This is a genomic window from Gordonia sp. QH-12 (assembly GCF_001578675.1).
GTDB classification, from domain to species: Bacteria; Actinomycetota; Actinomycetes; order Mycobacteriales; family Mycobacteriaceae; genus Gordonia; species Gordonia sihwensis.
Genome location: NZ_KQ969294.1, coordinates 1 through 115,343, shown reverse-complemented (window position 1 = coordinate 115,343; position 115,343 = coordinate 1). Strand labels below are relative to the sequence as shown.

Annotated in this window: 98 protein-coding genes, 4 tRNA genes and 4 pseudogenes (1 of these 106 running past the window's edge); 51 read left to right on the top strand and 55 right to left on the bottom strand. The window is 68.7% G+C overall.

The features are described 5' to 3' along the window. From Y710_RS12800 to Y710_RS12790, 3 genes are all read right to left on the bottom strand, one after another. On the bottom strand, nt 1-1,039 hold the 5' portion of the coding sequence (locus tag Y710_RS12800; protein ID WP_006896644.1) for a bifunctional tetrahydrofolate synthase/dihydrofolate synthase. Its footprint begins 368 nt before the window's first position; only the first 1,039 of its 1,407 coding nucleotides appear in the window; it begins with the start codon at nt 1,037-1,039; its stop codon lies beyond the left edge, outside the window. Then, a complete protein-coding gene (locus Y710_RS12795; RefSeq protein ID WP_045537006.1) occupies nt 1,036-3,711 on the bottom strand; it encodes a valine--tRNA ligase in 2,676 nt (891 codons plus the stop codon). The genes Y710_RS12800 and Y710_RS12795 overlap by 4 nt, the downstream gene beginning before the upstream one ends. A gap of 89 nt (nt 3,712-3,800) precedes the next feature. Continuing rightward, nucleotides 3,801-4,277, bottom strand: coding sequence for a MarR family winged helix-turn-helix transcriptional regulator (locus Y710_RS12790; RefSeq protein ID WP_006896642.1), 477 nt, complete (start codon nt 4,275-4,277; stop codon nt 3,801-3,803). 103 nt (nt 4,278-4,380) lie between these two features. Here Y710_RS12790 and Y710_RS12785 point away from each other — a divergent pair, with 103 nt between their 5' ends. Both Y710_RS12785 and Y710_RS12780 read left to right on the top strand, forming a co-directional pair. Continuing rightward, on the top strand, nt 4,381-4,770 hold the full coding sequence (locus Y710_RS12785) for a YidH family protein (RefSeq protein ID WP_039867498.1): 390 nt from the start codon (nt 4,381-4,383) through the stop codon (nt 4,768-4,770). Then, nucleotides 4,767-5,036, top strand: coding sequence for a DUF202 domain-containing protein (locus tag Y710_RS12780; RefSeq protein WP_231875738.1), 270 nt, complete (start codon nt 4,767-4,769; stop codon nt 5,034-5,036). The genes Y710_RS12785 and Y710_RS12780 overlap by 4 nt, the downstream gene beginning before the upstream one ends. A 48-nt stretch (nt 5,037-5,084) precedes the next feature. On the opposite strand, the gene Y710_RS12775 is transcribed toward Y710_RS12780, so the two are convergent. The 6 genes from Y710_RS12775 to Y710_RS12750 all read right to left on the bottom strand — a co-directional run bounded on the left by Y710_RS12775 (nt 5,085) and on the right by Y710_RS12750 (nt 10,372). Further along, entirely contained in the window at nt 5,085-5,696 is a 612-nt protein-coding gene (locus tag Y710_RS12775; protein ID WP_006896639.1) for a molybdenum cofactor guanylyltransferase, read from the bottom strand. A gap of 149 nt (nt 5,697-5,845) precedes the next feature. Then, nucleotides 5,846-7,135 carry an ATP-dependent Clp protease ATP-binding subunit ClpX gene (gene clpX / locus Y710_RS12770; RefSeq protein WP_006896638.1) on the bottom strand — a complete coding sequence of 430 codons (1,290 nt, stop codon included), beginning with the start codon at nt 7,133-7,135 and terminating at the stop codon, nt 5,846-5,848. Nucleotides 7,136-7,237: 102 nt separating this feature from the next. Continuing rightward, complete coding sequence (locus Y710_RS12765; RefSeq protein WP_006896637.1) at nt 7,238-7,918, bottom strand: ATP-dependent Clp protease proteolytic subunit; 681 nt, start codon at nt 7,916-7,918, stop codon at nt 7,238-7,240. A gap of 48 nt (nt 7,919-7,966) precedes the next feature. Then, nucleotides 7,967-8,572 (bottom strand): ATP-dependent Clp protease proteolytic subunit, encoded by a 606-nt coding sequence (locus tag Y710_RS12760; protein ID WP_269430961.1) that lies wholly within the window; start codon nt 8,570-8,572, stop codon nt 7,967-7,969. 259 nt (nt 8,573-8,831) lie between these two features. Continuing rightward, entirely contained in the window at nt 8,832-10,211 is a 1,380-nt protein-coding gene (tig, locus tag Y710_RS12755) for a trigger factor (protein WP_062367611.1), read from the bottom strand. An 87-nt stretch (nt 10,212-10,298) separates the two neighbouring features. Next, nucleotides 10,299-10,372 (bottom strand) — tRNA-Pro (locus Y710_RS12750). A gap of 156 nt (nt 10,373-10,528) precedes the next feature. Here Y710_RS12750 and Y710_RS12745 point away from each other — a divergent pair. Next, a tRNA-Gly gene (locus Y710_RS12745) sits at nt 10,529-10,602 on the top strand. A gap of 77 nt (nt 10,603-10,679) precedes the next feature. Here the strand turns inward: Y710_RS12745 and Y710_RS12740 are convergent. Together Y710_RS12740 and Y710_RS12735 are read right to left on the bottom strand one after the other, a co-directional pair. Further along, nucleotides 10,680-11,384, bottom strand: coding sequence for an adenosylcobinamide amidohydrolase (locus Y710_RS12740; RefSeq protein ID WP_045537002.1), 705 nt, complete (start codon nt 11,382-11,384; stop codon nt 10,680-10,682). 35 nt (nt 11,385-11,419) lie between these two features. Next, on the bottom strand, nt 11,420-12,622 hold the full coding sequence (locus Y710_RS12735) for a benzoate/H(+) symporter BenE family transporter (protein WP_062367610.1): 1,203 nt from the start codon (nt 12,620-12,622) through the stop codon (nt 11,420-11,422). A 77-nt stretch (nt 12,623-12,699) separates the two neighbouring features. On the opposite strand from Y710_RS12735, the gene Y710_RS12730 reads away from it, so the two are divergent. Together Y710_RS12730 and Y710_RS12725 are read left to right on the top strand one after the other, a co-directional pair. Continuing rightward, the gene (locus tag Y710_RS12730; RefSeq protein ID WP_045536998.1) at nt 12,700-13,230 is read left to right on the top strand and encodes a helix-turn-helix domain-containing protein; all 531 of its coding nucleotides are present in this window, start codon (nt 12,700-12,702) and stop codon (nt 13,228-13,230) included. Nucleotides 13,231-13,462: 232 nt separating this feature from the next. Then, nucleotides 13,463-14,074: a L,D-transpeptidase gene (locus tag Y710_RS12725; protein ID WP_231650010.1), complete on the top strand. Its 612-nt coding sequence runs from the start codon at nt 13,463-13,465 to the stop codon at nt 14,072-14,074. A gap of 87 nt (nt 14,075-14,161) precedes the next feature. On the opposite strand, the gene Y710_RS12720 is transcribed toward Y710_RS12725, so the two are convergent. From Y710_RS12720 to Y710_RS12710, 3 genes are read right to left on the bottom strand one after another with little or no spacing between them, the layout of a single operon-like run. Next, the gene (locus Y710_RS12720) at nt 14,162-15,076 is read right to left on the bottom strand and encodes a PE-PPE domain-containing protein (protein WP_231650009.1); all 915 of its coding nucleotides are present in this window, start codon (nt 15,074-15,076) and stop codon (nt 14,162-14,164) included. A 56-nt stretch (nt 15,077-15,132) separates the two neighbouring features. Further along, a complete protein-coding gene (locus Y710_RS12715; protein ID WP_062367609.1) occupies nt 15,133-15,951 on the bottom strand; it encodes an Fpg/Nei family DNA glycosylase in 819 nt (272 codons plus the stop codon). A gap of 6 nt (nt 15,952-15,957) precedes the next feature. Next, nucleotides 15,958-16,431 carry a ribose-5-phosphate isomerase gene (locus tag Y710_RS12710; protein WP_006896628.1) on the bottom strand — a complete coding sequence of 158 codons (474 nt, stop codon included), beginning with the start codon at nt 16,429-16,431 and terminating at the stop codon, nt 15,958-15,960. Between the two features lie 53 nt (nt 16,432-16,484). On the opposite strand from Y710_RS12710, the gene Y710_RS12705 reads away from it, so the two are divergent. Continuing rightward, on the top strand, nt 16,485-17,507 hold the full coding sequence (locus Y710_RS12705; RefSeq protein ID WP_062367608.1) for a M48 family metallopeptidase: 1,023 nt from the start codon (nt 16,485-16,487) through the stop codon (nt 17,505-17,507). 14 nt (nt 17,508-17,521) lie between these two features. Here the strand turns inward: Y710_RS12705 and Y710_RS12700 are convergent, their stop codons facing one another. After that, complete coding sequence (locus Y710_RS12700) at nt 17,522-18,142, bottom strand: mycothiol-dependent nitroreductase Rv2466c family protein (RefSeq protein ID WP_006896626.1); 621 nt, start codon at nt 18,140-18,142, stop codon at nt 17,522-17,524. A 70-nt stretch (nt 18,143-18,212) separates the two neighbouring features. On the opposite strand from Y710_RS12700, the gene pepN reads away from it, so the two are divergent. Further along, entirely contained in the window at nt 18,213-20,795 is a 2,583-nt protein-coding gene (pepN, locus tag Y710_RS12695) for an aminopeptidase N (protein ID WP_062367607.1), read from the top strand. 75 nt (nt 20,796-20,870) lie between these two features. Here the strand turns inward: pepN and Y710_RS12690 are convergent, their stop codons facing one another. Both Y710_RS12690 and Y710_RS12685 read right to left on the bottom strand, forming a co-directional pair. After that, nucleotides 20,871-21,338 (bottom strand): DUF5130 domain-containing protein, encoded by a 468-nt coding sequence (locus Y710_RS12690; RefSeq protein WP_006896624.1) that lies wholly within the window; start codon nt 21,336-21,338, stop codon nt 20,871-20,873. A gap of 1 nt (nt 21,339) precedes the next feature. Then, nucleotides 21,340-21,588, bottom strand: a complete 249-nt coding sequence (locus tag Y710_RS12685; protein WP_006896623.1) for an aa3-type cytochrome oxidase subunit CtaJ — start codon at nt 21,586-21,588, stop codon at nt 21,340-21,342. 145 nt (nt 21,589-21,733) lie between these two features. Here Y710_RS12685 and Y710_RS12680 point away from each other — a divergent pair, with 145 nt between their 5' ends. Both Y710_RS12680 and Y710_RS12675 read left to right on the top strand, forming a co-directional pair. Continuing rightward, the gene (locus tag Y710_RS12680) at nt 21,734-22,126 is read left to right on the top strand and encodes a globin (protein WP_006896622.1); all 393 of its coding nucleotides are present in this window, start codon (nt 21,734-21,736) and stop codon (nt 22,124-22,126) included. A 69-nt stretch (nt 22,127-22,195) separates the two neighbouring features. Beyond that, the gene (locus Y710_RS12675; RefSeq protein ID WP_039867539.1) at nt 22,196-23,815 is read left to right on the top strand and encodes a glycoside hydrolase family 13 protein; all 1,620 of its coding nucleotides are present in this window, start codon (nt 22,196-22,198) and stop codon (nt 23,813-23,815) included. Nucleotides 23,816-23,836: 21 nt separating this feature from the next. Here Y710_RS12675 and Y710_RS18525 read toward each other — a convergent pair whose 3' ends face one another. The 4 genes and pseudogenes from Y710_RS18525 to Y710_RS12655 form a co-directional block, all read right to left on the bottom strand. Continuing rightward, the gene (locus tag Y710_RS18525) at nt 23,837-25,183 is read right to left on the bottom strand and encodes an AMP-binding enzyme (RefSeq protein WP_082781312.1); all 1,347 of its coding nucleotides are present in this window, start codon (nt 25,181-25,183) and stop codon (nt 23,837-23,839) included. A gap of 32 nt (nt 25,184-25,215) precedes the next feature. Continuing rightward, a complete protein-coding gene (locus tag Y710_RS12665; protein ID WP_062367606.1) occupies nt 25,216-25,530 on the bottom strand; it encodes a nuclear transport factor 2 family protein in 315 nt (104 codons plus the stop codon). A gap of 30 nt (nt 25,531-25,560) precedes the next feature. Then, nucleotides 25,561-27,306, bottom strand: a pseudogene (locus Y710_RS19295) (FAD-dependent monooxygenase). Nucleotides 27,307-27,323: 17 nt separating this feature from the next. Then, on the bottom strand, nt 27,324-28,166 hold the full coding sequence (locus Y710_RS12655; protein ID WP_062367623.1) for a fumarylacetoacetate hydrolase family protein: 843 nt from the start codon (nt 28,164-28,166) through the stop codon (nt 27,324-27,326). Nucleotides 28,167-28,295: 129 nt separating this feature from the next. Between Y710_RS12655 and Y710_RS12650 the strand changes: the two genes are divergently transcribed. Further along, nucleotides 28,296-29,012, top strand: coding sequence for a GntR family transcriptional regulator (locus Y710_RS12650; RefSeq protein WP_062367605.1), 717 nt, complete (start codon nt 28,296-28,298; stop codon nt 29,010-29,012). On the opposite strand, the gene Y710_RS12645 is transcribed toward Y710_RS12650, so the two are convergent. The 4 genes from Y710_RS12645 to ettA form a co-directional block, all read right to left on the bottom strand. Continuing rightward, nucleotides 29,009-29,710 (bottom strand): DUF8185 domain-containing protein, encoded by a 702-nt coding sequence (locus tag Y710_RS12645; protein WP_062367604.1) that lies wholly within the window; start codon nt 29,708-29,710, stop codon nt 29,009-29,011. The two genes, Y710_RS12650 and Y710_RS12645, sit on opposite strands and share 4 nt — an antisense overlap. Beyond that, nucleotides 29,707-30,213 (bottom strand): acyl-CoA thioesterase, encoded by a 507-nt coding sequence (locus Y710_RS12640; RefSeq protein ID WP_006896613.1) that lies wholly within the window; start codon nt 30,211-30,213, stop codon nt 29,707-29,709. The genes Y710_RS12645 and Y710_RS12640 overlap by 4 nt, the downstream gene beginning before the upstream one ends. Before the next feature lie 14 nt (nt 30,214-30,227). Then, nucleotides 30,228-34,826 (bottom strand): NAD-glutamate dehydrogenase, encoded by a 4,599-nt coding sequence (locus tag Y710_RS12635; protein ID WP_062367603.1) that lies wholly within the window; start codon nt 34,824-34,826, stop codon nt 30,228-30,230. Between the two features lie 206 nt (nt 34,827-35,032). Beyond that, nucleotides 35,033-36,709: an energy-dependent translational throttle protein EttA gene (gene ettA, locus Y710_RS12630; protein WP_006896611.1), complete on the bottom strand. Its 1,677-nt coding sequence runs from the start codon at nt 36,707-36,709 to the stop codon at nt 35,033-35,035. A gap of 321 nt (nt 36,710-37,030) precedes the next feature. On the opposite strand from ettA, the gene Y710_RS12625 reads away from it, so the two are divergent. Further along, nucleotides 37,031-37,432, top strand: a complete 402-nt coding sequence (locus Y710_RS12625; protein ID WP_006896610.1) for a TIGR02611 family protein — start codon at nt 37,031-37,033, stop codon at nt 37,430-37,432. 30 nt (nt 37,433-37,462) lie between these two features. Here Y710_RS12625 and Y710_RS12620 read toward each other — a convergent pair whose 3' ends face one another. Continuing rightward, nucleotides 37,463-39,556, bottom strand: a complete 2,094-nt coding sequence (locus Y710_RS12620) for a bifunctional copper resistance protein CopD/cytochrome c oxidase assembly protein (RefSeq protein WP_006896609.1) — start codon at nt 39,554-39,556, stop codon at nt 37,463-37,465. A gap of 60 nt (nt 39,557-39,616) precedes the next feature. Between Y710_RS12620 and Y710_RS12615 the strand changes: the two genes are divergently transcribed. Further along, a tRNA-Arg gene (locus Y710_RS12615) sits at nt 39,617-39,690 on the top strand. Nucleotides 39,691-39,799: 109 nt separating this feature from the next. Here the strand turns inward: Y710_RS12615 and Y710_RS12610 are convergent. Continuing rightward, nucleotides 39,800-41,299: an HNH endonuclease signature motif containing protein gene (locus Y710_RS12610; RefSeq protein ID WP_052692365.1), complete on the bottom strand. Its 1,500-nt coding sequence runs from the start codon at nt 41,297-41,299 to the stop codon at nt 39,800-39,802. Between the two features lie 290 nt (nt 41,300-41,589). Here Y710_RS12610 and Y710_RS12605 point away from each other — a divergent pair, with 290 nt between their 5' ends. Then, nucleotides 41,590-42,105 carry a hypothetical protein gene (locus Y710_RS12605; protein ID WP_006896606.1) on the top strand — a complete coding sequence of 172 codons (516 nt, stop codon included), beginning with the start codon at nt 41,590-41,592 and terminating at the stop codon, nt 42,103-42,105. Between the two features lie 24 nt (nt 42,106-42,129). Here Y710_RS12605 and Y710_RS12600 read toward each other — a convergent pair whose 3' ends face one another. The 3 genes from Y710_RS12600 to Y710_RS12590 are packed head-to-tail and all read right to left on the bottom strand — an operon-like array spanning nt 42,130 to nt 45,229. Then, nucleotides 42,130-43,290: an FAD-dependent oxidoreductase gene (locus tag Y710_RS12600; RefSeq protein ID WP_062367602.1), complete on the bottom strand. Its 1,161-nt coding sequence runs from the start codon at nt 43,288-43,290 to the stop codon at nt 42,130-42,132. 5 nt (nt 43,291-43,295) lie between these two features. After that, a complete protein-coding gene (locus Y710_RS12595; protein WP_045536980.1) occupies nt 43,296-44,099 on the bottom strand; it encodes a crotonase/enoyl-CoA hydratase family protein in 804 nt (267 codons plus the stop codon). Beyond that, nucleotides 44,096-45,229 (bottom strand): thiolase family protein, encoded by a 1,134-nt coding sequence (locus Y710_RS12590; RefSeq protein ID WP_045537008.1) that lies wholly within the window; start codon nt 45,227-45,229, stop codon nt 44,096-44,098. Before Y710_RS12590 ends, Y710_RS12595 begins: the two co-directional genes overlap by 4 nt. 114 nt (nt 45,230-45,343) lie before the next feature. On the opposite strand from Y710_RS12590, the gene Y710_RS12585 reads away from it, so the two are divergent. The 4 genes from Y710_RS12585 (at nt 45,344) to Y710_RS12570 (ending at nt 53,290) form a co-directional block, all read left to right on the top strand. Next, nucleotides 45,344-49,411, top strand: coding sequence for a bifunctional nitrate reductase/sulfite reductase flavoprotein subunit alpha (locus Y710_RS12585; RefSeq protein ID WP_062367601.1), 4,068 nt, complete (start codon nt 45,344-45,346; stop codon nt 49,409-49,411). Between the two features lie 165 nt (nt 49,412-49,576). Next, entirely contained in the window at nt 49,577-52,096 is a 2,520-nt protein-coding gene (gene nirB / locus Y710_RS12580) for a nitrite reductase large subunit NirB (RefSeq protein ID WP_062367600.1), read from the top strand. 46 nt (nt 52,097-52,142) lie between these two features. Beyond that, nucleotides 52,143-52,574 (top strand): nitrite reductase small subunit NirD, encoded by a 432-nt coding sequence (gene nirD, locus Y710_RS12575; protein ID WP_006896600.1) that lies wholly within the window; start codon nt 52,143-52,145, stop codon nt 52,572-52,574. Then, nucleotides 52,571-53,290 (top strand): sirohydrochlorin chelatase, encoded by a 720-nt coding sequence (locus tag Y710_RS12570; RefSeq protein WP_006896599.1) that lies wholly within the window; start codon nt 52,571-52,573, stop codon nt 53,288-53,290. The genes nirD and Y710_RS12570 overlap by 4 nt, the downstream gene beginning before the upstream one ends. On the opposite strand, the gene Y710_RS12565 is transcribed toward Y710_RS12570, so the two are convergent. Together Y710_RS12565 and Y710_RS12560 are read right to left on the bottom strand one after the other, a co-directional pair. Next, nucleotides 53,253-54,395 carry a uroporphyrinogen-III synthase gene (locus tag Y710_RS12565; RefSeq protein ID WP_045540120.1) on the bottom strand — a complete coding sequence of 381 codons (1,143 nt, stop codon included), beginning with the start codon at nt 54,393-54,395 and terminating at the stop codon, nt 53,253-53,255. The two genes, Y710_RS12570 and Y710_RS12565, sit on opposite strands and share 38 nt — an antisense overlap. Further along, nucleotides 54,392-55,792, bottom strand: coding sequence for an MFS transporter (locus Y710_RS12560; protein ID WP_062367599.1), 1,401 nt, complete (start codon nt 55,790-55,792; stop codon nt 54,392-54,394). The genes Y710_RS12565 and Y710_RS12560 overlap by 4 nt, the downstream gene beginning before the upstream one ends. A 310-nt stretch (nt 55,793-56,102) precedes the next feature. On the opposite strand from Y710_RS12560, the gene Y710_RS18775 reads away from it, so the two are divergent. Both Y710_RS18775 and Y710_RS12555 read left to right on the top strand, forming a co-directional pair. Continuing rightward, nucleotides 56,103-56,240, top strand: a complete 138-nt coding sequence (locus Y710_RS18775; protein WP_156150514.1) for a hypothetical protein — start codon at nt 56,103-56,105, stop codon at nt 56,238-56,240. 131 nt (nt 56,241-56,371) lie between these two features. Continuing rightward, nucleotides 56,372-58,306: an ABC transporter ATP-binding protein gene (locus tag Y710_RS12555; protein ID WP_062367598.1), complete on the top strand. Its 1,935-nt coding sequence runs from the start codon at nt 56,372-56,374 to the stop codon at nt 58,304-58,306. A gap of 9 nt (nt 58,307-58,315) precedes the next feature. Here Y710_RS12555 and Y710_RS19140 read toward each other — a convergent pair. Continuing rightward, nucleotides 58,316-58,960 (bottom strand): annotated as a pseudogene (locus tag Y710_RS19140) (SMP-30/gluconolactonase/LRE family protein); the annotation flags it as partial. A gap of 115 nt (nt 58,961-59,075) precedes the next feature. Between Y710_RS19140 and Y710_RS12550 the strand changes: the two are divergent. From Y710_RS12550 to Y710_RS12525, 6 genes are all read left to right on the top strand, one after another. Continuing rightward, nucleotides 59,076-59,648, top strand: coding sequence for a PadR family transcriptional regulator (locus Y710_RS12550; protein WP_006896595.1), 573 nt, complete (start codon nt 59,076-59,078; stop codon nt 59,646-59,648). A gap of 54 nt (nt 59,649-59,702) precedes the next feature. Next, nucleotides 59,703-61,763, top strand: a complete 2,061-nt coding sequence (locus Y710_RS12545) for an NADPH-dependent 2,4-dienoyl-CoA reductase (RefSeq protein ID WP_006896594.1) — start codon at nt 59,703-59,705, stop codon at nt 61,761-61,763. 73 nt (nt 61,764-61,836) lie between these two features. Continuing rightward, on the top strand, nt 61,837-62,190 hold the full coding sequence (locus Y710_RS12540; RefSeq protein WP_062367597.1) for a putative quinol monooxygenase: 354 nt from the start codon (nt 61,837-61,839) through the stop codon (nt 62,188-62,190). A gap of 47 nt (nt 62,191-62,237) precedes the next feature. Beyond that, the gene (cmrA, locus tag Y710_RS12535) at nt 62,238-63,044 is read left to right on the top strand and encodes a mycolate reductase (RefSeq protein ID WP_006896592.1); all 807 of its coding nucleotides are present in this window, start codon (nt 62,238-62,240) and stop codon (nt 63,042-63,044) included. A gap of 56 nt (nt 63,045-63,100) precedes the next feature. After that, nucleotides 63,101-63,700 (top strand): oligoribonuclease, encoded by a 600-nt coding sequence (orn, locus tag Y710_RS12530; protein ID WP_006896591.1) that lies wholly within the window; start codon nt 63,101-63,103, stop codon nt 63,698-63,700. 102 nt (nt 63,701-63,802) lie between these two features. Then, a tRNA-His gene (locus tag Y710_RS12525) sits at nt 63,803-63,875 on the top strand. 152 nt (nt 63,876-64,027) lie between these two features. On the opposite strand, the gene Y710_RS12520 is transcribed toward Y710_RS12525, so the two are convergent. Next, on the bottom strand, nt 64,028-64,231 hold the full coding sequence (locus tag Y710_RS12520) for a cold-shock protein (protein ID WP_006896590.1): 204 nt from the start codon (nt 64,229-64,231) through the stop codon (nt 64,028-64,030). Nucleotides 64,232-64,362: 131 nt separating this feature from the next. After that, entirely contained in the window at nt 64,363-64,506 is a 144-nt protein-coding gene (locus Y710_RS18770; RefSeq protein WP_156150521.1) for a hypothetical protein, read from the bottom strand. A 158-nt stretch (nt 64,507-64,664) separates the two neighbouring features. Between Y710_RS18770 and Y710_RS18950 the strand changes: the two genes are divergently transcribed. Next, the gene (locus Y710_RS18950; protein ID WP_197462936.1) at nt 64,665-64,985 is read left to right on the top strand and encodes a hypothetical protein; all 321 of its coding nucleotides are present in this window, start codon (nt 64,665-64,667) and stop codon (nt 64,983-64,985) included. A 207-nt stretch (nt 64,986-65,192) separates the two neighbouring features. Here the strand turns inward: Y710_RS18950 and Y710_RS12510 are convergent, their stop codons facing one another. From Y710_RS12510 to Y710_RS12485, 6 genes are all read right to left on the bottom strand, one after another. After that, nucleotides 65,193-67,427, bottom strand: a complete 2,235-nt coding sequence (locus Y710_RS12510) for an NADP-dependent isocitrate dehydrogenase (RefSeq protein ID WP_062367596.1) — start codon at nt 67,425-67,427, stop codon at nt 65,193-65,195. A gap of 192 nt (nt 67,428-67,619) precedes the next feature. Further along, nucleotides 67,620-68,240, bottom strand: a complete 621-nt coding sequence (locus Y710_RS12505; protein ID WP_062367595.1) for a DNA-3-methyladenine glycosylase I — start codon at nt 68,238-68,240, stop codon at nt 67,620-67,622. A gap of 50 nt (nt 68,241-68,290) precedes the next feature. Next, on the bottom strand, nt 68,291-68,929 hold the full coding sequence (locus Y710_RS12500) for an alpha-ketoglutarate-dependent dioxygenase AlkB family protein (RefSeq protein ID WP_062367622.1): 639 nt from the start codon (nt 68,927-68,929) through the stop codon (nt 68,291-68,293). A 35-nt stretch (nt 68,930-68,964) separates the two neighbouring features. Further along, the gene (locus Y710_RS12495; protein ID WP_062367594.1) at nt 68,965-69,549 is read right to left on the bottom strand and encodes a methylated-DNA--[protein]-cysteine S-methyltransferase; all 585 of its coding nucleotides are present in this window, start codon (nt 69,547-69,549) and stop codon (nt 68,965-68,967) included. After that, complete coding sequence (locus tag Y710_RS12490) at nt 69,546-70,049, bottom strand: RNA polymerase sigma factor (protein ID WP_045539932.1); 504 nt, start codon at nt 70,047-70,049, stop codon at nt 69,546-69,548. The genes Y710_RS12495 and Y710_RS12490 overlap by 4 nt, the downstream gene beginning before the upstream one ends. A 9-nt stretch (nt 70,050-70,058) precedes the next feature. Then, nucleotides 70,059-70,568, bottom strand: coding sequence for a methylated-DNA--[protein]-cysteine S-methyltransferase (locus tag Y710_RS12485; protein ID WP_039867493.1), 510 nt, complete (start codon nt 70,566-70,568; stop codon nt 70,059-70,061). A gap of 107 nt (nt 70,569-70,675) precedes the next feature. Here Y710_RS12485 and Y710_RS12480 point away from each other — a divergent pair, with 107 nt between their 5' ends. The 15 genes and pseudogenes from Y710_RS12480 to nuoN all read left to right on the top strand — a co-directional run bounded on the left by Y710_RS12480 (nt 70,676) and on the right by nuoN (nt 87,564). Then, complete coding sequence (locus tag Y710_RS12480) at nt 70,676-71,530, top strand: bifunctional hydroxymethylpyrimidine kinase/phosphomethylpyrimidine kinase (RefSeq protein ID WP_062367593.1); 855 nt, start codon at nt 70,676-70,678, stop codon at nt 71,528-71,530. A 60-nt stretch (nt 71,531-71,590) separates the two neighbouring features. Continuing rightward, nucleotides 71,591-72,001 carry a DNA-binding transcriptional response regulator gene (locus Y710_RS12475; RefSeq protein WP_006896581.1) on the top strand — a complete coding sequence of 137 codons (411 nt, stop codon included), beginning with the start codon at nt 71,591-71,593 and terminating at the stop codon, nt 71,999-72,001. 137 nt (nt 72,002-72,138) lie between these two features. Beyond that, entirely contained in the window at nt 72,139-72,501 is a 363-nt protein-coding gene (locus tag Y710_RS12470) for an NADH-quinone oxidoreductase subunit A (RefSeq protein ID WP_006896580.1), read from the top strand. A 37-nt stretch (nt 72,502-72,538) separates the two neighbouring features. Beyond that, nucleotides 72,539-73,093 (top strand): NuoB/complex I 20 kDa subunit family protein, encoded by a 555-nt coding sequence (locus tag Y710_RS12465; protein ID WP_006896579.1) that lies wholly within the window; start codon nt 72,539-72,541, stop codon nt 73,091-73,093. Then, entirely contained in the window at nt 73,090-73,782 is a 693-nt protein-coding gene (locus Y710_RS12460; protein ID WP_045539934.1) for an NADH-quinone oxidoreductase subunit C, read from the top strand. Before Y710_RS12465 ends, Y710_RS12460 begins: the two co-directional genes overlap by 4 nt. Further along, entirely contained in the window at nt 73,782-75,089 is a 1,308-nt protein-coding gene (gene nuoD / locus Y710_RS12455; RefSeq protein ID WP_045539936.1) for an NADH dehydrogenase (quinone) subunit D, read from the top strand. Before Y710_RS12460 ends, nuoD begins: the two co-directional genes overlap by 1 nt. Further along, nucleotides 75,086-77,130 (top strand): annotated as a pseudogene (gene nuoF, locus Y710_RS12445) (NADH-quinone oxidoreductase subunit NuoF). The gene nuoD and the pseudogene nuoF overlap by 4 nt, the downstream one beginning before the upstream one ends. Then, the gene (locus Y710_RS12440) at nt 77,127-79,526 is read left to right on the top strand and encodes an NADH-quinone oxidoreductase subunit G (RefSeq protein ID WP_082781309.1); all 2,400 of its coding nucleotides are present in this window, start codon (nt 77,127-77,129) and stop codon (nt 79,524-79,526) included. Before nuoF ends, Y710_RS12440 begins: the two are co-directional and overlap by 4 nt. Next, a complete protein-coding gene (nuoH, locus tag Y710_RS12435) occupies nt 79,519-80,796 on the top strand; it encodes an NADH-quinone oxidoreductase subunit NuoH (protein ID WP_062367592.1) in 1,278 nt (425 codons plus the stop codon). Before Y710_RS12440 ends, nuoH begins: the two co-directional genes overlap by 8 nt. Beyond that, a complete protein-coding gene (gene nuoI, locus Y710_RS12430) occupies nt 80,789-81,307 on the top strand; it encodes an NADH-quinone oxidoreductase subunit NuoI (RefSeq protein ID WP_006896572.1) in 519 nt (172 codons plus the stop codon). Before nuoH ends, nuoI begins: the two co-directional genes overlap by 8 nt. Further along, nucleotides 81,304-82,095: an NADH-quinone oxidoreductase subunit J gene (locus Y710_RS12425; protein WP_062367591.1), complete on the top strand. Its 792-nt coding sequence runs from the start codon at nt 81,304-81,306 to the stop codon at nt 82,093-82,095. The genes nuoI and Y710_RS12425 overlap by 4 nt, the downstream gene beginning before the upstream one ends. A gap of 16 nt (nt 82,096-82,111) precedes the next feature. Then, on the top strand, nt 82,112-82,411 hold the full coding sequence (gene nuoK, locus Y710_RS12420) for an NADH-quinone oxidoreductase subunit NuoK (protein WP_006896570.1): 300 nt from the start codon (nt 82,112-82,114) through the stop codon (nt 82,409-82,411). Between the two features lie 4 nt (nt 82,412-82,415). Beyond that, nucleotides 82,416-84,317: an NADH-quinone oxidoreductase subunit L gene (gene nuoL / locus Y710_RS12415; RefSeq protein WP_062367590.1), complete on the top strand. Its 1,902-nt coding sequence runs from the start codon at nt 82,416-82,418 to the stop codon at nt 84,315-84,317. Then, entirely contained in the window at nt 84,314-85,903 is a 1,590-nt protein-coding gene (locus Y710_RS12410) for an NADH-quinone oxidoreductase subunit M (RefSeq protein ID WP_082781308.1), read from the top strand. The genes nuoL and Y710_RS12410 overlap by 4 nt, the downstream gene beginning before the upstream one ends. Further along, the gene (gene nuoN, locus Y710_RS12405) at nt 85,900-87,564 is read left to right on the top strand and encodes an NADH-quinone oxidoreductase subunit NuoN (RefSeq protein WP_062367589.1); all 1,665 of its coding nucleotides are present in this window, start codon (nt 85,900-85,902) and stop codon (nt 87,562-87,564) included. The genes Y710_RS12410 and nuoN overlap by 4 nt, the downstream gene beginning before the upstream one ends. Here the strand turns inward: nuoN and Y710_RS12400 are convergent. The 5 genes and pseudogenes from Y710_RS12400 to Y710_RS12380 all read right to left on the bottom strand — a co-directional run bounded on the left by Y710_RS12400 (nt 87,520) and on the right by Y710_RS12380 (nt 90,706). Continuing rightward, nucleotides 87,520-88,050, bottom strand: a complete 531-nt coding sequence (locus tag Y710_RS12400) for an NUDIX hydrolase (RefSeq protein ID WP_062367588.1) — start codon at nt 88,048-88,050, stop codon at nt 87,520-87,522. The genes nuoN and Y710_RS12400 overlap by 45 nt on opposite strands. Nucleotides 88,051-88,060: 10 nt before the next feature. Further along, nucleotides 88,061-88,369: a 4a-hydroxytetrahydrobiopterin dehydratase gene (locus Y710_RS12395; protein WP_045540680.1), complete on the bottom strand. Its 309-nt coding sequence runs from the start codon at nt 88,367-88,369 to the stop codon at nt 88,061-88,063. Between the two features lie 3 nt (nt 88,370-88,372). Further along, the gene (locus tag Y710_RS12390) at nt 88,373-89,317 is read right to left on the bottom strand and encodes an esterase/lipase family protein (protein ID WP_045540682.1); all 945 of its coding nucleotides are present in this window, start codon (nt 89,315-89,317) and stop codon (nt 88,373-88,375) included. Nucleotides 89,318-89,321: 4 nt separating this feature from the next. After that, complete coding sequence (locus Y710_RS12385) at nt 89,322-89,870, bottom strand: GNAT family N-acetyltransferase (RefSeq protein ID WP_062367587.1); 549 nt, start codon at nt 89,868-89,870, stop codon at nt 89,322-89,324. 66 nt (nt 89,871-89,936) lie between these two features. Beyond that, nucleotides 89,937-90,706, bottom strand: a pseudogene (locus Y710_RS12380) (crotonase/enoyl-CoA hydratase family protein). 82 nt (nt 90,707-90,788) lie between these two features. Between Y710_RS12380 and Y710_RS12375 the strand changes: the two are divergent. From Y710_RS12375 to Y710_RS12365, 3 genes are all read left to right on the top strand, one after another. Next, a complete protein-coding gene (locus tag Y710_RS12375) occupies nt 90,789-91,997 on the top strand; it encodes an acetyl-CoA C-acetyltransferase (RefSeq protein WP_062367586.1) in 1,209 nt (402 codons plus the stop codon). A 122-nt stretch (nt 91,998-92,119) separates the two neighbouring features. After that, the gene (locus Y710_RS12370) at nt 92,120-93,088 is read left to right on the top strand and encodes an acyl-CoA thioesterase (protein ID WP_006896560.1); all 969 of its coding nucleotides are present in this window, start codon (nt 92,120-92,122) and stop codon (nt 93,086-93,088) included. 54 nt (nt 93,089-93,142) lie between these two features. Then, nucleotides 93,143-93,910, top strand: coding sequence for a YggS family pyridoxal phosphate-dependent enzyme (locus Y710_RS12365; protein ID WP_062367585.1), 768 nt, complete (start codon nt 93,143-93,145; stop codon nt 93,908-93,910). Nucleotides 93,911-93,929: 19 nt separating this feature from the next. On the opposite strand, the gene Y710_RS12360 is transcribed toward Y710_RS12365, so the two are convergent. After that, nucleotides 93,930-94,706 carry an IclR family transcriptional regulator gene (locus Y710_RS12360; protein ID WP_082781307.1) on the bottom strand — a complete coding sequence of 259 codons (777 nt, stop codon included), beginning with the start codon at nt 94,704-94,706 and terminating at the stop codon, nt 93,930-93,932. Between the two features lie 159 nt (nt 94,707-94,865). Between Y710_RS12360 and Y710_RS12355 the strand changes: the two genes are divergently transcribed. Together Y710_RS12355 and Y710_RS12350 are read left to right on the top strand one after the other, a co-directional pair. Further along, complete coding sequence (locus Y710_RS12355) at nt 94,866-96,146, top strand: DUF6986 family protein (RefSeq protein ID WP_062367584.1); 1,281 nt, start codon at nt 94,866-94,868, stop codon at nt 96,144-96,146. Between the two features lie 30 nt (nt 96,147-96,176). Beyond that, nucleotides 96,177-97,001, top strand: coding sequence for a bifunctional allantoicase/(S)-ureidoglycine aminohydrolase (locus tag Y710_RS12350; RefSeq protein WP_062367583.1), 825 nt, complete (start codon nt 96,177-96,179; stop codon nt 96,999-97,001). Nucleotides 97,002-97,090: 89 nt separating this feature from the next. Here Y710_RS12350 and Y710_RS12345 read toward each other — a convergent pair whose 3' ends face one another. Together Y710_RS12345 and Y710_RS12340 are read right to left on the bottom strand one after the other, a co-directional pair. Then, nucleotides 97,091-97,813, bottom strand: coding sequence for an aspartate/glutamate racemase family protein (locus Y710_RS12345; RefSeq protein WP_062367582.1), 723 nt, complete (start codon nt 97,811-97,813; stop codon nt 97,091-97,093). A 47-nt stretch (nt 97,814-97,860) separates the two neighbouring features. Next, nucleotides 97,861-99,414 carry an NCS1 family nucleobase:cation symporter-1 gene (locus tag Y710_RS12340; protein WP_062367581.1) on the bottom strand — a complete coding sequence of 518 codons (1,554 nt, stop codon included), beginning with the start codon at nt 99,412-99,414 and terminating at the stop codon, nt 97,861-97,863. 245 nt (nt 99,415-99,659) lie between these two features. Between Y710_RS12340 and allB the strand changes: the two genes are divergently transcribed. Beyond that, a complete protein-coding gene (gene allB, locus Y710_RS12335) occupies nt 99,660-101,051 on the top strand; it encodes an allantoinase AllB (RefSeq protein WP_062367618.1) in 1,392 nt (463 codons plus the stop codon). Between the two features lie 213 nt (nt 101,052-101,264). Further along, nucleotides 101,265-101,975 (top strand): DUF4352 domain-containing protein, encoded by a 711-nt coding sequence (locus Y710_RS12330; protein ID WP_045538977.1) that lies wholly within the window; start codon nt 101,265-101,267, stop codon nt 101,973-101,975. A gap of 4 nt (nt 101,976-101,979) precedes the next feature. Here the strand turns inward: Y710_RS12330 and Y710_RS12325 are convergent, their stop codons facing one another. From Y710_RS12325 to Y710_RS12315, 3 genes are all read right to left on the bottom strand, one after another. Then, nucleotides 101,980-103,359 carry a wax ester/triacylglycerol synthase domain-containing protein gene (locus tag Y710_RS12325; protein WP_045538987.1) on the bottom strand — a complete coding sequence of 460 codons (1,380 nt, stop codon included), beginning with the start codon at nt 103,357-103,359 and terminating at the stop codon, nt 101,980-101,982. A gap of 61 nt (nt 103,360-103,420) precedes the next feature. Further along, nucleotides 103,421-104,929, bottom strand: coding sequence for an HAD-IB family hydrolase (locus Y710_RS12320; protein ID WP_062367580.1), 1,509 nt, complete (start codon nt 104,927-104,929; stop codon nt 103,421-103,423). Beyond that, nucleotides 104,926-107,199: a glycerol-3-phosphate 1-O-acyltransferase gene (locus Y710_RS12315; RefSeq protein ID WP_062367579.1), complete on the bottom strand. Its 2,274-nt coding sequence runs from the start codon at nt 107,197-107,199 to the stop codon at nt 104,926-104,928. The genes Y710_RS12320 and Y710_RS12315 overlap by 4 nt, the downstream gene beginning before the upstream one ends. A gap of 170 nt (nt 107,200-107,369) precedes the next feature. Here Y710_RS12315 and Y710_RS12310 point away from each other — a divergent pair, with 170 nt between their 5' ends. Both Y710_RS12310 and Y710_RS12305 read left to right on the top strand, forming a co-directional pair. Further along, nucleotides 107,370-108,710, top strand: a complete 1,341-nt coding sequence (locus tag Y710_RS12310; protein WP_062367578.1) for an MFS transporter — start codon at nt 107,370-107,372, stop codon at nt 108,708-108,710. Continuing rightward, the gene (locus Y710_RS12305) at nt 108,707-110,221 is read left to right on the top strand and encodes a pyridoxal phosphate-dependent decarboxylase family protein (RefSeq protein WP_062367577.1); all 1,515 of its coding nucleotides are present in this window, start codon (nt 108,707-108,709) and stop codon (nt 110,219-110,221) included. Before Y710_RS12310 ends, Y710_RS12305 begins: the two co-directional genes overlap by 4 nt. Here Y710_RS12305 and Y710_RS12300 read toward each other — a convergent pair. The 3 genes from Y710_RS12300 to Y710_RS12290 form a co-directional block, all read right to left on the bottom strand. Continuing rightward, nucleotides 110,202-111,344, bottom strand: a complete 1,143-nt coding sequence (locus Y710_RS12300) for an acyl-CoA dehydrogenase family protein (protein ID WP_062367576.1) — start codon at nt 111,342-111,344, stop codon at nt 110,202-110,204. The genes Y710_RS12305 and Y710_RS12300 overlap by 20 nt on opposite strands. Before the next feature lie 228 nt (nt 111,345-111,572). Then, nucleotides 111,573-112,781, bottom strand: a complete 1,209-nt coding sequence (locus tag Y710_RS12295) for a L,D-transpeptidase (protein WP_045540497.1) — start codon at nt 112,779-112,781, stop codon at nt 111,573-111,575. Nucleotides 112,782-112,952: 171 nt separating this feature from the next. Then, on the bottom strand, nt 112,953-114,248 hold the full coding sequence (locus Y710_RS12290) for an NAD(P)/FAD-dependent oxidoreductase (protein WP_062367575.1): 1,296 nt from the start codon (nt 114,246-114,248) through the stop codon (nt 112,953-112,955). 133 nt (nt 114,249-114,381) lie between these two features. Here Y710_RS12290 and Y710_RS12285 point away from each other — a divergent pair, with 133 nt between their 5' ends. After that, on the top strand, nt 114,382-115,248 hold the full coding sequence (locus Y710_RS12285) for a LysR family transcriptional regulator (protein ID WP_006896543.1): 867 nt from the start codon (nt 114,382-114,384) through the stop codon (nt 115,246-115,248). Nucleotides 115,249-115,343: the final 95 nt, after the last annotated feature.

Genomic DNA, 115,343 nt, shown 5'->3' with positions numbered 1-115,343 from the left:
GGGCGCCGTGCGGATTGTGCGCGGCGTCGACGAAGACGCTCGGGGCGCTGCGCACCCGCTCGAGACGGCCGGGACTGGCGACATCGGCGAAACCGGCTCGCACCGAGTCGACGTCGAGCCTGCGGTCGGCGCCCGCACCGAAGAAGGCCTCGACCGCGGCGAGTGCGAGTGCCGCGTTCTGCGCCTGATGCGCACCGTGCAGGGGCAGGAAGATCTCGTCGTAGACGCCGCCGAGACCGCGGATCGTGAGCAGTTGTCCGCCGACGGCGGTGGTGGCCTCGAGGACGGTGAACTCCGAGTCCTGCCGGGCGACGATGGTGCCTGCCTCCACCGAGGCCCGCAGCAGCACATCGGTCACCTCGGGCTGCTGAGGTGCGATCACCGTGACCGGATCCATCGGGATCACCGCGTCCGACGGCCCCGGCTTGATGATCCCGGCCTTCTCGCCCGCGATGGCGGCCAGGGTATCGCCCAGATAGTCGGCGTGGTCCATTGCGATCGGGGTGATCACCGCGACCTGCGAGTCGATCACATTGGTGGCGTCCCAGCGCCCGCCCATACCGGTCTCGACGACGGCCACCTCGATCGGGGCCTCCGCGAAGGCCGCGTACGCGATGGCGGTCAGCACCTCGAACTTGCTCATCCGAGGTCCGCCGCCGGCCGTCGACGAGTCGTCGACCATCGTCACGTACGGCTCGATGTCGCGATAGGTGTCGATGTAGGTGCGCGCCGGTATCGGCGCGCCGTCGATGGCGATCCGTTCGGTCACCGACTGCAGATGCGGGCTGGTGATCCGGCCCGTACGCCGATGGAAGGCGCGGAGCAGCGAATCGATCATCCGGGTCACCGAGGTCTTGCCGTTGGTTCCCGCCACGTGGATCGAGGGGTACGCGTGCTGCGGGTTGCCCAGCAGTTCCATCAGCGCGTTGATCCGGGTCAGAGACGGCTCGATCCGGGTCTCGGGCCAACGCGTGTCGAGTTCGGCTTCGAGCGCGTGGAGTTCGGCGAGATCGTCGGCGGAATCGCGTGAGCGCGTCACCGGCCGGCCAGCCCCTCGAGTTTGGCCTTCAGCCGCGCCACCTCGGCCTCGGCGAGATCCCGGCGCGTCTTGATCTTCTCGACGACCGCGTCGGGCGCCTTCGACAGGAACTGCTCGTTGCCGAGTTTGGCGGACGTGCCCGCGAGCTCCTTCTCCGCGGCGGCCAGATCCTTGGCGGCGCGCTTGCGCTCGGCTTCGACGTCGACCGTCCCGGAGGTGTCGATCGCGACGGTCGCGGTGCCGGTGGAGAGGCGGACCTCCACGGTCGCGGTGGCCGCGAAGCCGTCGCCCGCGCCCTCGAGCCGGGCCAGCGAATCGAGTTGCGGGCGCAGTTCGGCCAGCCCCGCGGCGTCGAGTCCGTCGACGGTCGCGGCGACCCGCTGCCCCGGCTTGAGACCCTGGTCGCTGCGGAACCGACGGACCTCCGTGATCAGCTTCTGCAGGTCCTCCACGCGGCGGGCGGCGTCGACGTCGGCGGGCGCGCCCGACGGCGTCGGCCACTGCGCCACGACCACCGACTCCGACCCGGTGAGCGTCTTCCACAGCACCTCGGTCACGAACGGCATCACCGGATGCAGCGCCCGCAGCAACTTGTCGAGAACGGTGCCCAGGACCAGCGCGGTCCGCTCGGCCCGCTCACCGCCCTCGGCCACCTGGACCTTCGACAGCTCGAGGTACCAGTCGCAGACCTCGTCCCACGCGAAGTGGTAGAGCGCCTCGCACGCCTTCGAGAACTCGTAGCTCTCGAAGCCCTCGTCGACCTCCGCGAGCACCTCGTCGAGCCGGGACAGGATCCAGCGGTCGGCGACCGTCAGCTGTTCGCCGGCGGGGAGTTCGCCCACGCGCGCACCGTTCATCAGGGCGAACTTGGTGGCGTTGAACAGTTTGGTGGCGAAGTTGCGCGAGCTCTGCGCGTGGGACTCGCCCACCGAGATGTCGCTGCCCGGATTGGCGCCGCGTGCGAGCGTGAAGCGCAGTGCGTCGGCGCCGAATCGGTCGACCCAGTCGAGCGGGTCGATGCCGTTGCCCTTCGACTTGCTCATCTTGCGCCCGTGCTCGTCACGGACCAGACCGTGCAGGAAGACGTCGTGGAACGGCACCCGTGCGTCTCGGCCGGAGAACCCGCTCGCGTCGAGCTTGCCGACGTAGGTGCCGAACATCATCATCCGGGCCACCCAGAAGAACAGGATGTCGTAACCGGTCACCAGCACCGAGGTGGGATAGAACTTGTCCAGCTCGGCGGTCTTGTCCGGCCATCCCATGGTGGAGAAGGGCCACAGTCCCGACGAGAACCAGGTGTCGAGGACGTCCGGGTCCTGCTCCCAGCCCTCGGGCACGGTGTCGTCCGGACCGAAGCACTCCACCTCGCCGTTCGGGCCGTACCAGATCGGGATCCGATGCCCCCACCACAGCTGCCGGGAGATGGTCCAGTCGTGCATGTCGTCGACCCATGCGAACCAGCGCGGTTCCTGGCTCGCCGGATGGATCACCGTCTCCGAATCGCGGACGGCGTCGCCCGCGGCCTTGGCGAGGGCTTCGACGCTGACCCACCACTGCATCGACAGCCGCGGCTCGATCGGCTCGCCCGCGCGCTCGGAGTGCCCGACGCTGTGCAGGTACGGCCGCACCTCCTTGACGATGCGCCCCTGTTCGGCCAGGGCCTCGCGAACCGCGACCCTGGCCTCGAAGCGGTCGAGTCCGTCGAACCGCGTCCCGGTCCCCTCGATCCTGGCGGTCTCGTCCATGATCGTGATCATCGGGAGATGGTGCCGCTGCCCGATGGCGAAGTCGTTCGGGTCGTGGGCCGGCGTGATCTTGACCGCGCCGGATCCGAACTCCGGGTCGACGTAGTCGTCGGCGATGACCGGGATCTTCCGATCCAGGAACGGGTGATCGAGCTCGACGCCGATCAGATCGCGGTAGCGCTCGTCGTCGGGATGGACCGCGATGGCGGTGTCGCCGAGCATCGTCTCCATGCGGGTGGTCGCGACGACGATGTGCGGCTCGGCGTCGTCGAGCGATCCGTACCGGAACGAGACGAGCTCTCCCTCGACGTCCTCGTACTTGACCTCGATGTCGGAGATGGCGGTCTGCTGGGCGGGCGACCAGTTCACGAGGCGCTCGGCCCGGTAGATCAGCCCGTCGTCGTACATCCGCTTGAAGATCGTCTGGACCGCGCGGGAGAGCCCCTCGTCCATGGTGAAGCGGTCGCGGCTCCAGTCGACGCCGTCGCCGAGCCTGCGCATCTGGCCGGCGATGGTGCCGCCGGACTCGGCCTTCCACTGCCACACGCGCTCGATGAAGGCTTCACGGCCGAGTTCCTCGCGGCTGGTGCCCTCCGCCGCGAGCTGCTTCTCGACGATCGTCTGCGTCGCGATTCCCGCGTGATCCATGCCCGGCAGCCACAGCACCTCGTAGCCCTGCATGCGCTTGCGGCGCGTCAGCGTGTCCATCAGGGTGTGATCGAGAGCGTGGCCCATGTGGAGCGAGCCGGTCACGTTCGGCGGCGGCAGGACGATCGAGTAGCCCGGCTTGGCACTCGAGGCGTCGGCCGTGAAGTACCCGGCGTCCACCCAGCCCTGGTAGAGGTCTGCCTCTACCGCACTCGGGTCCCAGCTCTTCGGCAGGGCTTCGGCGGTGGTCTCTGGGTCACGGGATTGCGCACTGGTCACCTGGGTGATTCTAGAGAACACCGCGCACCGCCGTCGCCGCCATGTCGCCGTAAGCGGCCTGGCTCACTCCCCGAGCCCCGGTCCCGGTGTCAGCCGAGGTCGTCGAGTCGCGCCGCGAGCGCTGCGAGCGCGGGCACCGCGACCCTGATCGCCGCGCGCTGGTCGCCGTCCAGCCCGGCCAGCGCCTCCGAGATCCGCCGCTCGTTCGCCCGCGTCCACTCGTCCAGCCGGGTGCGCCCGACCTCGGTGAGCCGTACCTGGACAGCGCGGCGGTCGTCAGGGACCGGTTCTCGGACGATCAGCCCGTTCTTCACCATCTGATTCACCAGAGTGCTGACCGTGTTGGTCGCCATCCGGTGTTTGCGGGCCAGCTCGCCGATCCGCAGTCCCGGCTCCCGCGCGAGGCGCTGCAGGAACTCGACCTGCGCCATCGGCAGCGACTCCCACGCGAAGTCCTCGCGCACGCTCGACCGCAGCGACCGGCGCAGCTGCGTGATCACAGCGGTCAACTCCCATGCGCCGTCGTCTTCTGTGACCCGGTCCACACCGGGCTCGGTTTCAGTCATGTTAATCTACTTCTGTCTGCTACAGAACTATTTACGTCGACGCTGTTCATGTCGACACGCCTCCGCGCCGGTACCCCGGCACCGGCCACGACGATTGAGATCAATGAGCAATACCCTCCCGCAACGCCGACCCGCCGCCGTCTACTCCGTCGGTGAGGAGCCGGACGTCCGCTTCTCCCTCGCGAACGAACGCACGGCACTGGCCTGGGTCCGCACCGCTCTCGCCCTGATCGCCGGCGGTATCACGCTGACGACCGTCGCCGGCCTGACCTCGTCTCCGATGGTCGTCCACCTGCTGTCTCTGGTGGCATGCGTCGCCGGCGGCGCGCTCGCTATCGTCGCACTGCTCTCGTGGCGGCGCAACGAGCGGGCCCTGCGACTCGGCCTGCCCTTGCCGCCTCCGCTGCCGCTGCCCTGGCTCGTCATGGGCATCGCGGTCGTCGCCGCTGGGCTCGTCGGCTTCGGCGTCGTGTCGATTCTGCGTCTCTCGTGAGCATCGACCCGGGCCTCCAACCGCAGCGCACCGCATTGGCCTGGCAGCGGACCGGCCTCTCCGTCCTGCTCGCCTGCGCGGCCGCCGGCTTCGCCGCCCTGCGTCACGGATTCCCGGCGGCGGCCCTCTGCACGTTCGTCGCCGGTGTCGTCCTGTGCCACGTCGCCGTCCGGCACTTTCCGAAGGGCCTGACCGTGTCGCCGGGACCGGTTCGGTCTGGCCGACGATGGTCGCGACCGTTGGCGTGGTGGTCGTCATCGCGCTAGCGGGTACCGCACTCGCCATAGCCGATATGGTCTTCGGCTGACCGGCCCTCACGATGCGCGCGAACTGCGCAATCGATGCAGGTCCTCGGGTGCGTCGACGTTGGTGAGCCAGTCCGGGTCCGAGACCCCGATGCGGCGTGTGACGAGCGCATCGAGGGCCGCACCCATCCGGAGCTCGCCCTTCTCCACGAGGTCGGCGAGTTGCTGCGCGGAGCGAGTGCGGTAGACGCCGGCCATCGGGTGATCGCGCCCGCCCTCGTGCGCGACGACGACGTCGGTCGATTCGGTCAGCCCGTCCAGGAGCTCGTCGATCAGCCCGGTGTCCACGAGCGGCATGTCGGTGGCGCAGACGAAGGCCGCCTCGGCACCGGCGTCCGCCGCCGCCTGCAACGCCGCCACCAGTCCACCGAGGGGGCCGCTGCCCGCCTTCTCCGTGGTGACCCAGTCGAGGTCCGTCTCGTCGCTCAGCTCGAGGTACGCCTGCGATGTCCGCGGCGCCGCGACCAGCACCGGTTCGCACCGGGCGCTGATCGCCCATGCGATCCGGCTGAGCATCGGCGCGCCGTCCCACTCCATCGCCGCCTTGTCCTGCCCCATGCGGCGGGAACGCCCGCCCGCGAGGATGATTCCGGCCAGTCTGTCTTCGCCCGTGCGCGTCATCTGCCCAGTGTCCCAAAGACTCCGCGGAACCGGGTCCGTCTTGGTTCAAACGGTCGGCCGCGGGCTGCATCGCACGGGAGCCGGGCCGCGCACGACGACGGCCGGCGTCCCCGTCTCGACGGGAACACCGGCCGTGTCGTGATTCTCGGTCAGGCCGACTTCTCGCGCGGCCCCTCGTCTTCGCTGCGCGGCACGATGGTCGGCAGCACGTTGTCGCGCACCGTCTCCCCCGTGACGACCACCTTGGCCACATCGTCGCGGCTCGGAATGTCGTACATCACCGGCAGCAGTACCTCTTCCATGATGGCCCGCAGACCACGCGCTCCGGTTCCCCGGTGGATCGCCTGGTCGGCCACTGCTTCGAGCGCGTCCTGACTGAACTCGAGTTCGACGTTGTCCATCTCGAACAGGCGCACGTACTGCTTGACGAGCGCGTTCTTGGGCTCCGACAGAATCGAGACCAGCGCCTCCTTGTCGAGGTTCGCGACCGATGCGACCACCGGCAGGCGCCCGATGAACTCGGGGATCAGACCGAACTTGATCAGATCCTCGGGCATCACCTCGGCGAAGTGGTCGGTCGTGTCGACCTTGTCCTTACTCGGGACGTCGTTGCCGAAGCCGATGCTGCGCTTGCCGATCCGCTCGTCGACCACCTTCTCGAGGCCGGCGAACGCACCCGCGACGATGAAGAGCACATTGGTCGTGTCGATCTGGATGAACTCCTGATGGGGATGCTTGCGGCCGCCCTGCGGCGGCACGCTGGCCTGCGTTCCCTCCAGGATCTTCAGCAGCGCCTGCTGCACGCCCTCGCCCGACACGTCGCGGGTGATCGACGGGTTCTCGCTCTTGCGGGCGATCTTGTCGACCTCGTCGATGTAGATGATGCCGGTCTCGGCCCGCTTGACGTCGTAGTCGGCGGCCTGGATCAGCTTCAGGAGGATGTTCTCGACGTCCTCGCCCACGTAGCCGGCCTCGGTCAGTGCGGTGGCGTCCGCGATCGCGAACGGGACGTTGAGCATCTTCGCGAGGGTCTGCGCCAGGTACGTCTTGCCGCAGCCCGTGGGGCCGAGCATGAGGATGTTCGACTTCGCCAGTTCCACGGGCTCCACCGCGGACGAGCGCTTGTCGCCGGACTTCTTCTCACCCGCCTGGATGCGCTTGTAGTGGTTGTAGACGGCCACCGCGAGGGTGCGCTTGGCCGAATCCTGGCCCACCACATAGTTGTCCAGGAAGTCCCGGATCTCCGCGGGCTTGGGCAACTCGTCGAGCTTCACATCGCTGGTCTCGGCGAGTTCCTCCTCGATGATCTCGTTGCAGAGGTCGATGCACTCGTCACAGATGTACACCCCCGGACCTGCGATGAGCTTCTTGACCTGTTTCTGGCTCTTGCCGCAGAAAGAGCACTTCAGGAGGTCACCACCGTCTCCCATTCGCGCCACTACGCCCCACCTACTTCCCTATCTGCGGACAACCTCGACGGTACCCGCGCACGATGCCTTCGACGAGCCGAAATGCGGCAGTCGCTGAGATTCGACGTTCGCTCAGCTCCGCGCCGACTTCTTGCGGTAGTCGAACACCTCGTCGACGATTCCGTACTCCTTGGCCTGGTCGGCCGTGAGGATGTTGTCGCGGTCGGTGTCCTTGCGGATCTTCTCCGGGTCCTGGCCGGTGTGCGAGGCGAGGATCTCGTCCAGCCGCCTGCGGATGCGCTCGATCTCCGCCGCCTGGATCTCCAGATCCGACACCTGGCCCTGGTAGGCACCGCCGGTGCGCGGCTGATGGATCAGCACCGTCGCGTTCGGCAGCGCCGCACGCTTGCCCGGCGTGCCGCCGGCCAGCAGGATCGCCGCGGCCGAGGCCGCCTCGCCGAGGCAGACGGTCATCACGTCGCAGTGCACGTACTGCATGGTGTCGTAGATGGCGAGCATGTCGGGCACGCTGCCGCCGGGCGAGTTGATGTACATGGTGATGTCGCGGTCGGGGTCCTGGCTCTCCAGGACCAGCAGCTGGGCCATCACGTCGTTGGCGACCGTCTGATCGATGGGCGTTCCCACGAAGACGATCCGCTCTTCGAACAGCTTGGCGTACGGGTCGTACTGGCGCTGGCCGTTGGGGGTGTTCTCGATGAACGACGGCAGGATGTACCGAGCCTCGATGCTCTTGAGCGCCAGGGCCGCATCCGGGATGCCCGCGCGGACGTCGGCGGGAAGCAGGTTAGTCATGTTCTCTCCGTAACCGGTGAAGTGAGGTGAACGTGGGTGGCGACGGGATCAGGCGACCGCGCCCGCGCTGGTCACGACGTGGTCGACGAAGCCGTAGGCCTTGGCCTCCTCGGCGGTGAACCAGTTGTCGCGGTCGGCGTCCGCCTCGATCTTCTCCAGCGGCTGGCCGGTGAACTCGGCGTTGAGCCGGTTCATCTCACGCTTGGTGGCGGCGAACTGCTCGGCCTGGATGGCGATGTCCGCGGCCGTGCCACCGATGCCCGCCGACGGCTGGTGCATCATGATCCGCGCGTGCGGCAGCGCGTGACGCTTGCCCTTGGCGCCGGCGGCCAGGAGGAACTGTCCCATCGAGGCGGCCATGCCCATCGCGTACGTGGCGACATCGCACGACGCGAGCTGCATCGTGTCGAAGATGGCCATCCCCGCGGTCACGCTGCCGCCCGGCGAGTTGATGTAGAGGTTGATGTCCTTGGTCGGATCCTCGGCCGCGAGCAGCAGGATCTGCGCGCAGAGGCGGTTCGCGATGTCGTCGTCGACCTGGGTGCCCAGGAAGATGATGCGCTCGCGAAGCAGACGCTCGAAGACCGAGTCGGTCAGGTTCAGGCCGACTGCGCCCGAGCTCATCGAGGGCGTGTACAGATTGCTCACTGAGATGTCCCATCTGTCTAACGGTGCGGATCTCCCCGGAAGGTCTCGTCGACCGAGTCCATCGGACGCATCGCGCCCGTCCTTCGGAGAAGCTGTCACCGAGATTAATCAATTCCACCCCCGGGGTTGTTCCTCCGACACCCCTTATTCGCTTACAGCGGAACGGTTCGGCGGATGTTCGATCCCCGGTCGAAGGCCCTCTGACAGCGCGACAGCCGGGACGATCACTCGTCCCGGCTGTCGCCGTGGTGTCGGAGGCCGGCGGTCAGGCGTCCTCGGCCTCGTCGGTCTCGTCGGTCTCGGCCTCATCGCTCTCAGTGTCGTCCGCCGATCCGAAGAAGGCCTTGGTGTCGATGGTCTCGCCGTTGGTGTCGGTGACCTTGACCTCGCCGATGACCTCGGCGAGCGCCTTGTTGCGGCGCACGTCGGCGTACAGCGCGCCGATCTGGTTGGCGTTCTGCAGCTGCTGGATGAACTCCTGCGGCGCGATGCCGTAGCGCTGCGACTGCATCAGGATCTGCTGGGTCAGCTCGTCCTGAGCGACCTCCACCTCCGTCGCGTCGGCGATGGCGTCGAGCAGCAGCTGAGTGCGCACCGACTTCTCCGCGTCGGCCTTGCTCTCGGCGTCCCACTCCTCGCGGGTCTTGCCCTGCGCTTCGAGGAAGCGGTCGACCTGTGCGTCGTCGTGTCCGAGGGCGTGGACCAGCTGGTGCTGAACGGCCTCGACCTCGTCGGCGACGACGGACTCGGGCAGCGGGAAGTCGACGGTGTCGAGCAGCTGCTCCAGGACGGCGTCACGGATGGCGCCCGCCTGCTCGTACTTCTTCGAGTCGGCGACCCGATCGCGAACGCTGTCGCGCAGTTCGTCGACGGTGTCGAACTCCGAGGCCATCTGAGCGAACTCATCGTCCAGCTCCGGCAGTTCACGGACCTTCACCGAGTTCACCTTGGCCGTGATCTCGGCGTCCTCGCCGGCATGGTCACCGGCGACCAGCTTGGAGGTGAAGGTGGCCGAGTCGCCGGCCTTGACGCCCTCGAGCGCCTCGTCCAGGCCCTCGATCAGGGTGTCGCTGCCGACCTCGTGCGAGAGCCCCTCGGTGGAGGCGTCTTCGACGGTCTCACCGCCGACGGTCGCCGACAGGTCCAGTGACACGAAGTCGCCGCCGGTGACGCCGCGGTCGACTCCGACGAGGGTGCCGAACCGGCCCCGCAGGTTGTCGAGCTCCTCTTCCACGTCGGCGTCGGCGATCTCGATCGGGTCGACCTCGACGGCGATGGACGAGAACTCCGGCAGTTCGATCTCCGGGCGGACGTCGACCTCGGCGGTGAACTTCACCGGCTCGCCGTAGACGAGCTCGGCCAGATCGATCTCGGGCTGACTGATGGCCTTGATCTCGGCCTCGGTGACGGCCTGCGAGTACTTCGCCGGAACGGCGTCGTTCACGACCTGCTCCAGGATCGCCTGCCGGCCGACACGCGCCTCGATCAGCTTGGCCGGAGCCTTGCCCGGGCGGAAGCCGGGGATGCGGATCTGCTGGGCGAGCGACTTGTACGCGCGGTCGAAGTCACCGGAGAGTTCCTCGAACGGAACCTCGACATTCAGCTTGACTCGGGTCGGGCTCAGCTGCTCGACGGTGCTCTTCACGGTGTTGGTACTCCTTGTCGGTTCGTGCTGGCAGTTCGTACTGTCGGACCGTTCTCCGGCGGTGCCGTCGGGCCTGCGACATCTTCGTCGGGATGACAGGATTTGAACCTGCGACCCTCCGCTCCCAAAGCGGATGCGCTACCAAGCTGCGCCACATCCCGTCGGGCCACGCCGAACACCGGCGGGACCAAAGGAACATAGTACGGGCCGAAGCGCCGCCACGACGAACCCGCCTCCCGTTTTGTGAATCGGCGCGAGGCTCGGTAGAGTTCTGCAAGCGCGCAGCGCGGCCGGGACTCCCGGCACGTCAGCCGCACGCGGGTGTAGCTCAATGGTAGAGCCCTAGTCTTCCAAACTAGCTACGCGGGTTCGATTCCCGTCACCCGCTCCAGACGACGCTTCAGGGCCGGTCTCCGACACAGGAGGCCGGCACTGAAGCGTCGTGAGCGTCTCGTCCCGTCCGAACGGTCAGAGCCCGCCGTCGCGGAGACGCCGGGAGTAGTCCTGAGCGCCGTGGCGCACCGCGGCGTGGACGGCCCGCGCGAGCGCCCCGCCCCAGTGCGACCGCGGCCCCGCGAAGGGCTCGGGTTCTCCGCCGTGATCGCAGACCACCACGACGGCGTCCGATGCGGTTCCGGTCGCCGGGTACCCGGCCTCGAGCAACGCCTGGGTCTTGGCTTCCGTCACGGTGATGACGGCGTTCACCAATGCCGCGTCGGTGAGGGCCACCGGAACGTCGACGGTGATGTTGACGGTCCCCGGCACAACGGTCCCGGGCACCGGCCGGTCGGACCGAAGCAACGGCGCCAGTTCCGGATCCGCGGCATCGACGGGCGCCGCCGCCCAGGTCGGCACCCTCAGCCCGACGGTCGCCGACGCGGTGACAGCGCCGTCGGCGCATGTCACGGTCCGATCCACCGCCGCCGCGGTCAGCATGCCCACTCCGCGTCCGCGCAGTCCGCTGCCCGCGGCGACCTCCCGGAGATGCGCCACCGGGTCCATCCGCCGATAGTCGCCGGGGACCTGCACGTTGAGCACCCACTCCACCGCTCCGATACCGCCGCCGAGCATGGCCGACGAGACACCGCGACGTCCCGGCCCGACGCGCCAGAGACTGGTGACGAGCGGAGCCTCGTCGCCGAACGCCCGAAGGAACTGCAGGTCGATGCTCATATCGCCGTTCACGCTAGCCGAGAACGACGGGCCGCTCACGGCCTGCCGACACCCAGCCCGCGGAGCACGATCCCGGCGAGCAACGCCCAGAAGGCCGAACCGACCCCGACCACCGCGATCCCCGATGCAGCGACCACGAACGTGACCGCGGCCGGCAGCCGATCGTCGACCTGCGACATCGCTGCCGCGCAGGCACTCGCGAAGGCTCCGAGGAGTGCGACGCCGGCGACCGCCTGAACGACCCCGTCGGGCGCCGCGAGCACCACCGCCACGAGCCCGGTCGACGTGAGTCCGAGGACGAGGTACGTGACGCCGGCGCTCAGTCCGGCGACCCACCGTCGTTCCCGATCGGGATCGGCGTCGGGCGCCGCGGCGAGGGCCGCGCTGATCGCGGCGAGGTTGATCGCGTGTCCACCGAACGGCGCGGCCAGCATCGATCCCACGCCGGTGACCGTCATCGCCGGACGCCAGGGCACGTCGTAGCCGAAGCCGGCCATCACCGCGACGCCCGGTATGTTCTGCGCGGCCATTGTCACCAGATACAGCGGCACCGCCGCCCCGATCGACGCGCCGACGGTCCACGACGGCGAGGTCACACTCAACTGCGGAACGAAGTCCGCCAGTCCCGGACCGCCGCCGTCACGCGCGAGTGCTATTCCGATCACCACGAGCGCGGCCCCGAACGCCCCGGGCACCGCCCACCGCGGTCGCACCTTCAGCAGCACCAGCCACACCGCCAGCACGGGTCCGACCGCCGCCGGGTTCGTCGCCAGCCCGCGGAGGGGTTCCACGCACAGCGGCAGCAGCACGCCCGCCAGCATCGCCTGCGCGATCGACACCGGAATCCGCCGCACCAGCTTCGCGAGTCCGGGCCACCAGCCGGTGACGACGAGAAGCACACCGCACGACAGAAATGCCCCGACGGCTGCCGACCACCCGCCGGCGACCGCCCCGGTGGTCGCCAGCAGCGCCGCCCCCGGCGTCGACCACGCCGAGGTGACCGGTATCCGGAACCGCCACGACAGCAGGACCGTCGCGGCACCCATCGCCACCGACACCGCGAACAGACCGGACGCGGCCTGCGCGGCATCGGCCCCGACGGCCCGCAACCCGGCCAGGACCACCGCGAAAGACGAGGTAAAGCCGACGAGCGCGCAGACCACCCCTGCTCCGACGGGTACCGCGATCGATACCCGCTCGCGCCCGCGCACCTCGGCGTTCCGAGTGGTCTCAGTCATGGGACTACCGTTCCATAAACCGAACGTTCTGTAAACCGAACGGTCCTGAGGGTGTTCCCGCCGTACCATCGGCAGACGTGAACGACCTCGGAATCGCCGACCGGCTGCGCGAGCTTCGGCTCGCGCGCGGGTTCAGCCTGTCGGAGCTGGCGCGCCGTGCGGACATCGGCAAGGCCACGCTGTCGGAGATCGAGAGCGGCCGCCGCAATCCCAACATCGAAACCCTCTACGCCCTGTGCGAGCCGCTCGACGTCCCCCTCACCGGCATGCTGGGCGAGACTCCCGGCGCACACGGCACCGCGGCCGGCGGCATGGTGACGGTGCTGTTGTCGACGCGACATCTCGACGGCGCGACCATCGAGGTGTTCCGCCTCGAGTTCCCCGCAGGGGCGCGCCATGTGTCGCCGTCGCACGGCGAAGGGGTGCGCGAACAGCTGTCGGTGGTCTCGGGGACGCTGATCGTCGGCGTCGCCGACCGTCCCGCGACGGTGCACGCAGGAGAATGCCACGCGTGGACCAGCGACCGGGAACACGTATTCGCCGCGCCGGACGGTTCGGCCGAGGCGGTCGTCGTGATCACCACCCACTCCACCACCTGTGACCGATGACACCCCACTGAGCTGCCGATTCGCCCGATTCACAGGTGAAGTTCACCCGGAATGTGTTGGCGCGGGTACAACGGTTGTGTAACGATACTCTTCGAGCGCCCACGGGGGTGGCGCTAGTTCACGACCACGAAATGAAGGTAGAGACCACGTGTTTTCCACCAAGTCTTCGAGCCGCCGGGTGAGCCGGACCGCTCGAGTCGTTGCTGTGGCAGCCGGTGCGGCTGCGCTGGCGATGGGGGCGCCCGCAGTGGCCGAGGCAGCGCCGGTCACCGTCGTTCCCGGCCTTCCGCCGGTCCAGGTCCCCGATCTGCCGACCGTGCCCGGGCTGCCGCAGGCGCCCGCGCCGAAGCCGAAGCCCAAGCCTCAGCCGCAGACCACGACGCCGGAGAAGCCGGCCGTGCCTGCCGAGCCGAACGTCAAGAGCCCGACCGGCTGGGTCGCGCTCGCAGTCGACGGCGACCACCAGATCTACTGGTGGAAGAACCACGAGTTCGTCAAGCAGATGCCGATCTCGATGGGCACCGACAAGCACCCGACTCCCAATGGCGTGTACCACACCAAGGAGAAGTACCGGGACATGTACATGGACAGCTCCACGTATGGCGTGCCGGTCGACTCGCCCGAGGGCTACCGCACCTACGTCGAGTACGCCACGCGCATGTCGTGGGACGGTATCTTCATCCACGCCGCTCCCTGGTCGGTCGCTCAGCAGGGCGTCTCGAACGCCAGCCACGGCTGCATCAACGTGAGCACCGAGAACGGCAAGTGGGTGTACGACAACATCGGTCAGGGCACCCCGATCGTCGTCCGCGGCACCGTCGGCGGTCAGTACACCGGCGACTAGTCGGCGTGCACTGACGAATACTGTCAGAGACACATCAGAAGCCGGGCCTCCCCGATCAGAGCGGGGAGGCCCGGCTTCGTGTGCGCGTCACCCGGCGCGGCTGAGCTCTCCCATGGTCGCCTGCAACTGCAGCCAGTGGGCCAGCGTCTCGCATCCGGTGGTGTCGGGCGCCGTCATCGGGGCGCGACGGTACGGTTCGCTCGCGTACGAGACGTGACGTCCCCCCAGCGGATTGCGCACCCGCCAGCGGCCGAGTTCGACGGTCGGCGGCAGGTATCCGCGGATCTCGCGGGCCGCGGTGCGCAGCCGCACCACATCTCGGCGCCACTGAGCCGGCGAGAAGCGGGTGGCATCCGCGTTCTGCATGCGCCGGCTCATCACCCGAGCCGTCGCGTCGACCACCCATTGTCGCAGCGCGGTCAGCGACAACGAGTCGGTGAGGTCGGCGATGTCCCGGATCAACGAATCGTCACTGGCATTGCAGATCATGTCCGACGGCGCTCCCACCCAGTACGCGGGGAGATCGTCGGGCAGATCCGCGCCGGGGCCGGCGACACCCCAGCCGTTGCAGCCGTCGATCACGCCGGGCGGCTGATTCGGATCCGCGACGAAACCGACCGCCGCGATCGCGCCCGCGAAGCGCAGACTCGCCGGGTGGGCGAGCAACGTCCTGATCACCGCGGCTCCCTGCGAGTAGCCGATCAGCATCACGGGCCGCTCCGCCGCAGCGATGGCCCGCGCCAGGTTGGTCACGCCGGCCGACACGCTCTCGACGTAGCTGACGCCGTCGTGCGCGGGTGCCGGACCATAGCTGGCCGGGTAGCCCACCCAGCGGGATTCGAAGCGGGCGTCGAGGCGGTCGGTGACCGCCCGCAGGAGTCCGGTGACCTCGGTCCGCGTGTCGCCGTCGAACGACTCCCCCGTGCCACCCACGACCAGAACCGTGAATTTCAGTGTCGCACCCATGTCTTCGAGCATGCGCCATGAGTCTTTGAGTCGCATCCGGTGGAGGATGAGGAAACGCTGAGGACTTCGACCGGCTCACCCGAGGTGGGTACTCACCGCTGACAGTTCGGGCACCAGAAGAGGTTCCGGCCCTCCATCTGCTCGGATGCGACGGTGGTACCGCACAACCGGCACGGCTCCCCCGCCCTGCGGTACACGTAGGTCCGCGGGCGGTCGGGCGCATACGCGGGGGCGCCGTGATCGTCGGACGGCCGTACCACGTGGATGTGGCCGCGCCGCACCCCGATCGGCATCAGATGGAGGAGATCGGCCCACATCTCGTCGAACTCGTCGCGGCTCACCGCGACACCTGGGCGATGCGGGTCGACACCGGCGCGGAACAGGACCTCGGCGCGGTAGATGTTGCCGATGCCCGCGATCACCCGCTGGTCCATGAGCAGCGAACCGATGGCCCGACGCGACCGGGATACGGCGCGCCACGCGATCTCCGGATCGGCGTCCGGGCGCAGCGGGTCCGGTCCCAGCCGGGCGACGAGGGCGTCGAGATCGTCAGGCGTGTACAGCTCACACGCATTGGGCCCGCGCAGGTCGATTCCGAGGACGTCGCCGATCAGCCGCATCCGGACCTGTCCCGTCGGCTCCGGCATCGGCAGCGCTTCTTCGCGGAAGGTGCCGTAGATGCCGAGGTGGATATGGACGATCCGGCGGGTGGCTGCGGTGCCGCGGCGACCGTCGTCGTAGCGGTGGATCAGATGTTTGCCCCACGCCTCGGCGCGGCGGAAGACCATGCCGTCCAGAAGGGCCGCTTCGTGAGCGAAGCGGCCCTGGGGACTGGAGACGGATAGTCGCTGCCCGCCGAGGAGTCGTTGCTGCCGCCGGGCCAGCCGGTGCAGCGCATGCCCTTCGGGCACCGCCTGCTACTCGCCGGGAAGCGCGGGTGCCTCGCCGGTGCGCTCGTACTCGGCGAGGATGTCGATACGACGCTGGTGACGCGGTTCCTCCGACCACGCGGTGGAGATGAACGCATCGACGATCGCCAGCGCCTCCTCCTTGGAGTGCATGCGTCCGCCGATGCCGATGAGCTGCGCGTTGTTGTGCTGGCGCGCCAACTGCGCGGTCTCGACGCTCCACGCGAGCGCACAGCGCGCGCCGGGAACCTTGTTCGCGGCGATCTGCTCACCGTTCCCGCTGCCGCCCAAGACGATTCCGAGGCTGCCGGGATCGGCGACCGTGCGCTGCGCGGCCGCGATGCAGAACGCCGGGTAGTCGTCGAGGGCGTCGTACTCGTGCGCACCGCAGTCGACGACATCGTGGCCGCCCGCGGTGAGATGTTCGGAGATCTGGTTCTTGAGTTCGAAGCCCGCGTGGTCGGCACCGAGATAAATCCGCATGGCGTCAGTCTAGGGCCTGCGCGACGGCGGACCGGCACGGGGAGGCCAGTAGATTGGTGGTCGTGGATACCCACGGGCCCATTCCCTCAGTCCCCGGCGTCGACGATCCGCTGATCGTCGAACCGCCCGTCGATCTGCCCGGCCCCGGTGCCGTGTGGCGACCGCCCGCCGCCTACGCGGGCGCGCCGCGGCGTCACCCGTGGGAGATCCCGGTGCTGGTGGTGGGCGTGCTCATGGCGGTAGCGGCGTACGCGGTGGTTGTCGTGCTGGTCGCCGTGGGTGCGGTCTCCGAATGGCTGCTGCTCGCGCTCGCGCTTCCGCTGCTCGTGTTCCTCGGACGCGGTCTGAATTACGCGAACGTGCGGGTCAACGCGGTGCAGCTGAGCCCGACGCAGTTCCCCGACGGCTATCGCATGCTGGTGGAGGCAGCCGCCCGCTACGGAATGGAGTACGTGCCCGACGGATACGTCGTCAACGGCAACGGCGCCATCAACGCCTTCGCCTCGGGGCACGGGTTCCGCCGCTACGTGGTGGTGTACTCGGACCTGTTCGAAGTCGGCGGCCGGGCACGCAGTCCCGAGGCCCTCGAGTTCGTGATCGGCCACGAAGTGGGACACATCGCCGCCGGTCACGTCTCCTACTGGCGACAGCTCTTCAGCAGTCTCATCATGGGGCTCCCCCTACTGGGATCGCTTCTCTCACGTTCGCAGGAGTACACGGCGGACAACTACGGCTACTACACCCGGCCCGACGGCGCGCACGCGGCGATCGGCCTCCTGGCGGGCGGCAAGTACCTGCTCAGTGCCGTCGACTTCGATCAGTTCGCCGACCGCGCGGTCCACGAGAAGGGCTTCTTCGTCACGCTCGCGAACGCGGTGGCGTCGCATCCGGTCCTCACCTGGCGTGCGGCGGCACTGCGCGACCGGACACGCGCCGGTGCGATTCTGCTGCGGCCCAGGCAGTTCGTGCGCGGTTCGGGCAGCGGCAACGTGGTGCCCGTGCCGCCGCCGGCGCCACCGGCCTCGACCGCTCCCGGCAGCCTGCCCAACCAGCTCGAACAGACCCGCACCTACTGAGGCGCGCGAACCGATCAGCCGAACTCGGGATCCTCGGTGCGGGTGCGCTTGAGCTCGAAGAAGTGCGGGTACGAGGCCAACGCCACCGTGCCGTCCCAGACGCGGCCGGCGTCCTCGCCGCGCGGAATCCGCGACAGCACCGGGCCGAAGAAGGCGACGCCGTTGACATGAATGGTGGGAGTCCCGACGTCGTCGCCGACCTTGTCCATGCCCGCGTGGTGACTGACCCGGATCGCGCCGTCGAACTCGGTGGAATCGGCGGCACCGGCGAGGTCGGCCTCCAGACCCGCGGCCTGCAGCGCAGCCGGGATCACGATGTCGTAATCCTTGACGCCCTCATTGTGGAACCGGGTGCCCATCTCGGTGTACAGGCGCGGCAGCACCTGCTCCCCGTGGCGCGCGGCGGCCGCGGCGAGCACTCGAACCGGCGTCCACGCCGTATCGAGCATTGCGCGGTAGCTCTCGGGCACGTCCCGGTTCTCGTTGAGAACCGCCAGGCTCATGATGTGGAAGTTCACGTCGATCGGGCGGACCTTCTCGGCTTCGAGGATCCAGCGGGAGGTGATCCAGCACCACGGGCAGAGCGGATCGAACCAGAAGTCGACGCGGTCGGTGGAGGAAGCGTTCTCAGCCATGCACCCATTCAACCACCGCCGAGGCGGCGGCCGGCGGCGTCGGAGGCCACCCGCCACTACTGTTGACACCGTGAGCGCACCAAATCTGACACGTGACCAGGCGCGGCAGCGCGCCGCCATCCTCTCGGTCCAGAACTACCGGATCGAACTCGACCTCACCGACGGCGCCGGCGCCCCCGGCACCGAGCGATTCGGCTCCACCACGACCGTGACCTTCAGCGCGACTGCAGGCGCCACCACCTTCATCGACCTCGTGGCGCCCAAGCTGGTGTCTGCGACGCTCAACGGCGAAGAACTGGACGTGAGTGCCTTCGACGAGTCCACCGGCCTCGAGCTCCCCGGGCTGGCCGCGGAGAACACTCTCGAGGTGGTCGCCGAATGCGCGTACTCGAACACCGGCGAGGGGCTGCACCGTTTCGTCGACCCGGCCGACGGCAACGTCTACCTCTACTCGCAGTTCGAGACCGCCGACGCCAAGCGGATGTTCGCATGCTTCGACCAGCCCGACCTCAAGGCCTCCTACTCGGTGACGGTCACCGCACCGGGGAACTGGCAGGTGATCTCCAACGGCGCCCCCACCGGTGAGCCCGGCACCGCGGCCGACGGCGCGCTGGTGCACCGGTTCGCGACCACGGAACGGTTCAGCACCTACCTCGTCGCCCTCATCGCCGGACCGTACGCGGTCTGGAACGACGAGTACTCCGACGAGCACGGGACGATCCCCCTGGGCCTCTACTGCCGAGCATCACTCGCCGAGCACATGGACGCCGAGCGCCTCTTCGCCGAGACCAAGCAGGGATTCGGCTTCTACCACCGGGTCTTCGGGGTTCCGTACGCCTTCGGCAAGTACGACCAACTGTTCGTCCCCGAGTTCAACGCCGGCGCCATGGAGAACGCCGGCGCCGTCACCTTCCTCGAGGACTACGTGTTCCGGTCGCGGGTGACCCGTTACCTGTACGAGCGGCGCGCCGAGACGGTGCTCCACGAGATGGCCCACATGTGGTTCGGCGACCTGGTCACGATGCAGTGGTGGGACGACCTCTGGCTCAACGAGTCGTTCGCGACCTTCGCCTCGGTCCTCTCCCAGGTCGAGGCCACCGAGTACACCAACGCGTGGACCACCTTCGCCAACGTCGAGAAATCGTGGGCATACCGGCAGGACCAACTGCCGTCCACCCATCCGATCGCCGCCGACATCCCCGACATCGCCGCGGTGGAGGTCAACTTCGACGGCATCACCTACGCCAAGGGCGCGTCGGTGCTCAAGCAGCTCGTCGCCTACGTGGGGCTGGAACCCTTCCTCACCGGCCTGCGGGAGTACTTCGCCGAGCACCGCTTCGCGAACGCCACTTTCGCCGACCTGCTCGGCTCGCTCGAACGGGCGTCGGGCCGTGACCTGTCGGGCTGGGGTGCGCAGTGGCTCAAGACCACGGGCATCAACGTCATGCGCCCCGAATTCGAGACCGACGCGAACGGTCGCTTCACCTCCTTCGCGGTGCTGCAGGAGGGCGCGGCGCCGGGTGCCGGAGAGACGCGCGTGCACCGCATGCGGATCGGCGTGTACGCCGACGAGGGAGGCAAGCTCGTCCGCAGCCACGTCGTCGAGCTCGACGTGGAGGGTCCGCGCACCGACGTTCCCGACCTGATCGGCGTCGAGCGGGGCCGACTGGTACTGCTCAACGACGACGACCTCACCTATGCGTCGGTACGGCTCGACGCCGACTCGCTGGCCACCGCGACGGCTCGGATCGCCGACATCGCCGACCCGATGCCCCGGACGCTCATCTGGTCGGCCGCGTGGGAGATGACCAGGCAGGCCGAGATGAGCGCACGCGACTTCCTGACGCTCGTCGGCGAAGGCATCGGAGCCGAATCCGAAGTCGGCGTGGTCCAGCGGGTCCTACTGCAGGCGGTCACCGCACTGGAGTCGTACGCCGACCCCGCCTGGGCCGCGCAGACCGGATGGCCCACGTTCGCCGGGCGCCTGCTGACTCTGGCACAGAACGCCGAGAGCGGCTCCGACCATCAGCTCGCCTTCGTCAACGCGCTGCTGGGCGGCGTCACCCGCGACGACCAGCAGCCGCTGCTGCGCGCGCTCCTCGACGGCGACGAGCCGGCCGATCACGGACTGCCGGGCCTCGTCGTCGACGACGAACTCCGCTGGAAGCTGGTGAAAGCCCTCGCGACCCACGGCATCGTGGGCGACGACGTGATCGACGCGGAGGCCCGCAGGGACAACACCGCGGCCGGTGCACGGCACGCCGAGGCGGCGCGCGCGGCGCGACCCGACGCCGAGGCCAAGGCGACCGCGTGGACGCGTGCCTTCGACGACGACGGCATCGCCAACGTCACCGTGCGGTCGATCGTCGAGGGTCTGGTGCGTCCCGGCCAGTCGGCATTGCTGTCCGACTACACGCAGCGCTACTTCGACGATGTCGCGGCGCTGTGGGACCGGCGCACGAGCGAGGTGGCGCAGACGGTCGTGATCGGTCTCTACCCGTCCTGGGACATCACCGACGCGGCGCTGCAGAAGGCCGACGCCTTCCTGGCCGGTGACCATCCGCCCGCCCTGGCGCGTCTGATCGCCGAAGGCCGGGACTCCACCGCCCGCGCACTGCGCGCCCGGGACCGCGACCGCCGCTCGTCCGAGTAGCGCGCCCGCGGGCATCAGCCCAGCGAAACGAGACAGGCCCCGCCGTTCGGCGGGGCCTGTGTCGGTGAGTCGGATTCAGGGACGGTCGACAGCCGTGGCCATCACGCGCAGCGCGGAGACCAGTCCGTCGATCAGGTCGCCCCGCTTGAACGACGACAGCGCGGCCGAGACGCCGAGCTCCGCGACGCGGTCGTTGACCCGGCCCGCGACCAGCGCACCGGACACGACGGCGACGTCCTTCGAGTTCGGCGACACCGCAATGAGCGCGCCGTGGGCGGGCTCGGGCGCCTGAGCGAGGATCTCGCGGGCGCCGGCGACCGGGTCGGATCCCAACTCGCCGATGTAGACCGAGAAGCGCACGAGGGCGACCTCGCTGGCCTGGCTGAGAGCGTCGTCGAGCATGATCAACTCGTCGCGGGTGAAGGGCGGGGTGCCGAAGCCGTCGCCCGGGAACAGCGCGGCCGAGATGCGGCCGCTGCTGGTGACGACGGTGCCGAGCGGAAGACCGTTCGACGGCGCGACCGCCGTGCTCTGCTGAGTCACATCACCACTTGCCACTTGCCGAACCTCCCTCGACATCACCCGGCTCGAAGTGCCGGCTCAGGGCCATCGGCTCGATGTCGGTCGCGCTGAACAGAGTGGGACCGTTCTCCCACGGCTGATCGAGCGTGTACTCGGTGACCTTCGGCCGCTTCATTCCAAAAGAGAACACCATCGAGACCACACACAGCGCCACTGCGATCACACACAGCACCACGACGGTCATTCCGACGGGGACAAGAAGTTGATCCACACCCCACCCTTTCGACTAGCGCTCGGAGCTAAGCGCGGAGACCTGCCGTGTGCAGATCGTCTGGTTCAATTTATCGCACCGCGTGCGGCGCTGTCGCCGGAGGGCCTACACAGTGTCGTAGATGCCACGGGGGCGATAGTGGACAATGGTGAGCGTGAGCACGTTCTACGAGGAAGCCGGCGGTCACGAGACGTTCCGCCGGATCACCGCACGCTTCTATGAGGAGGTCGCGGCCGATGAGATCCTCCGGCCGATGTACCCGGAGGAGGACCTCGGCCCGGCCGAGCGACGTCTGCGAATGTTCTTGGAGCAGTACTGGGGCGGGCCGCACACCTACAGCGAGGAGCGCGGCCACCCGCGATTGCGAATGCGTCACGTCCCCTACAAGATCGGCCCCATCGAACGGGACGCGTGGTTACGGTGCATGAACATCGCCATCGAGTCGATCGAATCGGACGTTCTGGACGATGAGCATCGCCGGGCTCTGACCGACTACGTCACCATGGCGGCCGACACGCTCGTCAACAGCCCGTTCTGACCCACCGCGCGGGTATGAACGATTCAGTGAAGGCAGGAGAGGGAACAGAAGACGGTGAGTGAGCAGAGCATGGCGAACGTCCCCGCGACCGACGACGCCCAGTGGTGGCGGTCGGCCGTCGTCTACCAGGTGTATCCCCGATCGTTCTCGGATCTCAGCGGCGACGGCGTCGGCGACCTCGCCGGGCTGATCGACAAGCTGGGATATCTCGAACTGCTCGGCGTGGACGCGATCTGGCTCTCGCCGATCATGCGCTCACCGATGGCCGACCACGGATACGACGTCTCCGACCCCCGCGCGATCGATCCCCTCTTCGGCGACCTGGACACCTTCGACGAGCTCATTCGCCAGGCCCACGACCGCGACATCCGGGTGACGATGGATCTCGTCCCCAACCACACCAGCGACCAGCATCCGTGGTTCTCCGGCGCGCTGGGAGCGGCCCCGGGCAGCCCCGAGCGCGAGCGCTACATCTTCGCCGACGGACGCGGCGATGACGGCGAGCTGCCGCCGAACAACTGGACCAGCGTCTTCGGAGGTCCGGCGTGGACGCGGATCGTGGAGCCCGACGGCCGCCCCGGCCAGTGGTATCTGCACCTGTTCGCTCCCGAGCAGCCCGATCTGAACTGGAACAACCCGGAGGTCCTCGCCGACCTGCAGACGACCATGCGCTTCTGGCTCGACCGCGGCATCGACGGCTTCCGCATCGACGTCGCGCACGGCATGGCCAAGCCCGACGGCCTGCCCGACCTGGAGCACCCGGCCGAGGTGCTGCTGCACTCCGACGACGATCCGCGGTTCAACAACGAGGCCGTCCACGACATCCACCGCGCGATCCGGTCGGTGATGGACGAATACCCCGGAACCTTCAACGTCGGCGAGGTGTGGGTCCGCTCCAACGAAGCCTTCTCACGGTACGTCCGGCCGGACGAACTGCATCTGGGCTTCAACTTCCGGCTGGCCACCGCCGGATTCGACGCCGATGAGATCAAGGAGGCGATCACCGAGTCGCTGGCCGCCACCGCCTCGGTCGGCGCGGTGCCGACGTGGACCCTCTCGAACCACGATGTGCCGCGCGAGGTGACGCGCTACCAGCCCACCGGTGAGGCGGCCGACGGGCGCACGCCCGACGACCTCCTCGCCATCGGCACCATCCGAGCGCGGGCGATGATCATGGTGGAGCTGGCGCTGCCGGGCACCGTCTTCATCTACAACGGTGCCGAACTCGGTCTGCCCAACGTCGATCTGCCCGACGACGCACTCGTCGACCCGGTCTGGGAGAACTCCGGTCACACCGACCGCGGTCGCGACGGCTGTCGGGTTCCGCTGCCGTGGGAGGGCACCGAGCCGCCCTTCGGATTCAGCAGCCGGTCGGACACCTGGCTGCCGATCCCCGCCGACTGGGCGGCACTGACCGTGGAGTCTCAGCTCGAGGACATCTACTCGATGCTGTCTCTGTACCGGCAGGCGATCGAACTGCGCTACGCACGTCCGGAGTTCTCCGGTGACACCGTGCAGTGGTACGGCGCCCCCGAGGGCTGCCTTGCCTTCCGCCGGCCCGGCGGCCTCATCTGTGCGCTCAACGCCTCCGATCGCCCGGTACCGCTTCCGCCCGGACAGATCCTCCTGGTCAGTACCCCGCTGGAGGGCGGTCTGCTGCTCCCCGGCGCCGCCGCCTGGCTGGTGTAAGGTCCGGGCCGGGGATCACGGTCAGCCGTTCGCTCCGGTTCGGAGGTTCCGCAGGGCCCGTTTGACGACCTTTCCGTTGGCATTCTTGGGAAGCTCGTCGAGAAATGTGACGGACTTGGGCTTCTTGAAGGACGCCAAGTGCGCACGGGTGTGAGCGATGAGCTGCGGTTCGGTGACGTCGGCGCCCGGGCCGGTCACGACGAACGCGCATACGTTCTCGCCCCATTCGGGGTCGGGGACGCCGACCACTGCGGCCTCGTAGACAGCCGGATGAGCGAGCAGGACCTCTTCCACTTCGCGGGGATAGATGTTGGAGCCACCGCTGATGATGACGTCTTTGGACCGGTCGGTGAGGTAGAGGAACCCGTTCTCATCGAAGTGCCCGACATCTCCGGTGCGCAGCCACCCGTCGCTGATGGCGGCCGCGGTCGCGTTCGGATCTGACCAGTACCCCGCCATGACGACATCGCCGCGGACTTGGATCTCTCCGGTTGTACCTGCAGGCGAGTCGGCACCGTCGTCGTTCACCACCCGCACCTCGACGCCGGTGAACGGCTGGCCGCAGGATCTGCGCCGAGGATCGGCGCTGTCGTGGGGAACCTCGTCCGGTTTCATCACGGCTATCGTCATGGGGCACTCGCCCTGTCCGTACATCTGGGTGATGATGGGACCGAACGTATCGAGCGCGTCCTGCAGATCTTCTTGATACAGCGCGGCTCCGCCGATGACCAGGCTGCGCAGGTGCGGAACCGCCGGTGCCGAACCCCCTCGGACCTCGTCGGTGAGACGACGCAGCATGGTGGGCGCGAGGAACGCTCCGTGGGTGACCCGGTCGGACTGGGCGAGGGCGAGATAGTCGGCTGGATCGAAGCTGCCGGCCGACGAGTACTCCACCGACGACCCCGGCGGGACTGCGTCGTTGACCAGCGGACCGGCGGCGTCACGCCACATCTCGTATGCGATCTCCTTGGTGATCTCACCGTCTCGGAGTTCGAAACAGTGCACCAGCCGCAGGCTGATCCGAGTGCCGATGGGGAACGGCAGATTGGGCATCTCGTCACCGATCACGGTCACGTCGGCAATCGCGTCATCGAACACGAACTGCTCCGTGCCGAAGCGTCGCAACGTGGTGAGCGAATGGAATTGCAGCGTGCGAAAGATCTTCATGTAGGCGCTGCGCACCTCGGCGGCATCGGTGTAAACGAGGCCGCGGTTCGGGGCTTCCCAGGAGATATCGGACGCGTAGAGGGCGATCGCCTTGTCGACGTCGTCGGGGTTCTCATTGTGGAAGTGCTCTTGGACCACCGCGAGGTTACGGGCGATGATCTCGTCGCGGGGCAGTTCTGCGTCCGGGCGCATGGTCGTCATGAGTGAGGGTCATTACAGTAGATCGGGAGCGGTTATCTGGTGAGCCACGGGTAGCGGGCGGAGTCGGCGTCGGCGTGGCTGGTGCCTTCGACGACGACCCTGTCGCCGTCGACGATGTAGTTGAAGTAGGCGGAGTGGTGTTCGATCGACGAGATGAATCCGCCGAGTTCGCCGAGGAACTCCTCGATCTTCTCGACGCCTCGAACCATGCCGTACTTGGGGAAGCAGAACAGAGCGTCGTCGGCGAAGAGTTCGATGACGTCGCCACCGGTATCGACGCGTTTGAGGAACTCCAGAGCGACTGACTTACGCTGTTCGTCGGTCATGGTGCCGGTCGTGATGGTCATTGGAAGCCTCCTTCATCAGATGGAGCGGAGTCAGACTCGGGACAGGACGGCGTCGATCGCTTCACGCAGCGCGCTGAGCGGGTCGTCTGCCATGCCGTGGCTCCGCCAGGCGATGTGACGGTCGGGCCGGACCAGCAGGCAGCCGCCGTCGGAGATCTCGCGGGCTCGCGCCCAGTCGCCGTATACGTCGTCGAAGGCGAGACGGTAACCGATGGGGGCACTCGCGATCTCGACGCCCACCTCCGCACCGATCTTCTCGGCAGCCGCGACCCACGCCTCGCCGCCGATTCCGGTGATCACTGTGAATCTGCCGTGACCGACGGCATCGAGTGTCGAGATCTGTTCGCCGTTCCGCTCGATCCAGACATGCGGCAGATATGCGCCTGGATGAGTGGTCGGTTGATAGTAGAGCTCGGGATCGCGAGTGTGAGCCGGGAACGGGGTCCCGTCGCCGACCACCGCCGTCGAGGTGTACCGATGGCCGAGTTCGACACCGTGCGCGTGGAAATGGTAGGCGTTTTCGTCGATGCAGTCTTCAAGCGCCTTGCGCCGCTTGCGTCCGTCATCGGTGTCGGCGACGAATTCGTCGATCGCCGCCCACCCTTCCTCGTCGGTCTGGCCCGGCCGGATGCCGAGGATCGACGGGACCCGCCCGACGATGTCTGCACTCTTCAAGGCGCGGTCCACCACCTGCCTGCCTACCGAATGACGCTCCTGGTGGTAGCTCTCGAGCAGAGATGGTCCGGCCTGCCCCTTGACGACCGCGGCGAGCTTCCAAGCGAGGTTGTACGCGTCTTGAATGGAGGTGTTGGACCCCAACCCGTTCGCCGGTGGGTGGCGGTGTGCGGCGTCGCCGGCCAGAAACACCCGCCCCCGCTGGTACTCGGAGGCGAGTACGTGATTGACCTGCCAGGTCGAGACGTTCTTGATCGTGACCGGAATGCTGTCGTCACCGATGGCCTTGTAGATGCGAGGCAGCATGGCTTCCTCGCTGGTGTCGATCTCTTCGGTGTCCGGGTCGTACATGAACACCAGCACCCACTCGTTCCACGGCCGCACGGTGATGAAGACTCCGGAGCCGAGCCAGAAGTCCTTGCCGGGCTGTGCGGTCCAGAACAGCACGCCCGGCCGGTGAGCGCGGTACTTGGACAGATCGGCTTCGAGCCAGATGTTGACCGCGTAGCCGAGCCCTGTTTCTCCCTCGAGTGAGAATCCCAACTGCTCGGCGACCGTCGAGCGACCGCCGTCGGCGCCGATCGCGTACTTCGCCCGCACCTGATAGGTCTCACCGGTGTGGCTGTATCGAACGGTCGCGGTGACCCCGTCGGCGTCCTGCGAGATCTCGGTCAGTTCCGTGGAGAACCGGATGTCGGCCCCGCGGTCGAGCGCACCCTGCAAGATCAAGGGCTCGAACAGGTGCTGGGGCATGTTGCATATGGCCGACGGGCTTCCCGCCTCGTAATCCGCTTTACGGTCGACCTTCGTCCCCCAGGTCTTCACCCGGGCGATCTCCTTGCCCGCCATGCTGGTGGCCCACACGTTGTCGGCCATCAACTCGTTGGGGACGGAGACGCTGCGCACCTGATCCTCGATCCCGAGGTCGCGCATGACCTCCATGGTGCGCTAGTTCGTGATGTGTGCCCTCGGCGTGTTGGCGGTACGCGGGTACTTGGTGACCGTGACGGCATCGACGCCGTGCATCGCCAGGAACGCCGCAGCTGTCAGTCCGGAGGGCCCGGCACCCACGACGAGCACATCGGTCTCGACGACGCTCATGGCTTATCTCCTTCTCGTCAGTCGCGGGGTGCGACGAGGCGATTGCTCATCTGACCCAGCCCCTCGATGCTGGTAGTCAGCACCTCGCCGGCGGCGAGGTAGCGTTGCGGATCCGCGGCGAGGCCGGCTCCGGCCGGGGTCCCGGTGAAGATCAGGTCGCCCGGGTAGAGCGTGACGACCTCGGAGAGCTGTGCGATCAGTTCGGGTACGGAGAAGATCAGGTCGGAGGTCGAGCTCTTCTGGACCTCTTCTCCGTCGATCGCGCAAGCGATCTCCAGATCGTCCGGATTCTCCAGTTCGTCCGGAGTGACCACCCAGGGCCCGATCGGGCCGAAGCCGGGATGCGATTTGGCGAGACTGAACTGCGGTGCGGGTCCGGCGAGCTGACGGGATCGCTCCGAGATGTCCTGGCCGTTGGTCAGTCCCACGACGTGGTCCCACGCGTTCTCCACATGCACTCCGCGTGCTTCCCGACCGATCACCACCACCAGCTCCGCTTCCCAGTCGACGTTCCCGTCGACGAGGGCGATGTCCCCGAAGGGTCCGGTCAGAGATGAGGCGAATTTGGTGAACACCGACGCCCTGGCCGGGATTTCGAATCCTGACTCGGCGGCGTGTTCCCGATAGTTGAGCGCAATGGCGAAGATCTGCCGCGGCCTCGACACCGGCGGTCCGAGCAACGTCTCGTCGAAACTCTGCGGCGTCAATGCAGCTGCCCGCGCCCACTCGCGGAACTCATCCCAGCGTGCGAGCACAGACTCCGGATCCGGCCCGAAACGCCCTTCGCTGTCGCGGGCGATGTCGGCCGCCCCGTCTTCGGTCACCAGTACCGCTCGTCCTGCAAGATTCGCCAGCTTCATCGTCATCCTCCTCTTCCAGAGTGACGGGCGCCACTCTGCGGTGTGCGTTTCAGCATGCGCCACAACTTTCCATCCGTCAAGAGAAAGTAGAAAGTTATACGGAAGTTCCTTTCCTGCTAGGGTCGAAGCATGGCGCGATCCACGTATGGGACCCGCGCGGACGACACGTTCGCGACGATGAGAGCCGACATTCTGGCCGGCAGGTTGACACCCGGCGAGAAACTGAAGTTCCCGGAACTGAGCACCAGATACGGCGTCGGCGTAGGGGTGCTTCGCGAAGCTCTGACCCGCTTGGTCGAACAGGACCTCGTCCGGTCTCAACCGCACCAGGGGTTTCAGGTGACCCCGCTGTCCGCAGAGGACCTGATCGAACTCACAACGGCGCGCGTGGCGATCGAGTGCCTGGTGTTCCGCATGTCACTGGCTGAAGGCGACACTCCGTGGGAGTCGGATCTGGTCGCGAAGCACCACACACTCGAGAGGACTCCGCAGTACGACCGGGACGATCCAGAACGCGTGGGCGACGCGTGGTCGCGGGCGCACGCCGATTTCCATCATGCGCTGTTGGCCGGCTGCCGAAACTCCAGACTGCTGGGGATCGCGACATCGTTGCGTGATTCCGCAGAGCTCTACCGCTCGTGGTCCCAGCAGCACTTCAGGCACCCGGACCGTGACGTGATCGCAGAACACCGTGAACTCATGGAACTCGCACTCGCGCGAGATGCCGATGCCGCGGTCGAGGCGTTGGCGCGGCATATCAGCCACACCACCGACATTCTTCTCGGCACCGACCACCGGCAGGAATCGATGTCGGCCGGAAACGTGGGCAGCGGCGTGTCCGCCTAGCTGCGCACGGCCAGATTCAGCACCGAGCGCCGTTGGTAGACCGAGCCGAAGCGCGCGTCCACCCGCACCCAGCTGGACGAGAGACGGACCCGCACCGGCTCGTCCGGCGCGATCGCGTCGATCGGTGAGTCGGCAGTGATCTCGCGGCCGGCGGCGTCGCGGACGAAGCCCATCGCGGTGAGGGCGAAGACCGCACGCATCGACACCTTCGCCCGAGCGCCCGACCCGCTCGGCCCGCTCACCTCGATCACCGTCTGATCCAGCAACGACGACGCCGGGCCGAGCGCGCCGGATTCCGTGCGGGCCACGTCGGCGCCCCTGCGGGCGAGTGACACCAGCTCGCGCGCCGGGACGTCGTCGAGGTGGTCGAAGCCGTCCGACGGGGGCAGCGCGCCCTGCCAGGCTCCGGGCAGTGCGAAGCCGAGCGGGAGCGGACCGTCGCCGCCCACCGCCGCCGACATCGCGCCGACGTCGGCGACCACGTCGGCCGGAGTCACCGAACCGAACACCGAGCGGGTCGCGAGGATGTCGAAGCCGGTGCGCACCCACAACCCGACGCGCCCGTCCGGCCGCTGCTGAACCCGCAGCACGCCGGAGTCGTCCACCCGGCGAGCCCGTTCCAGGAATGCCGCCAGATCGGTTCGGTCGGCCGGCCCGTGCGGGACCAGCACCCGCTCCCCCGCCGCCGCGTCGGTCACCTGTTCACCGGCTCGCGGAGGAAGCTCTGCAGATACGCCTTCTCGTCGGCGGTCATGCGCCGGGGCCGCTGCGTGTCGATGTCGAAGGAGACCAGCTGAGTGGTGGCGACCACCGACGGACGGGACTCGGGATCGGCTCCGTACGGCCGGACCTCGTAGCCCACCGTGAAGTCGACCGCACGCAGTCGCTCCACGAACATGGTGACGCGGATCGGCGACTCGTCGTGGCGGATCTGTCCCTGGTACTTGACGTGCAGGTCGGCGACGAGACAGCCCTTGCGCATCAGCGCGGTGGGCTTGTCATCGTAGAAGAGCCAGGGGATCCGCGCCTCCTCGAGCAGGGTCACCATGCGCGCGTGGTTGATGTGCGCGAATACGTCCATATCCGACCACCGCACCGGGACCGACACCTCGTACCCCCGGTCGGTCCGACAACCGTTATCCGCGAAAAGCCTTCGCTTGTCGACGTTCTCGTCTACGGCGAGGGATTCTTGATCTGCCATGCGCTGTGTGCCTCCTAGCCGACCACACTACGCAACGAGCGCACCGCCACCGACAGGGTGGCGAGGTCCCACCGGCCGGTGGCGGCCAGATCGGCGAGTGTCGACTCGGTCCGCGCGATCATCGCCGACCTCGCCTGCGACCAGTCCGAGATCTTCTGGGCGGCCGGCTCCTCGGGCTCGGACATCGTCAGGATCGCACGCGTCAGCGAGCGCAGCACCGCGAACACCTCGTCGCGCAACGACAACCGTGCCAGCTGGGTCCACCGGTCGGCGTGCCCGAGTTCGGCGATCTGGGAGACCAGCTCGTCGATCCCGAACCGCTCGACCACCGCGAACAGCAGCTCGCCCACCTCGTCGGGCGAGCGGTCGGAGATCTCGGCGATGTCGAGCACGTCGAGCAGTTGCAGCCGGTAGGGACTGATCGCCACCGCCTGCGCCAGTGCGGGCCGGACGCCGCTGTCGGCGAGGGCCGCGGCCCGTTCCCGCACCGAGCGCTCGGCCGTACCGGTGAGCCATTCGTCCAGGCGTCCTCCCAGATCCGCGACCTGCGCGTACCGGGTGGTCTCGGCGGCGATCGCGAGCGGTTGCGGACGGTGCGCGAGAAACCAGCGCGACCCCGCCGCGAGCAGGTTGCGGATCCGGCGGGTCGCGTCGTCGACCGTCGTGGCGGAGACCTGCTCGGTCCTCAGTTCCTCCAGCAGCGCGGCGGCACCGAACACCCGCATCGCCACCACCGTCGCACGCGTCGCATCCTCGACTTCGGTTCCGGAGGTCTCCCCCAGCGCGTACAGGTGTGTCATGCCTCCGTCGGCGACGATCCTGTTGACCAGCACCGTGGTGACGATCTCCCGCCGGAGACGGTGAGTCCGGATTCCCGCGGCGAACCTGGCGCGCAGGGGTTCGGGGAAGTAGCCCGACGCCAGCGCGTCGAACATGTCGTTGTCCGGCAGACCCGACTCCAGCAGCCTGCTCTTGGCGTCGAGCTTCACATGGGCCATCATCGTCGCCAGCTCGGGGCTGGTGAGTCCGCGCTGGAGATCGCCCGCGCGGCGTCTGCGCAGTTGCTCCGGAGTCGGGAGGGCCTCGAGTTCCAGATCGACGCCGGTCGACGCGAGGTGGGCGAGCATCCGCGCGTGCAGTTCCACGTCCTCTCCCGCGGTGTCGCGCGCGAGACCGAGTTCGGCGTTCTGGTCGATGTTGTCCGCGAGGACCAGTTCGGCGACGTCGTCGGTCATCGACAACAGCAGGTCGTTGCGGTCGTCGGCGTCCAGCACGCCCGCCGAGATCTGCGAGCCCAACAGCACCTTGATGTTGACCTCGCGGTCGGAGCAGTCGACACCCGCCGAGTTGTCCAGGGCGTCGCTGTTGATGCGCACTCCCGCCAGATCGGCCTCGATCCGGCCGCGCTGGGTGACGCCGAGATTGCCTCCCTCGCCGACCACCCGGACCCGGAGCTGCCCGCCGGTGACCCGGATCGGGTCGTTGGCCTTGTCTCCCACTTCCGCGTCGGCCTCGTCCGACGCCTTCACGTACGTCCCGATGCCGCCGTTGAACAGCAGGTCGACCGGCGCGAGGAGCACTGCGCGGATCAGGTCGGGCGGCGACATCCTCTCCACGGCGTCGTCGAGCCCGAGGGCGTCCCGCATCTGCGGTGTGACGTCGATCGACTTCTGTTCGCGTGACCACACGCCGCCGCCTGCGGAGATCAGGCTGCGGTCGTAGTCGTCCCAGGTCGACCGCGGCAGTGCGAAGAGTCTGGCCCGCTCGGCGTAGGAGGTCGCGGCCACGGGATCCGGGTCGATGAAGATGTGCCGGTGGTCGAAGGCAGCCACCAGCCGGATGTGCCGCGAGAGCAGCATGCCGTTGCCGAAGACGTCACCGCTCATGTCGCCGATGCCGACCACGGTGAAGTCCTGGGTCTGCGTGTCGACTCCCATTTCGCGGAAGTGTCTCTTGACCGACTCCCACGCTCCACGGGCCGTGATGCCCATGGCCTTGTGGTCGTAGCCGACCGAGCCGCCCGATGCGAACGCGTCGGCGAGCCAGAAACCGTAGTGGTCGGCGACCTCGTTCGCGATGTCGGAGAAGCTGGCCGTGCCCTTGTCTGCGGCGACCACCAGGTACGGATCGTCGCCGTCGCGCCGGAGGACGCGCGCCGGCGGCCGCACCCGGCCGGTGGCCGGATCGAGGTTGTCGGTGATCTGCAGCAGGGCCGCGATGAACGCCCGGTAGCACGCGATTCCCTCCTCCCGCAGTGCCGATTGATCGACGGCCGCGTCGCCGGTCGCCACCGGGGGGTGACGGAGGACGAAACCGCCCTTGGCGCCGACCGGCACGATCACCGCGTTCTTGACCGCCTGCGCCTTCACCAGCCCCAGGATCTCGGTGCGGAAGTCCTCACGACGGTCCGACCAGCGGAGTCCCCCGCGCGCCACATCGCCGAACCGCAGATGCACCCCCTCCACCCTGGGTGAGTACACGTAGATCTCGAACTTCGGCCTCGGCTGCGGGGCCTGCGGGATCGCGCCGGTGTCGAGCTTCATCGCGATCGTCGGTCCGATGCTGGCCGCCGGGTCGCCGGAGTCTGCGTAGAAGTTGGTCCGCAGGGTGGCCTCGACCGCCGATGCGAGCGCGCTCACCACTCGGTCCGCGTCCAAGCTGAGGATCTCCGCGATGCGCGCGCGCAGATCCTCGAGCGCACGGTCGCGCCGTCCGGGTTCCGCGCCGTCCGGATCGAAACTGGCCTCGAACAACTCCACGAGCCCGTTGGTGACACCGCGATGGTTGCCGAGGACCGCGGCCACGTGGGTCATCGCGAATCCGACGCCGCACTGATTGAGGTAGCGGGCATACGCGCGGATCATCGCCACCGTCCGGGACGTCAGCCCCGCGCGCAGCACCAACTCGCCGAGCGCATCCACCTCCGTGACGCCGAGCCACATGTCGGAGAACGCCTCGGCGATCCGCGCGTCCACGTCGCCGGCCTCGGCGACGTCGACGTGCGGCGCGGGCCGGACCGTGAAGTCGTAGACGGCCACCTGCACCCCGTCCGGGCGGTCCACCACGTGCGGATGCTCGTCGAGGACGGTCAGGCCCAGGCTCTGGAGCATCGGGAGGATCTGCGTCAACGCGGCACGCTGGTCGGCGAGGTAGAGGACGAACCGCCAGGCCTCCGGATCGGTCCGGTCGAGTCTGACGTGCAGTCCGCCGGGGGCCAGGCCCGCCGCGATCGGCAGGTCGACGGCCGCATCCTGCGGATCCCGCTCGTCCCGGTAGCGTTCGCTGACGGTGCCGAGCAGCCGGGCGACCTCCGGGTCGGCCTCCCGCACCGCGCGCACCCGGTCCGGCCACGAGCGGACCGCCTCGTTCAACCGGTCGAGCAGGCGGTCGTCGACCCGGTGCCGCGCCTCGGGATCGGTGCGCATCAGCACCTGCAGCTGGGCCAGCGGCGAGTGCGAGAGGCGGGTCAGGAACTCAGTACGGCTGCCGCCGAGGTCCTCCTCGAGCAACGTGACAACCCTCGACCGCACCGCGGTCGAGTAGGTCTCGCGGGGAATGAAGATGAGCACACTCGCGAAACCGCGAGCGGGACCGGTCCTGGCGTAGAACCGCGGATTACGCGAGGTCTGGGCCTCGAGGAGTTCGCCGATCCGGCGGGTGAGCTCGGCACTGTCGCCGGCCATCAGGTCCGCGAGCGGATACGTCTGCAGCAGTTCCAGCGCCGCCAGTCCGCTGTAGGAGTCCTCGCTCAGACCCAGTCCACGCAGGACATCGGCCACCCGGCCGCGGACTCCGGGCACCGACCGCACCGACTGGTACAGGCCGATCGAGGTGATGGTGCCGACCACCTGGTGCTCGACGCCGTCCAGTCGGACGCGCACCATGATCGGAAAGCGGCTGCGGAGCAGACCGGTCGGCAGATACACCTGGTCGACGCCGACCGGCTCCTCGCCCGCCACCGGCTCCGGCCGGTCGGTGTCCGGATCGCGCCACACCCCGAGGCCGTTCTCCGCGTGCCCGCCGGCGGTGCGGGCGCCCACGGGCAGGAAGTTGTCGCGGGTGGCGAACCAGCTCAGCAGGTCCGCGTCCTCGTCGTCCGCGCTCAACGCGTCCGCGAAGCTCAGCAGCCGTCGATGGATCTGGGCGGCGTCGGCGTGCACCGCCTGTGCCCGGGTGAGTGCCGCGCCGACGTCGGCGCACAGTTCGTCACCGTCGACGCCGGACGCGGGGGCTGTGGTGACGCTGATCCACGACTCGGCTCCCGCCTCGTCGCCGCCGACCACGACCACATCGTCGAGGCCGACGATCCGCCCCTGGTCATCGCGGCGGACGGCGAGCACCGGATGGTCGTTCGCGACGATCGTCAGACCACGGCTGTCCAGCACCGCCAGCGTCGATTCGACGAGCAGCGGGGCGTCGTCGGCGACGATCTGAATCTGGATCGATCCGTCCGGCAGATCGGTGGTCGCGACCGCGGTCTCCCCCGGCTCACGGACCTCGCCGAGGCGCAGATGACGCTCGAGGCGGTCCCAGGCCGACGACGCGACGGCGGCGCCGTCGGAGAAATCGGGAAAATAGTAGGCCGCGAACTCCGTAGCGAATGGGACGGTCACTCTGATCTGCCTCCCTAGTGGACCAAGGCAGAGCGCAACACGAGCCGACCGGCGGCCGGGGATCCACCTTGCTAGCGTCGTACGGCTCGTACGTTACCGCGCCGTGGCGCCGCGTGTTCGGATCCCGCGCGAGAGCGACAGAGCCGATCCGGACGTTCCGGATCGGCTCTGTTCGGGTTCGGTGCCGCGGTTCGGCGGCGGACCGTTCAGTCGCGAGTGAGGCGACGGTGCGTCACGCGATGCGGGCGGGCCGCGTCGGCACCGAGACGCTCCACCTTGTTGGCCTCGTAGGCTTCGAAGTTGCCCTCGAACCAGAACCACTGGCCCTCGGAGACGTTGCCCTCCCACGCCAGGATGTGGGTACAGGTCCGGTCCAGGAACCAGCGGTCGTGGGAGATCACGACGGCGCAGCCGGGGAACTCCTGCAGCGCGTTCTCCAGCGAGCTGAGAGTCTCGACGTCGAGGTCGTTGGTCGGCTCGTCCAGCAGGATCAGGTTGCCGCCCTCTTTCAGGGTCAGCGCCAGGTTCAGCCGGTTGCGCTCACCGCCCGAGAGGACCTCGGACGGCTTCTGCTGATCGGCGCCCTTGAAGCCGAAGGCGCTGACGTAGGCGCGCGAAGGCATCTCGTTCTGGCCCACCTCGATGTAGTCGAGACCGTCGGAGACCACCTCCCACACCGTCTTCTTCGGATCGATGTTCGAGCGACCCTGATCGACGTAGCTGAGCTTGACGGTCTCGCCGACCTTCACCTCGCCCGAGTCCGGCTGCTCCAGCCCGACGATCGTCTTGAACAGGGTCGTCTTGCCGACGCCGTTGGGGCCGATCACGCCGACGATGCCGTTGCGGGGCAGAGTGAACGAGAGGTCCTTGATCAGCACGCGACCGTCGAAGCCCTTGTCCAGGTGACTCACCTCGACCACCACGTTGCCCAGCCGCGGCGGGGTCGGGATCTGGATCTCCTCGAAGTCGAGCTTGCGGTGCTTCTCGGCTTCGGCCGCCATCTCCTCGTAGCGGGCCAGGCGGGCCTTGTTCTTGGTCTGGCGGGCCTTGGCGCCCGAGCGGACCCACGCGAGCTCCTCTTTGAGGCGCTTCTGCAGCTTCTGGTCCTTCTTGCCCTGGACCTCGAGGCGCTCGGCCTTCTTCTCCAGGTAGGCCGAGTAGTTGCCCTCGTAGCCGTGCAGCTTGCCGCGGTCCACCTCGCAGATCCACTGAGCGACGTGGTCGAGGAAGTAGCGGTCGTGCGTCACGGCGAGCACGGCGCCCGGGTAGTTCGCCAGGAACTGCTCCAGCCACAGCACGCTCTCTGCGTCGAGGTGGTTGGTCGGCTCGTCGAGGAGCAGCAGGTCGGGCTTCTGGAGCAGGAGCTTGCAGAGCGCCACCCGTCGGCGTTCACCGCCCGAGAGGTTCGTGACCGGAGAGTCCGGCGGCGGGCACCGCAGGGCGTCCATCGCCTGCTCCAGCTGCGAGTCGAGGTCCCAGGCGTCGGCGTTGTCGAGCTCCTCCTGGAGCTTGCCCATCTCCTCCATCAGCTCGTCGGAGTAATCGGTGGCCAGGAGCTCGGCGATCTCGTTGAAGCGGTCGAGCTTCACCTTGATCTCGCCCATGCCCTCCTCGACGTTCTCCTTGACCGTCTTCTCCTCGTTGAGAGGCGGCTCCTGCAGGAGGATGCCGACGGTGGCCTCCGGATCGAGGAAGGCCTCGCCGTTGCTGGGCTGGTCGAGCCCGGCCATGATCTTCAGGATCGACGACTTGCCCGCGCCGTTGGGACCGACGACACCGATCTTGGCTCCGGGGTAGAAGCTCATGGTGACGTCGTCGAGGATCACCTTGTCGCCGTGCGCCTTGCGCACCTTCTTCATCGTGTAAATGAACTCACCGGCCACCGGTTACAGCTCCTGCCTGCAGCCTTCGCTGCGACGAAATGATTGCTCTGAAAATGACTGCTCTTCGGACATGCTGGCCGAACGCCTCTGCGCCGGCGCATGGTTCTGTGGTCCATCCTATCGGTCCCGGCGCGGGCCGATTCCGGACGGCCGCGGTACCCGGCCGCCGCGGCGATGCGTGCCCCGGGCCGTGGGTCGAATACGTGACACACGGCTGCGCACCTGACGATCCACAGTGTGGTGTGTCACACTGGGAACCGCCCTGCGGGGCCACCCGTTACCTGTGGGTAACCGCTACGACGACGAGGGGATCTGTCCACGATGCGACTCCGGTTGAAGATCTGGCACCGGCGACGACGCTATGCGATCCGTCAGCAACCGGTCCTCAACCGCTTCTACCGCATCGGCGTCGGCTTCGTCGGCACACTTCTGGTGCTCGCCGGCCTGGTGATGATCCCCTTGCCGATCCCGGGCCCCGGCTGGGTGACCTTCTTCCTCGGCCTCGGCGTCCTGTCCACCGAGTTCGAATGGGCGCACCGCGTGACCTCGTTCATGCGCAGACTGCTCCACAAGGCGGGCGAGATGACCGCCGACGTGGCACACGCCGCGCGCACGTGGACCGCCGGACACCTCGACTACCACTCGGGCCTGGTGTATTTCCGCAGCTGGATCGAGCATCAGCGTGCGCTTCAGCTCGGCCAACTCCAACTCGCGATCGCATAGCCGCCCGCCGGGCGGGCCCGGCCGCGGCGGTTATCTCTCGCCGTCGCCCTGCGCTGCGAGATCCTCGGCTCCCGTCTCGGCCTCGGCGGACACGGGTGCCGGGGCGTTCATCCGCCGCAGCATCTGGTTGTAGCTCTCCAACTCGGCGTCGTCGTCCCGCTCCTCCTTGCGGTCGAACCTGCGGGCCGCGCGATCGTCCTGCCGGTGCCACTGGATCAGCAGTGCCAGCATCACCACCACCAGCGGGAACTCACCGGTCGCCCATGCGATGCCACCGCCCATCCGCTGATCGGCCGCCATGTCGAAATTCCACGGGTGCTGCAGCGAGCGGTAGTAGGTTTCAGCGATGATCGAGCCGGTCATCATCAGCGCGACGCCGAAGAAGGCGTGGAACGGCAGCGATCCCCACACGACGCCGAGCTTGGCCACCGGACTGATCTGCCGCGGTGCGGGATCGATCCCGATCACGAGCCAGTAGAACAGATACCCGCTGACCAGGAAGTGCAGATTCATCAGCAGGTGCGCGGAGTGGTTCTCGACCACCGCATCGAACAGCCCGCCCAGATACAGCACGTAGAAGCTGCCGACGAAGAGCGTGACCACGATGAACGGATTGGTGATGAAGCGCGAGTACGGGCTGTGGATCGCGGTGAGGATCCATTCGCGCGGCCCGGGCGGGTTGCCGCGTCCGGCGGGCGGGATCGCGCGCAGCGCCAACGTCACCGGGCCGCCGAGGACCAGGAGCACCGGAACCAGCATCGACAGCATCATGTGGCTCATCATGTGGATGCTGAACATCGCCGGCGCGTACCGGCCGAAACCCGATGAGGTCGCGATCAACAGCGCCGCGCAGCCGAGCAGCCACGACACCGTCCGGCCCACCGGCCACTTGTCTCCGCGTTTGTGCAGCCGGTACACGCCCCGCAGGTAGACGATGGCCGCGACGATCGCGAAGGTGCCGAAGATGAGGTCGAAGCGCCAGTCGACGAACAGTTTCGTGAAGGTCGGCGGACCGTCGAGGTCGTATCCGATCTTCAACTCCATCGGCGAGACGTTCGCCGTCCCCAACACCGGCGGCGGCGTGCGCGACAGCCCGGCGCCGAGGCCGAAGGCGACCGCGAACACCACCAGTTCGACGACGGCGAACCGCACGAACAGCGACTTGCGCGGCTCGTCGGTGGCTGCGAGTTCGTCGATCGTGACCTTGCGGTGCAGGCCGCCGAGTAGTCCGGCGAGGACCACCGCGACGAACTTTCCGACGGCCACCAGACCGTAGGTGGTCGTGAGCAGATCCCCCAGGGACATGCGGACCAGCGCGTTGATGATGCCGCTGAGCGCCACCACCAGCAGACACCAGAACGCCACCCGCGAGTAACGGGCCACGGCGAGCGTCCGCCACCGGCCGTCACCGAACGCATACGCCAGGACGGCCATCAGCCCACCCATCCATAGGGCGGCCGCCACGATGTGCAGGATCAAGCTGTTGGTCGCGAGATCGTGCGCACCGCCGGCCGACGAATGCCCCAGCAGCGCCGACGGCATGAGCGACAGCAGCGCCAGCGCCATCGCGAGGAACGTCCATCCCCAGCGCATCGCCACCCGCGCCACCACCGCCGCAAGCACGGCGAAGATCGCGGTCCACAGCCAGTAGCGGCCGTCGGCGACCACCCCGTAGGCGGTCATCAGGTTCTTCGGGACGAGGGTCTCGGAGAGCGGTGAGCCACTGACGTCGGAGATCGACAGCGGGATCATCGCCAAGGCGCACACCGCCCAGACAGTCATCGACGTGGCCGCCCAGCGCATGGCGCGGAAGCCGCCGACGTCGAGCGCCCCGTTGTCCTGCGAGGGCACGAAGAAGGCGGCGAACACCACGCAGCCGAGACCGATGGCGGCGCTGAGCTGGCCGATCACCGTCATCACCGGCATCCCGTAGGTGGTGAGCCACCCCGGATCGGGCACACCGGTCAGTTGCAACGCCGTCGCCGCCGACGCCGCGGTCACGATGACCGCGGCGATCGATCCGACGACTGCCAGCAGCGCGATGAGGACCGACCGCACCCCCGACGGGTCGGTCAGCCGATCGCGCACTGGTTGCTCCGCCGGCCCGGCGGACGTCACTGTCATGGTGTCCACTGTAGGACGGGATATAGTAGTCCTTCGCCGGCACCTGTCGAGGGCCGGCAAGCCTCCATAGCTCAGATGGATAGAGCAAGAGCCTTCTAATCTCTAGGTCGCAGGTTCGAGTCCTGCTGGGGGCGCTTTGACCTGCAGAGACGCTGGTTCGCCGCACGACGAGGTGGAGCCTCGTCCCGACGAGAGGGACGTGGCCGGAATCTCACCGGTGGCGACGGTGAGTCCGGGACCGACTCAGAAGGGCGGTTCGCCCGGACTGTCGAGGACCGGACTCTCACCGCAGCGGCGCTGCGACCGGAGCCGCATTCGGTACGCGTGTTTGGCCTGAGTACGGGTCCGTGACCGTCCCGGCTGCGTCGTCGTGTCGACGAATCCGGGCGCGACGGGTGCGCCGTGCAGGCACGGCACCGAACCGAGGTCGGGCAGGAGCCAGTGGTTCCTGGCGCGGGCCCGGACGGTGTAGCCCGACGGCGTGGTGGTCTCGGTCCAGATCACGCCATTCGCATCGACGACTTGATCATCCAGCCAGCCGTCGGCGTAGGTCTTGATCAGATGATGGAAACGACACTTCGGATTCAAGTTGCACGGGCAGGTCTGCCCGCCAGCTGCCGGCTGGGCATGGTTGTACTCGCAGACATGATCGAGATCGCACGCCCACGCTGACCGGTTGCAGCCGGGCACCGAGCAAGTGCCGTGCACGGCGCGGACGGCGGCGTCGCAGGCAGCGGTCGGGCGGTACGGGTTGCCTGCCTGCGCGGTCTGCTCGGCCAAGCCTGCGATGTCGAGCGGCCGCACCGTCGCATCCGCGCGAGCGGCGATCTCCCTCGCGTGATGTGCGTCGATCACGCCGAAACCGTCGAGATAGGCGGCCTTGTCCCCGCCGCCGGACAATGTGGACGCGTCGACGACGACGTGCACGACGATCTTGGCGAACTGCGCCCGGACCTCTTCCTCGGCCGCACGTGCCGGGCAGTCATCGCGGCCGCAGTCGCAGCCGAACCGGGTGCCGAGTACGGCGGCGACGACCACATCGGCGCGCCGCTGGCCGACGGTGCGGGAGTCCGCCTCGCACACCCGGGCGGCGCGCGCCCTGGTGGCCTTGTCCATCAGAGTCACGTCCTCCGCGCGGGTGGCGACGGTGAGGGCGGACTGGTCGACGTCGTGGGCGATGGTGACGCCGGGCGTGTTGGCGCGGCGTTTGTCGCGCACCCCGTCGGCGTCGTACTCGGCGACGAACCGGCGCGCGGTCTGCTCGGCCACACTCATCGACACAGCGCCGTGCCCGCGGAGGTCCTGAGCGATCTCGGCGTCGATGGCTGCCATCAGCGCGGCGTCGGTGACCGCGCCGCACTGCAGGACGATGGCGCCGAATGCACGTGCGCTGATGACTCCGTCGCGGAGCAGGCGTGCGGTCTGCGGCAGACGTTCGGAGGCTTCGACGGCGAGGGTGACCTGTCGGATACCGGTGTCCTTCGAGACCGCCTGCACGATAGCGGCCTCAGCGCCCACGATGGCGGTGGCATCGGCCAGCAGTCGTGCGGACTCGACGTCACCGGCCGAGCCCGCGGCACGACGCCGCTGCATCGCATACAGGTGCCCGAGCCGCAACCACGCAAGGTGGGACTCCTGACGGGCGATCTCCGCGACCGCGGTGATGTCGGCGAGATCCTGTGCGGCAGCGTCAGACGTGTCGACGCCACCCACCCCCGCAGCGTCGATGCTCGGGTTCGTCATGTCCGCCTCCCCTGCAACACATATCGAACTTATGTACCCATATTATGTGATTGAATCTCATATGGCAATAGTGTAATTCGATATTCTTAGACTCTCGTCGACGCTCGCCCCTCCGCTCGAGAACAGTCACTCACACCCGAGATTCACGCGCATTTCCGACGAATCCGGTGCCACCGCGAAATTCGGTGACTTCCTTTCGTTTGCGACAGCATTCAGCTGTTCTCACAACGACGACTTCGGCGTAGCGTCGTATTCGTCGTCAGATGCATGCAGTCAAAGGAGATACCGACATGAACAATCGAATCGTTCGGACGGCGACGGTGGCCGGAATCGGCGCCCTCTCCCTGCTCGGCGCCGCCGCGGCGCCCGGCATGGCCGCTGCCGCACCGCACATGACCGATCCGGCGAAACTCGCGATCGACGGCGACTTGATGATCGCCCCCGGCGTCCACCTGCTGAACATCGAGGCGCAAGGTGCACGCGACATGGACGGCAAGACCCACGGGACCTACGTCGCGACGATCATGGACGGTATGCACAAGACTCCGTTCCAGGTGAAGGGCCCGGTGACGTGCATCTGGACACACGGCGACACCGCCTCGCTCGTCTACCCGATCACCGAGACCTCCCCCAACATCGTCCCCGCCCAGCTCAGCGGCGCGTACGCGGTGAAGATCTCCGTCCGCAAGGGCAGCGGGATGATGAACGAAGTCGGGGTGATGGGTCCGATGGCGACCTCGTCGTTCCACGGTTGCGCGCCGGGCGCGACTCCGAACATGTTCCACGGCGACGTCATGATCGGGTGAGGCGGAGTTCAGGCGGCCGTCGAGTCATCGAGCAGAACGCACTGGCGCCAATTGCCTCGTGAATGCGTCACGGCCCGCGATATCGCACAAATGGCGCAGGAGGATGCGATCCGGAAGAATTCGACTTCCCCGAATGACACGGCCCCAGAACAGGGTTTGCGGCGCATTCACAATGCGGCCGATCATCTGTGATTCACGGACCACCCGTCGCACTCGGCGACGCCTCACGTCATGGAAGCGCTGCAGTGCATCCTCCGGACCCGCACTCGTGCGGAGAGCGGCCGCCAGTACGACGGAGTCTTCGATCGCCTGACATCCGCCCTGCCCCAGATGCGGACGCATCGGGTGAGCGGCGTCGCCGATGATCACCGCACGACCGTCGTACCACCGGCGTGCGACGGGCCGGTCGTACAGGTCGTGTCGCATCAGCGCCGAAGACGGCGTCGCTGCGATCACCGCGTCGACCGGCTCCGGCCAGCCTCTGCCGACGCGAGCGACCTCGGCGCGCTCGTCGTCGAAGACCGCGGCCTCCGGGGCCTGTGCCGTGGCGAACCAGTACGTCCGCCCGGCCGGAAGCGGCACCGCGCCGAACTGCGACCGCGGGCCGATCATCTCGCCTGCGAGATCGGGGTCGATCGAGATGTCGGCCACGCCACGCCACGCGGTGTACCCGGCGTACCTGCTCGACAGACGGTCGTTGAAACCGCGGGCGATACGGGAATGCGTTCCGTCCGCGCCGACGACGAGATCGGCTCGCATCTGAGCACCGCCGGCCAGGGTCACGACTGCCTCGCGGCCCACGGTGCGCACGGTCTGCACGGCGACACCGGTGCGCACCGAGTCGGTGGGCAGCGCACTGGCGAGCACCTCGTGCAGCGTTCCCCGCAGAATGACGGCGAGTTCCTCGCCGGCCGCCGCGGCGAGCGCGCCCGGCGGAGGCTTCCGGATCCACGTTCCGTCTCGCCACCTCAGTGCTCCGCCGCCCACGCGTGCCGACTGCGACCGGACCGCGTCGCCGAGGCCGATCCAGTCCAGTGCTGCCAGCGCGTTCGGCCAGAGACTGATGCCCGCGCCGCCGGTCGACTGCCGTCGAGATTCGAGAACGACCACGTCATGGCCGTCGCGGACCAGGGCCGCGGCAGCGGTCAACCCGGCGATGCCCGCACCCACGACGACCACCCGCACGGCGACTACGCCCCGGTGAACCGTCCGGGCCGCTTCTCGAGGAACGCGGCGACGGCCTCCCGATGGTCCTCGGTGTGGTGCGCCACCGCCTGCATGGTCGCCGAGAGCTCGAGCAGCTGGTCGAGGGTCTGCTGCGAGGACTCCCGCAGGAGCTTCTTGGTCATGCGCACCGCCACCGGTGGGTTCGCGGCGATCCGCGACGCGATCTCACGAGCGGTCGGCAACAGATCGGCCGGTTCGACGACGCGCGAGACGATGCCCCACTTGAGCGCCGTCGCGGCGTCGACGCGATCGCCGGTCAGTGCCATTTCTGCGGCCCGCGCCGGCCCGATCGCCCGGGGCAGCAGCCACGCGCCGCCGTCGCCGGGGATCAGCCCGAGCTTCACGAAGCTCTCGGCGAAGAAGGCCGTGTTCGAGGCGATCCGGATGTCGCACATCAGCGCCAGATCGCACCCGGCGCCCACCGCGGGGCCGTTGACGGCCGCGATCACCGGCACCTCGAGCGCGTACATCGCGCGCGGTATCCGCTGGATGCCCTCGCGATAACCGACGCGCTGCTGGTGCGGAGCCCCGCCGAACAGACCCGCCGCGGCCGCCATGTCTTTGACGTTGCCGCCGGCCGAGAAGGCCGAACCGGCGCCGGTGAGGATCACCGCCCGGACCGACTGGTCCCGGTTCACCGCCGTCGCGGCGTCGACGAGTGCGTCGATGGCATCGTCCTCGGAGATGGCATTGCGAGTCTCGGGTCGATTGACGGTCCAGGTCACGACGTCGCCGTCGCGCTCGACCAGCAGCACGTCGCCGCTCACAGAAGTTCCAGAATCGTTGCGTTCGCCATACCTCCAGCTTCGCACATGGTCTGCAGACCGTACTGGATCCCGTTGTCGCGCATGTGGTGGACGAGCCGGGTCATCAGGATCGCGCCCGACCCGCCGAGCGGGTGGCCCACCGAGATGGCACCGCCGACCGGATTGAGGACGTCGTCGGAGGCACCGATCTCGGCCTGCCAGGCCATCGGGACCGGCGCGAAGGCCTCGTTCACCTCATAGGCGCCGATGTCGGACACCGCCAGTCCCGAGCGGTCCAGCGCCTTGGCGGTGGCGGCGATCGGTCCGGTGAGCATGATGACCGGGTCGTCGCCGGCGAGGGTCGCGGTGTGCACCCGCGCCATCGGTCGCCAGCCGTTGGCCGCGGCGATCTCGCTGGTCGTCACCAGCAGGGCGCCGGCACCGTCGGAGATCTGCGAGGCGTTGCCCGCGGTGATGACGCCTTCGGGGTCGAACGGGGTCTTGAGCCCGCCGAGCTTCTCCGCCGTGGTGCCGCGGCGCAACCCCTCGTCGACGGCGAGGCCGCCCGGGATCGGAGCGATCTGTGCATCGAAGGCGCCTGCGTCCTGCGCGGCGGCGGTGCGCTCGTGCGAGCGGGCCGAGTACTCGTCGAGCTGCTGCCTGCTGAAGTTCCAGCGCTTGGCCATCATCTCGGCGCCGAGGCCCTGGTTGAAGCCGTCCACGCCGTATCGGTCGAGCACGGACGCCGGATAGGGAGCACCGTCACCGCGTGCGGCACCCATCGGTACGCGCGACATGGACTCCACGCCACCGGCGACGGCGATGTCGTACTGTCCGGCGATCACGCCGGCGGCGGCGAAATGCACCGACTGCTGACTCGAGCCGCACCGACGGTCGACGACGGTCGCCGGAACGGACTCGGGCCAGCCCGCGGCCAGCACGCCGACCCGACCGATGCTGCCCGCCTGGTCGCCGACCTGGCTGACGCACCCCCAGATCACGTCGTCCACGCCGGCGGGATCGAAACCCACGCGGTCGGCCAGCGCCGACAGCACGTGCGCGCTCAGGTCGCCGGGATGGATCTCGGACAGGCCGCCGTTCCGCTTACCGATCGGAGTACGGACGGCATCGACAATCACTGCATCTCGCATGCCGTCCTTCATACCCTAACAAGCGCTCGGTTGGGAAGGAGGTGTCCCGATAGTTGACCTGGCTGTAACGCCGCTCTGCACGCGCCGAAACAGTTCCACGGAACCGTGACTGGCATGTCCCTGGAACCGCTGGCTCCCACTGCCGTCGACACCGTGTGCGGTTACTGCGGCGTGGGATGCGGACTGACCCTCGACGTCGCGGACGGGGCCGTCACGGGGGCGCGGGGCACCAAGAGCCATCCGGCCAATCGGGGCAGGCTGTGCACCAAGGGCGCCACCACCGTCGACATGCTGCGCGCCCCCGGACGACTCACCACCGCTCTGATCCGGGAGCGGCGCGACGGTGACGCCCGACCCGCCGACGTGGACGACGCGATCGCCGAGACCGCCCGCCGACTGACACGGATCCGTGACCGCCACGGCCCCGAATCCATCGCGGTGTACGTCTCCGGCCAGATGTCACTCGAAGCACAGTATCTGGCGAACAAGCTGGTCAAAGGCTTCCTCGGCACCAACCAGATCGAATCGAACTCCCGGCTGTGCATGGCGAGTGCGGGGACCGGCTACAAGCAGTCGCTCGGTGCCGACGGACCGCCCGGCAGCTACGACGACATCGACCACGCCGACGCCTTCCTGGTGATCGGTTCCAATATGGCCGACTGCCACCCGATCCTGTTCCTGCGCCTCCTCGACCGGGTGGCCGCGGGCGCCCGGCTGATCGTGGTCGATCCGCGGCGGACCGCCACAGCCACCAAAGCGCACATCCATCTCCCGGTCCGGCCGGGCACCGATCTCGCACTGCTCAACGGCCTGCTGCGGCTCATCGTCGACGAAGGCGGGCTGGACGAGGAGTTCGTGGCCGCGCACACGCGGGGGTGGGACGCGCTCGCCGCGATGCTCGACGACTACCCGCCCGAACGAGTCGCCGAACTCACCGGCGTCGACGAGGACGCCCTGCGGGAGACGGCCCGCATCCTCGCCGGCGCCGAGAACTGGATGACCCTGTGGACGATGGGGCTCAATCAGTCGACGCACGGGACGTGGAACACCAATGCCGTCTGCAACCTCCATCTCGCCACCGGAACCATCTGCCGGACGGGATCCGGCCCGTTCTCGCTGACCGGGCAGCCCAATGCGATGGGCGGTCGCGAGATGGGCTACATGGGTCCGGGCCTGCCCGGGCAGCGCAGCGCGCTCGATGCCGGCGACCGCGCCGACGTGGAGGCAGCCTGGGGTCTCGAACCGGGGACGCTGAGCACCGATCCGGGCGGCGGCACCGTCGACATGTTCGAGGCGATGGCCGATGGCCGCATCCGCGCCGCGTGGATCATCTGCACCAATCCGGTGGCCTCGGTGGCGAACCGCTCGACCGTCGTGCAGGCCCTCCGGCGCGCGGACTTCGTCGTGGTCCAGGAGGCCTTCACCGGAACCGAGACCTGCGAATACGCCGACATCGTGCTGCCCGCCGCACTGTGGACCGAAGCGCAGGGGACGATGGTGAACTCCGAACGCAGCATCAGTCTCACCTCCCCCGCCGTAGCGCCGCCGGGCCAGGCGCGGGCCGACTGGGAGCTGATCTCCCAGATCGCCCGCGGCATGGGCTTCCGCGACGGGTTCTCGCACGCCGACGCGGCGGCCGTGTTCGACGAGATCCGCGGCTTCCACAATCCGCGGACCGGCTGGGACCTCCGCGGCGTCGACTACGCGAGGCTGCGCGAAGGACCCGTTCAGTGGCCGGCGGCGCCGGGCGGACCGGCGCGCAACCCGATCCGCTACCTCAGCGACGACCCGGCCGAGCCCGGTCCCCTCTTCCCCACCCCGGACCGGCGCGCGCGGTTCCTCGCCCGCCCGCACATGCCGCCCGCCGAACTCCCCGACGACGACTATCCGATGGTCCTGACCACCGGTCGGCTGGCGCACCAGTGGCACACCATGACGAAGACCGGCCGGGTCGCGAAACTCTGCCGGCTCGACCCCGGCTCCTTCGTGCAGATCCATCCCGACGACGCACGCCCGGCGGGTATCGGCGACGGAGACATGGTGGAGGTGCGATCCCGCCGCGGCGCGGTACGGGTACCCGCGCGCGTCGACGACGCGGTGAGCGCCGGCGTCTGCTTCGTCCCCATGCACTGGTCCGACGCCTTCGGCGAGATGCTCGCGGTGAACGCCGTGACCACCGATGCCGTCGACCCCGATTCGCTGCAACCGGAGTTCAAGGCGTGCGCCGTGGCGCTCACCCGGCTCTCCGGACCGGTGCCCGATAACCAGGAGCCGCCCATGACCACCGCCGATCCGACCGCCGCCGATCCGACCGCGACCGAATCGTCGTCGCTGGCCGTCGCCCTGCGCGTCGACGCCGGCGAGCCCGTGCTGACCGAGACCGAGCGCGGCTATCTGGCGGGTCTGCTGCGCGGCCTGACCGCCAATCCGCCCCGCGACGCGGTTCCGACGGTCCCGTCACAGGCGCCGCTCTCGGAGCCGGCCCGGATCTGGGTCGACGGAGTGCTGGCCGGATACTTCTCCCGGGTTCCGATGACGGGACCCGGATCCGCGTCCGTCGTCGATTCACCGGCGCGCAGAATCCGGCTCGTATGGGCGTCGCAGACCGGCACCGCGGAGGAGTACGCGGCGCAATGCGCCGGCGCATTGCGCGACGCCGGCTTCGACGTGATCGATGCGAGCGCCGAACGCACCGGACTCGGCGACCTGGTCGGCGACGTCCTGTTCATCGTCTCGACCACCGGTGACGGCGACGCACCGGATGCCGCCGTCGGACTGTGGGACGCGCTCGCCGGCGCGTGCGCGCAAGACGTGGACGGACTGCGCTTCTCAGTTCTCGGGTTCGGCGACTCGTCGTATGCGGATTTCTGCGGTTTCGCCCGCAAACTGGACGCACGGCTGGCGACGCTGGACGCGCAGCGGATCGCGCCCGCCGGATACTGCGAGCCCGACTACGACACCGCGGCCGCCGCATGGCTCGCCGGGGTGGTCGCCGTGCTGGACTCACCGGCCTCGCCGGACGACCCCGACACCGCTGCCGACTCCCGGACCTGCGCCGAATCCCCTCCGGCTCCGGGCTATTCACGGAAGAACCCGTTCACCGCGCGCGTGCTGGAGAACGCAGTCTTGACGACGGGTACAGCGAAGGAGGTGCGCCGCATCGCGTTTCATCTGCCGCCGGGCTCCCTCGAGTACACCGCCGGAGACGCCCTCGGCGTGTGGCCGCGCAACAGCGAGACGCTGGTCGACGAATGGCTCGCGCGCACGGGGCTCGACGGCGCGGAGGCGGTGACCGTCGACGGCGCCCCCGTCCCGCTCCGGCAGGCGCTCACCGAGGACTACGAGATCGCCGACTGCTCCCGCGATCTGGTCGCCTTCGTCGCCGAGCGGACGGGCGACTCCGAACTGCGCGCCCTCCTCGACGATCCGGCCGGCTTCGCCGACTGGGCGTGGAACCGCCAGTCGGTGGACCTACTGGCCACTCATCCGGTCTCGGCCACCGCGGCGCAGTGGCTCTCGGTGTGCCGACGGCTGCGCCCCCGCCTCTACTCCATCTCCTCCAGTCCGTCCGCGCACCCGGAACGGGTGGAGGCCACCGTCTCGGTGGTGCGGTTCGGCGACGAGTCCGCGCCGCGCCGGGGCGTGTGCTCGGGATTCCTGGCCGATCGCGGCCCCGCCGACCTCGCGCGCATCTTCATCACGCCCAACAAGAAGTTCGGCCCGCCCGTCGACCCGGAGGCTCCGGCGATCATGATCGGTCCCGGAACCGGAATCGCTCCGTTCCGGGCCTTCCTGCACGAGCGGGCCGCGTCCGGGGCCGCCGGCGACAACTGGATCTTCTTCGGTGAACGCCACCGCGCCACCGAGTTCTACTACGAAGACGAGCTCGCCGGGTTCCGGGAGGCCGGGGTCCTCACGCGACTGGACACCGCCTTCTCGCGCGACCAGCCGGAGAAGGTGTACGTCCAGCATCTGATGCGCGAGCGCGCCCCGGAGATCTGGGAGTGGCTGCGGCGCGGCGCGCACGTCTACGTCTGCGGCGACGCCAAGCACATGGCGCGCGACGTGGACGACACCCTCAAGCAGATCGTGGCCGAACACGGGCGTCTCGCGCCGTCCGGCGCCGAGAACTATCTGCGGGCGCTCTCCGCCGAAGGCCGGTACGTCCGCGACGTGTACTGAAGCCGCACCCCCGTCGCCCCCCGACTCGAAACATGCTCGAAACCCGGTGCGGGACTCGTCATCTGACCGCAACGCGACCCGAGCGGCATCGCAACACCCCGTTCGTAACGTCGCTTCCGAGCCGAACGGATCGGCTGCGAACTCGAGTGGAAGGACCTGGAGTCGATGAGCGAAACCGTGGTGGTCATCGGACACGGAATGGTCGGGCACCGCTTCGTCGAGGCACTTCGCGCCCGGGACGTCGACGGCGGATGGCGAGTGGTGGTGCTCGGCGAGGAGGCCGACCCTGCGTACGACCGCGTGGGGCTCTCGGGATACGTCGGCTCCTGGGAGCGGGCCGAGCTGGCGCTGGCGGGCAACCGCTACGACGGCGACGACGCCGTGGAGTTGCGGGTCGGGGACGCCGTCGTCGCGATCGACCGCGACCGTCGCGTGGTGCGAACCGCTTCGGGCGCCGAGATCGCCTACGACGCGCTGGTGATGGCGACCGGATCGCGAGCCTTCGTGCCGCCGGTCCCGGGACACGAGACGCCGGGCTGCCACGTCTACCGGACCCTCGACGATCTGGACGCCATCCGCGCCGACGCGGAGCGGGCCCTCGCGCGCGATGCCCGCACCGCGCCGGTCGGCATGGTGGTCGGCGGCGGGCTCCTCGGACTCGAAGCCGCCAACGCTCTTCGATTGATGGGTCTGGCGCCTCACGTGGTGGAGATCAACCCGAGGCTGATGCCTCAGCAGGTGGACGCCGGGGGCGGCGAGCACCTGGCCCGGATGATCGGCGAACTCGGGATCGAGGTGTCCCTCTCGTCGGGCACCGAGTCCATCGAGCCCGGCGACGCCGGCGTGCGTGTCACACTCGCCGACGGCACGGTGGTCGACGCCGCACTCCTGGTGTTCGCCGCCGGGGTCCGTCCCCGCGACGAACTCGCCCGCGACTGCGGTCTCGCGGTTGCCGAACGGGGCGGGATCCTCACCGACGAGCGCTGTGCCACCAGCGACCCGTCGATCTACGCGATCGGCGAGGTCGCGGCGATCGACGGTCGTTGCTACGGCCTCGTGGCCCCCGGCTACGCCACCGCCGAGGTGGTCGCCGACCGGCTGCTGGGCGGCTCTGCGGTGTTCCCCGGCGCCGACATGTCCACCAAGCTCAAACTGCTCGGCGTCGACGTCGCCAGCTTCGGCGACGCGCTGAGCGCCACTCCCGGAGCGCTCGACGTGGTGGTCTCGGACCCGATCGGCGGCGTCTACGCCAAGCTCGTGCTGTCCGACGACGCGTCCACCCTGCTCGGCGGCGTGCTCGTCGGCGACGCGAGCGCATACGGCCTCCTGCGCCCGCTGGTGGGATCGAGCCTGCCGGGAGACCCGGTGAGTCTGATCAGCCCGGCCGGCGACGCACCGGCCCTCGGGGTGGGCGCGCTCGGCGACGACGCGCAGATCTGTTCGTGCAACGACGTCAGCAAGGGCACGCTGTGCGCCGCGATCGCCGACGGCGCATGCGATGTGGCGGCCCTCAAGGGCTGCACCGGCGCGGGCACGTCGTGCGGCTCGTGCGTTCCGCTGCTGTCGCAGATCCTGGCCGAGGAGGGAGTCGAGCAGTCGACCGCCCTGTGCGAGCACTTCGCGCAGTCGCGCGCCGAGCTGTTCGAGACGATCAGGGCCTGCGACATCCGGACCTTCTCCGGCATCGTCGAACGGTTCGGCACCGGCACCGGCTGCGACATCTGCAAGCCGACGGTCGCGTCCATTCTGGCGTCGATCGGCTCGGGCCACATCCTCGACGGCGAGCAGGCCTCGCTGCAGGATTCGAACGATCACTTCCTGGCGAACATCCAGCGCAACGGCACCTATTCGGTGGTCCCGCGGATGCCGGGCGGCGACGTCACGCCCGAACAGCTGATTCTGATCGGCGAGATCGCCCGCGACTTCGGTCTGTACACCAAGATCACCGGCGGTCAGCGCATCGACATGTTCGGTGCCACCGTCGACCAGCTGCCGCTGATCTGGCGGCGCCTGGTGGACGCCGGGATGGAGTCGGGCCACGCCTACGGAAAGTCGCTGCGGACCGTGAAGAGCTGCGTCGGCTCCGACTGGTGCCGGTACGGTCAGCAGGACTCCGTTCGGATGGCGATCGATCTGGAACTGCGGTACCGCGGGCTGCGGTCGCCGCACAAGATCAAGATGGGCGTCTCGGGCTGTGCCCGCGAGTGCGCCGAGGCCCGCGGGAAGGACGTCGGCGTCATCGCCACCGAGAAGGGCTGGAATCTGTACGTCGGCGGCAACGGAGGCATGACTCCCCGGCACGCGCAGCTCCTGGCCGGCGACCTGGACGATGCCACCCTCGTCGCCTACATCGACCGTTTCCTCATGTACTACATCCGCACGGCCGAACGACTTCAGCGCACCGCCGCCTGGCTCGACGGACTCGACGGCGGCATCGATCGGCTCAAGGCCGTCGTGGTCGACGACGTGCTGGGTCTGGCCGACGACTTCGAAGCCGACATGGCCCGCCACGTCGACGCCTACGAATGCGAATGGAAGGGCGTCCTCGACGACCCGGACAAGCTCCGGCGGTTCGTCTCCTTCGTCAACGCGCCCGGCGTTCCCGACCCGACGGTCGCCTTCGGCGAGAGCCACGGGCGCCGAGTTCCGGTCCTGCTCGGTTCGCCCGCGCTGCCGCAGTCGTGAACCGGCCCGTTCCGCCCGCCCCCCGAACACACCTGAAAGGTCTGTCATGACCCTCGCCTTCGACCTCCACCGTTGGACCCGCGACTGGACCGCCGCGTGCCACATCGACCGGCTCGACCGCCTGCGCGGCGTGGCCGTGCTGCTGCCGGACGGCGCGCAGGTGGCGCTGTTCCGGCTCGCCGACGACACGCTCCGCGCGGTGGGCAACATCGATCCGATCGCGCGTGCCGCGGTGATGTCGCGCGGCATCGTCGGCGACCGGAACGGTTTCCCGGTGGTCGCCTCGCCCTTGAAGAAGGAGGCGTTCAGCCTCATCGACGGACGCTGCCTCGATTCCCCCGGAGTGCGGATCCCGGTGTACGGCACGCGCATCGGGCTCGACGGGACCGTATTCGTGGCGAACTCCCCCGACATCCGGTTCGGCTTCCGGCCCGAGGGCTTCAGGGCCGCCACGAGTTCGCCGGCGAGCCCGCGATGACCGTCCTGCTCGTCGCGCACGGCACCCGCGACCCACGGGGCGTGGAACTGATCTATCGGCTCGCCGACGAGATCGGACGCCGCCGGGACGAGCCGGTGGCGGTGAGCTTCGTCGACGTCGTCGGGCCCTCGCCGAGCGACCTGCTCCCCGATCTGCCCGACGGCCCGGTCACGGTGCTGCCCGCGTTCCTGGCGCGCGGACACCACGTGCGGGTCGACATCGCCGCGCACCTGGCCGCGGCCCGCCGGCCGGTGCGGCTGGCCCCGGCACTGGGACCGTCTCAGCTGTTGACCCGGGCGCTCACGATCCGCCTGGCCGAGGCCGGGGCGACGAGCGATGACGCCGTCGTCCTGGCCGCGGCCGGCTCCGCGGACCCGGTGGCGCAGCGGGACATCGAGACCACCGCGCACCTGCTGTCCGCGCGGCTGGCCACACCGGTCCGCATCGCATTCGCGAGCACCCGCGCGGACTCGCCTCACGCATCGGTCCCGGACACCGTTGCCGCCCTCCGTGCGGACACACCCGGACGCCGGATCGCGGTGGCGTCGTACCTGCTCGCCGACGGGCTGTTTCAGCAGCGCCTGGACGACTCGGGGGCCGACGTCGTCGCCCGCCCCCTCGGCCTCGCGGCACCGGTCGTCGACGCGGCCTGCGGCCGGATCGACTCGGCCGGCGAGTTCACTGCTCGTCCAGTGCCAGCCGGTAGCCGCGTTTGACGACCGTCGCGATCATTTCGCGGCATCCCAGCGCGGTCCGGAGCCTGCCGATCGCCACCTCCACCGCATGTTCGTCACCCGCGCCGATCACCGCGAGTAGATCGGTGCGCGACACCACCGTGCCCGGCCGCTGAGCGAGGGCCTTGAGCAGACGCAGCGCCGACGCGCGCACATCACGGACCTCTCCGTCGACCACTACCGCCGAGGCATGCACGCCGAGGCGGTGCCCGGCCACCGCGAGTTCGGACTCCCGGACCGGCAGATCCTCGGCCACGAGCCGCGCCAGCGCGCCGAGCCGCATCCGCTCCGGCCAGCGCGAGGCGACCCCCGCCAGCTCGAGCGGCGCGGCGGTCACCGGGCCCACGCAGTAGACGGCGACCGCCTCCCGGAGTGCGGAGACGAACGGCTCGCGCACGCCCAGCTGAGTCGATCGCGTCAGCATCGACACGGCGGCCGGACCGGAGGTGAAGGTCACCGCGTCCAGCCGGCGGGCGGCGACGTCGTGGATCAGCGCATCGAAGTCGCCGAGATCGGCGGGCCGGCGCCAGCTGTAGACCGGCACGGAGACGACATCGGCTCCCATCGCGATGAGACCGTCGACGAAGTCGCGGTTCGGGTCCCAACCGTCGATCGCACCGTGCAGCTGAACCGCCACTCGCCGACCGGCGACGTCGTCGGGGCTCAGGTGCGCCAGCACTTCGGCCGACGACTCCGATTCGGGCGACCATTCCTCGCGCAATCCCGCCGCACGCAACGCCCCGGTCACCTTCGGCCCGCGCGAAAGGATGCGCGCGCCGGCGAAGGCGCCCATCAGCTCGTCGGCCAGCCCCCATTCGTCCGCGGCCTCGATCCACCCGCGGAAGCCGATTCCGGTCGTCGGGATCAGCAGATCCGGCGGCTCCGCGATCACCGCATCGGTGCCCGCGCGCAACGCCGGGTCGTCGGCCAACGGCACCATCTCGATCGCCGGTGCGGCGACCACTCGTGCGCCTCGTCGCATGAGCAGCGCGCCGAGCTCCTCAGCTCGGCGCGCTGCGGTGACGGCGACGGTGAACCCCGCCAGCGAGGGCGGGGCCGACCGGTCGCCAGTGGTGGCAGAACTCATGAAGACAGCTTCGCAGACTGCGGTGCGCCGGGCGCATCGGCCGCCGCGCGCGGCACTCCGACGTACGCCCGCCAGGTGACGGCCGCGGCGACGAGATAGAAGGCGGCGAAGACCACCACCGCGACGGTCGCCGACCCGGAGCTCAGATACGACTGTCGCAGCACCATGTTGATCCCGACGCCGCCGAGTCCGCCGACCGCGCCCGCGATCCCGATCACCGCTCCAGACATGGCTCGCGAGTACGCCGCCCGCCCGTCCTCGTCGAGCGGCAGCGCGCGGGACTTCGCGTCGAACACCGACGGGATGATCTTGTACACCGAGCCGTTCCCCATCCCGGAGAGCACGAAGAGCGCCACGAAGCCCACCACCTGAACCTCGAGGGACGAGCCCACCAGGAGGACGGCCGCGGCGCCGACCATGCCGGCGAACACCCCGAGCGTCACTCGGCTGCCGCCGATCCGGTCGGCGAGCCTGCCGCCGTACACCCGTGCCACCGACCCGAGGAGCGGGCCGATGAAGGCGATCTGCGCGGCGTGCAGTGAGGCCTGCGCCGCGGTGTCGCCGCGGTCGAGGAAGTTCAGCGCCAGTACCTGCGAGAAGGCGAAAGAGAACCCGATGAACGAGCCGAAAGTCCCGATGTAGAGCAGCGAGATCAGCCACGTGTCGCGGTCGGTGATCGCCGACCGCATCGCGGACAGGTCCACGCCCGGCCCCTCGAGGTTGTCCATGAAGAGCGCGGCGCCGAGCCCGGCCACCGCGAGCAGCACGAGGTAGACCGCGCACACCCAGTACGGTTCGCCGACCCCGGTCCACGCGATCACCAGCAGTCCCACCAACTGCACCGCGGGCACCCCGAGGTTGCCGCCGCCCGCGTTCAGACCGAGGGCCCAGCCCTTGAGGCGCTGCGGATAGAAAGCGTTGATGTTCGTCATCGACGACGCGAAGTTGCCGCCGCCGAACCCGGCGAGTGCGGCGCACAGCAGGTACACCCAGAGCGGCTGACCCGGATTCGCGAGAAGGACGATCGTCGCCATCACCGGCACGGTCAGCACGACGGCCGAGAAGACCGTCCAGTTGCGGCCGCCGAATCGCGATGTCGCCAGGGTGTACGGGAAACGCAGCAGAGACCCGGTGAGGGTGGCCACGGCTCCGATGAGGAACTTGTCCCCCGCCGAGATGCCGTAGACGTCCGACGGCATGAACAGCACCATCACCGACCACAGCGTCCAGACGGAGAATCCGACGTGCTCGGCGACCACCGACCAGATCAGGTTGCGCCGCGCGATCGCCGATCCGCCCGCCTCCCATGCCGCGGTGTCCTCCGGATCCCAGTCGGTGATCGTCCTCGACGCGAATACTGCTCGTCGTTCTCGGGGTCGGGTGTGAGCTGGTCCCATCCGCACGCGGTGCCTCCTTCGTCCGCCCGGGCATTCGACCGGGTCGCGATCGACGCTAGGCAGGCGGTGTTGCGGGCGGTCGCCGCGGCGATCACGGGCGCGTAATGAAGCCCTCACCGACATGCGGGGAGCCGTGTGAGCAGCCTGAAACACGGCGGAATGCCGCAGTTCCGACGGTTCCGAGATGTTCCCAGAATGCTGCCAGTCGCGCGCCAGATCCTCCACAGACGGGGTCCATAAATTCATCTGTGTCGGACGCGAGATACGCGAGCGGAAATAGCCGCCGAGCCGACCGGATAAGGAGAATGACATGGCATTCGACAACAACCGCCGCCCCGAGCAGAACAACCGTCAGAACTTCGGATTCGCGCACCCCGCTCCGCGTCGGCGTCGTGAGCGTCGCTGGGATGCCCGCAATCACCGCTGGTACTGGATCTGGGTCCGCTGACCAGGTGTGAACTGATCGGGTTCCACACCCTCGGATGCGCCGGTCCCGGAAATGTATTCCGGGACCGGCGCCTCGGCATTTCTTTTGAAGAAGAATCGGTCCGATTCGAAAGATTACAGGAGATCACCCAAATGACATTTCTCACCGCGATGCGCCGATTCTCCCATTTCGCCTCCGGACATCGCGTCGCACTGAGCGGTGCCGCATTCTTTCTACTGGTCGCAGCCGCATGCGACGCCGTCGGCGTGTTCTTCCTATCCGATGTCGTCGACGGTGCCCTCGGTTCCTCCGACTGGCAGTCGTTCGCGCGTCTCGCCGCACTGTGGCTCGCCGTGACCGCGGTCAGCGTCGGTGCCGACTACGTCGGCACCCTCCTGTCGACGGTGGCCTCCGAAGGTGTGGTGCTCCGGCTGCGCACCGCTCTGTTCGCGCACGTCCAGCGGTTGGCGCCGATCACGCATCGGCGCCGCGGGCTCGGCGACCTCGTCGTGCGGCATTCGAGCGACCTGGAAGCCGTCGAGCACTTGATCGGCACCGGGATGATGTCCCTGGCGGTGGCGGCCGCCAACGCGCTGGGTCTGATCGTTGCCGCGTTCGTCATGAGCCCGGTCGTCGCGGGGGTCGCACTGGCCGCATGCCCGGCCCTGTGGGCGGTCTCGTCGTTCTTCGGGAGGCGCCAGAGCCGGACGACGCACGCCGAGCGCGCCGCGAACAGTGACATCGCCGATGCCGTCTACTCCGCGCTGGCCGGCCACGAGACCACCGTCGCGTACAACCGCGAGCGCGACGAGGCCGACGAGCTGGAGCGCCACGGCCGCCGATGGGCACGCACCCGGGTGTCGCAGACCCGCATCGAAGCCGGCTTCGGCGGAGTGCTCGGCTTCGCGCAGGTGTGTCTGTCACTCACCGTCACCCTCGTCGGCGTCTGGCAGGTGCGTGAGGGCGCACTCAGCGTCGGCCAGCTGCTGGCACTGTCGGGCTACCTGGCGATGCTGTATCCCAAGCTCCAACAGATCGCCGACGTGCGGCTCGCGGTGGCCGAGGCATGCGTGAGCGCCGAGCGGATCGCGGAGATCCTCGACGAACCGGTGCACCGTGCCGAACTCGGCGACGCGCGGCCGCTGCCACCGGTCCCGAGTGGCGCCCCCGTGCCCGTGCGGCTCGACGGCGTCTGCTTCGCGTACGACGGCAGGCAGATCCTCCGAGGCGTCGACCTGGAGTTGCGGCCGGGTGCCATCACGGCTCTCATCGGCCCCAGCGGCACCGGCAAGTCGACGCTCGCATCGCTGATCTGCGCGCTGGAGGATGCGGAGTCCGGCACCGTCACCGTCGGCGGCCACGACGTGTCCGAGGTGACCGGCGCGTCGGTCCGCGAACAGGTCACGCTGCTGCCGCAGACGGCCCACATCCGGCCGGGGACGGTGGCCGACAACATCGCGTTCGGCCGTCCGACGGCAGGCCGGGAGGAGATCATCGAGGCGGCGCGCGACGCCGGCGCCCATCGGTTCATCGCCGCGCTGCCGGACGGATACGACACCGTGCTCGCCGGCGACGGCTTGGAACTGTCCGGCGGACAGCGCCGACGGATCACCATCGCGCGGGCGATGCTCCGGAACACGCCCGTCCTGATCCTCGACGAGCCGACGGCCGCGCTCGACGACGAGTCGGTCGCCGGAGTGATCGGGCCGCTGCGCCGACTGGCCCGCGGACGCACCACCCTGCTCATCACTCACGATTCGCGGCTGACCGCGATCGCCGACGAGGTGGTGCGACTCGAGGACGGACGAATCCGCCGGGTGTCAGCTGCGCAGGTCGAGCACGCCGAGCGCGTTGCCGAGGATGGTGCCGAGATACAGGACCCCGTCGCGCTCCGCGACGGCGGTGACGAAACCGAAATCGAGGTCGTCGATCCGCACCTCGCGGGCCATCGTGCCGTCGAAGTCGAAGGCCTGTACCCAGACCACCTCCTCCGGCGTCGGTCCGACACCCTGCGGGGCCCGCGCGAGCACCTTCCGGGCCCGCAGCGGAAGCCGGAAGATGCCCTCCAGCACAGCATTCCGCGGTGAGGCGAGCGCCACCCACAGTCGCCCGTCGCTGCCGATCGACATGTTGTCCGGATAACCGCCCAGACCGTAGAGGAAGACCTCGGAGGTGCCCGCCGCCGGTCCGGTGAGCCAGTACCGCGAGATCCGGGAGGCCCCCGTCTCCGCGACCAGCACGTAGTCCTCACCGGGGCCCAGGACCACGCCGTTCGCGAACTGCAGATCGTCGCGCAGCACCTGGACCTCACCGCTCGGCGACAGTCGCATGAGCCTGCCGGTCCCGGAGTGCTCGATGATGTCCGCCCGCCAGCGGTCGAACATGAAGTTCTGAGACGACGACGAGAAGTACAGCGTTCCGTCGGAGGCGTGGGCGACGTTGCTGGCGAACCGCAGCGGCCTGCCGTCCACCGTGTCGACGAGCACTCGTGCGCGCGAGCGATCCGGATCCAGGACGAGCAGCCCGCGATCGTGGTCGCAGATGTAGATCGAACCGTCGGCACCGTAGTCGAGGCCGAGGAGCCGTCCGGCGGTGTCGGCCAGCACGCTGATCTCCCCCGTCGACGGCTCCACCGACAGCAGACGACCGTCGTCGAGTCCGGTCACGACCCGCCCGTCGGGCAGGCAGATCACGTCCTCGGGTGCGGTTCCGGGAAGGGCGATGCGGCGAAACGAGGTCACGGCCAAGTCTTAGCAGCAAATCGGCGGCGGTGTGTCCGACCCGCCGCTTTATATGCATCGGAGTTCATATGAACCCTATTGCATAGAACTAAGGTGCATTGTTACGGTGTCACGCATGGCACTCGAGCACGCGATCCTCGTCTCGCTCTCCGAGCGGCCCGGGACCGGGTACGAGATCGGGCAGCAGTTCTCGCGGTCGATCGGATACTTCTGGTCGGCTACGCACCAGCAGATCTATCGGACGCTCAAGAAGCTGCACTCCGACGGGCTGGTGAGCTTCGAGTCCGTGGCACAGGACGGCCGCCCGGACAAGAAGGTGTACACGCTCTCGCAGGCGGGACGCGACATGCTCGCCGAGTGGGTGAACAGCCCGACGCCGCTCCCGCCGCTGCGCAGCGATCTCGGAGTCAAGCTGCGCGCCGCCGATCTCGGCGACCTGCCGACGGTGATGGCCGAACTCCGCGCCCACCGCGACGAGGCCGCCGCGATGCTCGAGGTGTATCGGGGATGGGTGGAGCAGTACTACCCCGATCCCGATGCCCTCTCCGGACGCAAGCTGAACCAGTACCTGGTGCTCCGCGGCGGAGTCCGGATGAGCGAGCAGACCGTCGACTGGTGCGACGAGGTGCTCGACCGCTTCCAGCGCGAACTCGAGCGCTCTGCCGCCGTCGCCGCCCCGCAGCACTGAATTCCACAGAAACCACTGCATCCCACCGAGACCCACAACGAGAAAGGTCGCCCAATGACAGCCCAGACGGCGCCCAACGCCCACTTCCCCAGACTGTTCGAACCGCTTCGGATCGGCGGGATCACGCTCGACAACCGCGTCGTCATGGGATCGATGCACACCGGCCTGGAGGACCGGTTGTGGGACACGCCCAAACTCGCCGCCTACTACGCCGAACGCGCCCGCGGCGGCGTCGGGCTCATCATCACGGGCGGTTTCGCACCGTCGCGCACCGGCCAGCTGCTGCCCTTCGCGGGCAAGATGACGAACCGCGCCGATGTGCTCCGGCACCGCGAGTTCACCAAGGCCGTCCATGCCGAGGGCGGAAAGATCGCCCTGCAGATCATTCACGCGGGGCGCTACGGGTATACGCCCTTCAAGGTTGCCGCCGGCAGCGAGCCGAGCCCGATTCACCCGTTCAAACACCTCAAGATGACCGAGCAGATCATCTGGCATGTGATCCGCTCATTCGGCACCGCGGCGCAGCTCGCGCACCGAGCCGGCTACGACGCGATCGAGCTGATGGGCGGCGAGGGATACCTGATCAACCAGTTCCTCTGCCCGCACACCAACGACCGCACCGACAAGTGGGGCGGCAGCACCGAGAACCGTCAGCGCTTCCTCGTCGAGATCATCAAGGACGTGCGCAGGAAGGTGCCGCGCGAATTCCCGGTCATCCTGCGCCAGAGCGTCGCCGACTTCGTGAAGAACGGACAGACCTTCGACGAGATCGCACTGCTCGCCAAGCGGGCCGAGGAACACGGCGTCGACGCCATCAACACCGACATCGGCTGGCACGAGGCCCAGGTACCGACGATCGTGACGTCGGTACCGCGGGGCGCGTTCGTCAAGTTCACCGAGCGGCTGCGCGATGTGGTGGACATCCCGCTGATCGCGTCCAACCGCATCAACACCCCGGACTTCGCCGAGGAGATCCTCGAGCGCGGCAAGGTGGACGCGGTGTCGATGGCCCGCCCGCTGCTGGCCGACCCGGAGTTCGTCGACAAGGCGCGCACCGGCCGCGCCGACGAGATCAACACGTGCATCGGCTGCAATCAGGCGTGCCTGGATCACGCCTTCGTCGGTCAGAAGGTCTCGTGCCTGCTGAACCCGCGCGCCGGCCGCGAGACGGTCCTCACCCTGGGGGCCACCCGCACGGCCAAGCGGGTGGCCGTCGTCGGAGCCGGTCCCGCCGGGCTGTCGGCGGCCGTCTCCGCCGCGCAGCGCGGCCACCGCGTCGACCTCTACGAGGCCGGGCCGGCCATCGGCGGGCAGTTCTCCATCGCCGCCCGCATCCCCGGCAAGGAGGAGTTCAACGAGACCATCCGGTACTTCACCCGCCAGCTCGAGATCAACCACGTCGCCGTTCACCTCGACACCCGGGTGGGCGCACAGGAGCTCATCGACGGCGGGTACGACCAGGTGATCGTCGCGACCGGCGTGGTCCCGCGCGTGCCTGCGATCGACGGCATCGACCACCCGATGGTCATGTCGTACGCCGACGCGGTCCTCGGCCACCGCGAGGTCGGCAAGCGCGTGGCCGTCATCGGTGCGGGCGGCATCGGATTCGACGTCACCGAATTCCTCACCACCGATGAGTCGCCGACACTGAACCTCAAGGAATGGGAGCAGGAGTGGGGCGTCACCGACGACCTCGACACTCCCGGCTTCCTGACCGAGCCGAGGCCGATGCCCGCCGTGCGCGAGGTGTACATGGTGCAGCGCAAGCCGGGCAAGCAGGGCAAGTCGCTCGGCAAGACCACCGGCTGGGTGCATCGTGCCGCGGTCAAGATGAAGGGCGTCGAACAGATCTCCGGCGCCACCTACGACAGGATCGACGACGCCGGCCTGCACATCACGCTGCACGACAAGGAGGGCAACGAGGTCGGCAAGCGCCTGCTCGAGGTGGACAACGTCGTCGTCTGCGCCGGTCAGGAATCGGTGCGCGACTTGGTCGACCCGCTGACCGCGGCCGGTGTGATCACCCACGTCATCGGCGGTGCCGACCTCGCGTCCGAACTCGACGCCAAGCGCGCCATCCGGCAGGGCACGGAGGTCGCCGCGGGCTTGCCGTGAGGTGCTGCTCTCTACGATGACTCGGTACCCGCATCGGAACGACGGCGCCCGCAACCAGAAGAGAAGAGCCCGAATGAACGAGAACGAGATCGTCATGATCGCCACCTTCCCGAACATCCCGGAGGAGAACGTCGCCGCGTTCACGGCGGCCGTCGCCGAGTCCCTCGACGCGGTGCGGACGGAGAAGGGCAACCTGCAGTACGACTGGTTCATGGACGACGACCGCAGCCGATGCGTGGTGCTGGAGCGCTACCGAGACGCGGCGGCGGTGGTCGAACACGTCGGCAATGTGGCCGAGGTCCTTCCGCGGCTGGCTCAGCTCGGGGGCGGGGTGGAGATCGACGTACTCGGCACGCTCCCCGCGGACCTGCACGCCGCACTCGAACCCCGCGTGCGAGCGATCCACGGTCTCGTCGCGGGCAAGTAGCCGACACCTTTCGGCCGATGTCCGAGGCCGTCGATACGATGTGGCCCATGTTGATGCCGCCTCGTTCGTCTGCCCGCGCCGTGGTCACCGGAGCGTCCTCCGGCATCGGAATGGCGTTGGCGCGGACGCTCGCCGCTCGCGGCCACTCGGTGATCCTGGTGGCGCGGCGGGAGAACGTACTTCATGAGCTCGCCATCGAACTGCGGTCGCGATTCCAGGTGGACGCGGACGTGCGGGCGGCGGACCTCTCCGATCTCGACGCGGTCGACGCACTGTGCGACGAACTGTCGAGTCGCGAGATCTCCATCCTCTGCAATAACGCGGGGATCGCGACCTTCGGGCCGCTCGCCGGCCTCGACTCCGCATACGAGCGCGCCCAGGTCCGGCTCAACGCGAACGCCGTGCACGATCTCACTCTCGCGGTTCTTCCGCAGATGGTCGAACGCGGCTCCGGCGGCATCCTGATGGTCGGCTCCGCCGCAGGCAATATGCCGATTCCCAACAACGCGACGTATGCGGCGACGAAGGCCTTCGTCAACACCTTCAGCGAGTCGCTGCGCGGGGAACTCAAAGACACCGGGGTGCACGTCACGCTGCTGGCTCCGGGACCGGTCCGCACGCACACCCCCACCGCCGAGGAGGCGTCGATCGTCGACAAGCTGGTCCCAGGCTTCCTCTGGCACGATTCCCAGAAGGTAGCGGAGATGAGCCTGGATGCGTTGAGCCGCAACAAGATGCGCGTGGTTCCGGGGACACTGAGCAAGGCGATGTCCGTGGCCGGCGGCTATTCGCCGCGTGCCGTGGTCGCGCCGATCGTCGGCAAGTTCTACAGCAAGCTCGGCGAAGGCGAGTAGCTCGTACCGCGCACGCGGACAGACGGCGGCACGCCGTCCCGATTACAGTTGATCGAGTGCAAGACAAACTCGTGTGGATCGACTGTGAGATGACCGGACTGGATATCGGCTCGGACAAGCTCATCGAAATCGCCGCTCTCGTCACCGACAGCGACTTGAACATCATCGGCGAGGGGGTCGACCTCGTCATCCACGCCGACGACGAGGCCCTCGCGGGCATGCCCGAGGTGGTCGCCAAGATGCATGCCGACTCCGGGCTCACCGAGGAGGTGCGCGCCTCCACCGTCACGCTCGCCGAAGCGGAGAAGGCGGTTCTGGACTACCTGCGCGAGCACATCACCACGGCCGGCGCGGCCCCGCTCGCGGGCAACTCCATCGGCACCGATCGCGGCTTCATCGCCCGGGACATGCCCGAGCTGAACGCCTACCTGCACTATCGGATGGTGGACGTCAGCTCGATCAAGGAGCTGTGCCGTCGCTGGTACCCGCCGATCTACTTCGGTCAGCCGCAGAAGGGGCTCGCCCATCGCGCACTCGCCGACATCCGCGAATCGATCCGGGAACTGCGCTACTACCGCGAGACCGCCTTCGTTCCCGCCCCCGGCCCCGACGCGAAGACCCTCGAAGAGGTCGTCGAACGGCTTGGCCCCGCGTAAACACGCTGGTCAGGAACCGATTGGAGTTTCTGGGTGAAAACCGGCTAGAGTATGAGCCTGGCTCGGCAAACAACGTGTGAACGCTGTGCAGCTGCGCCGATGGTGAGTGTAGTTCAGTTGGTAGAGCACCAGGTTGTGATCCTGGCTGTCGCGGGTTCGAGTCCCGTCACTCACCCCGAAGAACGACGAGGGCCCGGACGGCGAGAACGCCGACCGGGCCCTCGTCGCATATCGCACGGACTCCTCACCCCACGGGCAAGAACATCCCGGCATGCAGAACGCCCCGGATCTCGCGAGAGATCCGGGGCGTTCCGTGTGTCTAAGTCTTTAGACTGCTGTCACGTTCGTCGCCTGGGGGCCCTTGGCGCCCTGCTCCAGGTCGAACTCGACCCGCTGTGCTTCCTCCAGGTTGCGGAATCCTCCGCCGGAGATAGCCGAGTAGTGGACGAAGACGTCTTCACTACCGCTGTCGGGAGCGATGAAGCCGAAGCCCTTTTCGCCATTGAACCACTTGACGGTTCCTTGTGCCATGCTGTGTTACTGCTTTCTTCAGATTGCAGGGGGCAAAATCTGCCCACCCGCTTCATAGAGCATCTCACAGATCTGCGAACTTCGCAGTGCCGTGGCTCACCGCGCCCGTATCGAGCACAGATGCCCAGCGGTCAGGTGATCGATACCCGCTGCAGGTCCTGGCCGATCACCACCTCGCCGCCGTAGCCATTCGAGGCCCAGTTCTTCCAGCGCTCTCGGTCGATCGGCGTCTGCGAGACGCGGTGGGTTACCGCACCGCGGAGACGTGCGCGCACGTCGACCTCGCCGACGGCACCGTGGAGCGCGCCGAGGTGGTGATCGCGGGACCGTCCCCGCCGAGACCCCGCGCGCCGCGGGCGTCGATCTGTCGGAAGTGGGCGTCTACGTAGGGCCTCGGGGCCACTTCGTGCACTACGGCCTGCGTGGCGGAGCGATGCTCAACCAGGTGTACGTCTTCGAGTCGCCGAAGGCCCTCGCCGGCGAAGAGGACTGGGGCACCCCCGATGAGCTGGACGCGGCCTTCGAGCACACCGTCGACTTCGTCCGCGACGAAGTGGCCCACATGTGGCGCGACAAGTGGTGGCGCATGTTCGACCGGGAACCGCTCGACGACTGGGTGCACGGCCGTATCGCACTGCGCCCGGCACCGGCGCGCCGACGGCGGCGTCGACTGGGACGCCGCGCTCGCCGGGTACAACGCGGTCCGTCTGGAGCACTGCCGCCGGGCACTGACCACGTCCCGGGCCTGGGGTGAGCTCTGGCACCTGGACGGCGAGTCACGCGCCACGGCCCTGGATCCCGAGGACGAGCCCGCGATGTTCACTCCGGTTCCGCTGTCGACCGCGGACGCCCTCATCCCGCGCGAGGGTTCCGGCGCGCCGTCATGACCGGCAGACGACGGACGGCCGATGGTCGATGACCATCGGCCGTCCGTCGGTCGTCACCGGGGTGGGCGCGTACCTCAGCCGCGCGCCTGCTCCAGTGCCGTGTTGAGCGTCTCGCTCGGGCACATCACCTTCTCCAGCTTCGCGGAGTCGGCGAGGTAGTAGCCGCCGAGATCGACCGAGTGGCCCTGGACCGCGGCGATCTCGTCGACGATGCGCTGCTCGTCGGCGGCCAGCTTCTCGGCCAGCGGAGCGAAGTGCGCGGCCAGTTCCGCGTCCTGCGTCTGCGCCGCCAGCTCCTGTGCCCAGTACATCGCCAGGTAGAACTGGCTGCCGCGGTTGTCGAGCTCGCCGGTCTTGCGCGACGGCGACTTCCGGTTGTCGAGCAGCTTGCTGGTCGCCGCGTCGAGCGTGGTGGCGAGGACCGCGGCCTTCTCGTTGTCGTACTTGCGGCCCATGTCCTCCAGGCTCGCGGCCAGCGCCAGGAACTCGCCCAGCGAATCCCAGCGGAGGTGATTCTCCTCGACCAACTGCTTGACGTGCTTGGGCGCGGAGCCGCCCGCACCGGTCTCGTAGAGTCCGCCGCCGGCCATCAGCGGCACGATCGAGAGCATCTTGGCGCTGGTGCCCAGCTCCAGGATCGGGAACAGGTCGGTCAGGTAGTCGCGCAGGATGTTGCCGGTCACCGAGATGGTGTCGAGACCGCGCCAGGCGCGCTCGAGGGTGTAGCGCATGGCGCGCACCTGGGACATGATCTGGATGTCCAGGCCCTCGGTGTCGTGGTCCTTCAGGTACTTCTTGACCAGCGTGATCAGGTTGTTCTCGTGCGGACGGTACGGGTCGAGCCAGAACACCGCGGGCATCCCCGAGGCGCGCGAACGCGTGACGGCCAGCTTGACCCAGTCCTGGATCGGCGCGTCCTTGACGATGCACATGCGCCAGATGTCCCCGGCCTCGACGTTCTGCGACAGAAGCACCTCGCCGGTGCCCGCGTCGACGATGTTGGCGACGCCGTCCTGCGGGATCTCGAAGGTCTTGTCGTGCGAGCCGTACTCCTCGGCCTTCTGCGCCATCAGTCCGACGTTCGGCACCGTGCCCATGGTGGTGGGGTCGAACGCGCCGTTGGTCTTGCAGAAGTTGATGATCTCCTGGTAGATCCGCGCGAAGGTCGACTCCGGCATCACCGCCTTGGTGTCCTTCTTACGGCCGTCGGCGCCGTACATCTTGCCGCCGATGCGGATCATGGCAGGCATCGACGCGTCGACGATCACATCGCTGGGCGAGTGGAAGTTCGAGATGCCGCGCGCCGAGTCGACCATCGCCAACTCCGGGCGATGCTCGTGGCAGCGGTGCAGATCCTCGATGATCTCCTCGCGCTTGGACGCGGGCAGTGTGTCGATCTTCTCGTAGAGGTCCACGAGGCCGTTGTTGACGTTGACGCCGAGTTCGTCGAAGAGAGCGCCGTGCTTGGCGAACGCGTCCTTGTAGAACACCTTGACGCAGTGGCCGAAGACGATCGGGTGCGAGACCTTCATCATGGTGGCCTTGACGTGGAGCGAGAACATGACGCCGGTCTCCTTGGCGTCGTTGAGCTGCTCCTCGTAGAACTCGAGCAGCGCCTTCTTGCTCATGAACATGCTGTCGATGACGTCGCCCTCGTCCAGCGACACCGTCTTCATCACGTGCGTCTCGCCGTCGGCGGTCACCACCTCCATGCGCGCCTCGCACGCGTGGTCCATGATCATCGACTTCTCACCCGCGTAGAAGTCGCCGTGCGTCATGTGCGCCACGTGCGACTGCGAGGCCATCGACCACTTGCCCATGCTGTGCGGGTTCTTGCGCGCGTACTCCTTGACGGCCTTCGGCGCGCGCCGGTCGGAGTTACCTTCGCGGAGAACGGGATTGACCGCACTGCCCAGACATGCCGAGTAGCGGTTGCGGATCTCCTCCTCCTCCGGGGTCTTCGGATCCTGGGGGTAGTCCGGGACCGCGTAACCCTTGGCCTGCAGCTCGTGGATGGCCGCGTTCAGCTGCGGAACCGATGCGCTGATGTTGGGGAGCTTGATGATGTTGGTGTCGGGCTTCTGCGTCAGCCGACCGAGCTCGGCGAGATTGTCGGGCACCTTCTGCTCGTCGGTCAGATAGTCCGGGAACGCGGCGAGGATGCGCGCTGCGACCGAGATGTCACTGGTCTGGACGTCGATGCCGGCGGGTTCTGCGAACGTGCGGATGATCGGCAGGAACGCGGAGGTCGCGAGTCGCGGTGCCTCGTCGGTGAGGGTGTAGATGATCGTCTGGTCCGTGGAGGCCATAGGTGGAAACCTCTTATCTGATCGTCGTTCTTGTGGAACTCTCTGATATTTAGTCGCGTCCATTGTCCCGCTGCCGGTGATTCAAAACGACTCGACTCGCGAATGCGAGACGTTGCACACACTTCTGATTCCGCTGACCTGCGTCGCTAGCTGTAGTAAGCGGCACAAACCCTCGCCCACACGGCGCCGGCGTCAGTCCGGCCATACCCCCGACGTCCCCCGGCGATGAGAGCCCAGCAGATGGGTGTCGACGATTCCGACCGCCTCCATCAGCGCGTACATCGTGGTCGGTCCGACGAAGGAGAAGCCTTCGCGTCTCAGCGCTTTCGCCAGCGCCTTCGACTCGGGCGACTGGGTGGGCACGTCCGCGTGCGTGCGCGGACGCGGCGTCTCGTCGGGCCGGAAGCTCCAGATGAACTCGGCCAGACCGCCCTTCTCGCGCAGCGACAGGGTGGCCCCGGCGTTGGTGATCGCGGCGAGGATCTTCGCTCGGTTGCGCACGATCCCGGCGTCGTTCATCAGTCGGGCGACGTCGGCGTCGCCGTAGCGGGCCACGCGTTCCGGATCGAAGCCGTCGAAGGCCCGGCGGAACGCGGGGCGTTTGCGCAGAATCGTCGCCCACGACAGCCCCGACTGGAAGGCCTCGAGACTGAGTCGTTCGTAGAGGCCCTGCTCATCACGCACGGGCACACCCCACTCGGTGTCGTAGTACTCGCGAAGGAGCGGATCGGTGCTCGCCCACACCGGGCGCGCGAGGCCGTCGTCGCCGACCACCAGGCCGGAGCCGGTGACGTCCTCGGGTTCTGCAGTCATGGTGTCCTTCCTAAAATCCTCACTCGCCCGTCACCGGCTTCGGCTCGCCATCACTCCGACAGCCCGGTGACCCGCATGGTGATGTTGATCCGGCCCGCCGCGAGACCGCAGTCGTCCGGCGCGGTGCCCGGATGGATGCGCTGCACGCCGTGATACGCCAGCCGCGACGGTCCGCCGAAGACGAACAGGTCCCCCGACTCCAGGTCGAAGTCCCGGTACGGTCGACTCCGGTTCTCGGTGTTGCCGAACCGGAAACGCGCCGTATCGCCGATCGACAGCGAGACCACCGGCTCGCGCGACACCTCGTCCCGGTCCTGATGCATCCCCATCCTCGCGCCGGCGTCGTAGTAGTTCACAAGCGCCGTGTCGGGCGTGTACCGCTCGGCGCTCGGATCGCCGGCCGCCGTCAGCGCCTGGCGCCCCAGCCGCACCATCCAGTCCGGGAAGCCGAGCACCCGGCGCCCGTTGACGTCGACGGCGTCGCGCGAGTATCGGTACGGACGCCAATGCCAGCCGAGGCAGACGGTCCGCACGCTCATCCGATGCTCCCCGATGCGCGCCGAATGCGGCGGCACCGGTCCGGCCGCCCACCGGCGGTACTGCGCGAACAACCACCGCTGCTGGTGCGGCGTGAGCCACCCGCGGACCAGCGCCGCGCCGTCCGGGAGCTCGGGCGGCGGCCGCCCCAGATCGTCGTCGCCGAAGAGCGTGTTCGGGCTCCCGTTCACGCGGCACGCTCCAGCGTCAGCAGTGCCGTCTTCGCTTCGACGCCCCCCAGATAGCCGCCGAGGCTCCCGTCGGCGCGCAGCACCCGATGGCATGGGACGACGACGGGCAACGGGTTGGTGGCGCATGCGGTGCCGACCGCGCGCACGGCCCCCGGGTTACCCACCGACTCGGCGACCTCCCGGTACGACTGCGTGTGCCCGTACCCGATGTGCGGCAGATACCGCTGCACCGTCTGCCGGAAGCCGGACGACAGCCGGAAGTCCAGCGCCACGTCGAACCGCCGGCGCCGGCCGCGGAAGTACTCGTCCAACTGTGCTGCGACGGCGTCGAGCCGACGCGGCGCGCGAAGTATCCGGGAACTCACCTTCGCGGCCAGAACGTCCAGCACCGCGTCGAAGTCCTCGCTCTCGAACGCGATGCGGACCAATCCGGCCTCGGTGGCGGCCAGGAGCAGCGGCCCGACCGGGGTGTCGACCGTCCGATACGCCACGTCCAGCAGCGCGTTCTCGTCAGCGGCTGTCGTGAGCCGGGCGTGCAGCCGGCCGAGGTCGTCCGGTGCGACCGGGAACAGGTCCGTCATCGCGGGCCTCCCTTCTCCGAGCAGATATCGGTGGTGCCGTAGGTCTTGCGCAGGGATCTGATCCCATCGGCGGCGGCGCGCCGGACCGCCGCGGGCGTTCCGCCGATGATCTCGGCCGTCTCGACGTGACTGAGCCGAGCGAGGTAGTGGTAGCCCACCGCCAGACGCTGCCGGGGCGGGAGGTCGGCGACCGCGTCCCACACGTCCGCGTCCCCGGTTCCCGGCAGCCCGTATTGCGACTCCCGTTCGGGCACCTCGTCGATCGGCACCGCGTTCCGCGCACGTGCCCGGATGACGTCGATCGCCTTCCGTTGCGCCACCCGGACCAGCCAGGCTTCGACGTCGGTGCCCTCCTCCAGATCCGGCCACGCTCGCAGCGCCGCCAGAAAGGTCTCCGACCACGCGTCGTCCGCATCCGGGCCGGCACCGAGCACACCGCGGCACACGCGCAGCACAACGGCTCCGTGCTGCGCGACGATCCGGTCGAAGGGCTCCCTCATCGTGGATCGTCAGAACAAGCGGGCATCGGACACCTCCGGCGGTTCTTCGATCTCCAGCAGCCGACGTTTGCGATCCAGCCCGCCGGCGTACCCGGTGAGCGAGCCGTCCGCGCCGATCACGCGGTGGCACGGAATGATCACGCTGATCGGATTGCGGCCCACGCACTGACCGACGCGCTGCGCCAGGCGCGGGTTGCCGAGCCTGCGCGCGAGCTCACCGTACGTCGTCGTCTCCCCGTACGGGATCTCTCTCAGCATCGCCCACACCCGTTCGGAGAAATCGTCTCCGGAGGTCGCGATCTCGACGTCGAACTCACGCCGGTCGCCGGCGACGTACTCGTCGAGTTCCCGGGCCGCCTGGACGAACACCGGGTCGTCGGCGGCGGTCGGCTCCCCGTACTCCGTTTCGGGCGGCAGATGCCAGTGGTGGGGGAAGTAGACGGCTGTCAGTGCCGAGCCGTCGGCGACCATGGTCAACCGGCCCAGTTCGGTGTCCACCACCGCGTGTCGTCTCGTCATCGCACTCACCTCGCTTTCCATTCATAGAGCAGACGTTCTGGCGACGCCGAGTGTGAGGTCCCAGTGGCGTCGATCATGTGTGTCGTACCGGTAAGGTGTCGAGCGCCATGTACACCACCGACGACGCCCGCGACTTCGAACTCGATCCGCGCCCGGCACGAGTGGTCGCCTTCGGGTCGCAACTGGTCTTCGGCTCCGTCGGTCTCAACGCGGCCATGCCCGTCTACGAAGAGGCCGGTGTCCGTTGTGCGGCCGTTCCCACACTCGTCCTGAGCAATCTCCCCCATTACCCGTCGGTGCAGACCGTCGAGGTCACGCCGGAATGGATCGACGCCGCCCTGCGCGACCTCGGCGCCACGGGCGCCCTGCGCGCGGTGGAGGCGATAGCCGTCGGCTATCTGGCGTCGCCGGGACAGGCGCACGCCATCGCCGCGTGGTACCGCTCACTCGACGAGCGCGAGCGTCCGCCGCTGATCCTCGATCCGACCTTCGGCGACTCGGACGTCGGCTTCTACACCGACCCCGCCGTCGCCCCGGCACTCCGCGACGCGCTGGTGCCGCTGGCGGCGGTACTCACGCCGAACCGATTCGAACTCGAGCACCTCGTCGGCCCCGAACACCCCGCCGGCCCCGAACACCCCGCTGGCGAAGCCTCGGATGAGGCCGACTCCGGCATCACCGGCCTGGCACGCAGACTCCTCCTCCCCGCCGGCCGCGCGCCCTCCGATCACTGCACCGTGATCGTGACGGGCGTGCACACCGACGCGGGCGTGATCGACAACCTCATCGTGACCGCCGACGAGCAGCGGACCGTGTCGGGCCCGGAGATCGCGACCTGGGCGAAGGGACTCGGCGACACCTTCACCGCCGCACTGGTGACCCGCCTCCTCACCGGCGACGACGTTCACGCCGCGGTCGCCGCCGCGGCGGCTCGCGTCCGGTACGCGATCGAACACCGGTGACCGAGCACCCGCTCGGCGAAAGCACCCAGACGGCGACCGCGTCGCACTAGGGTCGACACCGTGAGCCGCTCGAACAGTTCTCCGGCCGACGATCGCGTCACTGCGCGGGTCCTCGTCTACTCCGACGACTCCGGCACCCGCCGCCAGGTCCTCAGCGCACTCGGCGAACGCCTCCACCCCGACCTTCCCGATCTGGAGTACATCGAGGTGGCCACCGCGCCGATGGTGCTCGCTCACCTCGACGAGGGGACGGTCGATCTCGCGGTGCTCGACGGCGAGTCCGCGCCCACCGGCGGGCTCGGTCTGGCCAAGCAGATCCGCGACGAATACGACCCGTGCCCCCCGCTGCTCGTGCTCATCGCTCGCCGGGCCGACCGCTGGCTCGCCGACTGGTCGCGGGCCGACGCCACCGCCGATCTCCCGGTGGATCCGCTGGAGCTGCCGCGGACCGTCGTCGCGCTGTTGCGGTAGCCCTCGCCGACTCGCGACTTCACCGAGAAGTCCCACAGCACACGCAATTACGTGAGTAGGGTGTGGGTTGAGTCACAGATCATCTGGCACGTGATGGCCGTCTCGACCAGCACTGCGGAAGTGGAGGCTACGCCGGCATGAACGCTTACGGACCGATCCTCGTACTGGGTGCCATCGCGCTGGCGTTCGCACTCGTCTCCGTGGTCATCGCCTCCGTGATCGGCCCTCGCCGCCGCAACCGCGCCAAACTCGAGGCCTACGAATGCGGTATCGAACCGCTGCCCCCGACCGCCGGCGTCGTCCAGCGATTCCCGGTGAAGTACTACCTCACCGCGATGCTGTTCATCATCTTCGACATCGAGATCGTCTTCCTCTACCCCTGGGCGGTGGCCTCCGAGAGTCTCGGGTGGTTCGGGCTCATCGCCGTCGCCCTCTTCCTCGTCAACGTCTCAGTCGCCTACGCCTACGAATGGCGTCGCGGAGGACTCCGCTGGGACTGAGAGCACTGCGAACGAGCACGACCGAAGGAGGCGGGCAATGGGACTCGAAGAGCAACTCCCCGGCGGGTTCCTGCTGAGCACAGTCGAGAAGCTGGCGGGCTACATGCGCAAGGGGTCCCTGTGGCCCGCGACCTTCGGGCTGGCCTGCTGCGCGATCGAGATGATGGCCACCACAGCCGGCCGTTACGACCTCGCTCGCTTCGGCATGGAGGCCTTCCGAGCCTCTCCCCGGCAGGCCGATCTGATGATCGTGGCCGGACGCGTCAGCCAGAAGATGGCACCGGTTCTCCGCCAGATCTACGACCAGATGGCCGAGCCGAAGTGGGTCCTCGCGATGGGCGTCTGCGCGTCCTCCGGCGGGATGTTCAACAACTACGCGATCGTCCAGGGCGTCGACCACGTGGTGCCGGTCGACATCTACCTCCCCGGCTGCCCGCCGCGGCCGGAGATGCTGCTCAACGCGATCCTGATGCTCCACGAGCAGATTCAGCAGATGCCGCTCGGCGTCCACCGGGAGGAGGCGATCCGCGCCGCCGAGGCCGCCGCACTCTCCGCCCCGGCGACCATCGAGATGAAGGGACTGCTGCGATGAACGGCGAGGTGTCGCGGCCGCGGCCCGAGCACGAGGTGATCGGAGCACGACACGGCCTGTTCGGCGTCACCGGGACCGGCGACACATCGGGATACGGTCGCCTCGTCGCACCGATCACGCTGCCGGGCAACACGACCCGCCCCTTCGGCGGCTACTTCGACGAGATCCTCGACGAGTTGGAGACCGCGCTGGACCGCCGCGGCGTCCCGTTCGACGACGCCGTGGAGAAGACCGTCGTCGACCGCGGCGAGATGACGATCTTCGTGACCCGGGAGCACCTGCTGCCGGTCGCGGCCGCGCTGCGCGACGAGCCCGCCCTCCGCTTCGAACTGTGCCTCGGTGTCAGCGGGGTGCACTACCCCGACGAGGCCGGACGCGAACTCCACGCCGTGTACCCGCTGCGGTCGATCACCCACAACCGCCGTGTCCGGCTGGAGGTCGCGATACCCGACGCCGACCCGCACGTGGTCTCCCTGCTGCCGGTGTATCCGACCAACGACTGGCACGAGCGGGAGACGTACGACTTCTTCGGCATCGTCTTCGACGGACACCCGTCGCTGACCCGCATCGAGATGCCGGACGACTGGGAGGGCCACCCGCAACGCAAGGACTATCCGCTCGGCGGCATCCCGGTCGAGTACAAGGGTGCGACGATCGCGCCGCCCGATCAGCGGAGGCGGTACAACTGATGACCGGAGAATCCACGTTCACCGTCTCCGGCCGCGACTGGCAGGAGGTCGTCAGCGCGGTCCGCGAACGCGCGGCCGCCGCCCCCGACGACGAGCGGATCGTCGTCAACATGGGCCCGCAGCACCCGTCGACGCACGGGGTTCTTCGCCTGATCCTGGAGATCGACGGCGAGACCGTCACCGAGGCGCGGTGCGGAGTGGGTTACCTGCACACGGGAATCGAGAAGAACCTCGAGTACCGGACCTGGACGCAGGGGGTCACGTTCGTGACCCGGATGGACTATCTCTCGCCGTTCTTCAACGAGACCGCCTACTGCCTGGCGGTGGAGAAGCTGCTCGGCATCACCGACGACATCCCCGCGCGCGCGAGCGTGATCCGGGTGCTGCTCATGGAGCTCAATCGCATCGCCTCGCATCTGGTGGCTCTCGCGACCGGCGGCATGGAATTGGGCGCCGTGACGCCGATGTTCCTCGGCTTCGGCGCCCGCGAGACGATCCTCGACCTCTTCGAGGACATCACCGGACTGCGGATGAACCACGCGTTCATCCGTCCCGGCGGAGTGTCGCAGGACCTGCCCGACGGCGCCGAGGCGAAGATCGCCGCCGTCCTCGACGCGCTCGGCGCCCAGATCGGCGAGGTGGAGTCACTGCTCACCGACAACTACATCTGGAAGGCCCGGACCCAGGGCGTCGGCTACCTCGACCTCACCGGCGCCATGGCGCTCGGCGTCACCGGCCCGGTCCTCCGCGCCGCCGGACTACCGTACGACCTGCGTAGATCGGATCCGTACTGCGGCTACGAGAACTACGAGTTCGACGTCGTCACCGATACCGGCTGCGACGCCTACGGCCGCTACCTCATCCGCGTGGAGGAGATGAAGCAGTCCGTCCGGATCGCCCGGCAGTGCCTGGACGCCCTAGAGCCGGGACCGGTGATGGTGGCCGACCGCAAGCTGGCCTGGCCCGCCGACCTCGCCGTCGGCCCCGACGGTCTGGGCAACTCTCCCGAGCACATCGCCGAGATCATGGGGATGTCGATGGAAGCGCTGATCCATCACTTCAAGCTCGTGACCGAGGGGATGCGCGTGCCGTCCGGTCAGTGCTACGTCGCGATCGAGTCGCCACGCGGCGAGCTCGGTGTCCACATGGTCTCCGACGGCGGCACCCGGCCATACCGCGTCCACTTCCGCGATCCGTCGTTCACCAATCTGCAGGCCGTGGCCGCGATGTGCGAGGGCGGCCTGGTGGCCGACGTGATCACCGCGGTCGCCAGCATCGATCCGGTGATGGGAGGCGTCGACCGATGAATGAACCCGTCCGCCTGGAGTTGTCGGCCGGTCCGCCGGTCTACTCGACCGGAGTCCCGCACCCGCCGGTGGAGTTCGCCGGTCCCGAGCACTATTCGGCCGAGGACACCGCGGCACTGGCCAACGACGCGGCCACGATCATCGGCCGCTACCCGCAGTCGCGCTCGGCGCTGCTTCCGCTGCTGCATCTGGTCCAGAGTCACGACGGCTACCTCACCCGAGCCGGGATCGCCTTCTGCGCGGAGCAGCTCGACCTGACCGCGGCGCAGGTGGCGTCGGTGGCGACCTTCTACTCGATGTACCGCCGCGCACCCACCGGCGACTACCTGGTCGGGATCTGCACCAACACGCTGTGCGCGGTGATGGGCGGCGATGCGATCGCCTCCCGGATCACCGACGAGCTCGGCGTCCGCCCCGGCGAGACCACCGCCGACGGGCGGGTCACCGTCGAGCACGTCGAGTGCAATGCGGCCTGCGACCACGCGCCGGTGGTGATGGTCAACTGGGAGTTCTTCGACGACCAGACTCCCGAATCGGTGCAACAGCTCCTCGACGATCTGCGCGCCGGCGTGCCGCGATCGCCGACGCGCGGATCGGACACACTGTGCACGTTCCGCCAGACGGCACGCCTGCTGGCCGGCGTGGAGGAGGCGCCGAAATGATCGCAGTAAGCCTGCCCTCGTCCACCCCGGAACCGGCCCGCGTTCCGATACTCAGCAGACACTGGGACGAGCCGGAGTCGTGGACGCTGCGCAGCTACATGGGCCAGAACGGGTATCAGGGGCTCAAGGCCGCGCTGCGACTGTCGCCCGACGAGGTGATCGAGCAGGTCAAGGCGTCCGGGCTCCGGGGCCGCGGCGGCGCGGGCTTCCCGGTCGGCACCAAATGGTCGTTCATCCCGCAGGGCCCGGCACCCGGCGGCGACGGGACACCGCACTACCTCGTGGTCAACGCCGACGAGTCGGAGCCGGGCACCTGCAAGGACATGCCGCTGCTCCTGGCCTCGCCGCACACGCTGGTGGAGGGGGTGATCATCGCGGCCTACGCGATCCGTGCCCACCATGCCTTCATCTACGTGCGCGGCGAGGTGGCCGGCGTGGTCCGCCGCCTGCGCACCGCCGTCGAGGAGGCCTACGACGCCGGGCTGCTGGGCCGCGACGTCCTCGGGTCGGGCTTCGCGCTCGACCTGGTGGTGCACGCCGGCGCGGGCGCCTACATCTGCGGTGAGGAGACCGCGCTCCTCGACTCACTGGAGGGCCGTCGCGGACAGCCGCGACTGCGGCCGCCGTTCCCCGCCGTCGCCGGGCTGTACGCCAGTCCGACCGTCGTGAACAACGTGGAATCGATCGCCAGCGTGCCGTCGATCATGCGCAACGGACCGGACTGGTTCCGCGAGTTCGGAACCGAGAAGTCGCCGGGCTTCACCATGTACTCCCTCTCCGGCCACGTCGCCCGGCCGGGCCAGTACGAGGCACCGCTCGGGATCACCCTGCGCGAGCTGCTGGCGCGGGCCGGCGGCGTGCGCGCCGGTCACGAGCTGAAGTTCTGGACGCCCGGCGGGTCGTCGACTCCGATGTTCACCGCCGAGCACCTCGACATCCCGCTCGATTACGAAGGAGTGGGGGCCGCGGGCTCCATGCTCGGAACCAAGGCGCTGCAGATCTTCGACGAGACGGTGTGCGTGGTCCGCGCCGTCCTGCGGTGGACGGAGTTCTACGCACACGAATCCTGCGGGAAGTGCACCCCCTGCCGCGAGGGCACCTACTGGCTGGTGCAGCTGATGCGTCGCCTGGAGGCCGGCGACGCCACCGAAGCCGACCTCACCACGCTCACCGACGTCACCGACAGTGTGGTCGGCAAGTCGTTCTGCGCTCTGGGCGACGCCGCCGGTGCCCCGATCATGAGCTCGCTGACCCACTTCCGCGACGAGTACCTGGCGCACTTCCCGCACGACGGGCATCCGGGCGGCTGCCCGTTCGACCCCGAGAAGTCGACGGTCTTCGCGTCCGTGTCGCCCGAGTCCGAGGGAGGCGCGCGATGACCGCCGCGGCGACCGACCTGATCACCCTGACGATCGACGACGTCGAGGTCTCGGTCCCGAAGGGCACCCTCGTGATCCGCGCCGCGGAACTGATCGGCGTGGCGATTCCGCGCTTCTGCGACCACCCGTTGCTGGCGCCCGCCGGTGCCTGCCGGCAATGCCTCGTCGACGTGGAGGGCCAGCGCAAGCCGATGGCCTCGTGCACCATCGTCGCCACCGAGGGGATGGTGGTCCGCACCCAGCTCACCTCGGCCGACGCCCGCCGCGCCCAGGAGGGCGTGATGGAGCTGCTGCTCATCAACCACCCGCTCGACTGCCCCACGTGCGACAAGGGCGGCGAGTGTCCCCTGCAGAACCAGGCGATGTCGGCCGGACGGCCGCAGTCGCGCTACGGCGGCGTCAAACGGACGTTCACCAAACCGGTTCCGTTGTCGAGCGAGGTGTTGCTCGACCGCGAACGGTGCGTACTGTGCGCCCGGTGCACCCGCTTCTCCAACGAGATCGCGGGCGATCCGCTGATCGAGCTCGCCGAACGCGGCGCGTTGCAGCAGGTCAGCGCGTACGCCGACGAACCCTTCGAATCGTACTTCTCCGGCAACACCGTGCAGATCTGTCCGGTGGGAGCGTTGACGGGCACCGCGTATCGGTTCCGCTCGCGGCCCTTCGACCTGATCTCCTCGCCCAGCGTGTGCGAGCACTGCGCGGCCGGCTGCGCCCAGCGCACCGACCACCGGCGCGGCGAAGTGCTGCGACGGCTGGCCGGCGACGACCCCGAGGTGAACGAGGAGTGGAACTGCGACAAAGGCCGCTGGGCGTTCACCTACACCTCCCGGCCCGATCGCATCACCACACCGCTGGTGCGCGGCGACGACGGTGAGCTGCACCCGGCTCCGTGGTCGTACGCGCTCGCCGCCGCGGCGCGCGGCCTGAGTGCCGCGGGCAGTCGGACCGGAGTGCTCGTCGGCGGCCGCGCCACCGTGGAGGACGCCTACGCCTACGGCAAGTTCGCCCGCGTGGCGCTCGGCACCAACGACGTCGACTTCCGGATCCGCACCCACTCGGCGGAGGAGGATGACTTCCTCTCGGCACATGTGGCGGGCAGCGGGATCGGACTGACCTACGCCGAGCTCGAGCAGGCGTCGACGGTGGTCCTCGCCGGACTCGAACCGGAAGAGGAATGCCCGATCCTCTTCCTCCGCCTGCGCAAAGCGGTCCGGCGTCACGGTCAGGCGGTGCACACCGTCGCACCGTGGGCCAGCCCCGGTGCCGCCAAGCTCGGCGGCTCCGTCCTGCAGTGCGTGCCGGGGCGAGAGGCCGCGGTGCTGCGCGGCCCCCGCGTGCACGAACTGCTCTCCGCACCCGGCGCGGCGCTCCTGATCGGGGAGCGCCTCGCCGGGTGTCCCGGTGCGCTGACCGCCGCAGCCGAGGTGGCCGCCGCCACCGGCGCCAGACTGGCCTGGGTGCCGAGAAGGGCGGGCGAACGCGGCGCCCTCGACGTCGGTGCGGCGCCCAACCTGCTTCCGGCCGGCCGGCCGCTCTCCTCCGAACGGGCCCGGCGCGACGTCGCAGCGATCTGGGGTGTTCAACCGCAGGCAGCACCCGGCCGCGACACCGCGCACATCTTGAGTGCGCTCACCACCGGAGACCTGTCGGCCGCGCTCGTCGGCGGCGTGGAACTCGGGGATCTGCCGAGTCCGTCGGCGGGCGATGCGGCACTCGCGGCCGCCGGTTTCGTGGTCAGTCTGGAACTTCGCCGCAGTTCGGTCACCGCACACGCCGACGTGGTGCTCCCGGTGGCCGCCGTGGCCGAGAAGCCGGGCACGTTCGTCGACTGGGAGGGGCGCCCGCGTCCCTTCGACGTGGCCCTGCCGCCGGCGCAGTCGAACGGAGCCGCGCTGCCGCTCTCGGATCACCGCGTGCTCCACGCGCTCGGGCGGGAGATGGGTTTCGACCTGCGGTGCGACGAGCCGGGCACCATTCACCGCGAGTTCGCGGAGATCGGCGGCTGGACCGGCGAACGGCATCGGCCGGCGCCCGGACCGGCCGCCGAGCGCGGCGAGCCGCCGGCGCCGGAGGCGGGCCAGGCCGTGCTCGCGTCGTGGCGGATGCTCCTGGACTTCGGCCGCATGCAGGACGGAGAGCCGCATCTGGCGGGCACGGCACGGCCGGCCACCGTGCGGCTCTCGGCCGCCACCGCCGCGGAGATCGGCGCCGCCGACGGCGAGCGCGTCGTCGTCTCGACCGATCACGGGGCGATCGCCCTTCCCCTGACGGTCACGGATCTGCCCGACCGCGTGGTGTGGCTGCCGATGAACTCCCCCGGTTCGCGGGTCTGCCCGATACTCGAGGCGGAGCCGGGCGCGATCGTCACGATCGGGAGGGACGATCATGCCTGACCTGTCGAGCTTCGGACACGACGCCTGGTGGCTGATGCTGGGCAAGTCGGTCCTCATCTTCGTCTTCCTGGTTCTGACCGTGCTCGTCGCCATCCTCGCCGAACGCAAGATCATGGCGCGGATGCAGTATCGGATCGGCCCCAACCGGGTCGGCTGGCACGGGGCGCTGCAATCCCTGGCCGACGGTGTGAAGCTGGCACTCAAGGAAGGCCTCACCCCGTTCGGCGTGGACAAGGTGCTCTACCTCCTGGCGCCGATCATCTCGGTGGTCCCGGCCATCATGGCGTTCGCCGTGATCCCGATGGGACCCGCGGTGTCGGTGTTCGGTCATCACACACCGCTGCAGCTCACCGACCTGCCGGTCGGGGTCCTGTACGTGCTGGCGATGGCGTCGATCGGCGTGTACGGGATCGTCCTCGCCGGCTGGTCGTCGGGATCGACCTATCCGCTGCTGGGGGGACTCCGTTCCACCGCGCAGGTGATCTCCTACGAGATCGCGATGGGCCTGTCGTTCGCGGCGGTCTTCCTGCTCTCGCGCACGATGTCGACCTCGGAGATCGTCGCGGGCCAGGTCCACCACTGGTACGTGCTGCTGGTGCTGCCGTCGTTCGTCATCTACGCGATCTCGATGGTCGGTGAGACCAATCGCGCACCGTTCGACCTCCCCGAAGCGGAGGGCGAGCTCGTCGGCGGATTCCACACCGAGTACTCGTCGCTGAAGTTCGCGATGTTCATGCTCGCCGAGTACATCAACATGGCCACCGTGTCGGCGCTCGCGACAACGCTATTCCTGGGCGGCTGGCAGGCGCCGTGGCCCCTGTCGATCTGGGACGGCGCCAACTCGGGATGGTGGCCGCTGCTCTGGTTCGTGGGCAAGATGTGGGCCTTCCTGTTCGTCTTCTTCTGGCTCCGCACCACGCTTCCCCGACTGCGGTACGACCAGTTCATGGGTCTGGGATGGAAGGTCCTGATCCCGTTCGCCCTGGCCTGGGTGATGGTGGTCGCCGTGATCCGGGAGGCCACCCGTGACTCGTCCGAGTGGACGGCGGGGGTGATCCTGGCGGCCGCCGGTCTGGTCGTCGCGGCGGCGCTGCTGTTCACGATCGCGCGGGTGGTCGGCCGGCGTCCCGGGCCCGCGCCCGACCGTCCGGATCCCGCCGCCCAGTTCGATCCGATGGCGGGCGGGTTCCCCGTCCCGCCGCTGCCGGGCCAGGTGCTGCCCGATCCCATGCTTCCGCGCTCGACGTCCAAGGAGGCCCCTCATGTCTGATTCCAGACTCCCCGACGCTCTCGCCGGCTTCGGCGTCACCTTCTCCGGCATGTTCCGCAAGACGATCACCGAACAGTATCCGGAGCAGAAGGAACCGACCGCCCGGCGCTACCACGGCAGACACCAGCTCAACCGGTACGCCGACGGACTGGAGAAGTGCATCGGCTGTGAACTCTGCGCGTGGGCGTGTCCCGCCGACGCGATCTACGTCGAGGGCGCCGACAACACCGACGACGAGCGTTACTCTCCCGGTGAGCGCTACGGGCGCGTGTACCAGATCAACTACCTGCGCTGCATCGGATGCGGACTGTGCATCGAGGCCTGCCCCACCCGCGCGCTGACCATGACCAACGAGTACGAGATGGCCGCGCCGACGCGCGCCGGAATGATCTACGAGAAGGACCAGCTGCTGGCTCCGATGGAACCGGGGATGAGGCCCACGCCGCACCCGATGGCCGAGGGAACCCGCGCGGAGAACTACTATCGCGGCGACGTGGGGCCCGACGCATGACGTCGATGCTGGCCGAGGAACTCGTCCGTACCTCCGGCACCGAGGCCGTCACCTTCTGGGTGCTCGGCGCGGTGGTGGTGATCGGGGCGCTCGGGGTGGTGCTGAGTCCCAAAGCCGTCTATTCGGCCGTCTTCCTCGCGATGACCATGATCGTGCTGGCGGTCTTCTACGTGATGCAGGGCGCTCTCTTCCTCGGTGTGGTGCAGGTGGTGGTCTACACCGGCGCGGTGATGATGCTGTTCCTGTTCGTGCTGATGCTGATCGGAATCGACTCCTCGGAGTCGCTGGTGGAGACCATCCGGGGCCAGCGATTCGCGGCCGCGGGGCTCGGCCTGGGCTTCGCCGTTCTGCTGATCGCCGCGATCGGCACCGCCTCGCTGGCGACCTTCGCCGGCGCCCCCGATCACAGCCACTCCGCCGCGCCCGGCGGCGGCAACGAGAACATCCGCGCGCTCGCCGAACTGATCTTCGGCCGCTATCTGTGGGCCTTCGAGCTCACCGGCGCACTCCTGATCACCGCCACCCTCGGAGCGATGGTCCTGGCGCACCGCGAGCGCTTCGGTCCGCGCCGCGGGCAGCGCGAGCGGTCGGTGGAGCGCTTCAAGAACGGCGGTCACGTCACACCGCTGCCTCCGCCCGGCGTGTACGCGCGGCACAACGCCGTCGACGTTCCGGCGCGCGAGCCGGACGGATCGCCGTCGAAGCTGTCGGTGAACGCGACGATCACCGCGCGGGAGATCGACGCCGCGCGGGAGGCGGAGTCCGATCCGGCGCTGGAGGACCGATGACGTTGGAGGAACGCCGATGAACCCGGCCAACTACCTGTATCTCTCGGCGCTGCTGTTCGCGATCGGCGCCTCGGGCGTCCTGCTTCGACGCAACGCGATCGTGGTGTTCATGTGCATCGAGTTGATGCTCAATGCGGGCAACCTCTCGTTCGTCACCTTCGCCCGCATGCACGGCAGCCTCGACGGTCAGGTGATCGCCTTCTTCACGATGGTCGTCGCCGCCGCCGAGGTGGTGGTGGGACTGGCGATCATCATGATGATCTTCCGCACCCGCAGGTCGGCCTCGGTCGACGACGCCGACCTGTTGAGGCGGTGAACCGATGAGCCACGATCTCACCAGCGCCCTGCTCTGGCTGATCCCCGGACTGCCCGCCCTCGGCGCGGCCGTCCTGCTGATCGCCGGCCGCCGCACCGACCGCTGGGGCCACCTCGCCGCCACCGCGCTGGTGACGGTGTCGGCGGTGCTCGGAATCGCGATGTGGATCGGCATGATCGGGCGCGACGGCGGGGCCCGCACAGTGACCAGCGGAAGCTACCGGTGGATCACCGCCGGTGATTTCAGCGTCGACGCCGCGCTGCGCCTGGACCAGCTGTCGATGTGCTTCGTGCTGCTGATCACCGTCGTCGGCGCGCTGATCCACGTCTACTCGATCGGCTACATGAGTCACGAGCCCGACCGCCGCCGGTTCTTCGCATACCTCAACCTGTTCGTCGCGGCGATGCTGATCCTCGTGCTCGCCGACAGCTACCTCGGGCTGTATCTGGGCTGGGAGGGCGTCGGTCTGGCGTCGTACCTGCTGATCGGCTTCTGGCAGCACAAGCCGAGTGCCGCGACGGCGGCCGAGAAGGCCTTCGTGATGAATCGGGTGGGCGACATCGGCATGGTGATCGCGCTGGCCGTCATGTTCGCGACCTTCGGCTCGGTGAGCTTCGACGGTGTCTTCGGCTCGGCGGCCACCGCGAGTGAGGCGACGCTGACAGCGATCTGCTTCATGCTGCTGCTCGGCGCGTGCGCGAAGTCGGCGCAGGTGCCGCTGCAGGCCTGGCTCGGCGACGCGATGGAGGGCCCCACCCCGGTCTCGGCGCTGATCCACGCGGCGACCATGGTGACCGCGGGCGTCTACCTGATCACCCGGTCGGCGCCGCTGTTCGATCTGGCTCCGCACGCGCAGACCGCCGTCGTGGTCGTCGGCGCGGTGACCCTTCTCTTCGGTGCGATCATCGGCTGCGCCAAGGACGACATCAAGAAGGCGCTCGCCGCCTCCACTATGAGTCAGATCGGCTACATGGTCCTCGCGGCCGGACTCGGGCCCGCCGGGTACGCCTTCGCGATCCTGCATCTGCTCACCCACGGATTCTTCAAGGCCGGACTGTTCCTCGGGTCCGGCTCGGTGATGCACGCGATGAACGACGAGACAGACATGCGGCGCTTCGGAGGGCTCCGGGCCGCCATGCCGATCACGTTCGTCACGTTCGGGTTCGGCTACCTCGCGATCATCGGCGTCCCGCCGTTCGCGGGTTTCTACTCCAAAGACCACATCATCGAGGCCGCTTTCGGTGACGGCGGTGTTCGCGGATGGCTGCTGGGCGGGGTGGCCGTCGTCGGCGCGGGAGTCACCGCCTTCTACATGACGCGCGTGATGGTTCTGACCTTCCTCGGTGAGAAGCGGTGGGCACCCGACGCCAAGCCGCATGAGGCGCCGCGGTCGATGACCGGGCCGATGATCGTGCTGGCGGCCGGCTCCCTGCTCTCGGGCGGTCTGCTCGCGATCGGCGGCTCGCTCGCCGACTTCCTCGCGCCGGTGGTCGGCGCCGCCCCCGAGGAGAGCGGTCCGCTGCCCGCCTGGTCCGTGACCGTGATCGTGCTGGCCGTAGTGGTGGTCGGCGCGGCGATCGCCTGGCGTCAGTACGGGCGGGGTGATGTCCCGGAGACGGCACCGGCCGACGTCTCGGGTCTCACCGTCGCGGCGCGCGCCGACCTGTACGGCGACGCCTTCAACGAACGGGTCTTCGCGATCCCCGGTGCCCGGCTCACCGCCGGGCTGGTACGGGCGGAGGACCGTGGTCTCGGCGCGGTGCCCGCGGGGGTCGGAGCCGGCGTCACGGGACTGTCGGTCCTGGCCAGGCGCGGACAGAACGGCTTCGTCCGGTCGTACGCCCTCTCGATACTCGCGGGCACCGTCGCGGTGGCCGCCCTGACCCTGGTGGTGAGCGCGCTGTGACGAACTCCGGAACCGTTCCGTGGCTCACCGTGCTGTGGCTGCTGCCCGCGGTGGCCTCGCTCGTGGTGATGCTCCTGCCCGCCGGCCGGGCCGCCGACGCCCGCCGGGTCTCGCTCGGGGCGTCGCTGCTCACCCTCGGCTGGGCGGTCGTCGTCGCCACCCGATTCTCGTCCGGCACCGGCGGCTACCAACTCACCGAGGACGTCAGCTGGATCCCGGCGTTCGGCGCCCACTACAGCCTCGCGCTGGACGGGGTCGGGCTGGCGCTGATCCTGTTGACGACGGTGCTGACACCGATCCTGCTGCTCGCCGGATGGCGCGACGTGAGCGATGCCGGCAATCGCCGGGTGCACATCTACGTGGCGCTGATGCTCGCGGTCGAGTCGATGGTGCTGATGAGCTTCGTCGCGACCGATGTACTGCTGTTCTACATCTTCTTCGAGGCGATGCTGGTGCCGATGTACTTCCTCATCGGCGGTTTCGGCGCCGCTGACGAGGGACGCCGGTCGCGGGCGGCCGTCAAGTTCCTGCTCTACAACCTCTTCGGCGGGTTGATCATGCTGGCGGCGTTGATCGGGCTGTACGTGGTGAGCTCCCGGTCGGGTCTGGGTCCGGACGGGGCCGGGACATTCAGCTTCTCCGACCTCGCCGTGGCCGCGTCCGCCGGTGGCCTCGACGCCTCCCAGGCGACGCTCGACCTGCTCTTCCTCGGATTCTTCTTCGCCTTCGCGGTCAAGGCACCGCTGTGGCCCGTGCACACCTGGTTGCCGGACGCGGCGGTGTCGACCACGCCCGCGGTCGCGGTGATGATGATGGCCGTCATGGACAAGGTCGGCACCTTCGCGATGCTGCGGTTCTGCATCGGTCTCTTCCCCGACGCGTCGGCCCGGTTCGCACCGTGGATCTCCGCGCTCGCCGTCGTCAGCATCGTCTACGGAGCGCTGTGCGCCATCGGGCAGCGCGACGTGATGCGCCTGATCTCGTACACCTCCATCTCACACTTCGGGTTCATCGTCCTCGGCGTCTTCGCCCTCACCGGGCAGGGACAGTCCGGCTCGGCGCTGTACATGGTCAACCACGGTCTCTCGACGGCCGCGCTGTTCCTGGTGGCGGGATTCCTGGTGAGCCAGCGGGGCAGCTCGCTGATCGCCGATTACGGCGGGGTGCAGAAGCTCGCCCCGGTGCTGGCAGGCACGTTCCTGGTGGCCGGTCTGGCGACCCTCTCCCTTCCCGGACTGGCGCCGTTCGTGAGTGAGTTCCTGGTCATCGTCGGCACCTTCACGCGGTATCCTGTCGCCGCGATCGTCGCCGCGTCGGCCCTGGTGCTGTCGGCGGTCTACATCCTGTGGACGTATCAGCGCATGATGGGCGGACCCGAACGGCTCAGCGCCACGGTCGACGCCGGAGCGCAGGTGCCGATACGGGATCTCGATCTGCGGCAGAAGGCGGTCGTCGCGCCGTTGATCGTCGGACTGCTGGTGCTCGGTTTCTTCCCGCGGCTGGTGCTGGACTACATCGATCCGGCGGTGTCCCCGGCCCAGATCAGCACCCCGGCCGTCAGTGCCGGTGAAGGAGGTCATCGATGACCCTCGCGAGTGCTCTCGACGCTCACAGCATCGACTACTTCCGGCTCTCCCCCATGCTGATCGTCTTCGGCGCCGGAGTGATCGCGGTCCTGGTGGAGGCCTTCGCTCCGAAGCAGCGGCGCTACCGTGCCCAGCTGTGGCTGGCCGGAGGCGCCCTGGTGGCGGCCTTCGTGGCGCTGATGTTCGTCACCGCGTCCTTCATGGCGGACGGCGCCTCGGTGGCGATGTCCGGTGCCGTGGTGATCGACGGTCCGGCGCTGCTGCTGCAAGGTGCGGTGCTGGTGGTTTCGCTGGGCTCGATCGCGGTTATGGGCGAGCGCCGGCTCGACCGGGTGTGGGCGCCGCTGGAGGTGCGCACCGCGGCGGGCGAGCGCATCGCGGTCGGCGGGTCGAGCGGCGACGCCGCCGACGCCGATCTCCCCGCCGACGCCTTCACTCCCTCCGGCGCCACCGTTCCCGGCTCCCCCGACGAACTCGTCGCCGGGCGCGCGGGGGCGATCACCACAGAGGTCTACCCGCTCGCACTGCTCGCCGTCGGCGGAATGATGCTGTTCGGCGCGTGCGGCGATCTGCTCACCATGTTCATCGCGCTCGAGGTGCTGTCGCTCCCGCTGTACCTGCTGTGCGGACTCGCACGGCGACGCCGGCTGCTGTCGCAGGAGGCATCGCTCAAGTACTTCCTGCTGGGTGCGTTCTCGTCGGCGATCTTCCTGTTCGGCGCCTCGTTCGCCTACGGCGCGACGGGATCGCTGTCGCTGTCGGCCATCGGCGACGCCGTCGCGGGCGGTGAGCTCGAACCGGCCGCCGACCGCACGCTCGCGGTGCTCGCGGTGACCCTGCTCGCCGTCGGACTGCTCTTCAAGGTGGGCGCGGTGCCGTTCGGCTCGTGGGTACCCGACGTCTACCAGGGCGCTCCGACTCCGGTCACCGCGCTGATGGCCTCCGCGACCAAAGTGGCGGCGTTCGGCGCACTGCTGCGGGTGCTCCACGTATCGTTCGGCGCGCTGGAGCCGCAGTGGCGGCCCGCCCTGTGGGCGGTCGCGATTCTCACGATGGTGGTCGCGACGCTCATGGCCGTCACCCAGGGCGACCTGAAGCGGATGCTCGCCTACTCCTCGGTGAGCCACGTCGGTTTCGCGCTGGTCGGGGCGATCACGATGTCGCAGGCCGGCGTGGCCGCCACGCTGTTCTACGTCTGCGCCTACGCGTTGTCTGCTTTCGGTGCTTTCGCGCTGCTGTCGGTGGTCCGCGACGGCGCCGGGCGCGAGAGCACCGAGATCGCCTCGTGGGCCGGGCTCGGCCGCAGGCGACCCCTGGTCGGGGCGATGATGTCGCTGTTTCTGCTCTCGTTCGCCGGCATCCCGCTCACCAGCGGATTCATCGCCAAGTTCGCGGTCTTCGGCGCGGCCGGCGACGACGGCGCCTGGCCGCTGGTCATCGTCGGCGTCCTCTGCAGCGCCGTCGCCGCGTACTTCTACATCCGGGTCATCGTCGCGATGTTCTTCTCCGATCCCCCGCAGGATGCTCCCGAGGTGGTCACTCCGAGTCTGCTGACCTCGGTGCCGATCGCGCTGTCGGCGGCGCTGACCCTCGTACTGGGTCTGTTTCCCCAGTGGCTACTCGACCTCGCGACCTCCGCCGCCGCGTTCTACCGAGGCTGACTCAGCGCCGCCGAAGGCCGTCGCACCGGTGCCACTGACTGCGAGCTCGATCCGCTTCCTCAGGTCGTCCGAGCCGAGATCGTCGAGGTCGTCGAGACGTCGCCACATCACCTCGGTCATTTCGCCGTCGGACGGCACTGGGTCGCCCGACCGCCAGCGGCAGCGGAACGTCAGATCGAGGTAGTCCACCTGGTCGCCGTTCACGTGCGTGCGCCGGGGCAACTGGTGCACCCACGCCAGCCGCTCCACCTCGATGTCGACTCCCGCCTCCTCCAACGCCTCCCGCCGCGCGGCCGTCGCGGGTTCCTCACCGGGATCGACGATCCCGGTGATGGGCGCCAGCGCGCCGTTGTCCGACCGACGTCCCAGGAGAACCCGTACTTCGTTCGCGTCCTCCCGCAGGATCACGGCGGTCACACCGATCAGCACCAGCGGGTCATGACCGATGTGCTCGCGCAGCTTCAGGACGTACTCGGGGGTCGGCATGAGCGTCAGGCTACGCGCGCTCGATTCCCTTCTCCGCGGCGATCGCGTCGATCCGCTGCGCCAGCGCGACGTCGAAGGAGGTCAGCTGACCGACGCTGTGCGTCACCAGCCGGAAGGCCACCGTCGGATACCGCAGGTCGACGTCGGGGTGATGACCGGCCTCCTCGGCCGCCGCCACCACGGCGGTCACCATCTCCAGACCGCGGACCATGTTGCCCGGCCGGTACTCGGCCACGAGCATCCCGTCGTCGACGGTCCAGGCATCGGGGGTCTGGGCGAGCGCCTCCGCCTGGGTCACGGGCTCCGGTTTCTGCGTCATGATTCATCCTCCTGTCACCGGTGACACGTCGACGCAGGGCACCGGACGCGGATGCGCCGGATCCAGGGCGTTGAGTACCAGCGCCGCGCTGCGTCTGTTCGACGTGATCGACATGTGGTCGGAACGGTCGCGGGAGCAACCGTCCTGTACGACGATGTTGCGCACCCGAGTGCCGGGCGGACCGTCGAGCAGCCCGGCGGTGTACGGCGTCACGATCTCATCGTCGCGGGTCACGATGTTGGTGTAGGCGACGCCGGGCAGATACGGCGTCGGCTCGCGGACGGCTCTGTTGAAATCGAGATCCTTCGGCGGCGACGAACACTCCGGGCAGGCCGGCCGCACGGGTTCGGCGATGCCGAGGCTCCGGCGGAACGACGCGATCGCCTCACCGCGCGCATCGTCGTCGTCGGGGCCCTGCCGCCAGTACGGCGCGAGGGAGACGTAGTGCGCCACCTCTCCCCGGCCGCCGAGGTACTTCATCCAGTACGTGGGGATCTCGGTGCCAAGCGAGTGCCCGACCAGATCCACCTGGTCCGCGCCGGTGGCGGCCCGCACGCGGTCGATGAATCGCTTGACGTCCCAAGCACTGTCGAGCTTGGGACCGAGGCCCCCGAGCGCGGAGACCGGCCAGACTCGCGCGAGCGCACCGTAGGTCGGGGCGAAGACGCAGTAGCCGTCGTTCTTGAGTACCGGAGCCAGTGTGGCCCAATTGGTCTGGCGGCCGCCGCCGCTGCCGTGCAGCAGCACCACCGGGTGCGGGTGACGCGGCGTCGGTCGGCACGAGAAGTTGTTGGTGCCCGGCAGCGAGCCGCCGGGGTTCGCCAGCTCGGCGCGGATTCCGGCGAGGAAGTCGTACGGGACCGGCAGCCGGGCCGGAGCCGCGGTCGCGGTTCCGGGGACACAGGCCAGCGCGACGAGGAGAATCAGCAGTGAAAGCCGCGCCGCCACCGTCTCAACTCCTCGCGGCGGCCAGGTAGTCGTCTTGGAAGATGCCCATCCGCGTGGCGTCCCGGTAGGCGCCGTCGGCGAAGAACTCTCGGCGCAGCACCCCCTCGACGACGAACCCCGCCTTCTCGTACACGTGGATGGCCGCGGCGTTTTCGGTGTCCACCAGCAGGTACACCTTGTGCAGGTTGAGCGAGCGGAATGCGAAGTCGAGCGCCGCGCGCGTCGCCGCGCCGGCGTATCCGCGTCCCTGCTCGCCGGGCGCGATGATGATCTGGAATTCGCAGTTGCGGTGCACCTGGTCGATGTACACCAACTCGACCAGCCCCACCCGGCGTCCGGCGGCGTCGACGATGAAGCGGCGCTCACGGTCTCCGCACCGCTGCTGCCGGACGAATGTCTCCTCGAGGTCGGTGATGGTCACGTGCGCCGGCTCGAACCAGTAGCGCATCACCTCGGGATCGTTGAAAAGGCCGTGGACGAACTGCAGATCGGCCCGTTCCAGTGCCCGGAGCCTCGGCGCTGCGAAGGTCTCCGGAGTCGTAGCGTCACCCATGTCTGAGACCCTACTGCGACGCGGCCCGGCGCGGGAGTGCCGGATGCCCGACTCAGGGTGTCCGGGTCAGATGTCGTCGAACGACCCGCCGCGTCCCCTGCCCGCCGCGAAACGCTGCGCGCCGCCGACACCGTCCGCACGCAGCGAGGTCATGCCGATCGCGAACTCCCGGCGCAGCGCGGCCTCCTCGGAGTCCGCCCACTGTGCGCGGGCCGAGCGACGGTCGCCGCGCATGCAGGTGGCGGGCATGCGCGCGATGTCGTGGGCGAGCGCAACCGCCGCCTCGCGTGCGGTCCCCGCCGGGACCACGCGGTTCACCAGACCGAACGTCAGCGCGCCTCCGCGGCGTCGACGGGACGGCCGGTCAGGATGAGGTCCATCGCACGGCTGTGTCCGATCAGGCGCGGCAGGCGGACCGTTCCGCCGTCGATCAGCGGTACGCCCCACCGGCGGCAGAACACGCCGAACGTGGCGTCCTCGTCGGCGACCCGGAGATCGCACCACAGTGCCAGTTCCAGCCCGCCGGCCACCGCGTGCCCGTTGATCGCGGCGACGACCGGCTTGTCGAGGTCCATCCTGGTCGGTCCCATCGGGCCGTCTCCGTCCGGCGTCAGCACATTGGTGCGCTCGGTGCCGACGGCCTTGAGATCGGCACCGGCGCAGAACGACGGACCGTCGCCCGCCAGCACCGCCACCCGGGCGTCGGAGGCCTCGAATTCGCGGAAGGCGGCCGCGAGTTCGCGCGCCATGCCGGCGTCGACCGCGTTGTGCCGTTCCGGCCGGGCCATGATCACCACCGTCACGTCGCCGTCGCGCTCCACCCTGACGTCGTTCATCACTGCACTCCTTCGCCGGAAACCCCGATCTTTTGGGGAGTTCGGCGTTCTGTCAAGGCGACCGCGTGACAGGCTGGCCGATATGCGCGATGTCGTCATCTGTGAACCCCTCCGCACTCCGATCGGCAGGTACGGCGGTGCCCTCAGATCGCTGTCGGCGGCCCGGCTGGGCGAGATCGCGCTCCGCGCACTGATCGAGCGCACGGGTCTGGACCCGGAAGCCGTCGACGACGTGGTGCTCGGCAACGTGTACCCCACCAGCGAGGCCCCCGCCATCGGACGCGTGGTCGCACTCGACGCCGGACTGCCGGTGACGGTGCCCGGCGCGCAGGTGGACCGCCGCTGCGGTTCCGGTCTGTACTCGGTGATCATGGCCGCCATGCAGGTGGCCACCGGCGCGTGCGGCTTGGCCGTCGCCGGCGGAACCGAGTCGATGAGCAACGTCCCCTTCTACAGCACCGACATGCGCTGGGGCGTGCGCGGGCCTGGTGTGATGCTGCACGACGGCTTGGCGCGCGGGCGTGTGACCGCGGGTGGGCGCCATCACCCGGTCCCCGGCGGCATGCTCGAGACCGCTGAGAATCTCCGCAGGCGGTACGGGATCTCCCGCACCGACCAGGACGCCCTCGCCGTCGAATCGCATCGGCGAGCGGTGGAGGCACAGCGGTCCGGCGTGTTCGCCGAGGAGATCGTGCCCGTCACGGTTCCCTCGAAGGCGGGCGACATCGTCGTCGACTCCGACGAACATCCCCGTGCCGATACGACGATGGAGACCCTCGGGCGGCTCCGGCCCATCCTGGCCGCCTCCGACCCCGACGCGACGGTCACCGCGGGCAATGCCAGCGGGCAGAACGACGCGGCGGCGGTCTGTCTGGTGACGCACCCCGAGCGGGCGCAGGAGCTGGGTCTCGAGCCGATCGCACGCCTGGTCTCGTGGTCCGTCGCCGGAGTGGACCCGGCGTACATGGGCATCGGACCGGTTCCCGCGACCGGCGCCGCCCTCGCCCGCGCCGGGCTGTCCCTCGCCGATATGGATCTGATCGAACTGAACGAGGCCTTCGCCGCCCAGGCTCTCGCCTGCACTCGCGAGCTGGGTCTGGGAGCCGACGATGCCGCTCGGATCAACGTCCACGGTTCGGGCATCTCGCTGGGGCATCCCGTCGGCGCCACCGGGACCCGGATGCTCGGCACGCTCGCCCGCGAGCTGCGCCGCCGCGACGCCCTGTACGGTCTGGCCACCATGTGCATCGGCGGAGGTCAGGGGCTCGCAGCGATCATCCAGCGCGTCTGAGGGCTACCGGCCGATGTCGCCCGCGTTACCCGCGGATCACGGAGTTCTCGCATCGGCACCCCGCTCGCCGGTGCGTTCGACGCGTGGTCCAGCATTGCCGAATCCACGAACAGGAGAAGGCGATGCACCTCAGCGACCGGCAGATCACCCTGCGTTTCATGGCGGCCCCGACCGATGTCGCGACCCTCGGCGGCGGTGTCCGCGGCGGTCGGATCCTCGAATGGGTCGACAAGGCGGCCTACGCGTGCGCGGCGGCCTGGTCCGGCGGCTACAGCGTGACCGCCTACGTCGGGAACATCAGCTTCGGGCGGGACATCGATTCCGGCGACATCGTCGAGGTGACGGCCACTCTCATCCTCACCGGCCGATCGAGCATGCACATCGAATGCCGGGTGGCCTCGGCCGATCCGCGGCTCGGCGAGTTCACCGAGGCGAGTCGCTGCATCCTGGTGTTCGTCGCCGTCGACGACGACGGCACGCCGACACCGGTCCGTCAATGGCGGCCCGTCCTGCCCGACGACCTCGACCGCGCCGCGTACGCCGCCGAACGCACCGAGGTCCGCAATCGGATCACCGCGGCGATGGCCGGGGCCGACTACGGCGCGCCGTCGACCGCACCCGAGGCCTCCACCCGATTCCTCGCCGCCCCCACCGACGTCAACTGGGGCGGCAACACCCACGGCGGCCGGGTGATGGGCTGGATCGACGACGCCGCGTACCTCTGCGGGGTGCGGTGGTGCGGCGGCGAAGCGGTCACCGTCTACATGGGCGGCGTCCGCTTCTACGAGCCGATCCGCATCGGACAGGTGGTCGAGGTCAGCGCCCGTCTGATCCACACCGGCCGCCAGACCATGCATGTCTCGGTGCACGTCCACGCCCACTGGCCGCGCGACGGGCGGCAGACGCGCCGCCTCGCGGCCCACGGTCTGACGGTGCTGGCAGCGCTCGACGCGGACGGTGACGCCGCGCCGGCACCGACGTGGACGCCGAGGCTTCCCGGCGACGTCGCCCTCGACCGACACGCCCGCGAACTGATCGCGATCCGCGGCCAGCGGCGCCCGGCTCGCGAGCACCGGATGGTGGAGATCTGACACCTGGCGCGGGCCCGGCGCGCCGTGGCGTGCCGGCCCGGGATAATCGGTGCCATGACCGAATCCGCCGAGCAGAGCCGTCAGTACACCACCGCCGTCGCCGTCGAGGACTTCCGGCGCAACATCGCCGCCGTGCAGGCACGGATCGACGCCGCCGCGCGTCGGGCCGGACGTGATCCGGCTCAGGTGCAGCTCCTTCCGGTGTCGAAGACGGTGCCCGAGGAGCGGATCGTCAACGCCGTCGCCGCCGGCTGTCGTCGCCTCGGCGAGAACAAGGTGCAGGAGGCCAAGCGAAAGCACGGCGCCCTCGCCGACCTCGACGTCTCCTGGTCGGTGATCGGGCACCTGCAGACCAACAAGGCCAAGGACGTGGCCGCTTTCGCCGACGAATTCCAGGCGCTCGACAGCCTCCGCGTGGCCGAGGCGCTCGACCGCAGACTGCAGGCCGCGGGCCGCGGCCTCGACGTGTACGTGCAGGTGAACACCTCGGGCGAGGACAGCAAGTACGGGCTCGCGCCCGACGAGCTGCCTGCGCTGCTCAGGCAGCTGCCGAACTACTCCGCCCTGCGCGTTCGAGGGCTGATGACGCTCGCGGTCTTCTCCGACGACACCGCTCGCGTGCGCTCGTGCTTCCGGCTGCTGCGCGACCTCCGCGACCGGACCCGCGACGCCGACCCGGATCTCCTCGGCGACGGCGGACTCTCGATGGGCATGTCGGGCGATTACGAGGTCGCCGTCGAAGAGGGCTCCACCTGTGTCCGGGTGGGCCAGGCGATCTTCGGCGCACGGGCGACTCCGGACAGTATGTACTGGCCGGGCTGACCGCGGCCGGTCGCGTGGCTCAGGCCTCCCTGGCGCCGATCAACGCCTCCGAGATCACGCCGGTGGCCCGCCGGAGCGCGAGGACCGCCCGCTCCTGCAGTTCATCGTCCATCCGCGACGTCGGACCGGAGATCCCGACGGCCATCGGGGTCGGCGCCCCGGGAACCGCCATCGCGACGCAGCGGACGCCGAGTTCCTGCTCCTGTTCGTCCACCGAGTAGCCGTTCGAGCGCACCCGTTCCACCTCCGCGAAGACGCCGGAGAGGGAGGTGACGCTGTATTTCGTGGTCGCGGGCATGCCCGCCTGCGACACGAGCTTGAGGATCCGGGCGTCGTCGAGCTCTGCCAGAATCGCCTTGCCGACCCCGGAATTGTGCAGGTTGACCCGTCGTCCGACCTCGTTGTTGGTGCGCATGGTGTGCGGCGACGGCACCTGGGCGGTGTAGATGACCATGTCTCCGTCGAGGACCGCGAGGCTCGCGGTCTCCGACAGCTCGGCCACCAGCGCCTCCAGTACCGGATCCGCGACCGCGCCGAGCTGCCGGTTGGCGACCTCGCCCAAGCGGATCAGTCGAGGTCCGAGCGCGTACCGCTTGTTCGGCAGCTGCCGGACGTATCCGATGCCGACGAGCGTGCGAAGCAGCCGGTGGATGGTCGGCGGAGGCAGCGGCGACTCGCCGGAGAGGTGGCTGAGCGAGCACTCGCCGCCGGCTCGGCCGATCAACTCCATCAATTCGAATGCGCGCTCGACGGACTGCACGCCGCCCGTCTTGCTCTCGCTTGCCGCTGCGGCCACCGTCTCGCTCCTCAGGTCTGGGACACCAGAACTCTATCTTCCACCATGCGGAACACAAAGCGTCTCCACAATCCGTGTCCGCTTGTGTGAAGTGCACAATTCGCACTAGACTCCACAATGCGGAATTGCAATTCCGTATTCGACTGAAAGGGAGGGTGAATGACCAGCGGCTATCTCAGCGATTCCTTTCTGGCCGACGTCGACAGCCGATTGTCGGAGGCGGACGAGGACCTGGCACGCCGCTACCCCGGCGACGACGGTCGACGCCAGCCGGTCCACACCGTGTACGTTCCCGCCGACCGCTACGCACCCGAACTCCCGCGACAGTGGGGCGCCGCCGCACTGGACGCCGCGCGCGCGGCCGGCGGCCTCGACGCGGTCGCGGCGATGATCGGCCTCGGCGCCGCGCCCGAGTCCACACCGGAACGGCTCGCCGATCTCGTCGCGGCCAAACTGAGGTCCGAACCCATCGAGGACCTCCGTCTCGACTTCGAGGACGGATACGGCGACCGCGGTGACGCCGCCGAGGACGCCGACGTCGCATCCGCCGCCGCAGCGGTGCGCTCCGCGATCGACTCCGACGCGCTCCCACCGTTCATCGGCATCCGCTTCAAATGCTTCGAGGCTCCCGTCCGGCGCCGCGGGCTGCGCACGCTCGACGCCTTCATCGGCGCCTTGGCGGCCGGAGGGCCGCTGCCCGACGGCCTCACCCTCACGCTCCCGAAGGTCACCTCGGTGGACCAGGTGGAGGCGATGGTCCAGGTCGCGGCAGCGCTGGAACAGGCGCACGGCCTCCCGTCCCGGCGCATCCGGTTCGAGGTCCAGGTGGAGACGCCGCAGGCCGTCCTGGGCCCCGACGGCACGGCTCCGGTGGCGAGGCTGATCCATGCGGGCGACGGACGGGTCAGCTCACTGCACTACGGCACCTACGACTACTCGGCGTCGCTCGGCATCGCGGCGGCGTACCAGTCGATGGAGCACCCGGCGGCCGACCACGCCAAGAACGTCATGCAGCTGGCCGTCGCGGGCACCGGCGTTCACCTGTCCGACGGTTCCACCAACGTCCTGCCCGTCGGCGACGACCGGGAGCGGGCGGCGGCCTGGCGGCTGCACGCCCGACTCGTCCGCCGCCACCTGGAGCGCGGCATCTACCAGGGGTGGGATCTGCACCCGAACCAGCTCGTGACCCGTTTCCTGGCCACCTACGCCTTCTACCGCGACGGCTTCGCTCCCGCCGCCGCGCGTCTGCGGAACTACATGCACCGCATCGACTCCGGGATTCTCGACGAGCCGGCCACGGCCCGCGCACTCGCCGGTTTCATCGACCGCGGCGCCGTCTGCGGCGCACTCCCCGCCGACGATGTGGAAGCCGCCACCGACCTCCCGATGGAGACGGTCCGGGCCGTCGCCCTCGGTCGCATCACCACTCCGCTCGCCTGAACCGAACTCACACCCCACAGAGGAGACGTCGTGACCCCACCGCAGAAAGCGTCGTACTACACTCCCCGCGGCGGCCTGCCGCCGCAGACCGCGCTGCTCACGGATCGGGCCGTGGTCACCGAGGCGTACACGGTGATCCCCCGCGGTGTCCTCTCCGACATCGTCACGTCGGTCTTCCCCGAGTGGACCCGCACGCGCGGCTGGATCCTGAATCGGCCGGTCGCCGGCGGTTCCACCACGTTCTTCCAGGCCATCATGGAGGTCCAGCCCGGTGGAGGCGCCGACCGGCCCGAGCCGCAGCCCGAGGTGGAGGGTTTCCTGTTCGTCACCTCCGGCGTGCTGTCGGTGGTCGCCGGCGGACATGCGCAGACGCTCACCGAGGGCGGGTTCGCCTACCTCCCCGCGGGCAAGGCGTGGTCGGCACGCAACGACGCCGACGCCGACGCGACCTTCGTCTGGATCCGCAAGCGCTATCAGCCCGTCGACGGCCATGCACCGTCGGTCCGCTTCGGGAACGAGCGGGACATCGAACCGTCCGCGATGCCCGGCACCGACGGCAAATGGCGCACCACCCGCATGCTCGATCCGCAGGACCTCGCCTACGACATGCATGTCAACGTCGTGACCTTCGAGCCCGGCGCCACGATCCCCTTCGCCGAGACGCACGTCATGGAGCACGGACTCCTGATGCTGGAAGGCAAGGCCGTCTACCACCTCAACGGCGACTGGGTGGAGGTGCAGGAGGGCGACTACCTCTCCCTGCGCGCGTTCTGCCCGCAGGCCTGCTACGCCGGTGGGCCGTCGAACTTCCGGTATCTGCTCTACAAGGACGTCAACCGCCAGATCCTGCTCTGACTTCAGGCAGATCGTCTCCCCGCACTCCGCCCGGTACGCGTGCTCCCCCACCGCGTGCCGGGCGGTTCCATGCGTCGGTGGTCGGCGGATCAGATCTGGAACGGCCAGCCCACGACCTTCTTCTCACGCGGCGGTGCGTACGTGCGCACCTTGGAGGTCGACAGCCCCATGCGAACGAGCCCCTCGGCGATGGTGACCGCCGAACGCACGCCGTCGACGATGGGAACGCCGGTCGCGGCCCTGACCTTCTCCTCGAGCTCGGCCATTCCGCCGCAGCCGAGGCAGATCACCTCGGCGTGATCGCGCTCGACCGCTTCGCGCGCCTGCGCGACGATCGCCTCCACGGCACGCTCCGGGTCGGACTCCAATTCGAGGACGCCGAGGCCGGACGCCCGCACCGACGCGCAGCGCGTCGCGAGACCGGCGAGGCGCAGTCGGTCCTCGATCAGCGGAACGGTGCGGTCGAGCGTCGTGACGACCGAGTACTTGTGACCGAGGTACATGGCCGTCGAGGCGGCCGCCTCGGTGATGTCGACGACGGGCACGTCGAGCAATTCCTGGAGTCCCTCTCGGCCGTGTTCGCCGTAGCCGGCCTGGATGACGGCGTCGAAGGGCTCGGGATAGGACGTGATCGCATCCATGACGGCGATAGCGGCGAGGTACGACTCGAAGTTGCCCTCGCAGGAGTCCGCGCCGAAGCGCGGAGTGACGCCGACGATCTCGGTCCCGGGCGCGGCGACGGCCCGGGCGGACTCCGCGATCGCGTCGGTCATGGACTGCGTGGTGTTGACGTTGGCGACGAGGATCCGCACGGATTCGCTCCTTCGGGGGAATGGACGGGAATGGGGCGTGCCGGACGTCAGTGCGTGCTGGCGACGGCGATGGCCTCGCCGGAGACGTCGGCGAACGGTCCCTTACGATCGGCGACGAGCAGATAGAGGATCGCACCGACGGCGGCCCCGATGAACCACGAGTACTCCGAGACCACTTCGAAGGCCGGCACGAAAGCCAGGACGAGAGCGAACGCCGCCGTCGGGATCAGTGCGATCACCGCGCGGGGGTTGACGCCGCCCCGGTAGTGGTAGGCGCCGTCGGGGTCCTCGGTGAACAACTCGGGAACATTGACCCGCGATCGCCGGACCAGCCAGTAGTCGGCCATCACGATGCCGAACAGCGGGCCGAGCAGGGCACCGAGTCCGCCGAGGAAGTAATTGATGACCGCGGGCGAGTTGTAGAGGTTCCACGGCAGGATCACCAGACCGATGACCGCGGAGACCAGCGCCGCGCGTTGGAAGTTCAGCGTCTTGGGGAACAGATTGCTCAGCGCGTAGATCGGTGCGACGAAGTTCGCCATCATGTTGACCGCGACCGTCAGGATCAGCAGCGCGAGGCAGGCGAGCACCAGCAGGAACGTGTTCGGCACGGCCTGGACGATGTCGGCCGGCGATTCGATGACCCGGCCGTCGATCCGGAACTGCGCGCCGGCGAGGGTGATGACGATGCCGCCGAAGAGCAGCATGTTCAGCGGAATGCCGAAGAAGTTGCCCCGCACGATGGAGCCCTTCGACTTCGCGTTGCGGGTGAAGTCGCAGAAGTTGAGGACGAACGTGCCGTAGATCGCCACCCAGAGGCTGGCGCCGCCGACGATCTTGGCCCACATCTCACCGCCGGTGAGCGAGTCCGGCGTCGTCCACGCGATGGTCCAGTCGGCCTGGCTGAGCATCCAGACGGCCAGCGCGATCATGGTGATGAGAATGACGGGTCCGGCGAAGGCCTCGTACCGGCGAATCATCTCCATGCCGTAGCTGACGATCACCAGCTGGATCACCCACAGCGAGACGAACGAGATCCAGCCGAGGGTGGAGAGTCCGAGGAAACTGTTCGCATCGAGGTTCTGGGCCGACGGGATCAGCGCGACGATCAGGATGCGCAGCACCACCGACGCGAGGAAGGTCTGGATGCCGAACCAGGCGATGGCGACGGCGCCGCGGATGAGGGCGGGGATCTGCGCACCGCGGATGCCGAACGAGATCCGGCTCATCACCGGGAACGGGACGCCGGTCTTCTCGCCCATGAAGCCCGAGAGATTCAGGAGCAGGAACAGGAACAGTCCGCCGAGGCCGAGGGCCAGCAGGATCTGCCATCCGCCCAGGCCGAGCGCGAACAGGCCGATCGCGAACGCGTAGTTGCCGAGGCTGTGCACGTCGTTGGCCCACAGCGTGAAGATGTTGTACGCGCTCCATCGTCGTCCGGCCCGCTTGGTCGGAGCCAGATCGGCGTTGTAGAGGGCGGGACTCACGCATTCCGGCAGTCCCTGCTCGGTCCGCACGGCGACGTCGTCGAACGACACCGCGGACTCAGTGCGGCCGGCGGGGCCGGCGTCCTCGATCACTCCGGATGATTCGGTGCTCATGGCAGGACTTTCACTCGTCGCGGAGGACCTTGCCGCCAACCGCTGATTCCACTGTGTGGAATTAAGATTCCGTGGTTTTGAATATTTACGCCTACCGCTCGGTCAGATGTCAACCCCCGAGCACGTCGCACGCCCGCTGGGCGCCGTTCCAAAAAACGAAGATGTGATTCCACCATGAGGAATTACTCTGCGGTATTCTCTCCTCGACAGATCTGCCCGGCGACCACGTGGAGGAGCAGCCGCACATGAGTACCAGCCCGGAGAGCAACGAGACGGCGCAGTCCGTGTCCGCCGAGCCCGCGACCGCGTTCGATCTGGTCCTGCGCGGCGAGCAGATGTTGACGACGGCGGGGATCGTGGCCCGCGAGATCGGCATCCGCGACGGCCGCGTCACCGCGATCGAGCCGCTCGGCAGCGGCCTGCAGGGTGCCGAGGTCATCGAACTCGCGTCGAATCAAGTGATGATTCCGGGGCTGGTCGACACCCACGTGCACGTGAACGAGCCGGGTCGCACCGAATGGGAGGGCTTCGAGTCCGCCACCAAGGCGGCCGCCGCGGGCGGCGTCACCACGCTGATCGACATGCCGCTGAACTCGATTCCGTCCACCGTCACGGTCGAGGCGCTCAGCATCAAGCGGCGGGCCGCCGCGGGCAAGACCTACATCGACGTCGGCTTCTGGGGCGGCGCCATTCCCGGCAACGAGGGCGACCTCCGCGGGCTGCACGACGAGGGCGTCTTCGGTTTCAAGTGCTTCCTGCTGCACTCGGGCGTCGACGAGTTCCCGCATCTCACCGCCGACGAGATGGAAGCGGATATGGCGGAGCTGGCGAAGTACGACTCCCTGATGATCTTTCACGCCGAGGACTCGCGCGCGATCGACCACGCGCCCACCGCGGAGGGCAACCAGTACGCGAACTTCCTGGCCTCCCGCCCGCGCGGCGCAGAGAACGTGGCGGTCGCCGAGGTGATCGAGCGCGCCCGCTGGACCGGCGCCCGCGCGCACATCCTGCACCTGTCGTCCTCGGACGCACTGCCGATGATCGCCTCGGCGCGCCGCGACGGCGTCAAGCTCACCGTCGAGACGTGTCCGCACTACCTGACGCTGCTCGCCGAGGAGATCCCCAACGGCGCCACCGCGTACAAATGCTGTCCGCCGATCCGCGAGGCGTCGAACCGAGAGCTGCTCTGGCAGGGGCTGCTCGACGGCACCATCGACTGCATCGTGTCCGACCACTCGCCGTCGACGGTCGACCTCAAAGACGTCGAGGGCGGCGACTTCGGCGTCGCCTGGGGCGGCGTCGCATCACTGCAGCTGGGACTGTCGCTGATCTGGACCGAGGCCAAGCGCCGCGGCATCGATCTGCCGCAGGTGATGGAATGGATGTCGGCCAAGCCCGCGGCTCTGGCCGGGCTGACCAACAAGGGCCGCATCGCCCTCGGCTGCGACGCCGACTTCGCGATCTTCGAGCCCGATTCGGCGCAGGTGGTCGACGTCCGCAACCTGCATCACAAGAACCCGATCAGTCCGTACGACGGCCGCGCCCTGGCCGGCGTCGTCACGGGCACCTGGCTTCGCGGTCAGAAGGTCGACTTCGAGAACCCCCGCGGCCGGATGCTGCGCCGCGGAGACGTCTGATCCCATCACCTGGTCAGACAACGGAAAACGACTTCGCCGGCGAGGCACCACCTCGCCGGCGAAGTGCGTTGTGGCACAGCGAACTTCCAAACGCTTGTCGGCTGATCGGTCTAATCGTCCACCGGGCTCGCTGATATCCCCGAACAAGACATTGCCGACTCCTAAGATTCGTACGGTTTCCGCGCATTGCGCACACGCACATTCAGGAGCACGATGACCAACCAGCCACCCCTTCCACCGAATGGCCCCTACCCGCAGTATGGCCATCCACAGTATGGCCATCCACCCGTCGGCCCAGGGATGCAACCGCCCGTGCCGCCGGCCAAGCAGCGCAAGAAGTGGCCATGGATCGTCGGCATCGTCGTCGTAGTGGTGATCATCGCGGCGGCGATGAGCGGCGGCGACGACGACAAGTCCACTGACAAGACTGCGAAGAGCGCGGCGACCGTTTCCCAGCGAGCCGACACAGCGACCGCTGTCCCAGACGATGAAACGAACGAGAAGTCTGACAAGAAGTCGAAGGACGCGGGGCTCAACACTCCCGTCCGGGATGGCAAGTTCGAGTTCACTGTCACCGGTGTCGAGAAGGGCGTGCCCTCTGTGGGTGACAATCCCTACCTCACCGAGCAGGCTCAAGGGCAGTTCGTCATCCTGTCGGTCACAGTGAAGAACATCGGGAAGAAGCCCCAGTCCTTCTCTCCGACCGCCCAGAAGCTGATCGACTCCGAAGACCGGACATTCGAGCCCGACACGACAGCGCAGATCGCGCTCGGCGGGTCGGACATCACCGTCTGGGACAACATCAACCCGGGCAACGCAGTCGACGTCAAGCTCGTATTCGATATGCCGAAGGGCGCTGTTCCCGCAGCCGTGGAACTGCACGATTCGATGTTCTCGAATGGAGCCTCGGTGGATCTGGCCTAACCGCCTACACCACACGCTTCAGGCGGTCACCCGGGTCATCGCCCAGGTCCAGCACCTCGTTGAAGCCGTCGACGACGCACTCGGCGAATAATTCCGGCTCGGTGACGGCGGCGGCGTCGAAGTTCAGGCCGAGGCACGCCGTGCCGTTGTGCGTGATCATCGTGGCCATCACCGCGCAGCCGGGCAGCGGGCCGAAGGGGAACATCCGCTCCACGCGGGCGCCGGCGACGAACGTCTCCCACGGAATCCCCGGCACATTGCTGGCCTGCAGATCGTTCTGCGACGTGGTGCCGCTGAACTGCGCCAGCAGCGGGCCGGGCAGCCAAGCCGCCACCGGCCCGATGGTGTTGAGGATGTCGACCGCGGGCTCGGCGCGCGCCGCGCGGACCTGCTCCCGGATGGTCAGCACACGCTCGAACGGGTCGTCGATCCCGATCGGTCCCGCGAGCCGCCCGACGGCGATCCGGTTTCCGCCATCGGGATCGCCGGGTTCACGGACCGAGATGGGGATCGCGACGGGAATCGTGTCGACCACCGTCCCCATCCTCTCGTGGTACCGCCGGAAGCCGCCGATCAGGCCGCCGAGGTAGACGTCGTTGATCGACGCGCCGGTCGCCGAACTCACGGCGCGCAGCGCGGCGAAGTCCACCTCGAACGCACTGAACCGCCACGAGAGGCTGCGAGCCGCCAGCAGCGGTGATCCGGGCGGACTGATCATTCCGGCGACTCGCGGAACCGATCGGCCGTACCGAAGCACTCGGCGCAGGGTCCGCTTGGGATCACCGATCGCCCGGACTCCGGCGACGGCGAGTCCGGCCAGTTTCGGCAGCCGGCGGATCTCCTCTCCGATCTGGCGGCTCAGCACGTCGAGAGACGACAGATCCCCGGGTGCGGGGGCGGGCGGCTGCGGCTTGCCCGGTATCGGCTCGCGGCTGGTGGAATGCAGTTGCGCGAGAACGAGAATCGCACCGAGTCCGTCGGTGAGAGCATGATGCGCCTTGAAGAAGTACGCGGTCTTGCCGTCGGCCAGCCCGTCGATGAGGTAGCCCTCCCACGGCGGTCGAGCCGAGTCGAGCGGTGTCATCGCCAGCTGTTCGCAGAGGGTGAGGACCTCGCGCATCGATCCGTCGCCGGCTACCCGGACGCGCCGCAGGTGGTAGTGCAAGTCGAAGTCGGGGTCCACCTCCCAACTCGGGGTGCCGGTGCGCAGCGGCGATTCGATCACTCGCTGACGGAACCGCGGCGCCATCCGGCTTCCCCAGTCGTGCGCCGCCACGAGCCGATCCCAATCCGGTTCACAGTCGTAGACCTCGAGCATCGAGATCGTCGACCGCAACCTGCGGTCGGCATCGCCGCGCCACATGACCGTGTCGACCGCACTCATCTCCGGTTCGGTGCCCCATGCAAGAGGCCGGTCCACCACCGGCTCGCGCGGTGCACCGGAATCACTCGTCACCTTCGGACTCCTGCCACTCGAAGACTCCCATCGTCCTGGTCATCCGGCCGTCGTCGAACGCGGTGACCGGCCAGTCGGCCAGCGCGTCCAGGAACTGCTGTCGCACCTGGCTCGCGTACTCGCCGACGTTCTCGGGCACCCACGAGGAGGTGTCGACCGGCGGCAGCACTCGGACCTCGACCGTGCCGGGTTTGATCAACTGCGCTCCGCGCCACATCAGCTCGCCCGCGTTGCGCAAGACCACCGGCACCACCGGCACGCCGGCCTGCATGGCGATATGGAACGGTCCCTTCTTGAACTCACCGATCCGCGGCGTCGCCGACCTCGTCCCCTCCGGGGCCACGACGAGCGAGAACCCCTCGTCGACCACCTTCCGGACCACCGGTTCCAACTGTTCGATCGCCCGGCCGGCGTCGGCGCGGTCGATGAACGCCACACCCCCGACCTCCAGGATTCTGCCGAACAGCGGCAGGTCGCGGATCTCCTTCTTCGCCACCCCCGTGGCCTGGCCGCGGATGAGATGGATCATCACCGGGAGATCGAGCTTGGACTGGTGGTTGAACACGAAGACGCACGGTCGAGCCGACTGCAGATAGCCGCCTCCGTCGAGGACGTCCACCCGGACCCCGGCGAGTGCGAAACCGGTGTCGATCCCCGACGAGACAGCCTTCTGCATCACCTGCGTGCCGTCGTCGCTGAGCACTCCCCTGGCGAATCCGACGGCGGCGCCTCCGAGAAACGAGCCGTAGAAGGCACTGGTGCGGGCGAGCATGCCGAGCCTGTTGTGCGACGGATTCCGCAGTTCCAGGATCGGCCAGCCACGCGATTCGGCGACCGCCCGCAGCCCCCGCTGCGGCGACACCGCCGCCGGATGTCCTACCGCCTCCAGATAGGGCACATCCTCGTTTCCGTCGCTGTAGGCGAACGACGACGCCAGGTCCAGATCGTGCTCGGCGGCCAGGCGCCGCACCGCGGCGGCCTTGCCGGGGCCCCACAGCGGTCTGCCGAGGATCTTGCCGGTCGCGATCCCATCGATCACCTCGACGTCGGTCGCGAGCGCGTCGTCGGCATCGATCTGCCGGGCGATGGGCTCGATCTGAAAGCGCGTGGCCGAGGACGCGATCACGATGCGGTGTCCCTTGGACCGGTGCGCGCGAATGATCTGCCACATCTGCGGCCGCAGCTTGGAGGCCGTGTCCTCTTTGAACAGCCGCTCGCCCATCGCCAGCAACTCGGCGTAGGTCTTGCCTGCGAACGCCGGCCGCGTGGCTTCGAGCACCTCGGCGAAGTCCTGCTCCGACGAGCAGCCGCGCAGGGCGATCATCAGTCCGTCGAGGAGTTCGCCGGGCGTGAACTCGAGGCTGCGCAGACGCGCCCGCAGGATCGCCGTGGCCGAGAACCCCTCGATCAGCGTTCCGTCGTAGTCGAAGAAGGCACAGACCCGCCCGCCCTCGGGCGCGGACCGGATCGCCCGCAGCCGCTCCGCCAGCGCACTCATGCGTCCGCCTCCCGCGCTGCGGCCTGCGCCGCTTCGATCTCGGCGATCCGGGCGAGCCTGCACCGCATCTCCTCCACCTCGTCGAGCCAGGCTCTGCGGCGGGAGGCCACCTCGCTCGCCGAATCACCGTGCACCGCGCCGCGGTTGTCGGCCAGCCGGTACGCGCCGTCGTACAGTTCCCGGGACACCGAGTCCTTGCTGTGCACCACGCCCTGCAACGACAACTGGCGGCCCAGGCCGAGACACTCGGTCAACACCTCCTCCTTGTCGAGTTCCTCGGATCCGAGGGCGACCAGCCGGGTCGCCACCACCAGCTGCGCGTCGAAGAAGGTCTGCAGCGTGCGGCGGGCGAACAGTTGCCCCGCGCTCGCCAGCAGCGCCGCATGCACCCATTCCTTGGTCCGCCGGTCGGTCCGCCAACCGGGAGCGAGCAGATCCATCTCGGCTCCGAGCCGATGGAGGAACTCCTGCTTGGCGGGGAAGAAGAACTCGAACTTGAGCAGATCGCGGATGCGGAGCACCTCCTGCTGCGCGGGAGCGAGCAGCCCCTCGTCGGCGCCGGCCTGCGCGTCGGGCGCCGGGCCTCCCTCCACCACGTCGCCCGCCGACACGGCGAGCATCCCCAGTTCGACGATCGCCCGGCCGACGAAGTGGTGCAGCGCGCCGTTGCGGTAGTAGGCGGCGACCGCATGATTGTCGGGGGCGATGGACCACACCTGCTCCGGGCCGCCGTCGAAGGTCTCGAGGACACCGGCGTCGGTGAGTTCGCGGAGCGTGGTGAGCAGCCCGAGCCCGCGGCACAGCGACGGGTCGGGGCCGGGCAGGCCGCGGGTGTCGATGTAGGTCAGCAACGGCGCCAGAATCACCTCGATCTCCCGCGCCGTGTACGCCCGGTCCGCGGCGCCGAGCAATGCGAACCCGGCCAGAGACGTCGCCGAGATCGGAGTCGCGGCGTTGATCTCGTCCATGACCTTGAACGCGACCTTCTCCAGGCGTGCCCGCCCGGTCCCCGCCTCGGCCAGCGCTTCGCGGAGCGAGAACGGTTCACCGAACCGGACGCGGGCCTCGCCGCGATACGTCCGCTGGGCGCGAGCGTACTTGAGCAGCCACTTGAGGTCCTCGGGACTCTTGGTGCCCCCGGCCGACTCCTTCGCCATGGCGGCGATCTCCGGAAGCTGGTCGTAGACGATCGAGGTCGGCACCACCACCACGTCCGCGGCGTCGAGCGCCTCCACAGCGTCCGCGACGTAGGCGAGCAGACCGAGCATCGGCGGCCGCAGCTTGCCGGTCCGGCTTCGGCCGCCCTCGATGTACCACTCCAGATTGAAGCGCTTCTCGACGATGAAGGAGAGGTACGAGCGCATCGCCAGCTTGTAGACCGGGTCGGCGCCGAACTTGCGCCGGATGAACACGGTGCCCGCGCGGCGGGCGATCGGTCCCAACGGCCAGAACGCCAGGTTCTCACCCCCGAGCACGAGGTTCGGCGGAAAGTCGTGCTGATGCAGCACACTGGCCAGGATCAGCGAGTCGACGTACGACCGGTGCGAGGGCAGGAACACCAGCGAACTCGACTTGTTGACCGAGCGCAGACGTCCGAGGGTGTCCAGATCCGCCGACACCGACCATGCGCGCTCGTAAAGTCCGCTGAAAGTGGAGGTGAAGACGTCGCGGACCAGTCTGCTCTGGGTTGCGACGAAGGCGCTCATCTTGTCGGTGGCCTCCTGCGCCACCGATGCGGCGGACCGCCCGAGTTCGGCCGCGAGTTCGGCGGCCGCGGCCTGGAATCTGGCCGACGAGCTGATCTGCTCGGCCACCAGTCGCGGCACCTTGTACCGGGTTCCGACGAGTTCGAGTTCCGCGCGCTCGGCCGAGATCGCGGCCTGCATGCCGACGAAGCCTGCGAACGACGTCCCCTCGGCCTGCCGCTCGTCGTAGCGAGCGCCGAGTTCGGCCACTGTGGCGGGGACGCCCTGCACCACGCGGACCCGATCCGGTCCGTGCCTGCGGATGGCCGCCTGCCGGAAGGCCGGTGGGCGCCGCGGATTCGAGAGCACGATCGCGTCGGCCAACGCGACCTTGCGTTCACCGCGACGCACCGGCGGCAACCACACCACGCGCGCCGGAATCAGGGTGGTGTCCGGATCGAGAGCGGCCACGTCGACGTCCTCGAGCCTGACCACGCCGACACCCGGATGATGCTTCGCCGCCCACTCGTCGAGGATCTCCTGCTCCACTCCGGTCCGCACCTGCGCCAGTACGATCGCGCTCACCGAATCTCCTTCTCCGACGATCTGCCCCCGGACACGGCTGAGTTCCGGCGGGAACTGAATTGTCGCCGATCGCGGATCGGTCCGGGGCGGTATTCGATGCCGTTCGGTATTCCGGTCGAGCCGGCACCAAACACTCCCGCCGGTCTTGATCGTCTGATCTACTCGATCGTGTGAGTGTTTCGACCTCCGCGCCGCCGGTGTCACGCCGGGTCACCGCGGGCTTCGCGGCCGGCAGTCTGGGAACCGGTGGCTTCGGCGTGCTGCCCGGACTGGTGCTGGCGTACTACCTCACGGACACTCTCGCGGTCGGCGCCCTGCTCGCCTCGGCGATCGTGGTGATCCCCAAGATCGTCGACGTCCTGGTGAACCCGCTGATCGGCGCTCGCAACGACACCGCGTTCGCCGCCACCGGATCCCGCACGCGGTTGATGTGGATCGGCACCCTCGCGATCGTGCCGACGTTCATTCTCACCTTCGCCGCACCGACGGCCGCGCCGCCCGCGGTGGCCGCACTGTGGGTGCTCGTCTTCTTCACCACCGCTGCCGTGGCCTACGCCTGCTTTCAGGTCCCGTACATCGCGCTGCCCACCGATCTGACGCCCGACTATCACGCGCGCACACGTCTGATCTCGGCGCGGATCGCGGTTCTCGCGCTGGCGATCCTGTTGATCGGCGCGGGCGCTCCCGCGGTCCGCGATGCGCTCGGGGGCGGCGCCGCCGGTTACGCGGTGATGGCTGCGGTGTCCGTGGCCGTGATCGCGGGAGGCATGGCCGTCTCGACAGCGGTCGCCGGCGCCGCGGGCCGTCGGGCGCCGATCCGGGCGCGGACCGCGACGCACGCGGTGGGCGGAGCCGCGGCGTTCCGGGCCGTCCGCGATCATCACCACTATCGGGTCCTGTTGTCGGTCTTCGTGATTCAGGCGCTCGCGAGCGCGGTGATGCTCGCCGGAGCGCAGTATCTGGCGACCTACGTCCTCGACAGCTCCGCCGCGCTGACCCCGCTGTTCGTCGCGCTCGTGGCACCGGCGCTGCTGGTGATGCCGCTGTGGGTCCGTGTGGGACGACGTTTCGGGAAGCTGCGCGGTCTGTACGCGGCGTCGGCGTTGTTCCTGCTCGCGGACGTGATCCTCGCTTTCGCGATCGCGGCGCCGGGGGCGTGGGTCTTCGGAGTCCTGGCGATCACCGGCGTCGGCTACGCCGGCATGCAGACCTTTCCGCTCGCGATGCTTCCCGACGTGATCGACGAATACTCCGCGCGCACCGGCCGCGAGCAGGGCGGCGCCCTGTCCGGCCTCTGGACCGCGGGCGAAACGCTGGGCATGGCCGTGGGACCGGGTCTGTACCTGCTGGTGCTCGCGGCCACCGGGTTCGTCTCGTCGACGGCCGACACGGTCGCCGATCAGCCGCGCAGCGCGATCATCGGCATCACCGCGGGATTCTCGGTGCTGCCCGCAGTCCTGGTGGCGCTGAGTCTGGTGCTGCTGACCCGCTACGAGAGGAGACGTCCGTGACGAGCCGCGACCCGGACGAGGTACTGGCCAGACTGCGCCGACTGCGCGAATCCGACGCGCCGACCCACGGCGGCCGGATCCTCTCCTACGTGTACGACAGCGGGCTGGGCGTCCTCGACCGGCTGGCCGCGGACGCAGCCGAGCTCGTCCGTCCGGTGAACGGACTCGATCCCACGGTCTTCGGATCGGTCGCCGCGATGGAACGCGATCTGATCGAGTTCTCCCGGAGCGCATTCGGCTCCCCCGACGCCGTCGGGACGGTCACCTCCGGCGGCACCGAGAGCTGCCTCCTCGCCGTCGCCGCGGCCCGCCGGACCTCCGGGCTCCCGCGCGGGCACGGAAATGTGGTCGCACCGTCGACGGCGCACGCCGCCTTCGACAAGGCCGCCGAACTGCTCGGCGTCGATCTACGACGAGTTCCGGTGGATCCCGACTCCACTCGACCGTCCGCCGCCGACGTCGCCGCGCACGTCGACGACGAGACCTTCCTGCTGGTCGCGTCCGCTCCGAACTATCCGACCGGAACGATGGACCCGATCGCCGAGTTCGGCGCGCTGGCGCTCGAACGCGGGCTGCCGCTGCACGTGGATGCCTGTCTCGGCGGCTTCGCACTCGCCTGGTGGCCCGAACCGTCCGATCCGTGGGACCTGTCCGTGCCCGGTGTCACCAGCCTGTCCGCCGACTTCCACAAATACGGCTACGCCCCGAAGGGCGCGTCCATCCTGCTGCACACCGATCGGGATCGGCACCGCGCCGGCTACTTCGCCACCGCGGACTGGCCGGGCTATCCGGTGGTCAACCCGACGCTGCTCGGGTCGCGATCGGCCACCGGCACCGCCGCAGCGTGGGCGATCACCCAGTTCCTCGGCCCCGAGGGGTTCGCCGGACTCGTCGGCGACGTCGCCGCCGCGCGCACGGCGCTCCTCGAACAGATCTGCGCCATCGACGGGCTCCGGGTGGTCGGCGACCCCTTCGGTCCGGTCTTCGCGGTGGCCGCCGACCACGCGTCGGCGCGGCCGATCGACCCCCACCGGTGGGCCGACGAGGTCCACGCGCGTGGATTCACCCTGCAGGCGCAGCCCCGCTACCGGCAGTCCGACGGCTCCGAACTCGCCGCGAGCACCCACCTGACGATCACTCCGGTGACCCGGACGGTGGCCGCCGAGCTGTCGGCCGCAATGGTCGACGCCGCGACCGCGGCTCGTGCACTTCCGCCGATCGACGCACCGGGCCCGCTCCGCGAGCTGGCCGCGGCGTTCGAGTCCGGAGCCGTCACGGTCGAGGACGCCGTCGGGCTGGACTCGGCGGCCACCGAGGCCGTGCTGATCGGAGCGGGGATCGACCCGCACTCCGACCCGGCGCGGTCGGAGGAGGCGCTCGACATCGGCGCCGTGATCGCCGCCATCGACCTCCTTCCCCGACCGGTGACGGCGAAGATGCTCATCGAGTTCCTCGCCGCCTTCACCAATCCGCCGCCGGCCGGGACGGGCACTACAGTGCGCGCGAGATGATCTCCTTCATGATCTCGTTGGTGCCGCCGTAGATCATCTGGACGCGGTTGTCGGCCCACATGCGGGCGATCGGGTACTCGTTCATGTAGCCGTAGCCGCCGAAGAGCTGCAGGCAGGTGTCGGCGACCTGCATGGCCTTCTCGGTGGTCCACCACTTCGACATCGCCACGGTCGGGATGTCGAGTTCACCGCGCAGGTGCTGCTCGATGCAGTCGTCGATGAACACCCGGGCGACGTGTGCTTCGGTCGCGACCTCGGCGAGCTTGAACTTGGTGTTCTGGAAGCCGTAGATCGGACGGCCGAAGGCGGTGCGCTCCTTGGTGTACTCGAGCGTCTTCTCCAGGGCGACCTCCATGCCTGCGACGGACGCGACACCGATGATCAGGCGCTCCTGCGGAAGCTGCGTCATCAGCTGGATGAAGCCCAGCCCCTCCTGGTCGCCGAGCAGATTCGACTGCGGCACACGCACACCCGAGAAGTTCAGCTCGGCCGTGTCCTGGCCGCGCATGCCGACCTTGTCGAGGATCCGGCCGCGGCTGAAGCCCTCGCGGTCGGTCTCGACCAGGATCAGCGAGATGCCCTTGGCGCCCTCGTTGGTGTCGGTCTTGGCGACGACGATCACCAGATCGGCCTGGCCGCCGTTGGTGATGAAGGTCTTGGAACCGTCGATGACGTAATCGTCACCGTCCTTGATCGCCTTGGTCTTGACGTTCTGCAGGTCCGATCCCGTTCCCGGCTCGGTCATGGCGATCGCACTGACCACCTCTCCCGAGGCCATCTTCGGCAACCAGTGCTGCTTCTGCTCCTCGGAGCCGTACGCGAGCAGGTAGTGCGCGACGATCCCGTTGTGCAGGCTCTGGCCCCATGACGAGTCGACGGCCCGCGCCTGCTCCTCGATCAGGACCGCCTCGTGGGCGAACGTGCCGCCGCCGCCCCCGTACTCCTCCGGGATCGACATGCAGAGCAGGCCCACCTCGCCCGCTTTGAGCCACAGATCGCGGTCGACGTGGTGCTGCTCGATGAAGCGTTCGGTGTTCGGAGCGAGCTCCTTCTCGCAGAACGCGCGCGCCATGTCGCGCAGCGCGGTGAGTTCCTCGGTCTCCCACGAAGGACGTCGTGCCATGAGTTGAGCTACCTATCTCGAGTGCGGTGTTCGACGCTGAGCGTGCCGCCCAGCCCTACCGGCGACTATACAGTCGTACCGTATTTTGAGTGCCTCGCGAGCTTAACATCGCTCGATGTCAACGTCGCGTCCGGGGCGGCGCCGACCGCCGCTCCGGCCGCCCCGCGCACAACCGTAAACGCCCGGAACCAGGCGGTTCCGGGCGTTTACGGGGACGAGAGATGCAGGTCAGGCGTTGCCCTTAGACCACGTCGACCAGGGGATGTTCCAGTCGCCGAGACCGTCGGTGCCGGGCAGTTCGGGCCCGATCGTGTTCTTCACCGTCACCGGGTCGCCGCGCAACGTGTTCCGGACCACCCAGAGGGCGTCGTCCGGGCTGAGGTTCAGGCACCCGTGGCTGGTGTTCGTGTTGCCCTGCGCCCACACCGACCACGGAGCCGAGTGCAGGTAGATACCGCTGTACGACATCTGGGTCGCGTAGTCCACGGGGGTGCGGTAGCCGTCGGCGGAGTTCGTCGGGACGCCGTAGGTCGAGGAGTCCATGATGATGTGATCGAGACGGTCACCGATGATGTAGATGCCGTTGTCGGTGGGGGCGCTCTCCTTGCCCATCGAAGTCGGCATGGTCCGGATGACCTTGCCGTCGCGCTTGACGGTGACCATCTTGGTGTTGTCGTCCGCGAACAACTCCATCTGGCGGCCGACCTTGAACGACGACGAGACGTTCTCCTGGCCGAAGAGCCCGTCGCCCAGATCGATTCCGAAGGTGTTGACCGTCACGCTCACCTTGGTGCCCGGCTTCCAGAAGTGCTCGGGACGCCAGCGGACCTCCTGGTCGCTGATCCAGTAGAAGGCGCCCTCCACCTTCGGGGTCGAGGTGATCTTGATGGCGGCCTGGGCCGCCTTGCGGTCCGGGATCGCCTCGTCGAAACGCACACCGATGGTCTGCGCGATACCGACGGTCTCACCGTCGGGCGGGCTGATGTACGCCTGCGTCACGTTGTTCGGAGCGCGGGTGGTGAAGGTGCTCTTGCTGGTCGTGGTGCCGCCGACGCCGATCGCGTCCGCGGTGACCGTGTACGACCTGTCGTATCCGAACGGCTCGGCACTGGTCCACTTGGTGCCGTCCTCGCTCAGCACGCCCTTGATCGGCGTGCCGTCCGACTTCGGGATGTTGACATTGCGGATGGTGCCCTCGGTCGCGGTCACGACGATCGGCGCACCCGGCTGGACGCCCACCTCACCCTTCTGCAGAGGCTTGCCCGACTCGTCGGTGAACGCGAGTGCAGGCTTGATCATGTCCCCGAACTCACCGTTCGCGTGGACCTGACCGTCATAGCTGCTACAGGACGAGATCAGCGCGATGGCGGCAAGCATGGCAAAAACGGCAGTGACCTTGGCCCCGAACCGACGGCCGCGCATCCGACGAAAACGCATTGTGCTCCCAAGAAGAATTCAGCGGGCTCCGCAGAGACGGAGCCTGTTCCGGCTGCCCATTGTACGAGAGGCGCCAGACCGCCTGCACCTCGGACGCGTGTGGAGCGCCACACATCATTCACGCGAACGACCTGCGCACGTTCCCGGCGTCGAGCGGTCGTCCCGGACGGCTCAGGCCGCCGACTCCGCGAGCGGGCGGCGGTCGCCGGTCCCGTCGGGGCCGCCGGCGTCGGCGCCGCGCCCGGCCGAGCGGTCCACCTGCGCGAATCCCGGCCGAGCCGAGCCCGCGAAGGAGCGGAACCAGGACAGCACGGCGCCGACCCTGTTCCGGAATCCCACCAGGTAGAACAGGTGCACCCCGAGCCACGTGAGCCAGCCGAGGAAGCCGGTGAGCTTGATGCCGAACGGCGCGTCGACGACGGCGTTATGGCGGTTGATCACCGCCATGCTGCCCTTGTCGAGGTAACGGAACCGGGTGCCGCGGACCGTGGCACCGCGGATCATGTCGGCGGCGTGACGGCCCTGCTGCATCGCGACCGGACTCTGGCCGGGCAGCCTGTCGAGGCTCGTCATGTCGCCGATCGCGAAGACGTCGGCGCGGCCGCCGACCGTGAGGTCGGGGTTGATGAGCAGTCGCCCGGCGCGGTCGGTCTCGCATCCGGTCGCCTCGGCCACCACCTGCGCGAGTGGCGTGGCCTTCACTCCAGCCGACCACACCACCGTCCGCGCCCGCAGAACCCGCTCGGTTCCGTCGGCGGCCCGGACGGTCACCGCGTCGCCGTCGATATCGGTCACGACGGTCTCGGTCATCACGTCGATTCCCGACTTCTCCAGCGTCTTGCGCGCGAAGTCCGACAACTTGCCCCCGTACACGGGAAGGACGTCGCCCGCCCCCTCCACGAGGTGGACGGTGGCCGGCGCGTCGGTGAAATAGCGCAGGCCCAGCTCTTGGATCTGGCCCGCGATCTCGACACCCGTGGCGCCGGCGCCGACGACGACGAAGGTGTGCGCGGTCTCGTCGGCGAGCGGAGCCTCGAAGCAGTCCAGCAGGTGCGCCCGCAGATCGATCGCGTCGTCGCGCGTCTTGAGCGAGAAGGTGCTCTCAGCCCACTCGTCGTGGCCGAAGTATCCCTGGCTCGCGCCGGCGGCGACGATCAGGAACTCGTAGGCGATCTGCTCGCTGCCGTCGTCGGTGCTGTAGGTGATCACCTTGCGCTCGGCGTCGAGCGCGGTGACGTAGCCTTCCACGACGTCGATCGACTTCTTATCCGCGAGAACGTCGGCGATCGACGGCGCGATCTCCTGCGCCGGGAGGACGCCGGTGGCGACCTGGTACAGCAGCGGCTGGAACAGATGCTCCGGCGTCGCGGAGATCAGCACCGTCTCGACCTTCGACTTCGCCAGCTGCTTGGCTGCCGCCAATCCGCCGAATCCCGAGCCGATGATCACGACCTCGGTGCTGCGCATGTGCCTCATCTCCTGTGCGTTGTCCGCCAATTGCTTTCACTGATCACAGTGCCGGATAGCTGCGTTGCCCCTCAACCCGATTGACCACTCGTTTACCGATGACATTTATCTGTTCTACTCATACAGTGAGGGAATGGAGTTCCGGCAGCTCGAGTACCTGACCGCGGTCGCCGACACCGGCGGCTTCTCCAAGGCCGCCGAACGGTGTTTCGTCTCGCAGTCGGCGATCAGTCACCAGATCGCCGCGCTCGAGCGCGAGCTCGGAACCGAGCTCTTCGACCGCTCCACCCGCCGGGTCCGACTGACCGAGGCCGGCGAGACCCTGCTGCCACGCGCGCGGGAACTGCTGGGCTTGCGCGATGCCGCGATCGCCGCCGTGAGCCCACAGCCCAACCGGATCCGGATCGCGGCGAACATGTCGTTCGCCGGTTCGGCGCTGGCGGCCGTGTCGGCGATCCGCGACCGCCATCCGGACGCAGAGATCGACTTCCTCATCAAACCCTTCGCCCAACGGATCGAGGCCGTCGCCGCCGGCGACGCCGACATCGCACTGATCCGCGGCAGCCTCGACCACGAGGGTCTCTACCTCGATCCGCTGTGGATCGAGCAACCCGTCGTCGCATTCAGTCCGCGTCACCGTCTCGCCAAGCTCGGGAGGCCGCCCCGGCCCGAAGAACTCGCCGAGTACCCGCTGCTGCTCCCGCCGATCGAGAAGCAGGTTCTCCTGCACCGTCTCGTCGAGCGAGTCTTCGCCAAGGCCGGAGTCGCCGCCCTGCTCGGTCCCGAGATCCGCGACGGACACCCGGTGACCTTCGATCTCATCAACCGGCCGGAGTCGTGGACGCTGCTGTACGAGGATCTCAAACAGCCCGGCATCATCTGCAGGCACAATCCGGCGTTCACGCTGACGGTCTCGGCGGCACTGCGCACCGACGCCGCCCCGAATCCACTGGTCGCCGATCTGCTCACCGAACTCTCGGGAGGGTATCGGCGCGGCTGACCGGGGGAGCAGGCCCTGGGAACGAGAAGAGCCCCCGTCGAACCGAGTGGTTCAGACGAGGGCTTCTACTGTGCGCCATCAGGGACTCGAACCCC

What these genes read in the sequence shown, in the direction of transcription:
- Y710_RS12785 (WP_039867498.1), top strand. Translation starts at nt 4,381, where the DNA reads ATGAGCAATACCCTCCCGCAACGCCGACCCGCCGCCGTCTACTCCGTC.
- Y710_RS12555 (WP_062367598.1), top strand. Translation starts at nt 56,372, where the DNA reads ATGACATTTCTCACCGCGATGCGCCGATTCTCCCATTTCGCCTCCGGA.
- Y710_RS12700 (WP_006896626.1), bottom strand. Translation starts at nt 18,142, where the DNA reads ATGGCTGAGAACGCTTCCTCCACCGACCGCGTCGACTTCTGGTTCGAT.
- Y710_RS12290 (WP_062367575.1), bottom strand. Translation starts at nt 114,248, where the DNA reads ATGCGCAGCACCGAGGTCGTGATCATCGGCTCGGGATTCGGCGGATTG.
- Y710_RS12465 (WP_006896579.1), top strand. Translation starts at nt 72,539, where the DNA reads ATGGGACTCGAAGAGCAACTCCCCGGCGGGTTCCTGCTGAGCACAGTC.
- nuoI (WP_006896572.1), top strand. Translation starts at nt 80,789, where the DNA reads ATGTCTGATTCCAGACTCCCCGACGCTCTCGCCGGCTTCGGCGTCACC.
- Y710_RS12330 (WP_045538977.1), top strand. Translation starts at nt 101,265, where the DNA reads ATGACCAACCAGCCACCCCTTCCACCGAATGGCCCCTACCCGCAGTAT.
- Y710_RS12585 (WP_062367601.1), top strand. Translation starts at nt 45,344, where the DNA reads ATGTCCCTGGAACCGCTGGCTCCCACTGCCGTCGACACCGTGTGCGGT.
- Y710_RS12505 (WP_062367595.1), bottom strand. Translation starts at nt 68,240, where the DNA reads ATGACTGCAGAACCCGAGGACGTCACCGGCTCCGGCCTGGTGGTCGGC.
- Y710_RS12370 (WP_006896560.1), top strand. Translation starts at nt 92,120, where the DNA reads ATGCACCTCAGCGACCGGCAGATCACCCTGCGTTTCATGGCGGCCCCG.
- nuoH (WP_062367592.1), top strand. Translation starts at nt 79,519, where the DNA reads ATGCCTGACCTGTCGAGCTTCGGACACGACGCCTGGTGGCTGATGCTG.
- nuoN (WP_062367589.1), top strand. Translation starts at nt 85,900, where the DNA reads ATGACCCTCGCGAGTGCTCTCGACGCTCACAGCATCGACTACTTCCGG.
- Y710_RS12735 (WP_062367610.1), bottom strand. Translation starts at nt 12,622, where the DNA reads ATGACTGAGACCACTCGGAACGCCGAGGTGCGCGGGCGCGAGCGGGTA.
- Y710_RS12480 (WP_062367593.1), top strand. Translation starts at nt 70,676, where the DNA reads ATGTACACCACCGACGACGCCCGCGACTTCGAACTCGATCCGCGCCCG.
- Y710_RS12355 (WP_062367584.1), top strand. Translation starts at nt 94,866, where the DNA reads ATGACCAGCGGCTATCTCAGCGATTCCTTTCTGGCCGACGTCGACAGC.
- Y710_RS12680 (WP_006896622.1), top strand. Translation starts at nt 21,734, where the DNA reads ATGGTGAGCGTGAGCACGTTCTACGAGGAAGCCGGCGGTCACGAGACG.
- Y710_RS12740 (WP_045537002.1), bottom strand. Translation starts at nt 11,384, where the DNA reads ATGAGCATCGACCTGCAGTTCCTTCGGGCGTTCGGCGACGAGGCTCCG.
- Y710_RS12320 (WP_062367580.1), bottom strand. Translation starts at nt 104,929, where the DNA reads ATGAGTGCGCTGGCGGAGCGGCTGCGGGCGATCCGGTCCGCGCCCGAG.
- Y710_RS12720 (WP_231650009.1), bottom strand. Translation starts at nt 15,076, where the DNA reads ATGCGACTCAAAGACTCATGGCGCATGCTCGAAGACATGGGTGCGACA.
- nirB (WP_062367600.1), top strand. Translation starts at nt 49,577, where the DNA reads ATGAGCGAAACCGTGGTGGTCATCGGACACGGAATGGTCGGGCACCGC.
- Y710_RS12325 (WP_045538987.1), bottom strand. Translation starts at nt 103,359, where the DNA reads ATGAGTGCGGTCGACACGGTCATGTGGCGCGGCGATGCCGACCGCAGG.
- Y710_RS12560 (WP_062367599.1), bottom strand. Translation starts at nt 55,792, where the DNA reads ATGGGACCAGCTCACACCCGACCCCGAGAACGACGAGCAGTATTCGCG.
- Y710_RS12400 (WP_062367588.1), bottom strand. Translation starts at nt 88,050, where the DNA reads ATGCCGACCCCCGAGTACGTCCTGAAGCTGCGCGAGCACATCGGTCAT.
- Y710_RS12375 (WP_062367586.1), top strand. Translation starts at nt 90,789, where the DNA reads ATGCGCGATGTCGTCATCTGTGAACCCCTCCGCACTCCGATCGGCAGG.
- Y710_RS12395 (WP_045540680.1), bottom strand. Translation starts at nt 88,369, where the DNA reads ATGACGCAGAAACCGGAGCCCGTGACCCAGGCGGAGGCGCTCGCCCAG.
- Y710_RS12765 (WP_006896637.1), bottom strand. Translation starts at nt 7,918, where the DNA reads ATGACTAACCTGCTTCCCGCCGACGTCCGCGCGGGCATCCCGGATGCG.
- cmrA (WP_006896592.1), top strand. Translation starts at nt 62,238, where the DNA reads ATGTTGATGCCGCCTCGTTCGTCTGCCCGCGCCGTGGTCACCGGAGCG.
- Y710_RS12385 (WP_062367587.1), bottom strand. Translation starts at nt 89,870, where the DNA reads ATGGGTGACGCTACGACTCCGGAGACCTTCGCAGCGCCGAGGCTCCGG.
- Y710_RS18775 (WP_156150514.1), top strand. Translation starts at nt 56,103, where the DNA reads ATGGCATTCGACAACAACCGCCGCCCCGAGCAGAACAACCGTCAGAAC.
- Y710_RS12490 (WP_045539932.1), bottom strand. Translation starts at nt 70,049, where the DNA reads ATGAGGGAGCCCTTCGACCGGATCGTCGCGCAGCACGGAGCCGTTGTG.
- Y710_RS12340 (WP_062367581.1), bottom strand. Translation starts at nt 99,414, where the DNA reads ATGAGCACCGAATCATCCGGAGTGATCGAGGACGCCGGCCCCGCCGGC.
- Y710_RS12590 (WP_045537008.1), bottom strand. Translation starts at nt 45,229, where the DNA reads ATGCGAGATGCAGTGATTGTCGATGCCGTCCGTACTCCGATCGGTAAG.
- Y710_RS12655 (WP_062367623.1), bottom strand. Translation starts at nt 28,166, where the DNA reads ATGAAGCTGGCGAATCTTGCAGGACGAGCGGTACTGGTGACCGAAGAC.
- Y710_RS12570 (WP_006896599.1), top strand. Translation starts at nt 52,571, where the DNA reads ATGACCGTCCTGCTCGTCGCGCACGGCACCCGCGACCCACGGGGCGTG.
- Y710_RS12440 (WP_082781309.1), top strand. Translation starts at nt 77,127, where the DNA reads ATGACCGCCGCGGCGACCGACCTGATCACCCTGACGATCGACGACGTC.
- Y710_RS12510 (WP_062367596.1), bottom strand. Translation starts at nt 67,427, where the DNA reads ATGGCCTCCACGGACCAGACGATCATCTACACCCTCACCGACGAGGCA.
- Y710_RS12485 (WP_039867493.1), bottom strand. Translation starts at nt 70,568, where the DNA reads ATGACGAGACGACACGCGGTGGTGGACACCGAACTGGGCCGGTTGACC.
- Y710_RS12495 (WP_062367594.1), bottom strand. Translation starts at nt 69,549, where the DNA reads ATGACGGACCTGTTCCCGGTCGCACCGGACGACCTCGGCCGGCTGCAC.
- Y710_RS12665 (WP_062367606.1), bottom strand. Translation starts at nt 25,530, where the DNA reads ATGACCATCACGACCGGCACCATGACCGACGAACAGCGTAAGTCAGTC.
- Y710_RS18525 (WP_082781312.1), bottom strand. Translation starts at nt 25,183, where the DNA reads ATGACGACCATGCGCCCGGACGCAGAACTGCCCCGCGACGAGATCATC.
- Y710_RS12545 (WP_006896594.1), top strand. Translation starts at nt 59,703, where the DNA reads ATGACAGCCCAGACGGCGCCCAACGCCCACTTCCCCAGACTGTTCGAA.
- Y710_RS12620 (WP_006896609.1), bottom strand. Translation starts at nt 39,556, where the DNA reads ATGACAGTGACGTCCGCCGGGCCGGCGGAGCAACCAGTGCGCGATCGG.
- nuoD (WP_045539936.1), top strand. Translation starts at nt 73,782, where the DNA reads ATGACCGGAGAATCCACGTTCACCGTCTCCGGCCGCGACTGGCAGGAG.
- Y710_RS12710 (WP_006896628.1), bottom strand. Translation starts at nt 16,431, where the DNA reads ATGCGGATTTATCTCGGTGCCGACCACGCGGGCTTCGAACTCAAGAAC.
- Y710_RS18950 (WP_197462936.1), top strand. Translation starts at nt 64,665, where the DNA reads ATGCTCAACCAGGTGTACGTCTTCGAGTCGCCGAAGGCCCTCGCCGGC.
- Y710_RS12285 (WP_006896543.1), top strand. Translation starts at nt 114,382, where the DNA reads ATGGAGTTCCGGCAGCTCGAGTACCTGACCGCGGTCGCCGACACCGGC.
- Y710_RS12520 (WP_006896590.1), bottom strand. Translation starts at nt 64,231, where the DNA reads ATGGCACAAGGAACCGTCAAGTGGTTCAATGGCGAAAAGGGCTTCGGC.
- Y710_RS12300 (WP_062367576.1), bottom strand. Translation starts at nt 111,344, where the DNA reads ATGGCACGACGTCCTTCGTGGGAGACCGAGGAACTCACCGCGCTGCGC.
- Y710_RS12470 (WP_006896580.1), top strand. Translation starts at nt 72,139, where the DNA reads ATGAACGCTTACGGACCGATCCTCGTACTGGGTGCCATCGCGCTGGCG.
- Y710_RS12675 (WP_039867539.1), top strand. Translation starts at nt 22,196, where the DNA reads ATGGCGAACGTCCCCGCGACCGACGACGCCCAGTGGTGGCGGTCGGCC.
- Y710_RS12790 (WP_006896642.1), bottom strand. Translation starts at nt 4,277, where the DNA reads ATGACTGAAACCGAGCCCGGTGTGGACCGGGTCACAGAAGACGACGGC.
- Y710_RS12650 (WP_062367605.1), top strand. Translation starts at nt 28,296, where the DNA reads ATGGCGCGATCCACGTATGGGACCCGCGCGGACGACACGTTCGCGACG.
- Y710_RS12295 (WP_045540497.1), bottom strand. Translation starts at nt 112,781, where the DNA reads ATGCGTTTTCGTCGGATGCGCGGCCGTCGGTTCGGGGCCAAGGTCACT.
- nuoL (WP_062367590.1), top strand. Translation starts at nt 82,416, where the DNA reads ATGAGCCACGATCTCACCAGCGCCCTGCTCTGGCTGATCCCCGGACTG.
- Y710_RS12540 (WP_062367597.1), top strand. Translation starts at nt 61,837, where the DNA reads ATGAACGAGAACGAGATCGTCATGATCGCCACCTTCCCGAACATCCCG.
- Y710_RS12725 (WP_231650010.1), top strand. Translation starts at nt 13,463, where the DNA reads ATGGGGGCGCCCGCAGTGGCCGAGGCAGCGCCGGTCACCGTCGTTCCC.
- Y710_RS12550 (WP_006896595.1), top strand. Translation starts at nt 59,076, where the DNA reads ATGGCACTCGAGCACGCGATCCTCGTCTCGCTCTCCGAGCGGCCCGGG.
- nuoK (WP_006896570.1), top strand. Translation starts at nt 82,112, where the DNA reads ATGAACCCGGCCAACTACCTGTATCTCTCGGCGCTGCTGTTCGCGATC.
- Y710_RS12605 (WP_006896606.1), top strand. Translation starts at nt 41,590, where the DNA reads ATGAACAATCGAATCGTTCGGACGGCGACGGTGGCCGGAATCGGCGCC.
- Y710_RS12365 (WP_062367585.1), top strand. Translation starts at nt 93,143, where the DNA reads ATGACCGAATCCGCCGAGCAGAGCCGTCAGTACACCACCGCCGTCGCC.
- Y710_RS12610 (WP_052692365.1), bottom strand. Translation starts at nt 41,299, where the DNA reads ATGACGAACCCGAGCATCGACGCTGCGGGGGTGGGTGGCGTCGACACG.
- Y710_RS12565 (WP_045540120.1), bottom strand. Translation starts at nt 54,395, where the DNA reads ATGAGTTCTGCCACCACTGGCGACCGGTCGGCCCCGCCCTCGCTGGCG.
- Y710_RS12425 (WP_062367591.1), top strand. Translation starts at nt 81,304, where the DNA reads ATGACGTCGATGCTGGCCGAGGAACTCGTCCGTACCTCCGGCACCGAG.
- nirD (WP_006896600.1), top strand. Translation starts at nt 52,143, where the DNA reads ATGACCCTCGCCTTCGACCTCCACCGTTGGACCCGCGACTGGACCGCC.
- Y710_RS12625 (WP_006896610.1), top strand. Translation starts at nt 37,031, where the DNA reads ATGCGACTCCGGTTGAAGATCTGGCACCGGCGACGACGCTATGCGATC.
- allB (WP_062367618.1), top strand. Translation starts at nt 99,660, where the DNA reads ATGAGTACCAGCCCGGAGAGCAACGAGACGGCGCAGTCCGTGTCCGCC.
- Y710_RS12775 (WP_006896639.1), bottom strand. Translation starts at nt 5,696, where the DNA reads ATGACGCGCACGGGCGAAGACAGACTGGCCGGAATCATCCTCGCGGGC.
- Y710_RS12460 (WP_045539934.1), top strand. Translation starts at nt 73,090, where the DNA reads ATGAACGGCGAGGTGTCGCGGCCGCGGCCCGAGCACGAGGTGATCGGA.
- Y710_RS12640 (WP_006896613.1), bottom strand. Translation starts at nt 30,213, where the DNA reads ATGGCAGATCAAGAATCCCTCGCCGTAGACGAGAACGTCGACAAGCGA.